The organism is Christiangramia fulva, assembly GCF_003024155.1.
Taxonomy (GTDB): Bacteria; Bacteroidota; Bacteroidia; order Flavobacteriales; family Flavobacteriaceae; genus Christiangramia; species Christiangramia fulva.
This window is the reverse complement of sequence record NZ_CP028136.1, coordinates 2420852-2536194: the sequence shown is the minus strand read 5'-3', so window position 1 is coordinate 2536194 and position 115343 is coordinate 2420852. Positions and strand designations below refer to the sequence as shown.

The 115343-nt window shown below is 40.1% G+C and carries 115 protein-coding genes and 6 tRNA genes (2 of these 121 running past the window's edge); 45 read left to right on the top strand and 76 right to left on the bottom strand.

Features of this window, described 5'->3' with window-relative positions:
- Positions 1 to 372, bottom strand: partial view of a M1 family metallopeptidase gene (locus tag C7S20_RS11295; protein WP_107012563.1) — the start only. Its footprint begins 1746 nt before the window's first position; 372 of the gene's 2118 nt are visible here — the first part of the coding sequence; the start codon lies at positions 370 to 372; its stop codon lies beyond the left edge, outside the window.
- Positions 373 to 492: 120 nt separating this feature from the next.
- Here C7S20_RS11295 and recG point away from each other — a divergent pair, with 120 nt between their 5' ends.
- From recG to pheT, 4 genes are all read left to right on the top strand, one after another.
- Complete coding sequence (recG, locus tag C7S20_RS11290; RefSeq protein ID WP_107012562.1) at positions 493 to 2592, top strand: ATP-dependent DNA helicase RecG; 2100 nt, start codon at positions 493 to 495, stop codon at positions 2590 to 2592.
- 148 nt (positions 2593 to 2740) lie between these two features.
- A complete protein-coding gene (locus C7S20_RS11285) occupies positions 2741 to 3658 on the top strand; it encodes a hypothetical protein (protein WP_107012561.1) in 918 nt (305 codons plus the stop codon).
- A 214-nt stretch (positions 3659 to 3872) separates the two neighbouring features.
- Positions 3873 to 4775, top strand: coding sequence for a tetratricopeptide repeat protein (locus tag C7S20_RS11280; RefSeq protein ID WP_107012560.1), 903 nt, complete (start codon positions 3873 to 3875; stop codon positions 4773 to 4775).
- Between the two features lie 263 nt (positions 4776 to 5038).
- Entirely contained in the window at positions 5039 to 7465 is a 2427-nt protein-coding gene (gene pheT / locus C7S20_RS11275) for a phenylalanine--tRNA ligase subunit beta (RefSeq protein WP_107012559.1), read from the top strand.
- 61 nt (positions 7466 to 7526) lie between these two features.
- On the opposite strand, the gene C7S20_RS11270 is transcribed toward pheT, so the two are convergent.
- Both C7S20_RS11270 and C7S20_RS11265 read right to left on the bottom strand, forming a co-directional pair.
- A complete protein-coding gene (locus C7S20_RS11270; RefSeq protein WP_107012558.1) occupies positions 7527 to 8108 on the bottom strand; it encodes a DUF4136 domain-containing protein in 582 nt (193 codons plus the stop codon).
- Positions 8109 to 8238: 130 nt separating this feature from the next.
- Positions 8239 to 8805 (bottom strand): fasciclin domain-containing protein, encoded by a 567-nt coding sequence (locus tag C7S20_RS11265; protein WP_107012557.1) that lies wholly within the window; start codon positions 8803 to 8805, stop codon positions 8239 to 8241.
- A gap of 167 nt (positions 8806 to 8972) precedes the next feature.
- Between C7S20_RS11265 and C7S20_RS11260 the strand changes: the two genes are divergently transcribed.
- The 3 genes from C7S20_RS11260 (at position 8973) to C7S20_RS11250 (ending at position 10234) form a co-directional block, all read left to right on the top strand.
- A complete protein-coding gene (locus tag C7S20_RS11260; RefSeq protein WP_107012556.1) occupies positions 8973 to 9698 on the top strand; it encodes a hypothetical protein in 726 nt (241 codons plus the stop codon).
- Between the two features lie 73 nt (positions 9699 to 9771).
- Positions 9772 to 10023: a putative signal transducing protein gene (locus C7S20_RS11255; RefSeq protein WP_107012555.1), complete on the top strand. Its 252-nt coding sequence runs from the start codon at positions 9772 to 9774 to the stop codon at positions 10021 to 10023.
- Positions 10013 to 10234, top strand: a complete 222-nt coding sequence (locus C7S20_RS11250) for a hypothetical protein (RefSeq protein ID WP_107012554.1) — start codon at positions 10013 to 10015, stop codon at positions 10232 to 10234. Before C7S20_RS11255 ends, C7S20_RS11250 begins: the two co-directional genes overlap by 11 nt.
- Positions 10235 to 10240: 6 nt before the next feature.
- Here the strand turns inward: C7S20_RS11250 and C7S20_RS11245 are convergent, their stop codons facing one another.
- The 4 genes from C7S20_RS11245 to C7S20_RS11230 form a co-directional block, all read right to left on the bottom strand.
- Entirely contained in the window at positions 10241 to 11251 is a 1011-nt protein-coding gene (locus tag C7S20_RS11245; protein ID WP_107012553.1) for a 3-oxoacyl-ACP synthase III family protein, read from the bottom strand.
- Positions 11252 to 11436: 185 nt separating this feature from the next.
- On the bottom strand, positions 11437 to 11964 hold the full coding sequence (locus C7S20_RS11240; RefSeq protein WP_107012552.1) for an EF-hand domain-containing protein: 528 nt from the start codon (positions 11962 to 11964) through the stop codon (positions 11437 to 11439).
- A 207-nt stretch (positions 11965 to 12171) separates the two neighbouring features.
- Entirely contained in the window at positions 12172 to 13479 is a 1308-nt protein-coding gene (locus C7S20_RS11235) for an ABC1 kinase family protein (RefSeq protein WP_107012551.1), read from the bottom strand.
- 16 nt (positions 13480 to 13495) lie between these two features.
- Positions 13496 to 14167, bottom strand: a complete 672-nt coding sequence (locus C7S20_RS11230) for a TetR family transcriptional regulator C-terminal domain-containing protein (RefSeq protein ID WP_107012550.1) — start codon at positions 14165 to 14167, stop codon at positions 13496 to 13498.
- Between the two features lie 211 nt (positions 14168 to 14378).
- Between C7S20_RS11230 and htpG the strand changes: the two genes are divergently transcribed.
- A complete protein-coding gene (gene htpG / locus C7S20_RS11225) occupies positions 14379 to 16265 on the top strand; it encodes a molecular chaperone HtpG (RefSeq protein ID WP_107014213.1) in 1887 nt (628 codons plus the stop codon).
- A 95-nt stretch (positions 16266 to 16360) separates the two neighbouring features.
- On the top strand, positions 16361 to 17143 hold the full coding sequence (locus tag C7S20_RS11220; RefSeq protein ID WP_159039919.1) for a DUF6503 family protein: 783 nt from the start codon (positions 16361 to 16363) through the stop codon (positions 17141 to 17143).
- Between the two features lie 3 nt (positions 17144 to 17146).
- Here C7S20_RS11220 and C7S20_RS11215 read toward each other — a convergent pair whose 3' ends face one another.
- Positions 17147 to 19384, bottom strand: coding sequence for a tetratricopeptide repeat-containing hybrid sensor histidine kinase/response regulator (locus C7S20_RS11215; RefSeq protein WP_107012548.1), 2238 nt, complete (start codon positions 19382 to 19384; stop codon positions 17147 to 17149).
- A 146-nt stretch (positions 19385 to 19530) separates the two neighbouring features.
- Here C7S20_RS11215 and C7S20_RS11210 point away from each other — a divergent pair, with 146 nt between their 5' ends.
- Together C7S20_RS11210 and C7S20_RS11205 are read left to right on the top strand one after the other, a co-directional pair.
- Positions 19531 to 19905, top strand: coding sequence for a DoxX family protein (locus C7S20_RS11210; protein ID WP_107012547.1), 375 nt, complete (start codon positions 19531 to 19533; stop codon positions 19903 to 19905).
- Positions 19902 to 20486, top strand: coding sequence for an alpha-ketoglutarate-dependent dioxygenase AlkB family protein (locus C7S20_RS11205; protein ID WP_107012546.1), 585 nt, complete (start codon positions 19902 to 19904; stop codon positions 20484 to 20486). Before C7S20_RS11210 ends, C7S20_RS11205 begins: the two co-directional genes overlap by 4 nt.
- Here the strand turns inward: C7S20_RS11205 and C7S20_RS11200 are convergent.
- The gene (locus tag C7S20_RS11200) at positions 20483 to 21268 is read right to left on the bottom strand and encodes a S1/P1 nuclease (protein ID WP_107014212.1); all 786 of its coding nucleotides are present in this window, start codon (positions 21266 to 21268) and stop codon (positions 20483 to 20485) included. The genes C7S20_RS11205 and C7S20_RS11200 overlap by 4 nt on opposite strands.
- Positions 21269 to 21394: 126 nt before the next feature.
- On the opposite strand from C7S20_RS11200, the gene C7S20_RS11195 reads away from it, so the two are divergent.
- The 8 genes from C7S20_RS11195 (at position 21395) to mqo (ending at position 28472) form a co-directional block, all read left to right on the top strand.
- A complete protein-coding gene (locus C7S20_RS11195) occupies positions 21395 to 22255 on the top strand; it encodes an SPFH domain-containing protein (RefSeq protein WP_107012545.1) in 861 nt (286 codons plus the stop codon).
- A 1-nt stretch (position 22256) separates the two neighbouring features.
- The gene (locus C7S20_RS11190; RefSeq protein WP_107012544.1) at positions 22257 to 22736 is read left to right on the top strand and encodes a hypothetical protein; all 480 of its coding nucleotides are present in this window, start codon (positions 22257 to 22259) and stop codon (positions 22734 to 22736) included.
- On the top strand, positions 22733 to 23671 hold the full coding sequence (locus C7S20_RS11185) for an alpha/beta hydrolase family protein (protein ID WP_107012543.1): 939 nt from the start codon (positions 22733 to 22735) through the stop codon (positions 23669 to 23671). The genes C7S20_RS11190 and C7S20_RS11185 overlap by 4 nt, the downstream gene beginning before the upstream one ends.
- A gap of 1 nt (position 23672) precedes the next feature.
- Positions 23673 to 23843, top strand: coding sequence for a type II toxin-antitoxin system antitoxin (locus C7S20_RS11180; RefSeq protein WP_107012542.1), 171 nt, complete (start codon positions 23673 to 23675; stop codon positions 23841 to 23843).
- Positions 23843 to 24643, top strand: coding sequence for an HAD family hydrolase (locus C7S20_RS11175; RefSeq protein WP_107012541.1), 801 nt, complete (start codon positions 23843 to 23845; stop codon positions 24641 to 24643). Before C7S20_RS11180 ends, C7S20_RS11175 begins: the two co-directional genes overlap by 1 nt.
- A 55-nt stretch (positions 24644 to 24698) precedes the next feature.
- Positions 24699 to 25964: a DUF819 family protein gene (locus C7S20_RS11170; RefSeq protein WP_107012540.1), complete on the top strand. Its 1266-nt coding sequence runs from the start codon at positions 24699 to 24701 to the stop codon at positions 25962 to 25964.
- A 54-nt stretch (positions 25965 to 26018) separates the two neighbouring features.
- Entirely contained in the window at positions 26019 to 26768 is a 750-nt protein-coding gene (locus C7S20_RS11165) for a DUF4369 domain-containing protein (protein WP_107012539.1), read from the top strand.
- 210 nt (positions 26769 to 26978) lie between these two features.
- The gene (gene mqo, locus C7S20_RS11160; RefSeq protein WP_107012538.1) at positions 26979 to 28472 is read left to right on the top strand and encodes a malate dehydrogenase (quinone); all 1494 of its coding nucleotides are present in this window, start codon (positions 26979 to 26981) and stop codon (positions 28470 to 28472) included.
- A 202-nt stretch (positions 28473 to 28674) separates the two neighbouring features.
- On the opposite strand, the gene C7S20_RS11155 is transcribed toward mqo, so the two are convergent.
- From C7S20_RS11155 to C7S20_RS11130, 6 genes are all read right to left on the bottom strand, one after another.
- Positions 28675 to 28748: transfer RNA gene (locus tag C7S20_RS11155), tRNA-Thr, on the bottom strand.
- A gap of 10 nt (positions 28749 to 28758) precedes the next feature.
- Positions 28759 to 29025 (bottom strand): hypothetical protein, encoded by a 267-nt coding sequence (locus C7S20_RS11150; protein ID WP_107012537.1) that lies wholly within the window; start codon positions 29023 to 29025, stop codon positions 28759 to 28761.
- 66 nt (positions 29026 to 29091) lie between these two features.
- The gene (locus C7S20_RS11145; RefSeq protein ID WP_107012536.1) at positions 29092 to 29541 is read right to left on the bottom strand and encodes a peroxiredoxin; all 450 of its coding nucleotides are present in this window, start codon (positions 29539 to 29541) and stop codon (positions 29092 to 29094) included.
- A gap of 1 nt (position 29542) precedes the next feature.
- Complete coding sequence (locus C7S20_RS11140; RefSeq protein WP_107012535.1) at positions 29543 to 29953, bottom strand: 6-pyruvoyl trahydropterin synthase family protein; 411 nt, start codon at positions 29951 to 29953, stop codon at positions 29543 to 29545.
- Positions 29953 to 30471, bottom strand: coding sequence for an isopentenyl-diphosphate Delta-isomerase (gene idi, locus C7S20_RS11135; protein ID WP_107012534.1), 519 nt, complete (start codon positions 30469 to 30471; stop codon positions 29953 to 29955). The genes C7S20_RS11140 and idi overlap by 1 nt, the downstream gene beginning before the upstream one ends.
- 68 nt (positions 30472 to 30539) lie before the next feature.
- Complete coding sequence (locus C7S20_RS11130) at positions 30540 to 32144, bottom strand: OmpA family protein (RefSeq protein ID WP_107012533.1); 1605 nt, start codon at positions 32142 to 32144, stop codon at positions 30540 to 30542.
- 143 nt (positions 32145 to 32287) lie between these two features.
- On the opposite strand from C7S20_RS11130, the gene C7S20_RS11125 reads away from it, so the two are divergent.
- Positions 32288 to 33877, top strand: coding sequence for a peptide chain release factor 3 (locus C7S20_RS11125; protein ID WP_107012532.1), 1590 nt, complete (start codon positions 32288 to 32290; stop codon positions 33875 to 33877).
- Positions 33878 to 34209: 332 nt separating this feature from the next.
- Positions 34210 to 35577, top strand: a complete 1368-nt coding sequence (locus tag C7S20_RS11120; RefSeq protein WP_107012531.1) for an alanine/glycine:cation symporter family protein — start codon at positions 34210 to 34212, stop codon at positions 35575 to 35577.
- Position 35578: 1 nt separating this feature from the next.
- Here the strand turns inward: C7S20_RS11120 and C7S20_RS11115 are convergent, their stop codons facing one another.
- From C7S20_RS11115 to rpsU, 21 genes are all read right to left on the bottom strand, one after another.
- Complete coding sequence (locus tag C7S20_RS11115) at positions 35579 to 36625, bottom strand: aminotransferase class I/II-fold pyridoxal phosphate-dependent enzyme (protein WP_107012530.1); 1047 nt, start codon at positions 36623 to 36625, stop codon at positions 35579 to 35581.
- Positions 36622 to 37635, bottom strand: a complete 1014-nt coding sequence (locus C7S20_RS11110; RefSeq protein WP_107012529.1) for a dipeptide epimerase — start codon at positions 37633 to 37635, stop codon at positions 36622 to 36624. Before C7S20_RS11110 ends, C7S20_RS11115 begins: the two co-directional genes overlap by 4 nt.
- A 91-nt stretch (positions 37636 to 37726) precedes the next feature.
- Complete coding sequence (locus C7S20_RS11105; RefSeq protein ID WP_107014211.1) at positions 37727 to 38041, bottom strand: DUF3467 domain-containing protein; 315 nt, start codon at positions 38039 to 38041, stop codon at positions 37727 to 37729.
- 48 nt (positions 38042 to 38089) lie between these two features.
- A complete protein-coding gene (locus C7S20_RS11100; RefSeq protein ID WP_107012528.1) occupies positions 38090 to 38539 on the bottom strand; it encodes a DinB family protein in 450 nt (149 codons plus the stop codon).
- A gap of 72 nt (positions 38540 to 38611) precedes the next feature.
- Positions 38612 to 42913 (bottom strand): DNA-directed RNA polymerase subunit beta', encoded by a 4302-nt coding sequence (gene rpoC / locus C7S20_RS11095; RefSeq protein WP_107012527.1) that lies wholly within the window; start codon positions 42911 to 42913, stop codon positions 38612 to 38614.
- 74 nt (positions 42914 to 42987) lie between these two features.
- Positions 42988 to 46800 (bottom strand): DNA-directed RNA polymerase subunit beta, encoded by a 3813-nt coding sequence (gene rpoB, locus C7S20_RS11090; protein WP_107012526.1) that lies wholly within the window; start codon positions 46798 to 46800, stop codon positions 42988 to 42990.
- A 134-nt stretch (positions 46801 to 46934) separates the two neighbouring features.
- Positions 46935 to 47312: a 50S ribosomal protein L7/L12 gene (gene rplL / locus C7S20_RS11085; RefSeq protein WP_107012525.1), complete on the bottom strand. Its 378-nt coding sequence runs from the start codon at positions 47310 to 47312 to the stop codon at positions 46935 to 46937.
- 59 nt (positions 47313 to 47371) lie between these two features.
- Complete coding sequence (rplJ, locus tag C7S20_RS11080) at positions 47372 to 47893, bottom strand: 50S ribosomal protein L10 (RefSeq protein ID WP_107012524.1); 522 nt, start codon at positions 47891 to 47893, stop codon at positions 47372 to 47374.
- A gap of 9 nt (positions 47894 to 47902) precedes the next feature.
- Positions 47903 to 48601, bottom strand: a complete 699-nt coding sequence (rplA, locus tag C7S20_RS11075; protein WP_107012523.1) for a 50S ribosomal protein L1 — start codon at positions 48599 to 48601, stop codon at positions 47903 to 47905.
- 19 nt (positions 48602 to 48620) lie between these two features.
- Positions 48621 to 49058 (bottom strand): 50S ribosomal protein L11, encoded by a 438-nt coding sequence (gene rplK, locus C7S20_RS11070; protein WP_107012522.1) that lies wholly within the window; start codon positions 49056 to 49058, stop codon positions 48621 to 48623.
- 73 nt (positions 49059 to 49131) lie between these two features.
- The gene (nusG, locus tag C7S20_RS11065) at positions 49132 to 49683 is read right to left on the bottom strand and encodes a transcription termination/antitermination protein NusG (RefSeq protein ID WP_107012521.1); all 552 of its coding nucleotides are present in this window, start codon (positions 49681 to 49683) and stop codon (positions 49132 to 49134) included.
- 10 nt (positions 49684 to 49693) lie between these two features.
- Positions 49694 to 49891, bottom strand: a complete 198-nt coding sequence (secE, locus tag C7S20_RS11060) for a preprotein translocase subunit SecE (protein ID WP_107012520.1) — start codon at positions 49889 to 49891, stop codon at positions 49694 to 49696.
- Positions 49892 to 49991: 100 nt separating this feature from the next.
- Positions 49992 to 50064, bottom strand: a tRNA-Trp gene (locus C7S20_RS11055).
- Positions 50065 to 50160: 96 nt separating this feature from the next.
- Positions 50161 to 51348 carry an elongation factor Tu gene (tuf, locus tag C7S20_RS11050; RefSeq protein WP_107012519.1) on the bottom strand — a complete coding sequence of 396 codons (1188 nt, stop codon included), beginning with the start codon at positions 51346 to 51348 and terminating at the stop codon, positions 50161 to 50163.
- A gap of 59 nt (positions 51349 to 51407) precedes the next feature.
- Positions 51408 to 51479 (bottom strand) — tRNA-Thr (locus tag C7S20_RS11045).
- Between the two features lie 616 nt (positions 51480 to 52095).
- Positions 52096 to 52168 (bottom strand) — tRNA-Gly (locus tag C7S20_RS11040).
- Positions 52169 to 52240: 72 nt separating this feature from the next.
- Positions 52241 to 52326: transfer RNA gene (locus C7S20_RS11035), tRNA-Tyr, on the bottom strand.
- Positions 52327 to 52869: 543 nt separating this feature from the next.
- Positions 52870 to 52943, bottom strand: a tRNA-Thr gene (locus C7S20_RS11030).
- A 103-nt stretch (positions 52944 to 53046) separates the two neighbouring features.
- Positions 53047 to 53349, bottom strand: a complete 303-nt coding sequence (gene hpf / locus C7S20_RS11025; RefSeq protein WP_107012518.1) for a ribosome hibernation-promoting factor, HPF/YfiA family — start codon at positions 53347 to 53349, stop codon at positions 53047 to 53049.
- Positions 53350 to 53389: 40 nt separating this feature from the next.
- On the bottom strand, positions 53390 to 54280 hold the full coding sequence (locus tag C7S20_RS11020) for a tyrosine-type recombinase/integrase (RefSeq protein ID WP_107012517.1): 891 nt from the start codon (positions 54278 to 54280) through the stop codon (positions 53390 to 53392).
- An 83-nt stretch (positions 54281 to 54363) separates the two neighbouring features.
- The gene (gene rpsU / locus C7S20_RS11015; RefSeq protein ID WP_107012516.1) at positions 54364 to 54558 is read right to left on the bottom strand and encodes a 30S ribosomal protein S21; all 195 of its coding nucleotides are present in this window, start codon (positions 54556 to 54558) and stop codon (positions 54364 to 54366) included.
- A gap of 159 nt (positions 54559 to 54717) precedes the next feature.
- Here rpsU and C7S20_RS11010 point away from each other — a divergent pair, with 159 nt between their 5' ends.
- Positions 54718 to 55581, top strand: a complete 864-nt coding sequence (locus C7S20_RS11010; RefSeq protein ID WP_107014210.1) for an MBL fold metallo-hydrolase — start codon at positions 54718 to 54720, stop codon at positions 55579 to 55581.
- A 46-nt stretch (positions 55582 to 55627) separates the two neighbouring features.
- Here C7S20_RS11010 and C7S20_RS11005 read toward each other — a convergent pair whose 3' ends face one another.
- The 8 genes from C7S20_RS11005 to C7S20_RS10970 all read right to left on the bottom strand — a co-directional run bounded on the left by C7S20_RS11005 (position 55628) and on the right by C7S20_RS10970 (position 64371).
- A complete protein-coding gene (locus tag C7S20_RS11005; RefSeq protein ID WP_107012515.1) occupies positions 55628 to 56797 on the bottom strand; it encodes an acyl-CoA dehydrogenase family protein in 1170 nt (389 codons plus the stop codon).
- An 82-nt stretch (positions 56798 to 56879) separates the two neighbouring features.
- Positions 56880 to 57758, bottom strand: coding sequence for a ComEA family DNA-binding protein (locus C7S20_RS11000; RefSeq protein ID WP_107012514.1), 879 nt, complete (start codon positions 57756 to 57758; stop codon positions 56880 to 56882).
- Between the two features lie 16 nt (positions 57759 to 57774).
- The gene (locus tag C7S20_RS10995) at positions 57775 to 59421 is read right to left on the bottom strand and encodes an alanine/glycine:cation symporter family protein (protein ID WP_107012513.1); all 1647 of its coding nucleotides are present in this window, start codon (positions 59419 to 59421) and stop codon (positions 57775 to 57777) included.
- Positions 59422 to 59592: 171 nt separating this feature from the next.
- A complete protein-coding gene (locus C7S20_RS10990) occupies positions 59593 to 59823 on the bottom strand; it encodes a PspC domain-containing protein (protein ID WP_107012512.1) in 231 nt (76 codons plus the stop codon).
- Positions 59824 to 59847: 24 nt separating this feature from the next.
- Complete coding sequence (locus C7S20_RS10985; RefSeq protein ID WP_107012511.1) at positions 59848 to 61110, bottom strand: DUF2851 family protein; 1263 nt, start codon at positions 61108 to 61110, stop codon at positions 59848 to 59850.
- Positions 61111 to 61158: 48 nt separating this feature from the next.
- On the bottom strand, positions 61159 to 61851 hold the full coding sequence (locus C7S20_RS10980; protein ID WP_107012510.1) for an SGNH/GDSL hydrolase family protein: 693 nt from the start codon (positions 61849 to 61851) through the stop codon (positions 61159 to 61161).
- Between the two features lie 200 nt (positions 61852 to 62051).
- The gene (locus C7S20_RS10975) at positions 62052 to 63032 is read right to left on the bottom strand and encodes a PLP-dependent cysteine synthase family protein (protein ID WP_107012509.1); all 981 of its coding nucleotides are present in this window, start codon (positions 63030 to 63032) and stop codon (positions 62052 to 62054) included.
- A 106-nt stretch (positions 63033 to 63138) separates the two neighbouring features.
- On the bottom strand, positions 63139 to 64371 hold the full coding sequence (locus C7S20_RS10970) for an ABC transporter permease (RefSeq protein ID WP_107012508.1): 1233 nt from the start codon (positions 64369 to 64371) through the stop codon (positions 63139 to 63141).
- 6 nt (positions 64372 to 64377) lie between these two features.
- Here C7S20_RS10970 and C7S20_RS10965 point away from each other — a divergent pair, with 6 nt between their 5' ends.
- Both C7S20_RS10965 and C7S20_RS19960 read left to right on the top strand, forming a co-directional pair.
- Complete coding sequence (locus C7S20_RS10965) at positions 64378 to 65619, top strand: exo-beta-N-acetylmuramidase NamZ family protein (protein ID WP_107012507.1); 1242 nt, start codon at positions 64378 to 64380, stop codon at positions 65617 to 65619.
- A gap of 39 nt (positions 65620 to 65658) precedes the next feature.
- Positions 65659 to 65817, top strand: coding sequence for a PLD nuclease N-terminal domain-containing protein (locus tag C7S20_RS19960; protein WP_227009159.1), 159 nt, complete (start codon positions 65659 to 65661; stop codon positions 65815 to 65817).
- Between the two features lies 1 nt (position 65818).
- Here C7S20_RS19960 and C7S20_RS10955 read toward each other — a convergent pair whose 3' ends face one another.
- Positions 65819 to 66310: a YkgJ family cysteine cluster protein gene (locus tag C7S20_RS10955; protein ID WP_107012505.1), complete on the bottom strand. Its 492-nt coding sequence runs from the start codon at positions 66308 to 66310 to the stop codon at positions 65819 to 65821.
- Here C7S20_RS10955 and C7S20_RS10950 point away from each other — a divergent pair.
- From C7S20_RS10950 to secA, 5 genes are all read left to right on the top strand, one after another.
- Positions 66310 to 67008 carry a class I SAM-dependent methyltransferase gene (locus C7S20_RS10950; protein WP_227008997.1) on the top strand — a complete coding sequence of 233 codons (699 nt, stop codon included), beginning with the start codon at positions 66310 to 66312 and terminating at the stop codon, positions 67006 to 67008. The genes C7S20_RS10955 and C7S20_RS10950 overlap by 1 nt on opposite strands.
- Before the next feature lie 49 nt (positions 67009 to 67057).
- Positions 67058 to 67813 (top strand): zinc metalloprotease, encoded by a 756-nt coding sequence (locus C7S20_RS10945; RefSeq protein WP_107012504.1) that lies wholly within the window; start codon positions 67058 to 67060, stop codon positions 67811 to 67813.
- 337 nt (positions 67814 to 68150) lie between these two features.
- Positions 68151 to 68723 (top strand): cob(I)yrinic acid a,c-diamide adenosyltransferase, encoded by a 573-nt coding sequence (locus tag C7S20_RS10940; protein ID WP_107012503.1) that lies wholly within the window; start codon positions 68151 to 68153, stop codon positions 68721 to 68723.
- 153 nt (positions 68724 to 68876) lie between these two features.
- Positions 68877 to 69098, top strand: coding sequence for a DUF2795 domain-containing protein (locus tag C7S20_RS10935; protein WP_008272287.1), 222 nt, complete (start codon positions 68877 to 68879; stop codon positions 69096 to 69098).
- Between the two features lie 243 nt (positions 69099 to 69341).
- Positions 69342 to 72698: a preprotein translocase subunit SecA gene (secA, locus tag C7S20_RS10925; RefSeq protein WP_107012501.1), complete on the top strand. Its 3357-nt coding sequence runs from the start codon at positions 69342 to 69344 to the stop codon at positions 72696 to 72698.
- A gap of 305 nt (positions 72699 to 73003) precedes the next feature.
- On the opposite strand, the gene C7S20_RS10920 is transcribed toward secA, so the two are convergent.
- Together C7S20_RS10920 and C7S20_RS10915 are read right to left on the bottom strand one after the other, a co-directional pair.
- Positions 73004 to 73399: a hypothetical protein gene (locus C7S20_RS10920; protein ID WP_107012500.1), complete on the bottom strand. Its 396-nt coding sequence runs from the start codon at positions 73397 to 73399 to the stop codon at positions 73004 to 73006.
- Positions 73383 to 73970: an RNA polymerase sigma factor gene (locus C7S20_RS10915; protein ID WP_107012499.1), complete on the bottom strand. Its 588-nt coding sequence runs from the start codon at positions 73968 to 73970 to the stop codon at positions 73383 to 73385. The genes C7S20_RS10920 and C7S20_RS10915 overlap by 17 nt, the downstream gene beginning before the upstream one ends.
- A 139-nt stretch (positions 73971 to 74109) precedes the next feature.
- Here C7S20_RS10915 and C7S20_RS10910 point away from each other — a divergent pair, with 139 nt between their 5' ends.
- The 4 genes from C7S20_RS10910 to C7S20_RS10895 all read left to right on the top strand — a co-directional run bounded on the left by C7S20_RS10910 (position 74110) and on the right by C7S20_RS10895 (position 75805).
- Positions 74110 to 74460: a DUF6249 domain-containing protein gene (locus tag C7S20_RS10910; protein ID WP_107012498.1), complete on the top strand. Its 351-nt coding sequence runs from the start codon at positions 74110 to 74112 to the stop codon at positions 74458 to 74460.
- A 113-nt stretch (positions 74461 to 74573) separates the two neighbouring features.
- A complete protein-coding gene (locus C7S20_RS10905) occupies positions 74574 to 75050 on the top strand; it encodes a DUF4199 domain-containing protein (RefSeq protein WP_107012497.1) in 477 nt (158 codons plus the stop codon).
- A gap of 178 nt (positions 75051 to 75228) precedes the next feature.
- Positions 75229 to 75564, top strand: a complete 336-nt coding sequence (locus tag C7S20_RS10900) for a nucleotidyltransferase family protein (protein WP_107012496.1) — start codon at positions 75229 to 75231, stop codon at positions 75562 to 75564.
- Positions 75533 to 75805, top strand: a complete 273-nt coding sequence (locus tag C7S20_RS10895; RefSeq protein ID WP_107012495.1) for a HepT-like ribonuclease domain-containing protein — start codon at positions 75533 to 75535, stop codon at positions 75803 to 75805. The genes C7S20_RS10900 and C7S20_RS10895 overlap by 32 nt, the downstream gene beginning before the upstream one ends.
- Before the next feature lie 118 nt (positions 75806 to 75923).
- Here C7S20_RS10895 and C7S20_RS10890 read toward each other — a convergent pair whose 3' ends face one another.
- Genes C7S20_RS10890 through C7S20_RS10875 form a run of 4 tightly spaced genes read right to left on the bottom strand, consistent with a single transcriptional unit; the run spans position 75924 to position 79151 of the window.
- Positions 75924 to 76598: a peptidoglycan DD-metalloendopeptidase family protein gene (locus C7S20_RS10890; RefSeq protein ID WP_107012494.1), complete on the bottom strand. Its 675-nt coding sequence runs from the start codon at positions 76596 to 76598 to the stop codon at positions 75924 to 75926.
- A gap of 37 nt (positions 76599 to 76635) precedes the next feature.
- The gene (locus C7S20_RS10885; RefSeq protein WP_107012493.1) at positions 76636 to 78033 is read right to left on the bottom strand and encodes a DUF4097 family beta strand repeat-containing protein; all 1398 of its coding nucleotides are present in this window, start codon (positions 78031 to 78033) and stop codon (positions 76636 to 76638) included.
- Entirely contained in the window at positions 78014 to 78622 is a 609-nt protein-coding gene (locus tag C7S20_RS10880; protein WP_107012492.1) for a hypothetical protein, read from the bottom strand. Before C7S20_RS10880 ends, C7S20_RS10885 begins: the two co-directional genes overlap by 20 nt.
- Positions 78606 to 79151: an RNA polymerase sigma factor gene (locus C7S20_RS10875; RefSeq protein WP_107012491.1), complete on the bottom strand. Its 546-nt coding sequence runs from the start codon at positions 79149 to 79151 to the stop codon at positions 78606 to 78608. The genes C7S20_RS10880 and C7S20_RS10875 overlap by 17 nt, the downstream gene beginning before the upstream one ends.
- A gap of 159 nt (positions 79152 to 79310) precedes the next feature.
- Here C7S20_RS10875 and C7S20_RS10870 point away from each other — a divergent pair, with 159 nt between their 5' ends.
- The gene (locus C7S20_RS10870; RefSeq protein ID WP_107012490.1) at positions 79311 to 79883 is read left to right on the top strand and encodes a DUF2911 domain-containing protein; all 573 of its coding nucleotides are present in this window, start codon (positions 79311 to 79313) and stop codon (positions 79881 to 79883) included.
- A 339-nt stretch (positions 79884 to 80222) separates the two neighbouring features.
- Here C7S20_RS10870 and C7S20_RS10865 read toward each other — a convergent pair whose 3' ends face one another.
- On the bottom strand, positions 80223 to 80648 hold the full coding sequence (locus tag C7S20_RS10865; RefSeq protein WP_107014208.1) for an organic hydroperoxide resistance protein: 426 nt from the start codon (positions 80646 to 80648) through the stop codon (positions 80223 to 80225).
- Positions 80649 to 80749: 101 nt separating this feature from the next.
- Between C7S20_RS10865 and meaB the strand changes: the two genes are divergently transcribed.
- Entirely contained in the window at positions 80750 to 81826 is a 1077-nt protein-coding gene (meaB, locus tag C7S20_RS10860; protein ID WP_107012489.1) for a methylmalonyl Co-A mutase-associated GTPase MeaB, read from the top strand.
- On the opposite strand, the gene C7S20_RS10855 is transcribed toward meaB, so the two are convergent.
- From C7S20_RS10855 to C7S20_RS10835, 5 genes are all read right to left on the bottom strand, one after another.
- Positions 81812 to 82399 (bottom strand): phosphatase PAP2 family protein, encoded by a 588-nt coding sequence (locus C7S20_RS10855; RefSeq protein WP_193510766.1) that lies wholly within the window; start codon positions 82397 to 82399, stop codon positions 81812 to 81814. The two genes, meaB and C7S20_RS10855, sit on opposite strands and share 15 nt — an antisense overlap.
- The gene (locus tag C7S20_RS10850) at positions 82399 to 82629 is read right to left on the bottom strand and encodes a hypothetical protein (RefSeq protein ID WP_107012487.1); all 231 of its coding nucleotides are present in this window, start codon (positions 82627 to 82629) and stop codon (positions 82399 to 82401) included. The genes C7S20_RS10855 and C7S20_RS10850 overlap by 1 nt, the downstream gene beginning before the upstream one ends.
- A complete protein-coding gene (locus tag C7S20_RS10845) occupies positions 82616 to 83989 on the bottom strand; it encodes an MATE family efflux transporter (protein WP_107012486.1) in 1374 nt (457 codons plus the stop codon). Before C7S20_RS10845 ends, C7S20_RS10850 begins: the two co-directional genes overlap by 14 nt.
- A 65-nt stretch (positions 83990 to 84054) precedes the next feature.
- Positions 84055 to 85476: a M20/M25/M40 family metallo-hydrolase gene (locus C7S20_RS10840; protein WP_107012485.1), complete on the bottom strand. Its 1422-nt coding sequence runs from the start codon at positions 85474 to 85476 to the stop codon at positions 84055 to 84057.
- Positions 85477 to 85541: 65 nt separating this feature from the next.
- Complete coding sequence (locus tag C7S20_RS10835) at positions 85542 to 86420, bottom strand: PPK2 family polyphosphate kinase (protein WP_107012484.1); 879 nt, start codon at positions 86418 to 86420, stop codon at positions 85542 to 85544.
- A gap of 74 nt (positions 86421 to 86494) precedes the next feature.
- Between C7S20_RS10835 and C7S20_RS10830 the strand changes: the two genes are divergently transcribed.
- Entirely contained in the window at positions 86495 to 87085 is a 591-nt protein-coding gene (locus C7S20_RS10830) for a hypothetical protein (RefSeq protein ID WP_107012483.1), read from the top strand.
- Between the two features lie 2 nt (positions 87086 to 87087).
- Here the strand turns inward: C7S20_RS10830 and C7S20_RS10825 are convergent, their stop codons facing one another.
- The 10 genes from C7S20_RS10825 to mnmC2 form a co-directional block, all read right to left on the bottom strand.
- A complete protein-coding gene (locus C7S20_RS10825; protein ID WP_107012482.1) occupies positions 87088 to 87309 on the bottom strand; it encodes a hypothetical protein in 222 nt (73 codons plus the stop codon).
- 9 nt (positions 87310 to 87318) lie between these two features.
- The gene (locus C7S20_RS10820) at positions 87319 to 88485 is read right to left on the bottom strand and encodes a sigma-54-dependent transcriptional regulator (protein ID WP_107012481.1); all 1167 of its coding nucleotides are present in this window, start codon (positions 88483 to 88485) and stop codon (positions 87319 to 87321) included.
- Positions 88485 to 89396: a DUF6268 family outer membrane beta-barrel protein gene (locus C7S20_RS10815; protein WP_341476504.1), complete on the bottom strand. Its 912-nt coding sequence runs from the start codon at positions 89394 to 89396 to the stop codon at positions 88485 to 88487. Before C7S20_RS10815 ends, C7S20_RS10820 begins: the two co-directional genes overlap by 1 nt.
- Entirely contained in the window at positions 89371 to 90294 is a 924-nt protein-coding gene (locus C7S20_RS10810) for a mechanosensitive ion channel family protein (RefSeq protein WP_107012480.1), read from the bottom strand. Before C7S20_RS10810 ends, C7S20_RS10815 begins: the two co-directional genes overlap by 26 nt.
- Positions 90295 to 90296: 2 nt before the next feature.
- Entirely contained in the window at positions 90297 to 91595 is a 1299-nt protein-coding gene (locus C7S20_RS10805; RefSeq protein ID WP_107012479.1) for an ABC transporter permease, read from the bottom strand.
- The gene (locus C7S20_RS10800; RefSeq protein ID WP_107012478.1) at positions 91588 to 92517 is read right to left on the bottom strand and encodes an ABC transporter ATP-binding protein; all 930 of its coding nucleotides are present in this window, start codon (positions 92515 to 92517) and stop codon (positions 91588 to 91590) included. Before C7S20_RS10800 ends, C7S20_RS10805 begins: the two co-directional genes overlap by 8 nt.
- Before the next feature lie 211 nt (positions 92518 to 92728).
- Entirely contained in the window at positions 92729 to 93844 is a 1116-nt protein-coding gene (gene dnaJ, locus C7S20_RS10795) for a molecular chaperone DnaJ (protein WP_107012477.1), read from the bottom strand.
- 24 nt (positions 93845 to 93868) lie between these two features.
- A complete protein-coding gene (locus C7S20_RS10790) occupies positions 93869 to 94459 on the bottom strand; it encodes a nucleotide exchange factor GrpE (protein WP_107014206.1) in 591 nt (196 codons plus the stop codon).
- Between the two features lie 149 nt (positions 94460 to 94608).
- The gene (locus C7S20_RS10785; protein ID WP_107012476.1) at positions 94609 to 95511 is read right to left on the bottom strand and encodes a TIGR01777 family oxidoreductase; all 903 of its coding nucleotides are present in this window, start codon (positions 95509 to 95511) and stop codon (positions 94609 to 94611) included.
- A gap of 69 nt (positions 95512 to 95580) precedes the next feature.
- A complete protein-coding gene (mnmC2, locus tag C7S20_RS10780; protein WP_107014205.1) occupies positions 95581 to 96258 on the bottom strand; it encodes a tRNA (5-methylaminomethyl-2-thiouridine)(34)-methyltransferase MnmC2 in 678 nt (225 codons plus the stop codon).
- Positions 96259 to 96381: 123 nt separating this feature from the next.
- Between mnmC2 and C7S20_RS10775 the strand changes: the two genes are divergently transcribed.
- Entirely contained in the window at positions 96382 to 97431 is a 1050-nt protein-coding gene (locus C7S20_RS10775; RefSeq protein ID WP_107012475.1) for a branched-chain amino acid aminotransferase, read from the top strand.
- Between the two features lie 39 nt (positions 97432 to 97470).
- Here the strand turns inward: C7S20_RS10775 and C7S20_RS10770 are convergent, their stop codons facing one another.
- Both C7S20_RS10770 and C7S20_RS10765 read right to left on the bottom strand, forming a co-directional pair.
- The gene (locus C7S20_RS10770) at positions 97471 to 98493 is read right to left on the bottom strand and encodes a Gmad2 immunoglobulin-like domain-containing protein (RefSeq protein ID WP_107012474.1); all 1023 of its coding nucleotides are present in this window, start codon (positions 98491 to 98493) and stop codon (positions 97471 to 97473) included.
- Positions 98494 to 98549: 56 nt separating this feature from the next.
- Positions 98550 to 98942 (bottom strand): pyrophosphohydrolase domain-containing protein, encoded by a 393-nt coding sequence (locus C7S20_RS10765; protein WP_107012473.1) that lies wholly within the window; start codon positions 98940 to 98942, stop codon positions 98550 to 98552.
- A gap of 46 nt (positions 98943 to 98988) precedes the next feature.
- Here C7S20_RS10765 and C7S20_RS10760 point away from each other — a divergent pair, with 46 nt between their 5' ends.
- The 6 genes from C7S20_RS10760 (at position 98989) to C7S20_RS10735 (ending at position 103650) form a co-directional block, all read left to right on the top strand.
- Complete coding sequence (locus C7S20_RS10760) at positions 98989 to 99177, top strand: hypothetical protein (RefSeq protein ID WP_107012472.1); 189 nt, start codon at positions 98989 to 98991, stop codon at positions 99175 to 99177.
- 68 nt (positions 99178 to 99245) lie between these two features.
- On the top strand, positions 99246 to 100307 hold the full coding sequence (locus tag C7S20_RS10755; protein WP_107012471.1) for an SRPBCC family protein: 1062 nt from the start codon (positions 99246 to 99248) through the stop codon (positions 100305 to 100307).
- Positions 100300 to 100671, top strand: a complete 372-nt coding sequence (gene crcB, locus C7S20_RS10750; protein ID WP_341476503.1) for a fluoride efflux transporter CrcB — start codon at positions 100300 to 100302, stop codon at positions 100669 to 100671. Before C7S20_RS10755 ends, crcB begins: the two co-directional genes overlap by 8 nt.
- 169 nt (positions 100672 to 100840) lie before the next feature.
- A complete protein-coding gene (locus C7S20_RS10745) occupies positions 100841 to 101179 on the top strand; it encodes a P-II family nitrogen regulator (protein WP_107012470.1) in 339 nt (112 codons plus the stop codon).
- Between the two features lie 32 nt (positions 101180 to 101211).
- The gene (locus C7S20_RS10740) at positions 101212 to 102429 is read left to right on the top strand and encodes an ammonium transporter (protein ID WP_107012469.1); all 1218 of its coding nucleotides are present in this window, start codon (positions 101212 to 101214) and stop codon (positions 102427 to 102429) included.
- Between the two features lie 129 nt (positions 102430 to 102558).
- Positions 102559 to 103650, top strand: coding sequence for a porin (locus C7S20_RS10735; RefSeq protein WP_107012468.1), 1092 nt, complete (start codon positions 102559 to 102561; stop codon positions 103648 to 103650).
- Here C7S20_RS10735 and C7S20_RS10730 read toward each other — a convergent pair whose 3' ends face one another.
- Positions 103651 to 104226, bottom strand: a complete 576-nt coding sequence (locus C7S20_RS10730; RefSeq protein ID WP_227008996.1) for a DUF1684 domain-containing protein — start codon at positions 104224 to 104226, stop codon at positions 103651 to 103653.
- Positions 104227 to 104345: 119 nt separating this feature from the next.
- On the opposite strand from C7S20_RS10730, the gene C7S20_RS10725 reads away from it, so the two are divergent.
- Complete coding sequence (locus C7S20_RS10725; protein WP_107012467.1) at positions 104346 to 105551, top strand: MFS transporter; 1206 nt, start codon at positions 104346 to 104348, stop codon at positions 105549 to 105551.
- Here C7S20_RS10725 and C7S20_RS10720 read toward each other — a convergent pair.
- The 3 genes from C7S20_RS10720 to C7S20_RS10710 form a co-directional block, all read right to left on the bottom strand.
- The gene (locus C7S20_RS10720) at positions 105548 to 106978 is read right to left on the bottom strand and encodes an aldehyde ferredoxin oxidoreductase family protein (RefSeq protein WP_107012466.1); all 1431 of its coding nucleotides are present in this window, start codon (positions 106976 to 106978) and stop codon (positions 105548 to 105550) included. The two genes, C7S20_RS10725 and C7S20_RS10720, sit on opposite strands and share 4 nt — an antisense overlap.
- 109 nt (positions 106979 to 107087) lie before the next feature.
- Positions 107088 to 107288, bottom strand: coding sequence for a DUF1328 domain-containing protein (locus C7S20_RS10715; RefSeq protein ID WP_107012465.1), 201 nt, complete (start codon positions 107286 to 107288; stop codon positions 107088 to 107090).
- Between the two features lie 199 nt (positions 107289 to 107487).
- Positions 107488 to 107934: an Lrp/AsnC family transcriptional regulator gene (locus C7S20_RS10710; protein WP_107012464.1), complete on the bottom strand. Its 447-nt coding sequence runs from the start codon at positions 107932 to 107934 to the stop codon at positions 107488 to 107490.
- A 116-nt stretch (positions 107935 to 108050) separates the two neighbouring features.
- Here C7S20_RS10710 and C7S20_RS10705 point away from each other — a divergent pair, with 116 nt between their 5' ends.
- Positions 108051 to 108449, top strand: a complete 399-nt coding sequence (locus C7S20_RS10705; RefSeq protein ID WP_107012463.1) for a hypothetical protein — start codon at positions 108051 to 108053, stop codon at positions 108447 to 108449.
- A gap of 3 nt (positions 108450 to 108452) precedes the next feature.
- On the opposite strand, the gene C7S20_RS10700 is transcribed toward C7S20_RS10705, so the two are convergent.
- From C7S20_RS10700 to C7S20_RS10690, 3 genes are all read right to left on the bottom strand, one after another.
- The gene (locus C7S20_RS10700) at positions 108453 to 110237 is read right to left on the bottom strand and encodes a TPR end-of-group domain-containing protein (RefSeq protein ID WP_107012462.1); all 1785 of its coding nucleotides are present in this window, start codon (positions 110235 to 110237) and stop codon (positions 108453 to 108455) included.
- Between the two features lie 2 nt (positions 110238 to 110239).
- Complete coding sequence (locus tag C7S20_RS10695) at positions 110240 to 112042, bottom strand: TPR end-of-group domain-containing protein (protein WP_107012461.1); 1803 nt, start codon at positions 112040 to 112042, stop codon at positions 110240 to 110242.
- Between the two features lie 611 nt (positions 112043 to 112653).
- A protein-coding gene (locus tag C7S20_RS10690; protein ID WP_107012460.1) for a methylmalonyl-CoA mutase family protein crosses the window boundary here: on the bottom strand, positions 112654 to 115343 show its 3' portion. Its footprint extends 763 nt past the window's final position; only the last 2690 of its 3453 coding nucleotides appear in the window; the start codon falls outside the window, past its right edge — the gene reads right to left on this strand; it ends in the stop codon at positions 112654 to 112656.

The window sequence follows — 115343 nt, the reverse complement described above, 5'->3', positions numbered from 1 at the left end:
TTGCCAGTTTATAAAATAAAGTGCTTTTTTGGGAAATGCGGTATAGGAAAAACCAATCTTATTCCCGCTTGATGGCCTGAACTTTCGAAGTAGGAAAATTCCGTTTTCATCCTTTTTGAATTTAACAGGTTTTCCATTCAAAGTTACCTCGCTAAACTGCATATTCTTACCGTCTATGTGCAGGGAATCTGAAGATTTCAGCACATCGAATACAAAATTGATATTGCCTTCGACTTTATTCCCTTCCGGAAAAATCCTGATTATGGCCCTGGCTTCTTTAAAATCGAAAAAATCGGTTTGCGTAAAATTATTTTCCTGAGCCAAAATGTTGATCGACCAGAAAATGAAGACTAATATTAACTGTTTTCGCATGTAACTGTGGAGAATATCATTGGCAAATTACAAAAATGACGCTTCACAAAAAACAATCTGTTTGAAAAACTGAAAGCCAGGGAAGGCAAAAGATTAAAAGCGATTTAATATCTTCGTTTTATGAGCGGTAATTTGTTGCAAACTCCCATCGAATACCTAAAGGGCGTTGGTCCGGCGCGGGCAGAGCTTCTAAAGAAAGAACTCGGCATTTTTACTTACCGTGATCTCATCAACTTTTTCCCTAATCGCTATATTGATAAAACGCGCTTCTATAAAATCGCCGAATTACAAAGAAACTCCTCTGATGTTCAGGTGGTCGGCAAAATTGTTCATCTTAAAACCGTGGAACAAAAAAGGGGAAAAAGGCTGGTAGCCGATTTTATAGACGATACCGGGAGAATGGAACTTGTTTGGTTCAGGGGCCATAAATGGATTCGGGAAAATCTTAAGCTCAATACCCCCTACGTGATTTTTGGGAAAACCAACTGGTTTAACGGCATGTTTAGCATGCCGCATCCTGAAATGGAACTGGCAAGCGACTACAAGAACAACCTAAGAACTGCCATGCAGCCGGTTTATTCAAGCACTGAACTTCTTGCAAAAAAAGGAGTGACCAATCGGGTAATGATGAAATTTATTCAGGAAGCTTTAAAGCAAACCGGATTCCGATTTTCAGAAAGCCTGAGCGATGAACTGATCTCTGACCTGAAATTAATTTCGAAATCGGAGGCTTTATTTAATATTCATTTTCCCAAAAACCAGGAGCTGTTGGCGAAAGCTCAGTTCAGGTTGAAATTTGAAGAATTATTCTACATCCAGTTGCAATTATTGAGGAGGAATCTTCTGCATAAACGCAAAATAAAAGGCTTCAATTTTGATAAAGTAGGAAGTAATTTTAACGACTTCTACCAGCAGCATTTACCCTTCGATTTAACCGATGCGCAAAAGCGTGTGATAAAAGAAATAAGGAGCGATCTTGGCAGCGGCGCGCAAATGAACAGGCTGTTGCAGGGAGATGTAGGATCTGGAAAGACCATTGTAGCCCTAATGTCAATGTTTATGGCACTTGACAACGGATTCCAGGCCTGTTTAATGGCTCCTACTGAAATTTTGTCAGTTCAGCATTATAATGGTTTAGTTGAATTATGTAAAGAATTGAATACCAGTATTTATTTACTTACCGGTTCAACTAAAACTTCAAAAAGGAAAGAAATTCACGAAAAACTTGAAAATGGCGAGATCGACATCCTGATTGGCACCCATGCACTGATCGAAGATAAGGTAAAATTTAAGAATTTAGGACTGGCAATTGTTGATGAACAACATCGTTTTGGAGTTGCCCAAAGAGCAAAATTATGGAAGAAAAATATCGTTCCGCCGCACGTTCTGGTCATGACCGCTACCCCTATTCCGCGAACCCTCGCGATGAGCGTCTATGGCGACCTTGATATTTCGGTTATTGACGAACTGCCTCCCGGCAGGAAACCTGTAAAAACCGTCCACCGATATGATTCCAACCGACTGAAAGTTTTTCGATTTATAAGAGAGGAAATTGAAAAAGGCAGACAGGTATATATCGTGTATCCCTTAATCCAGGAATCTGAAAAAATGGACTATAAAGACCTCATGGACGGATATGAAAGTATCGCCCGGGAATTTCCCGATTTTCAGCTTTCAATCGTTCACGGACAAATGAAACCAGCCGATAAGGATTACGAGATGGAACGTTTCGTAAAAGGGGAAACCCAAATTATGGTAGCCACCACCGTTATAGAGGTTGGAGTAAATGTGCCTAATGCCAGTGTAATGATCATAGAAAGCGCTGAAAGGTTCGGACTTTCCCAGTTACACCAGTTACGAGGCAGGGTGGGCCGGGGAGCCGATCAAAGCTATTGCATATTAATGACCAGCCACAAGCTCAGTGAAGACAGTAAAACCAGGATCTCTACGATGACTGCCACCACCGATGGTTTTGAGATCGCCGAAGTAGACCTAAAACTTCGTGGTCCCGGCGACCTGATGGGCACACAGCAGAGCGGCGTTTTAAACCTTAAAATCGCCGATGTGGTTAAGGATAACGACATTCTTAAAGCGGCTAGAGCTTATGCATCGGCATTGTTAAAAGAAGATCCTGACCTGAGCCTGGAGAAAAATGCGGTTATAAAAAATTCCTACAGCCGACTGATGAAAAACAAGACGATCTGGAATTACATCAGCTAGTAAACCCTTTGCTTTTAGTGAACTAAACCCAGAATATCGCCTTTTGGCGATAAAATATTCTATTACATCGAAAAGTTGGTTCAAAAAGTACGGGATATCCCTTATTTCTATAATTTCACCTTTCTAAACTTTTTAAAACCAATAAAGTATGAAAAATTTAACCCCCCTTTTCATTCTGATGATCTTAGTATTTTCAGGATGTAGTACTGAGTCTCTAGAAGACCAGGGTCAACTCTCGAATTATGACGCTAAAGCTAAAGCGCAAGCCAACAATGACAATTCACCTACTCAATTAGGAACTCCAGAAATTCTTTGTGGAGAAGCCACAGCCGAAAGTTGGCCAATAGGAATTAAAGCAGGTTCTAATGGTACTCCCGGTGGTATTAAAGTTCAATGGATGACTGAAGCAGATTTTATTGCAAATGGAAATGAATGGGACGATTCTGCCTGTCAGTTTAATTCAAAAACTTCAGATTATGAACTTGCACAAGACGGTGAAGCATGGATAGATCTTGCTGTTTTTATAGATCCTAGCACTGATATGAATTGCGCCATGCAGTGGGATTGTAATGAAACGTATGTTTTTAGAGTCAAAGCTGAAAATCCAAATGGGAACGAATACCGTTCAAGTGAGTGGTCTACAGAATATTATTGTACATCTCAACCTTGTGAAACAATTTGTACACATGGTTTAGGATATTGGAAAAATCATAGTAATGAAAATCCAGGTCAACAATTGAATAGATGGAATACTGATAATCTTGATTTAGGTTCGGTTAATTATGATCAGAGTCAATTAAATCGAATAATGGATCAAAAAGTAGAAGGCAATGGGCTCGTTTCTCTTGCTCATCATTTAATTGCAGCTAAACTTAATATTGCGAATGGTGTAGATGATAGCTCTATAGCTCAAACTATTATTGATGCTGATGCTATGATTGGTTCTTTGGAAGTGCCTCCTGTAGGAAGTGGATCTTTAACAACCTCTGAGGTGGAAACATTAAAAGATGCCTTAGAAGCATTTAATACCTCAAATCCCTGTGATGATAATGATACTGCAGAATAAATAATTCTAAATACATAATTTTTAAAAGACCGCCCAGCGCGGTCTTTTTTATTTTTAACAATTTCCTTTTAATCTTTTTTCCTATCTTTAGAAAATCCTACTCACCTATTCCCCAAAGTTTTAGCTATAAATTACTTCTGCTCCCAATTTTATTTTAGCCTTATTGCGCCCCGATTTCGTATAAAAAACAGCAAAACCAAAAATTCAATAAATTATGAGATCACTAAACATCAAACCACTGCTGATAGGCTTTTTGCTTATCTTTTTTATTTTTGAAGGCTATTCACAGGACACTCCTGAAATGAGCATGGAGAAAAAACTCTACCAGGAGTATAAGTCTAAAGGAGTTGATAAAGCTCTGAAAATGTACGACAAAAGCGATATGAAAGGCAATGAGTACACCTTTATGAGCGAACCTCTTAACCAGCTTGGTTACCAGATCATGCTGCAGGATAAAGACCTTGACGCTGCTGAAAAGATCTTTATGGCACAGATAGAAGAATATCCTAACCAGGCAAATCCTTACGATTCTTATGGCGACCTGCTATTACAGAAAGGCAATAAGGAAAAAGCAAGGCAAAATTTTGAAAAAGCCGTTAAACTAGCCGCTGACATTAAAGACCCGGCTATGAAGGAAAGACTGCTGTATGCATCTAAACCCAAACTGGCGAAACTTAACGGAGCAGGCAATAAGCTCGATTTTCTTGAAGGCACCTGGAACGTAAAAGATTACAATTTTCAGGATGGAAATAGAAATTTGACGGAGGAAGCTACGGTTACCTTCTCTAAAGAAAATTCGATTCTTAAAGCCGTTAGGCACGATAAGTCAGGAGAATATCAGGGCACCAGGATCATAGCCTACGATGCCGTGGATGACGAATACGATATGGTTTATTTAAGGGACGGTGTATCGGGAATTGAACCTTCCACCTTGAAAATGGAAAATTCTTCTCCTGATAAAGTTGTAATGACCGAAAAATACACCTCCGATGATGGTAAAGAGTTTACCGTCAAACACATTATTAAACCGCAGGGAAATGAGATCAACTGGGAAATAGTAGATCTTACTGATGGAGCAGATAAAAAGGTAGCTGAAATGGTTTTTAATAAACAATAAAACAAAATACAGCCGGCAATTCAAAAAAAGAGAACTTTTAAAAAGCTTCCATTGCGTCAAAATGAACCTGCCGATCGGCAGGTTCATTTGTTTTAAACTTCTAAAACAATTGTTTATCAACTACTTATACTATTAAACTGGCTCAGAATTACATTTTCACGCACTTTTTTTCGGCCTCTTTTTATTTCTTCTGTTTCTAAATGAGATATTATTATGCTAAAAATTTTGGTAATACTATCTTTGCAGACTGAAAATGCTGATTCATGAAGATTTCATACAACTGGCTTAAACAATTTATCAAGCTCCCGGACAATGCTGAAGAAACCGGAAAACTTTTAACAGACCTTGGCCTTGAAGTAGAAGGAATTACAAGCTTCCAAAGTATAAAAGGTGGCCTTGAAGGCGTGGTCGTGGGCCATGTGCTTAGCTGCAGCGAGCACCCTAATGCTGATAAGCTACAACTTACAAAGGTTAACCTAGGCAATGGGGAAGAAGTACAGATCGTTTGCGGAGCACCAAATATCGCTGCAGGACAAAAAGTACCGGTAGCCACTGTTGGTACAACCCTCTTTGACGAAAAAGGTGAAGCCTGGGATATCAGAAAAAGTAAAATTCGCGGTGAAATAAGCCATGGAATGATCTGTTCAGAAAAAGAACTTGGACTGGGGCAGAGCCATGAGGGAATTATGGTGATGGATAACAGCCTCGCTCCCGGAACACCCGTAGCCAAAATATTTGATGTTGAAAATGATGAAGTTTTCGAGATCGGTCTTACTCCTAACCGTGCCGATGCGATGAGCCACTGGGGGGTGGCGCGCGATCTAAAAGCCGGATATCAGCAAAAGGGGAAAAGCCTGGAACTTATCACTCCTTCGGTAAGCAGCTTTCATGTGGACAATCGCAGCCTGAAAATTCCTATAAAAGTTGAAAGTTCTAACCTCGCGCCAAGGTATTGTGGTGTAAGTCTTTCTAATGTAAAAGTTGGTGAATCTCCAAAATGGTTAAAAAACCGACTTAAAGCCATAGGGATCATCCCTAAAAATAACGTGGTCGACGCTACCAATTATGTAATGCATGAGCTGGGGCAACCACTTCACGCTTTCGATGCGGGGAAAATAGCCGGGAATGAGATCAATGTGAAAACTTTGAAAAGCGGCACTAAATTTATCACTCTGGACGGTGTGGAACGCGAGCTTCATGAAGAAGACCTGATGATCTGTGATGCCGAAAAACCTTTGTGCATAGCAGGAGTTTTTGGAGGTTTAACTAGTGGAGTGACTGAAAATACCACGCAGGTTTTCCTGGAAAGTGCCTATTTCAATCCGGTGAGCATTCGAAAAACTGCCAAAAGGCACGGCCTGAATACCGATGCGTCCTTTAGGTTTGAACGCGGAATCGATCCAAATGCCGTGGAATATGCCCTTAAACGTGCCGCCTTACTGATCAAAGAAATTGCCGGTGCCGATGTCACCAGCGATATCGATGACCTTTATCCAAAAAAGATCGAAGATTTCCAGGTTTTCCTCACCTTTGAAAAGGTAAATAATCTTATCGGTGAAAATCTTCAGGAAGAAACTATAAAAGCTATTCTCGCTTCTTTGGAAATCAGGGTCAACAATGTTTCAGAAACCGGCATGGGCCTTACCATTCCTTCTTATCGTGTGGACGTGCAGCGGGAATCTGATGTTATCGAGGAAATTCTCAGGGTATATGGTTATAATAATATCAAATTTGGAGAAAAGCTCAGTCTTTCTGTTGCGAATTCATCAAAATTCGAAGATTATAAACTCCAGAATATTATTGCGAACCAGCTGGTGGGACAGGGATTTTACGAAAGTATGTCTAATTCGCTTAGCTCCCCATTCTACTCCAGCCTCAGCGAAAACCTGAAAGAAGAATATGAAGTTAAGATGTTGAATCCACTTAGCCAGGAACTTTCTGTATTAAGGCAAACTTTGCTTTTTTCGGGGCTCGAGAGTATCGCCTACAACATTAACAGGAAACGCAACAGTATAAAAATATTTGAGTTTGGAAAAACTTATCATTCTTACGTTAGCGGAAGAGAAGAAAACAAACATCTTTCAGTATTTATAAGTGGACTGAGAGCTGCAGAACGCTGGAATTCTTCTGCTGAAAAAGAAAATTTCTTTTATCTGAAAGGGATTATCCAGGCAATTTTCGAAAAACTGGGAATTCCCGATTTAAAGTCGAAAATGGTAAAAAATGATGTTTTTTCAGAAGGCCTTCAAATAAATTCCGCGAAAGCGAAACTGGCGGAATTCGGAGTGGTGAAAAAATCAATTCTGAAGAAATTTGATATCGAACAGGAAGTTCTTTACGCCGATCTTAACTGGGACGAAATCCTGGAAATAGCCAAAGAACAAAAGCCTACTTACGCTTCAATATCGAAATATCCGGCTATGCGCAGGGATTTTGCCCTATTGCTCGATAAGAATGTCACTTATGAGGAGATCGAGAATATTGCGCTTCAAACAGAGAAAAAACTACTAAAAGGTGTGGATCTCTTTGACGTGTATGAAGGGAAAAATCTTCCGGAAGGCAAAAAAAGTTACGCGGTAAGTTTTATTTTTCAGGATGAGAAAAAAACACTCACCGATAAACAGGTGGACAAAATGATGAAAAAGCTTCAGCAAAGATTTGAAAAAGAATTAAAGGCTGAACTTCGATAATAAAAAAGGCTGTTCATAAAATGTTTTAAACAGCCTTTTCACTTTTTCATTTTAGCCTTTCCTAAGGAAAGTCCTTAAAAATATCATCTATATAATCCCTGATATCACGGTCCATTCTTCGGCTGCCGATAGACTTATCTGAAGTACCGCGCCAGAGAATTTCATTGGTACGCCGGTCAATAAAATCGATCACAATAGACCCCTGCCTGTAAGGGATCTGCTTTATTCTTGGCCCGTCAATTCGTTGAATGGTAAAATAATTATCATACATATAATCTTTATAATAAGGCCCAATATAAAATCCGGGGCGATAATAAGGATAATTGGTATAAACGGGATTTGCGTTTACAGCCACCTTTTCATCAAACATGGGATGAACCTTAATGAGAACATCGGGATAGGTCTTATCTAAAACATAACCCTGCTCCCTCATGTTCGCATTGATGGTTTCAATAATAACTTCCTGAATATGTTCATTATCAAAATTCCTGCTCATGATGGTATCATTGTCTGGCAGGAAAGCATAACTGTTGTAAGATTTTAATTTTTTGCGGTCATCTTTTGAAGTCAGAGCTCCAGAACCGCAGGAATAAAGAATAAGGCCGGCAAATAAAAGCGGCAGATAAATCTTTAAAATTTTCATAGTTTTCTTTTATGGTTTTTTTGAATTTAATCGGAAACTGGGATTATAAAAAGGCAAACAGCGCATTTGACTTTTATTTAACTAAAAAAGCGGCCTATTTAAAGCCGCTTTAATCAGTGTTTAAGGAATGTTACTTCGCCGGAATCAGCACCGTATCGATTACATGGATCACCCCATTCGATTGTTCTACATCGGCAATGGTAACAGTTGCAGTATTTCCGCTGGAATCTTTTAAAATTACATTATCACCGTCCATCATTGCAGAAAGTTCATCACCACTCACCGTTTTAAAAGTGGCTTTTCCATTAGCTTTTTTAATTGCTTTTACAATATCGGCTGCCGTATATTCGCCGGGAAGTACGTGATACGTAAGAATAGTTTCCAGTTTCATTTTGTTTTCCGGTTTCAGCAGATCTTCAACCGTGCCCTTCGGAAGTGCTTCAAAAGCTTCATTCGTAGGTGCAAAAACAGTAAATGGGCCGGGACTTTGAAGGATCTTCACCAAATCGGCTGCTTTTACTGCCGCCACAAGGGTAGTATGATCTTTCGAATTCATGGCATTTTCAACAATCGTTTTTGACGGATACATTTCAGCGCCGCCCACCATTTTAGTATTTTCCTTTTCAGATTGGGCAACAACAGCCGCAGCGCTTAAAAAGAAAATGCTCATAAAGGTGAAAATTCTCATCTTTTTCATAATTTATTTTTTTGTTTATATTCAAATAAACGAGTAAAATGAATGAACGGTTTTTAAATCAGAGCTAATTAGTATATCATTAACAAATGATGAATCGGTTAATTTTTTTAGGCCGTTGTTATTGTAAACATAATTATTTACTTTAGTGAAGCTAAAGAGAAAGAAGAATGAAGCTGAAATTTCCCCGCACCAATATAGAATCCAGACTCATTAATTATCGAAACAAGAGTTTATCTCCTGCCCAATTAATGGCTGAAGTTGATGCAGCCTTTAAAGAAGTGGATAACCGGGACAGTCAGGTCATCGAAAATATTGAAAACGGCCACGAAGTCGGCGGGAATAATTTCGATTTTGATAAACTGGATACGAATCGCATTTTTCATCTGAAGCATATTCATAAAATATGTATTGATTACAGGCTTCGGTTCCTGGACAGTAAGTTCTTTAAAGGGGAAATCCCTTATGAGGCTTTAACAAGGATCAAAACTCTCGAAAAAGAACATGATATCGAGCTAAAAGGCTTCAAAATAGTGGCTCCTTCCAAGTTGTTCAAACTGGAAAATGCCGATGATCCGCTTCTCTTCGCTCCTATGGGCAATAATTATTATTATCTGGTTCATAAATGGGGAAACGACCTTCATCCATTTCGTAAAATTCTAATGTGGCCATTCAAAACGCTCGAGAATTATATGTGTTTTTTACTGGTTTTGAGTTTTCTTACCGCCTTCATTTTGCCCGATAATCTATTTACTCCGCATCAAACTACCATTCAGTTTTTGATCATCTTTTTCTTTGTGTTCAAATGGTTTGCCGGTTTGTCTATTTTTTATGGCTTCAAAAAGGGAAAAAATTTCAACACCGCCATCTGGGACAGCAAATTCTACAACGCTTAGAAAGTTAAACTCAGTTTAAAAAGTCTGCGTTTCCTTTGTCTTATTGTAACTTAGTTTTTCAAAAGGATCAGTTATGAGTATTTTGGAAGATAATTATCGACATGTTTACACGGGCGCCGGAACAAATGTGCAGTACCTACAGGAATTATTTGAAAAAGCCGGGATTGAATCACGAGTACGAGATGATTTTGAATCTGGATTAAGAGCCGGTTTTGGTGGAGGATTACCGGGGCAGGTGCAGCTGTTCGTTCACCGTAACGATTTTGAAGAAGCTGAAATAATAGCTCGTGGCACTTTTCCAAAAGATTTTAAAAATGGAGAATAAAGAAGATATTATTGATCCTGAGATTGAACACCAAAAACCACCGCGTAATACGTGGAACCTAATTCTTGGAATGGTTTTTCTATGCTATGGAGCTGCGCGGCTCTACCAGAGAGTTAAAAATTCTTCAGATGATACCTTCGGAATTATACTGGCGGTAGCTTTTATACTTTTCGGTATCTACGACCTCTACAAATACTTCAGCAGGAAATAATTTTTATTACCATTCAATAATAGCACTTCCCCAGGTAAAGCCACTTCCAAAGGCTGCCAGGACAACAATATCACCTTCCCTGATCTTTCCCTCTTCCACGGCTTCAGTTAATGCAATAGGTATCGACGCCGCTGTAGTATTTCCGTACCGTTGGATATTATTATAAACCTGGTCATCGCTTAACCGGAATTTTTGCTGAATGAACTGTGAAATTCGCAAATTCGCCTGATGCGGAATAAGCATATCGATATCTTTGACCTCAAGGCCGTTGGCTTTTAAACCTTCATTGATGACTTCAGAAAAACGCTGTACCGCATTCTTGAATACGAACTGCCCGTTCATATAAGGATAATATGGAATATCATCACCCTGTGGATTGTCTTTGATAATTTCGGGAACCCAATAATTTGTACTGGGTCCTTTTAGCGAAAGCTCCAGAGAGTGTTTCCCTTCCGAATGAAGATGTGTGGAAAGGATTCCCTGGCTCACATGGTCGCTTCGGGTAAGTACGGCTGCTCCGGCTCCATCTCCAAAAATAACTGAAACCGATCTTCCCCTATTTGTAAAATCCAGTCCTCCACTATGATTTTCACTTCCTATAAGAAGAACCGTTTTATACATTCCCGTTTTAATGAACTGATCAGCAACCGAAAGGCCATAAATGAATCCGCTGCACTGGTTCCGTACATCCAGAGCGGGACAGGTATCAATATCAAGCATTTCCTGGACCTGAACACCGCAGCCGGGGAAATAATAATCAGGGCTTAAAGTTGCGAAAACTATAAGATCAATGTCATCTTTAGAAATTCCTGCTTTTTGTATGGCGATCTGCGCGGCTTTATAGCCCATCACCGCAGTAGAATTACCATCTCCTTTTTTAATATGCCTGCGTTCTTTGATGCCCGTTCTTTCGGTGATCCACTCATCACTGGTATCCATCATTTTTGAAAGATCATCGTTGGTGACCACATTTTCAGGGACATATTTACCAAGGCCGGCAATTTTTGACTGATACATATTAGGGGAATTGTATTTTAAACATTTTTACATTTTAAATGTAAGCAATTTGGGAAAATTCAGGAGCTCAATAATATAAAGATTCAAATTTATTCAGTAGCCCGGCTTAAGAATAAAAAAAGGATTTTAGAACTAATCATAAAAAAACGCTCCTGTTTGGAACGTTTTTTAAAGAGGAATTTAAATTACCAGTTATCAAAAAAGTCTTCATGGTCATTGTATTCATCTTCATCTAAATAACCACTGCCATCTGCATCAAATGCTTGGAAAAGGCCGTCATTTAATTCCTTCGTGTCAATATACCCATTTTGGTCAGTGTCATAATTTTGGAACCAACCGGAATCTGTAAAGCCCTGTTTCCATTCCTGCGTATCTAGCTTGCCATCTCCATCTTTATCAAAACGGTCAAAATCGGCGGTATCGGCATAATCGCCGTAACTATTATTGATACCATCATTCCATTCAGTATCTTTTACATAACCATCGTCATCGATATCAGACTGATCAAAAGTTGTTTCAAAGAATTCTCTTTCATCTATTTTATTGTTACGATTGGTATCCCAGTCATTAAAACCATTTTTGTAATAGGAAGTGAATTCATCGGAATTCCATTTTCCGTCCCCATCTGCATCGTACTTTTCAAAGTTTTGTGAATAACTTATTGAAATTACCAACAAACACATCGTCAATAAAAATCCATTAAATCCTTTCATAATTTGTATTTAATTATATTAAAATTCACTCGAAGATAGAGTATAGATTTACTGAAAAACAATTATTTATGATTTTTAACAGCCTATGCAAAACTTTTATAAGAGCCCTAACAATATCGACCGCGAGTATCAAAAATTCAATAAAAGAAAAGCGCAACTCTTAAAAAGAATTACGCTTTTCTAACAACCTAACCAATAAATCAACCTTTAGAGATACACTCTAAACTCTTTAGTATTTACTTCAGCTTTTAAATCATGCAGCAGATTATAGAGGCCAAAAAAGGTTCTGCTCATATAGAGAAAATGCCTGCTTCCCCGGTTTCCATTCATTTTTCGAAGTTCAGGATCTTTGGAATACCGCTCGCTTAAACTGCTAAGATGGTTCCAGAAATTATCATCGTTAAAATTGAAATTTTCAGATTGAAAGGGCGTTGAGAACATGCTGAACATTTCATGGAACAACTCTTTAAAAAATTCTTTTTCTTTTTCTGAATCTTTTTCTTCCAGAATTTCAAGCTCATACAGCTTCTGTTCAAAGAAACTTGGATTATCGAGATTCTCTTTAATCGTTAAAGAAAAGTAAGGATCATAAAAATCATCAGGGATCTGTTTTATACATCCAAAATCGATCGCTATCAGATTATTTTGTTCATCTACAAGGAAATTTCCTGGATGCGGATCGGCATGCACCTGCTTCAAACCATGTATCTGGAACATATAAAAATTCCAAAGCGCCTGCCCTACCTTATTGGCCAATTTCTGGTCATTATTTTTACGGCAAAAATCGCTCAGATGAATTCCATCCATCCAGTCCATCGAAATGATCTTTTCACTGGAAAGCTCCGGATAATATTTCGGAAACCTCAAATTTGGAATATGAGAACAGGCTTCAGAAATTTCTTTGCTTTGCTTTACTTCAAGAATATAATCGGTTTCCTCAAGTAATTTTCCTTCAACCTCCTGGAAATATTTTTCAGAATCTTTTGCGGAAAGATTGAACATCTTCAGCGCAATGGGCTTCACCATGGCAAGATCTGAACTGATACTGTCTGCAACCCCCGGATATTGGATTTTCACAGCAATTTTTTTCCCATCTTTCGTCGCCTTATGCACCTGACCGATGCTGGCAGCGTTAACCGATTGGGTTGCAAACGTATCGTACAGTTCTTCGGGATATTTCCCGTTATATTTCTTAAAGGTTTTTCTCACCAGCGGTGCCGACAATGGCGGAACGCTGAATTGAGCCAGGCTGAATTTTTCAACATAAGCCGACGGCATCAGGTTCTTTTCCATAGACAACATTTGCGCAACCTTAAGGGCGCTACCTTTCAAACTTTTCAGGCCGTCGTATATATCACTGGCATTATCTTCATCAAGCTCATCGCGGGTAAGATCGCGGTTAAAGGTTTTTTTACCATAATATTTCAGGTAATTCCCGCCAATTTTCACGCCGGTTTGAACAAGTTTCCCTGTCCGGCCAATCTTCCCTGTTGGTATTTTATCTATGGTTTTCATTTAATTTTTTAAGGCATTACGCCATCTTTTCTTTCCAAAGGAATTTGCCAAAATCGACAATCCGCTCCAGCGGAGTGTTATCAAAAACATCGAAAACTGTATTCACCGATTTTTCGATAGCAACATCTGTGCTTTCAAAACCAGCCGAATTATCGTCTTTCCAGAATTTTAAAAGGAACAGGAACTGTATCCAGACTCCTTCAGAAAAGATCATCTCATTTTGCCTGAGAAGCTTGATGCTTTTATTCTGATTTCCTTCTTCTACAAGGCCTTTTGCGTACGATTTCATTTTTTTACGAAGGCCTTTTAACTGCTCCAGATTCTTTAAAGTACTATTCTCATCACTCAGCACAAACAATACATAGCTCCGGTTCGCGGTAAGCACTTCAAAAAGGGTATAAAAGAAAGTGAGAAGTTTTTCACGGCTGGAAAAAGAAGCATATTCTTTGGATTTTTCCATCACTTTAACCGAGTTCTCAAAGAACTTCTCCCAAATAGTTTTTCTTAATCCTTCAAAACTACCGAAGTGCTTATAGAAATCCTGCTCCTCCAAACCATGATCTTTGGCAAATTTGAAAACGCTTTTCGGCGTTTTCTCATTTTCAAGAACATCATTCATATAAAGCTCTATTAGCCTTTCTGCATCTGGCTTTTTCTTTACCTTACTATTTCCTGTTGATTTCGCCATAATTCTATCTTCTATACAAAAATACAGTTTTGTTTAAGTTTATTGCTTTTTAATTAAACAAATATTTGTTAAAATTTAATATGCTTTATTAACAGAGGCTTAGACGAATGAACACGAAAAGCATTACATGAAAATGCCACTTTGTCAGCGTATTTGTAATGGTACTTTTTTTGAGTTGTACAAGTCGAATCAAAACTTAAATCAAAACAATATGGCAACCGGAAAAATAAATGTATCTGTAGAAAACATTTTTCCGCTCATCAAGAAGTTTTTATACAGTGACCATGAAATCTTCCTGAGAGAGCTTATATCTAATGCGACAGACGCTACCCTTAAACTTAAACACCTCACCCGCCTTGGAGAAGCCAATGTGGAATACGGCAATCCGGTCATTGAGGTAAAGGTCGATAAGAAAAAAAAGACCCTACGTGTCATCGACCACGGAATTGGGATGACCCAGGAAGAAGTTGAAAAATACATTAACGAAGTGGCCTTCTCCGGCGCTGAAGAATTCCTGGCCAAATACAAAGATTCAGCTAAAGACAGCGGTATAATTGGTCATTTTGGACTTGGTTTCTATTCTGCTTTTATGGTAGCCAATAAAGTTGAGATCCTTACCAAATCTTACAAAGATGAGCCTGCCGCCCATTGGGTTTGTGAAGGAACCACCGAATTTACTCTTACCAAAGGTGATAAAAAAGAGCATGGTACCGAGATCATTCTTCATATCAATGAAGATGACAAGGAATTTCTTGAAGAGAACAGAATTGAGGAATTACTGGTAAAATATAACAAGTTTATGCCAATTCCGATCAAATTCGGTACCCGTGAAGAAACACTACCACTTCCTGAGGATGCTCCCGAAGATGCTAAACCAGAGAAAAAGACGGTAGATAATATTATAAATAATCCTGAACCGGCCTGGACCAAGCAACCAACCGATCTTGAGGAAAAAGATTATAAGGATTTCTACCGCGAGCTCTACCCAATGCAGTTCGAAGAGCCGTTATTTCATATTCACCTGAATGTGGATTATCCGTTTAACCTTACCGGAATTCTCTATTTCCCAAGGATGACGCAGGATATGAATATTCAAAAGGATAAGATTCAGCTCTACCAAAACCAGGTTTTTGTGACCGATAATGTAGAAGGTATCGTACCTGAATTCCTTACCATGCTTCGCGGAGTGATCGATTCACCTGATATCCCACTGAACGTTTCCCGTTCTTACCTTCAGGCTGATGGCGCGGTGAAAAAGATCTCAAGCTATATCACCCGAAAAGTCGCCGATAAGCTGAAATCCCTTTTCAACGAGAACCGGGAAGATTTCGAGAAAAAATGGAATGATATTAAGATCGTGATCGAATATGGAATGCTTACCGAAGATAAATTCTTCGAAAAAGCTGAAAAATTTGCTCTTTATCCTACCACTGAAGGAGAGTACTTCACTTTTGAAGAACTTCAGGAAAAGATCAAAGACAACCAAACCGATAAAGACGGAAATACTGTTATTCTGTACGCTTCCAATGAAAATGAGCAGCACAGCTACATTCAGGCGGCAAAAGATAAAGGCTACACAGTTTTGATGCTGGATTCACCCATCATTTCCCACCTTCTTCAGAAGCTGGAAACTTCAAAAGAGAAAATCTCGTTTGTTCGTGTGGATGCCGATCACGTAGATAACCTCATCAAAAAGGACGAAGAACAGATCTCCAAACTTTCTGATGAAGAAAAAGAAAAACTGAAAGCCGATCTTGAAAAGGTGATCCCTTCAGAAAAATATACCATTCAGCTGGAAGCGATGGACAGCAATGCGGCTCCGTTGATAATTACCCAGCCGGAATTCATGCGCCGAATGAAGGAAATGCAGCAAACCGGCGGTGGAGGAATGTTTGGAATGGGTAATATGCCCGAAATGTACAATCTTGTAGTAAATACAAATCACGAGCTTATTCATAATATTCTGAACACAAAGACCGAGAAAAAACAGCAACGCCTGATCAAGCAATCACTTGACCTTGCGCGACTTTCTCAGAATTTGCTTAAAGGAGAAGAGCTCACCAACTTCATTAAGAGAAGTTTTGAAATGGTTAAATAACAGGGAATCTGTTGAAAACTGAAAAAACCGTCTTGGAAAAAGGCGGTTTTTCTTTTTATAAGGCATCCTTTCGTACATTTATGAAAACTGAAGCTATGAAAGGTTTTCATTACCTCCTCTTTCTGTTGATATTTATAAGCTGTAAAAACGATAGCGGTCAACCTGTAGAAATAGTACGTCCTCCTAAAGTTCTTTCCTTTTCTCAGAATATAGAAGAGGCACATAATAAACCGGCTTTTCGTGGACATGAAGTGGTGACTTTTCATATCAAACTTAAATTTGGAGGAAATACCAGGCTTGATGCCAACATCAGCATGACCACAAATTCAGAAAAAGTACGTGTGGCAAATGCCAATGGAGCCACGCTGGTTTATGATGGTAAAAAACTCTATTTATCCCCGGCAAGCGCGAACGGAAAGAATGCCCGGTTTGATATTTTTACCTGGCAATATTTCTTCTCTCTTCCTTTTAAACTTACCGATCCCGGAACTATATGGGAAGAAAAATCGGCTCGTAAGCTCAATGGCAATACTTACCAAACTGCCAGGCTCACTTTTATGCCGGGTACGGGAGATTCACCAGAGGACTGGTACCTTATTTATAAAGATCCCGATACAAACCGCCTAAAGGCCGCCGCATACATTGTGACCTTTAATTCAGAACCTGAAGAAGCTGAGAAGAATCCGCACATTATCGTTTACTCAGATTATGTAATGGTTGAGGAAGTTGCCTTTGCGTCAAACTGGAAATTTTATAAATGGAGTGAAGAAAATGGTATCGGTCAGCAACTAGGAGAGGCTGAAATAAGTGATATTCATTTTATAGAGAAAGAAAAAGGTCTTTTCAAAAAACCCACTGATTCCAGAATAATTGATTAGAGGCTAAACCTGCTCAGGCTGATTATTAGAAACCAGGTTGCGGTAAATAATCTGGTAGAACTGCTCCACATCGTAAGGTTTAACAATTATATCGTTCATTCCCGCTTTATTGATCTCGTCTCTAATTTCTTCTACTTCTACCGCAGTAAGCGCCACGATTGGGATTTCTTTATTAAAATCCCGAATCTTCAAACTTGCTTCAGTACCGGAAATGCCTGGCATATTCACATCCATTAAAACAAGGTCAAAATTACCATTCTTCACCTTTTCTATTGCTGTTTCACCATCACCCGCAACATCGCAAGTAAATTTTTTCTTTTCAAGAATACGCCTCGTCACTACCTGGTTTATTCGGTTATCATCAACAATAAGAATTTCTCCCGGGATATTGACAATATCGGTAAAGGAAGGATTATCTGATATTTCCTGATCGGCTTTACTTGTATCTATTTTAAAAGTAATCGTAAAACTGAAAGTGGCTCCTTCACCCTCTTTACTTTTTAAATGAATTCCTGAGCCGAAAAGTTTAAGAAGCTTCTTCACAATTGGCAAACCAAGACCGGTGCCCTGGTAATTATAATTGTTGGAATTAAGCTGCGAGAATTCTTCAAAAATGACCTTCTTCTTACTTTCCGGGATCCCGGGGCCGTCATCTTCGACTTCAAAATAGATAGTCGATTTTTCGTTGGTCAGGTTCTTTTGAATAGCCCTGATAGAAATAGTACCCCTTTCTGTAAATTTCACGGCATTTCCAACTAGGTTCATTAGCACCTGCGAAAGTCTTACCGGATCCCCTATTAAATATGGAGGTATCTGCTCATCAATTTCCACATGTATCTCATTTTTATTCTGAGCACGTGTAAATTCAAAGCTGTTCACGATACTGTTCATAAGGTCCTGAAGATGAAAACTTACATTTTCAAGCTTTACGCTGTTGGATTCCATTTTATTCATCTGCAGCACATCATTGATAAGTGCCAGCAGATAATCTGCTGAAAATTTTAGTGATCTGAGATCGGCTTTATGTTTTGAAATGCTTTCATCTTCCAGTAAAAGGGAAGTCAGCCCAATCACACCGTATAAAGGAGTTCGAATCTCATGACTTACCGTGCTGAAGAATTTAGTTTTAAGCAGGGAAAGTTTTTCGGCTTCTTCTTTGGCTTCTTTGAATTGGTGGTTTTTAACCTCAAGTTCGTCGATCAGCTTTTTACGATCCCGGTTAATTTTATTCAAAAAGAAAAGAATAAACATCAAAACCAGCGAAGACAGCACCATCACAACTACTTTTTCATTCGATTTCGCTATGATTTGATCCTGGTATTTTTGTTCCTTTTTTGCCAGCTGTAAATTTCTCCTGTATTCTTTAAGGTTAAAGCGCGCATTAGCGATCTCCATTTGTTTGAGCTTTTCGCGCTCAAATATTTTGGAGTTGTATTTATTGAAATTTTCAAGAGCACCAAAAGCAAGCTTATAATCGCCTTTGGCTTTAAGCATTTCGGCGTATTCCTTATAGGCTTCAGAAGCTGGTATAATCAGGGTATCTTCTTCAGCAAGATCAATGGCCGTTTTAAAATAGAAATCGGCGGTATCCCAGTATTTTTTATGCGCAAAATACTTTCCGTGAAGCATATAAAGCTGGGAATAGTAATAGTTATAATCAGAATTTTTAGGATCTTTCGCCATTAAGCTGTCCAAAATACCGAGGGATTCTTCCAAATAAGGATAGGCTTTTTCATATTTTTCCTGATCAAGGTAGGTCCAGCCGATATTTGTTTTAGGAATCAAACGCAGTTCCGGATCATGAAGCTTTTCAGCGAGACTGATTACTTTATTATAGTAATCAATACCTTTTTGCGAGGTTTCAGGAATCTCTGAATATATATTACCCAGGTTGTTATAAGAATACATTAGCAAAGTATCGTTCTTACTTTCCTGAGCGTATTCCAGTCCCAACAGGTAATTTTTTTTAGCTCTTGCCGAATCTTTTAAATTTATATAAACATGACCCAGCATGTTATAGCCTTTTGCTGAATAATATTGATTATTGCTTTCTTTGGAAAGATTTATTAATAAATGGGAATTTTCTAAAGCCTGCTCATAATCGTATTTACCTATATTATGAGAAATGTTCTTTAAAATAGATCGTAAACTATCTGGACAAATTTTATTATCCTCCTGCGAAAAAGCAAAATCGCAATAAATGAAGCAGCACACAAAGAAGAAAAAGCAGGCTCTTTTCACTGGGATTGGAGGTTAGTTTTAGATTTAGGCGATGGGAAAATTACTCTATTTAAAGGAATTAGACAAAAATTATTTTTATATCGATGAAAAAAAATCCTTTATCACCATTAAAATTATTTTAAATTGAAAGAAACAAAATATAATTCGTGAATTTTCCCTGGCACTATTACTTGATGGCCGGTATTTATTGTATCGGCGGCCTTTTTCATTTTCTGAAACCCCGAATGTATATAAAAATCATTCCTGCCTATTTACCTAAGCCCCGACTACTGGTGATCTTAAGCGGAATAGCAGAGATGATTTTGGGCAGCGCATTATTATTTCCTGAAATTCAAGGCATTGCCCTGGCAGGAATCATTTTAATGTTGTTGGTTTTTTTACTCGTTCACATCAATATGCTCACCTCCAAAAAAGCAGGACTTGGCTTACCGAAATGGATCCTCATTGCACGAATTCCCTTACAATTCGGACTGGTTTACTGGGCGTTTTATTACTTAAACGCATACGTTCCGGCATTATGAGTAAGAAAATCATAGAACTCCCGGACGCCTGTTTGGAATATTTTCCCGGATTTTTTTCTCAAGAGGAAAGTGACCGGTATTTAGGCTATTTTTTAAAAAGTATTGAATGGCAACAGGATAAAATAAAAATGTTCGGAAAAGAATTTTTGCAACCAAGGCTTACTGCCCTCTTTGGTGAAAAGGAGAAAAGCTATACTTATTCGGGAATTACCATGCTCCCTGAACCTTTTCCCTCTCCAATTTTAAATATAAAATCAAAATGTGAAGAAATTTTAGGAGAAAAATTCAATATATGCCTACTGAACCTTTACAGAAACGGTTCAGACAGCATGGGCTGGCATGCCGATGATGAAAGAGAATTAGGTAAAAATCCAGTAATCGCCTCGGTAAGTTTTGGCGCGGAAAGAATCTTTCATTTAAAGCACCAAAAAGATCCTTCGCTTAGGGAAAAATTAGTCCTGGAAAATGGCAGCTTACTTTTAATGGCCGGAACCACTCAACATTTTTGGAAACATCAGCTTCCAAAAACAAAAAAGAAGGTGGGCCCGAGAGTGAACCTCACCTTCCGTAAAGTTTACTAAGAATAAATCTCATTTAGTACTTCTGCCAGGCGGATTCCCCCTTTTTGAAGTTGCTTCAAGACAACGGGCATATACTCATACATATATTTATAGCCTACATGATCTCCAGTTTCCACGCTATTATATACATCTTCAGCAAGCTTTCGGGATTCATATACCCAATCAAGCAAACTGCCTTTTTGTATAGCTTTTACCTGTGCTTTAGAAAGTACATCGGCATTTTCAGCAAGTTCGGTATAGCTCATCTGGTAAAAATCGATCATTTCACTGTCCCATAGCCTGTGTAAATTGGTCCCGTGGTTGAACCACTGGAGCTGGATATCGTTTCCTCCTTTATCTGAAGCATGACCTACGTGTAAAGGCTGATGAAGGTCGCCCATAAAATGGACCAACATCTTCAAATAAAACTGCTTTTGCTCTTTGGTAGCTTTTTTAGATTTAAGAACTTCAATACATTTCCTTATCGCCTGAACAAGGTCACCCTCTTCGCTGGCAAGAGATTTATCATATTCTGCCTGGTCCGGCGCCATATTTACATAATGCCAGGGGCTGTATTCCCGGTATTCAGGATCGCTTTTAATATCATCGGCATAATTGGCCACATAAGCAAGTCCATGTCCGTTAAGAAGATCTTCCACTGCCTTTTTGGCTTTTTTGGTAAGATGCTCCTCTGCTATTTCCCCAACTGCACGATGACCGGTTTTTCCCCAGTCATTTTCGGCTGAATGGCCGGAATTAATAACCGCAAGAATCATTAATATGGATAAGATCACCTTTTTCATTCCCATTATTTTAATTTTCGGCAAATATAACCAAGTCTGCACAAATAAATGTTAATAATGTAGCAGGATAAAATTTAATATAATATTTTTATGATATCATTTTAATATCAACTAATCTTTTCAATCATGTCACAGGAAAAACTTCTAAAACCTTCGAATGGCTATTTTATGCTTTTCGTTTTTTTAATACTCTTCTTCGGAAGTATTGCCGGGATCATCCTAACAAAAAACTCGTGGTGGATAGCGGCTTTTGTTATCGCAATTTTCATTCTGCCGGGATTTATCCTGGTCAATCCGAATGAATCAAGAGTACTTTTATTATTTGGGGATTACAAGGGAACCGTAAAACAGAACGGTCTATTCTGGGTAAATCCTCTATTCTCAAAAAACAAAATTTCTCTGCGAGCACGAAATTTCGACAGCGAAAGGCTAAAGGTGAACGATAAACTGGGGAATCCGGTGATGATCAGTACTATCCTGGTCTGGCGAGTGCAGGATACCTATAAAGCTTCTTTTGATGTGGATATTTTTGAGAATTTCGTGGTGGTACAAACCGATGCCGCGGTTAGAAAACTTGCCAGTATGTATCCTTATGATAATTTTGCAGATGAAGGCCTGGAAGAGGAAATTACCCTTAGATCAAGCGTAAATGAAGTGAGTGATGCGCTGGAAAAAGAGTTGGAAGAACGCCTTGACATCGCAGGTATTGAAGTCCTTGAGGCCAGGATCGGCTATCTCGCCTATGCCAATGAGATTGCCAGTGCCATGTTGAAAAGGCAACAGGCAACCGCCATTGTTGCTGCAAGGCATAAAATTGTGGAAGGAGCCGTGAGCATGGTTGAAATGGCCCTGAACGAACTGAGTAAAAAAGAAATTGTTGATCTGGATGGCGAAAGCCGCGCAGCCATGGTTTCAAATTTGATGGTTGTCCTGTGTGGCGATAAAGACGCCTCTCCTATAGTTAATGCCGGGACTTTAAATCATTAAGATGAGAGTTTTTGTAGAAGAGCAAAGGTTTAAAAAGTGGTGGCTGTTTACCATGTTGGTGGCGCTCATCGGGGGAATTCTCCTGGCTTTTCTTTTTTCAGGAAATGACCCTCAGGCAAAAATTTCCATGCTCTTTCCACTAATAATGATCATCCTGGTTTTTTGGTTGTTACTTAGTATGAGATTACACACCCGGATCGATAATTATGGAATTGTAACCAGATTCAGTCCTTTTACTTTTTCAAAAAAACGATTTTCCTGGAACGATATTGAGAAATGTTACCTGAGAAAATATTCTCAACGGGAATTTGGCGGAAGAGGCCTGCGGATCGCGAAGAAGAAAAAGGCTTATACTATTGGGGGTAACCAGGGAATCCAGATTATTACGAAAGATCAGAGAAAATTTCTGATAGGAACCCAAAAACCGCTCGACGCAAAGAATGTTATCACTTACTACACCTATAAAAAAGAGGAAATATGAAGAAAATACTCACCGGATTTCTTATTATGCTATTCACCTTCAGTTTAAAAGCTCAGGATAGCACGTTTACAGAAAAAGAGATCGCTATTAACAATTTCACCGAAGGGACGCTTACCCTTCCGACAGGAAATAAAGCCCAAGACCTGGTCATCTTTGTTCAGGGATCAGGTCCTACTGACAGGAATGGCAATTCTCCTATGGCCAAAAACGACGGAATTAAGAAAATAGCACATGAATTGGCCGAAAACGGGATCGCTTCCTATCGTTTTGATAAACGCATCTTTAAAATGGACAAATATGGAATCAAGGAAAAAGACCTTCGGTTTGAGGATTTTGTAAAAGATGTTGAAGATATTATTACCTATTTCAAAAATAGTGATCAGTTTAAAAATATCATCGTTGCCGGTCATAGCGAAGGCTCTTTAATTGGAATGCTGGCAGCCAAAGCTCGTGCAGACGCGTTTATTTCACTGGCCGGAGCCGGAGAACCTTTTGATAATATTATTGTGGAACAACTGGCTAAACAGGCACCAAAATTAGCAGAAAATGCCCGCGCAGCCTTTGATGAAATGAAGAAAGAAGGTCAAACGAGCAATTACGCACCTATGCTTCAGTCAATATTCAGAGAAAGTGTTCAACCCTATATGCTGAGCTGGATCAAATACGATCCTGCTGAAGAAATTGCAAAACTGAATATCCCTGTTCTTATTATTAATGGCACGACAGATGTCCAGGTAGATACCAAAGAAGCAGAAATGCTCAAAAAAGGAAAACCAGATGCAGAATTGATTCTAATAGATCGCATGAACCACATTTTTAGAAAAGTGGATAGTGATGATATGCTGGTCAATACTAAAACCTATAATGAGCCCTCACGACCTCTGCATCCGGAATTGATTCCTGCACTCACTAAATTTATAAAAGACCTGAAATAACATGGGCAAAAAGAAAGCATTCGCTTTGCGGGTAGAAGAAGATATGCTTAAGGCTATTGAAAAATGGGCTGCCGATGAATTTCGCAGTACCAACGGGCAAATCGAGTGGATGCTTAACAAAAGTTTGAAAGAGGCTAACCGCCATCCAAAATCAAGAAAAAAAGAAGAATAATGTTCAAGATCATATTTTCTGATATTGACGGCACTTTATTGAATGCCGATCGTGAAGTTTCAGAATTTACCATTCAAACAGTAAAACAATTAAATGATGTTCCGTTTATCCTCATCTCTTCAAGAATGCCCGCTGCCATGCGGCATCTTCAGAATAAAATGGGAATCGGTGGTTTGCCGCTCATCAGTTACAATGGCGGCCTCATTCTTGTTAATGGAAAAGTGGTAAGTTCAACTGAAATTCCGCTGGAAATCCTTCAAAATTTACATGATTTCAATCAAAATGACCTTCACCTCAGCCTTTTTCATCATGATGAATGGTATGCGCCTCGTGTTGATTTCTGGACTCGCCGGGAAATCAGTAATACCAAAGTTCAACCGGAGATAAAAAGTAATTCTGAGGTCATTGAAAAATGGAAAAACGAATCTAAAGGTGCGCATAAGATCATGGTCATGGGAGAGGAAGAAAAGATCAATACTATATGGAATTTTCTGGAGGATAAATTTCCCGAAGAACTTCATTTATACCGCTCCAAACCAACATACATAGAAATTGCTCCAAAAAGTATTTCAAAATTGACCGCCGTTGAACATTTGCTTAAAAATCATTACCAAATACCAATGTCGCAGTGTCTGGCATTTGGCGACAATTATAATGATATTGATATGCTTCGTGGCGTGGGCATGGGAATTGCCGTGGGAAATGCCAAACCCGAAGTGCTGGAAGTTGCGCATATGGTTACTCATTCAGGAAAGGAAGACGGAGTGGCAAAAAGTATTGTAGAGTTGTTCAGGTTATAGATTCCCACCGGAGAAATTGAATAAAAATTGTATTTTGCCGGCCAACTGAAATTTTATGGAAAATACTCCTGTTTTCACCAATGATGCGATCGTTTTAGGTTTACTGATGATCGCTCTTGGTTTTGTTTTTTATACGTCCTCGCAAAAAGAAGGTTTCTGGAAAAAATTCTACTCGGTAGTCCCTGCACTGCTAATGTGCTATTTAATTCCTTCCATTTTCAGTTCACTTGGCCTAATTGACGATCAGGTTTCCGGCTTATATTTTATGGCCAGCCGTTTTTTATTACCGGCAGCCCTGGTTTTAATGACCCTTAGCATCGACCTTAAAGCGATTTTCAATTTAGGCCCGAAAGCTCTCATTATGTTTTTTGCAGGAACTTTAGGAATTATTCTTGGAGGTCCGCTGGCGATATTGATAATTTCGGCGATCTCTCCCGAAACCGTGGGTGGAGTTGGCCCAGATGCCATTTGGCGCGGTCTTTCCACTATTGCCGGCAGCTGGATTGGCGGCGGTGCCAATCAGGCGGCGATGCTGGAGATCTATGAGTACAACCCCGATCTTTACGGAGGGATGGTCCTTGTTGATATTGTGGTGGCTAATCTCTGGATGGCTGTCTTACTGATGGGAATTGGTAAGAATGAATCCATCGATCGCTGGCTCAAAGCCGATAATTCGGCTATTGAAGAATTGAAAGTTAAAGTAAGCAGTTATAGCGAAAGTGTAAAAAGAATTCCCTCCTTGCCAGATTTTATGATAATTCTTGCCCTCGCTTTTGGTGCTGTGGGAATTGCTCATTGGGGAGCTGATGAGATTTCGGCTTTTCTATTGAAGAATTTTGAAGTTTTCAGTGACAGCAAAAGTGCGCTTTCCTCGTTCTCTTCCCAATTCTTCTGGATGATAACCATAGCCACTGCGATCGGGATTATGCTTTCGTTTACCAGATTCAAATCTTATGAAGGTGCGGGAGCCAGTAAACTGGGAAGCATTTTTATTTATATTCTTGTTGCCACCATAGGTATGAAAATGGATTTGAGTATGGTTTTTGCTAATCCAGGGTTGATTGGGATCGGTCTCGTATGGATTCTCATTCATGTAAGTGTCCTTATCATCACTGCCAAACTTATCAAAGCACCCTACTTTTTCATGGCGGTGGGAAGCCAGGCAAATATTGGTGGTGCCGCCTCTGCTCCTGTTGTGGCTGCTGCTTTTCATCCGTCTCTTGCCACCGTTGGTGTATTACTCGCAGTATTTGGATATGTAGTAGGTACATATGGAGCAATTTTATGTACTATTTTGATGCAAATTGCCGCCGCCAGTTAGTATAAAAAACCGAAAAATATAAGATATTTGCCCTCCTAAAATTTGAATTATAAAATGAAAAAACTTGCTATTCTCTTTATTATCCTGGTTGCCTTTTCTTCATGTTCTGAAAAGACAGGTGATCTCGTGGTGAACGGCGAAGTGAAAGGATTGAAAAAAGGAACCTTATATCTTCAAAAAATTGACGATACAATTATAGTAAATGTAGATTCTGTAAAAGTCAATGGAGATCCCACCTTTACATTAACGACCGATTTGGAAAGTCCGCGAATCATGTACCTGTATCTAGACAAAGTTGACAATAGCCAATATGATGACAGGCTGGAATTTTTTGCCGAAAAGGGAACGATTACTATCAATACCACATTAAAGCATTTTGAAACTGACGCAGAGATAAAAGGTTCTAAAAATCAGGTAAAGCTTGAGGAATATCACAAGATGATGAGCCAATTCAATGATCAGAATCTTGACCTAATAAAAGCTAATTTTGAGGCTCAGAAAGAAAATGACGAAGAAAAATTGCTCGAAATTGATAAAAAATATAACAGCCTTCTTAGAAGAAAATATCTTTATACCGTCAATTTCGCCATTAATAACAAAGACCTTGAAATCGCGCCTTACCTGGCGCTTTCAGAGGTTTTTGACGCAAATATTAAATATCTGGATACCATTTATTCCTCTCTTGAACCTAAAGTTAAAAAATCTCAGTACGGCAAACAGCTAAAAGATTTTCTAAAAGAACGCAGGAAAGAGGAAAAACAGGAAGAAAATATAAAAGAAGAGCCGGTAGAAGATAATTCTTAAATTTTGCATATTCTTCGGAAAACTTTCTAAGCTAATCAAAATCGCCTTCTGAATTCCTTTCACTTAAAGGTTAATCGAAATTTTTCTTCCGAAAGAAAGGTCCAATCGGAAAAAATATTTCCTTTTTTAGATTTTCTCTTCTTCAGGTCTTAATATTCCTTTAAGGTCAATTGGCTGACATAATTCTTAACTTTGAGAAAAAGCCATTTTATGAAAATCAATAAGGAATATGACCTTATCTGCGCGGGCGGGGGAATTATGAGCGCAACTCTTGCTTTAATGCTTAAAATCATTGATCCCGATAAAAAGATCATCATTTTTGAAAGGCTGGAAAAGGTTTCCCAGGAAAGCACAAAAGCCTGGAACAATGCCGGCACGGGACATTCGGCTTTTTGTGAATTAAATTATACTCCCCTGCAGGATGATGGTTCTGTAGATATTTCAAAAGCAATTAATGTATTCCAGCAATTTGAGCGCTCGAAACAATTCTGGTCATTTCTTGTAAATCAGGGCTTAATTAAAGATCCCCATTCTTTTATCCATTCCGTTCCTCACCATGCCTGGGTGCGGGGAAAAGATAACTCTGAGTTTCTCAAAAAACGATATGAAGCCATGAGCTCTCATTTTATGTTTGAGACTATGAAGTATGCTGAAGATCATGATACGCTTCGCAAATGGTTTCCGCTTATCATGAGAGACCGCAGCGATGACGAAGTAATGGCGGCTACGCGAATGGAACTGGGAACAAGCGTGGATTTCGGTGCTCTTACTGAACAATATTTCAATATCCTTGAAGAGGAGTTTGACGTGCTCGTGATGAGAAAACATGAAGTGAAAGATATTGATCCAGATGGGCCCGAAGACTGGTCGGCGATTGTAGAAAATCTGGAAACCAAAGAGAAATTCTATTATGACTCACAACATATTTTCATTGGAGCCGGTGGTGGTGCGCTACCACTTCTTCAAAAAGTGGAAATCGAAGAAAAAGAAGGTTACGGCGGATTTCCGGTTAGCGGGCAATGGCTTTTTTGTAAGAATAGAAATATTGTGGAGCAACATGATGCAAAAGTGTACAGCAAGGCCGGAGTTGATGCTCCGCCAATGAGTGTGCCTCATTTAGATGCCAGGTATATTGATGGAAAAAAGGAGCTGTTATTCGGCCCTTTTGCAGGTTTCAGTACAAAATTCTTAAAAGAAGGCTCAAAAATGGATCTTCCAAAATCGATACGTTTCGATAATATTCCTTCCATGTGGGGAGTTTTCTGGCACAACCTCCCGCTTACCAAATATTTAATAGAACAGGTTCAAATGGATCATGAAGACCGGATGAACGATCTTCAGGAATTTGTAAAGAACGCCAAACCTGAAGACTGGGAACTTAAAATCGCCGGCCAACGGGTACAAATAATCAAACGTGATCAAGAACAGGGTGGAATTCTTGAGTTTGGTACTGATGTGGTACATAGCAAAGACGGAAAAATAACCGCTTTACTCGGAGCTTCACCGGGGGCTTCAACCGCGGTACATATAATGCTTAATGTCCTTAAGATAGCTTTTCCGGAAAAAATGGAAACGCCCGCTTATCAAAGAAAACTAGACCAGATGATCCCTTTCTGGAATAAAGATGTACGTGATGATGAGAGCGGTTTTAAAAAAGTACAGGCGAAATGTTCAGAAGCATTAAAACTCGAAGCGAGGCATTAAAATATTATAATTTCCTGCTAATACTCAGAGCGGACTTTCTCATCCCACTATATTTAAAGAAAAACTCCCCAAATGGGGAGTTAGAAGAGCCGGCAGAGGGATTCCATTCGCTTCGACTTGCTCAGCGCAGGCTTTTACGCTCAGGATAAACTTCTCATCCCACTATATTTAAAGAAAAACTCCCCAAATGGGGAGTTAAAAGAGCCGGCAGAGGGATTCGAACCCACGACCTGATGATTACAAATCAACTGCTCTGGCCAACTGAGCTATGCCGGCGCGGTATTAATTAAAGTGCATTCAATTTCTCAACCAATTTTGAAGCTCTCTCCTGAAGTTCTTTATTGATCTCGCTGAAATGCTTCTTTTTGTTTTCAATATCACGACGATTGATCTTTGCGATCAATTCATCAAAATCTTTAATGGCCTCATCAACGATAGCTTCACTTTTAGCCGGATCCTCTTTAGGATTCGCCATTTGGTGAATATAAGCAGCATCAATGATGTCTCCCATTACATAATTCACGTCTTTCTTCAATAATCTTTTACTAGGCATATCTTGTAAATTTCGGCTGCGAATTTAAGTCATTTTTCAATATGAAATTGAAATTCTGCAGAAATTTTAATTCAAATTTTTGCGTAAAACTGTTAGGGCTTCGGGCATATGCCTTGAAGCATTCATGCTGTTGAACTTATGGAGTAATTTACCTTCCTTATCAAAAATGAAAGTTTCCCTTCCGGGAAGGAGTCCGAGGAGGTTTGGTTGAACACCGAAAGCTTCACGGGCCTTTTTATCTTCATCGGAAAGGAGGATATAAGGCAACTCATATTTATCGGCAAAACTGGAATGTGAATCCTCAGAATCGGCGCTTATTCCTATAACTTCAGCTCCCAATTCTTTAAAATCTTCATAACTATCCCTGAAATTACAGGCTTCCTTTGTGCATCCCGGGGTAAAATCCTTTGGATAAAAATAAACCACGAAAGCTTTCCCTTTCAGCTCTTCAAAACTAAAATCATTTCCGTTCTGATCTTTTAGACTGATATTTGGTACCTGGTCTCCTTTTTTCAAATTATTCTCCTTTATAACTCACAAAATTGCGAGGTGTTTCATACAGGGTTACTTCCAGATCATGTTTCTTCTGGATCCTTTGACGAAGTTTATTCCAGATAACCACCGCAATATTCTCGGCAGTAGGATTAAGATCTTTAAACTCAGGAACCTCAATATTAAGATTCTTGTGATCAAAAGCCTCTTCAACTTCCTCGTAAATAAGTTCCTTTAAAATTTTAAGGTCCATTACAAAACCGGTTTCGGGATCTGGTTCCCCGGTAACAGAAACAGTGAGTTCATAATTATGCCCATGATAATTGGGATTGCTGCACTTCCCGAAGATCTCCAGGTTGCGCTTATCATCCCAGTCTTTTCGAAAAAGGCGGTGTGCCGCATTAAAATGAGCTTTTCTATGAACTGTTATTTTCATTAATGATGGATATGAGAATAGTATTTTTCAAAAATGATCTTAAACCATTCAGTATAAATATCGGGATTTTTTACCATATCTTCTTTCAGGTCTTCCAGCGACATCCATTTCCAGGCAGCGACCTCATCGGGATTAAGATCAGGTTCGCCTTCAAAATGACCGATCAGAATATGATCAAATTCATGTTCGGTAAGGCCATTATCGAAGGGTGCTTCATAAATAAACGAAATCGTATCTTTCAGGTCGCAGGTAAAACCCATTTCTTCCTGAAGGCGACGCTTTCCGGCCTCTATATTCGATTCCCCCTCGCGCTGATGACTGCAACAGGTGTTGGTCCATAATCCGGGCGAATGATATTTTGAAAAAGCCCGTTGCTGTATCATAAGCTCCTTCTTTTCGTTAAATACAAACACCGAAAACGCACGATGCAGCAAGGCTTTTTCATGAGCCTCGATCTTCTCCATCAGGCCAATCTGCTCGTCATTTTCATTTACCAGTATTACTTTTTCTGTAGCCATTCTTTTATTTGATGCCCAAATGTACAAAATCGGACTTTTCTATCACAAGATTGGTCATTAAGCAATTCCTAAAGTTTAAGTTTTCCTGTATAAAGATCGCAGTTTATGGATAATATGAATTCTGAACGACGGTTCTGTTCATGCTGTGCTTCAGAACAGGGAACCCCGTTTCTACAGTCATTTACAAGTTCAGTTTCTCCATAACCTCTACCCGATATTCTCGCGCGATCAATTCCCCGGCTAATAAGAAATTCTTTGGTTGCTTTCACTCTTTCATTAGAAAGGTTAATATTATAGGCATCATCGGCCCGGCTATCGGTATGTGAGCGAATATCGATAAGCAATTCAGGGTATTCAAGCATATAATCGGCAATTTGTTCCAGTTCCCGGCCTGCTTTCGGCTTAATTTCAGCTTTATCCAGATCAAAAAGAATAGGGTCCAGATTGAGCATTTTTCCCAGGTCATCTCCTACTCTTGCCGCAAAGATCTTATCGCCAAGTTCATTCTGAAATCGGATGATATTTTCCCTGCGCTTAATTTCAGTTGCGTAAAAACTCCAGTTTAAAAATGCCCTGATAGCCGCGATATTGGCCGGACCGTCACCCGAAATATCATGCGAAGCCTGGTACATAACAAGCCCGTTCGAGGGATTACCAAAACCATGACCATAAAGCAAAACACAGCCGGGACCATAAGAAAGCGAAGGAACATCAGGCGCAGTGGGATCAATAACGATCTCTTTTACATTTTCCCGCCAGGCGTTGGCTTTCTTGGGATAAAATATTCTTTCTGAACCATTCAGCATGGCTTTATCTGAAACCCCAATATATTGCGAAACAGGATCGGCCGGCAGCCTATGCTCGTATGGAGGGGTGGCATAACGGTGTTCATGAAAAGGAATCAAGCCTGTGGTTCGTGCTCCCGCAGCACCCGCTGAAAGGAAGTTTAGCTGAATCAGTTTTGATGAATTACCGATCTCAACATATCCATATAGATTTTCCATCTGACTTGCAGCGTGGCAGCCCGCCCAGATCGCGCCTTTATATTTCGTATTCCAGATATAGAGGTTTTTATGAGTCTCAAATTTAGGCTCGGCATGAGGCATCACAAAAATATCATCGCAAATGTCCAGTTCCCATGGATTTTTCCAGTTAGAAGCGTCATTCCCTCCATAAGCCGATGAGGGTATCAATGCAGCTTTAAAAAAGTTCAAAGCGATACTGCCATTCTGTTTATCAAGCGTCCACTTCGGATCTACCGATAATTCAGTAAAAACGGGCAATTTTTTATCTTCTTTCAAAAAGGAACCAACGATTCCTTTTGCTTCCCAGTTGCCAATAAATTCCTTTAAATCTTCAGAAATATAAGAAACAGGAATAATGAAGGATCCGGAACGGAAATCTTCCTCACCAAGGCTAAAATCAATCCCATCTTTTTCTTTTTCAGGATTGATCACCCATTTTATTTCTACCGGAAAATCCCTGAGAACCCTGTAAATAAACCCATAAGGCTTGAGTGCATTCGATTTAGTCTGGGGGGTTAAACCCAAATTCAGCGCATAAGAACCCGCCGGGATGACCTCGTATTTTGTCTGGGCTCTAAAAGAAATCCCATAAAAAAATATACAGAAATATAATCCGTAAAATTTCAGGTTCTGAAGGGTAAAACGCATATTGTATAAAAACTCCGCGGAAATTAGGGTATAAATTACTGATTTTCCCCAGATTTATACTTCAAAATGAAGCTAATTATCATCTAAAGGCTGTTTCAGAAAAGCTAAAATAATAGTACTTTTGCCGCTCGTAATTCAAGGCCATGAAGCAGTATCAGAAAGAGATCAATAAACGTCGAACTTTTGGGATCGTTTCCCACCCGGATGCCGGTAAAACCACGCTTACCGAGAAATTGCTTTTATTCGGTGGTGCGATCCAGGAAGCGGGAGCGGTGAAATCGAATAAAATCAAAAAAGGTGCTACCAGTGACTTTATGGAGATCGAGCGCCAGAGAGGAATTTCGGTCGCAACCTCAGTGCTTGCTTTTGAATACGAAGGAATCAAGATCAATATTCTCGATACTCCCGGTCACAAGGATTTTGCCGAAGATACCTTCCGAACACTTACCGCTGTTGATAGTGTGATAGTGGTGATCGATGTCGCCAAAGGGGTTGAGGAACAAACGGAAAAACTCGTGGAGGTTTGCCGAATGCGCAATATCCCGATGATCGTGTTTATCAACAAACTGGACCGGGAAGGAAAGGATGCCTTTGAATTGCTGGATGAAATTGAACAAAAACTGAATCTTACCGTTACTCCCCTGAGTTTTCCTATCGGAATGGGATACGATTTTAAAGGGATTTACAATATTTGGGAAAAGAATGTGAACTTATTCACTGGCGATCCTCGAAAAGATATCGAAGAAACCATCGAAATAGATGACCTCTCAACTTCTGAACTCGATGAATTAATAGGAAGTAAAGCTGCTGATACGCTTAGGGAAGAGCTGGAACTTGCCCAGGGTGTTTATCCCGAATTTGATCGCAAAGCCTATCTTGAAGGAAGGCTTCAGCCGGTATTTTTTGGTTCGGCCCTGAATAATTTTGGCGTAAGAGAACTTCTTGATTGCTTTATCACTATTGCTCCGCCTCCGAGACCTAAGGAAAGCGATACCAGAATTGTAAAACCTGATGAAAAAGATTTTACAGGTTTCGTTTTTAAGATCCATGCGAATATGGATCCCAAGCACCGCGACCGACTCGCTTTTGTCAAGATCGTTTCAGGAAAATTTGAAAGAAATAAGAATTATCTGCATGTCCGCCAGGGAAAAAACATGAAATTCTCATCACCTAATGCTTTTTTCGCTGAAAAAAAGGAAGTGGTTGATGTTTCCTGGCCGGGAGATATCGTGGGACTTCACGATACCGGAAATTTTAAGATCGGCGATACACTAACCGAAGGCGAACAGTTAATGTATAAGGGAATCCCGAGTTTTTCACCGGAGCATTTTCGTTATATCAATAATGCCGATCCCATGAAATCGAAACAGCTGGAAAAAGGAATTGACCAGCTGATGGATGAAGGCGTGGCGCAGCTTTTCACCCTTGATCTAAACGGAAGGAAAATTATTGGAACCGTTGGAGCCCTTCAGTTTGAAGTTATTCAATATCGCCTGGAACACGAATACGGAGCCAAATGTACTTACGAAAATTTGAATGTTTTTAAGGCTACCTGGGTGGAACCTGAAGATCCTAAAAATGAAGAATTTGCTGATTTTAAGAGGGTAAAAGCAAAATTTCTTGCAAAAGATAAATCAGGACAGATGGTGTTTTTAGCCGATTCACAGTTCAGTTTGCAAATGACGCAGCAAAAATACCCGTCAATTAAATTCCATTTTACATCGGAATTTTAATATTTGGGACTTTATCCTGAACTTGTTTAATGACCTCCAAAGATGTTGAAACCTGCCTGGCGCAGGCAGGCACATTCTTGTTTCTTCTAAAATCTATGTCACATTGAGCGGAGTCGAAATGTGACGACACGAATATTATTAATAATTTGGAAAAAACCCTTAGAGATGCTGAAACCTGCCTAAGGCAGGCAGGCAAGTTCAGCATGACCTCATTTTTGTTTCTTCCAAAATCTATGTCGTATTGAGCGGAGCCTAAATGTGATTTCTACTATCCTTTTATAATTTAAAGCGAAGTACTTCAAATTTTACTATTTTCGGGACAAAGATTTTCTATGCACCAAATAGACCAGTTTATTGCTGATTTCGCCTCTTTTGTCTGGGGTATTCCTTTAGTTATTCTTTTGATCGGCGGCGGACTTTTCCTGCTGATCTATTCAAGATTCATTCCTTATCGGTATTTAGGTCATTCCATAGAAGTTCTCAGGGGAAAATATAATAATCCGGATGATCCCGGAGATATCAACCATTTCCAGGCACTTTCCACGGCCCTCTCCTCTACGGTGGGAATGGGAAATATTGCCGGTGTGGCAGTTGCCATTGCAGTTGGTGGTCCCGGCGCGATCTTTTGGCTTTGGATAAGTGCTGTCGTGGGAATGGCTACGAAATTTTTCACAAATACGCTTGCAGTAATGTATCGGGGCAGGGATACCGAAGGTAAAATCCAGGGTGGTGTGATGTATTTTATCGTGGAAGGATTAGGTCGAAAATGGAAACCCCTGGCCACTTTTTTTGCGATCGCAGGCCTTGTAGGTGCTTTACCGGTTTTTAATGTGAACCAGCTTACTCAGGCGATCAACTATATTCTTTTAAAGCCTAATAATATTGAAACCGGCTTTACTTCCAGCCTGATAATCGGCATTTTCCTCACCATTATTACCACTGTTGTGATCATTGGCGGACTCGATCGGATAAGTAAAACCGTTTCCAGGCTGGTTCCGGCCATGGTCCTGCTCTATTTTGCGTCGGTGCTAATAATTCTTTTTGTAAATTCTGATGTTGTATTGCATTATTTCGGCCTCATATTTATTGACGCGTTTGCGGCGAATAATTATAAAGGTGATCCGCTTTTAGGCGGAATGCTTGGCGGATTGATCTTACTGGGAATTAGACGCGGCGCTTTTTCAAATGAAGCCGGTATAGGAACTGCTACTATGGCTCACGGAGCGAGCAAAACCACTGAACCAGTAAGGGAAGGATTGATTGCCATGCTTGGGCCTGCAATAGATACCCTCGTGGTCTGTACGTTAACTGCAATGGCTATTCTGGTTACAGGGGTTTGGCAAAGTACCGATGTAAACGGCGTAAGCCTTACTGCGGCAGCTTTCGATCAGGCTATTCCCTATGTTGGCAATTATTTGTTGCTGTTGTGCATCCTTGCATTTAGTATTTCCTCGCTTTTCTCCTATTCGTATTACGGTACAAAATGTCTTTCATTCCTCATTGGTGCCGAAAACAAGAAGTATTACAACTATGTTTATATTCTCAGTATCCTTCTGGGGGCAACCACTACCCTGAGTTTTATTCTGAACCTTATAGACGGTTTTTTTGCTTTAATGGCTATTCCAACCATGATCTCAACACTTATCATGGCACCGCGCGTGATGAAAGCAGCGAAAATCTATTTTAAAAAGTACACTTAAACTACTTTGAATAAAATTTGTTGATACTCTGGATGAGTTTCTGAATATCTTCTGAAGTATGTCCACCAGACAGAACGATTTTGCTCAGTAATGGTGATTCGGGTAATGGATAATGGAAATTTGTGGTGATGATATTTTCTGAAAACAGGTGATCGGTGAGCTTTTCGTTCTCATAGGTAAATACTGGATGAACAGGTAAACGTACGGCTTCAAATTCTGCAGAAGTCAATGAATTAAAATTTTCAATATGCTTTCTGACCTTCCGAATTCGATCCTTTACAAGAATTTCCGAATCGAGTAAAGTTTGTAAAGCCGCGGGGGAAGGCGGACTTCCACCACCATAAAATCCAAGATTCCGCAGATCGTTTATTCTTTTTTTAGATCCAGAAATAATTCCACAGGGAGTGGCCAGCGCTTTGCCAAGAGATCCGCAAATGATCAATTCTTTCGGCTTTAATTTTTTTAAATAATAATTCAGTCCAAAACCATCTTCACCGATTAGTCCAAAGCCATGGGAATCGTCAATGACCAAAATAGTGTTTTCCAGGTTTATTTTTTCAAGCCATTCAAAATCGGGGAAATTATTTCCATCAAAATCGATGCTGTCAAGAAATAAAACAGTTTCTTTTTCAGAAGTATTTTCAGCAGTGATTTCCTGTTCAAGGGCCGAATATTTATCAAAAAGACGGCTTTCCCTTCCTATAAGAGCAGGATGCGTATTAGGCGCGCAGAATTGCTGATAATTCTTGCTGCTGAAATAATGCAAAAGCATCCGGCCCGCCAGAAATCCGGAAGAAACACATATCGCATCTTCACAATTGGTTTTTCCGGCTATAAAATCTTCAAATTCTTCAAAAACCGAAAGCCTGATATTGGCCTTACGGGAAGCTCCGAAGTTAGTACCGTACTTTTTTATATTTTCAATTAATGTCTCCTGAAATTCAGGATCATACTGCAGTCCGAGATAAGAGGTACCTCCAAAATATAGGAATTCACCCTTATCTGTATTAATGATTCTTCCGGCGGCCTGGTCTAAATAAAATGTCATTCGGTAAGTCTCACTCCGCTTCCGTTCTCTTCAGGAAAAATGACCTTTCCATCTTCAAGAATATTCACACCGGTCGCGATATCATTTTTCAGAAGCAGGGCACCATCCATATCTACATAATCCAGTTGTGGAAGTAATTGCGCAATCGCCGAAATCCCAACGCTGCTTTCGGTCATACAACCCACCATCACTTTAAGCCCCTGACTTTTTGCATTTTTGATCATTCGCAAGGCAGGTGTTAATCCGCCGCACTTGGTGAGTTTAATGTTGATCCCATCAAAATAACCCACACATTTATCAACATCTTCCTCTACAATACAGCTTTCATCAGCAATGATCGGCAGTGCAGAATTCTCCTGAAGCTTTTTCAGACCCTTAAAATCATCGGCAGTTAAAGGCTGCTCGATAAATTCCACCCCAAGCTCTTTCAGTATTTTGGAATTTTTAATGGCCTGATCGGCAGTCCAGCCACAATTTGCATCCACACGAAATTTAGAATTGGTGTGTTTCCGAAGTTCCTTCACGATCTCCAGGTCATGATCAGTGCCCAATTTGATCTTATAAATAGGCCACGGCTGTTCCTTCATCTTCGCCACCATTTTCTCAATACTGTCAAGGCCAATTGTGAAATTACTGACCGGATATTTCGAATTATCGGTATTCCAGATCTTATAAAGTGGTTTTCCCTGGAGCTTTCCGTACAGATCATGAGCCGCAAGGTCTAAAGCGCAAATACTGAAATTTGAAAGTCCTTTAGAGACCAGAAAAACATGAAATTTTGCCGGCGTTTCGAAATCGAAGTTTTCAATTTCATCACGAATTTCTTCAATTTCAGATTTCATACTTTCAACCGTGATCTTATAATAAGGATTGGATGTCGCCTCCCCGTACCCGGTTTCATCATTAAGGTTCAAACAGGCGATGAGGGTATCCTGGGTGTCATGCGACTCCCGCGAAATGGTAAAAGTATGCTTTAATTGAAGTACGTATTTTTTAAGCTCCAGTTTCATATAACTTCAGAAGAAAATGTTAAGTACAAAAAGGTTTACAGGTCTTATCGACGGCAATTTTCATCTTTTAAATAAAAGAATTTTCTTAAAATTAAGCCTGACCTGTAGGGCCGAAATTTAAAGGGATCGGAGCTTTTTCGTAATCGCGAATTTCTCCATGAGCCTGCTCGAATTTACTGATATTATCCCCCAGGGCTTTTAAAAGTCGTTTGGCGTGCTGCGGAGTAAGAATAATTCTTGAACGAACCTTGCTCTTGGGCCGCCCGGGCATGATATTTACAAAGTCAACCACAAATTCTGAAACAGAATGGTTGATAATTGCAAGATTGGAATAGGTTCCTTCAGCAACCGATTCGTCCAGCTCTATATTGATTTTCTGACCTTTATTTTTTTTCTCTTCGCTCATAATATTGGTTTTTTTCAATTTACTTATTTAATCTTAGAAATATGATTTTCAGCGTTTGTAAAAAATATAATCTGAAACCACGGGATCGATTCCATCATTCCTGAAATCGGTTGCCAGCTGCCCCCGGTGGTAGGTAGAATGGTTTATTATATGAAAAAGAATATCCCGAACCCTGTTCTTATAACTCACGCCTTTGCTGTTTTGATAGACCACCACTCTTTCAAGATCGTCATTTTTCAGAATTTCCATTGAATTCTCATAATTTCGATTTTCGAGAGCTTCAAGTTCCTTTTTTCCATGTTTCTTCCAAACATCTGTTTTAATTTCATCGCCACGTATCCTGGAATTCCAGATTTTCTGGGCATTCAGAATATGAGACATCAGATTTTCCGATCTCTCGGAAATCACATGTTCCAGATCGCCATCATTGAATTTATTAATCAGAATGATATTAAAATGATGAGAGTATTCGAATAGTTCCTTTAAAAATTCCTTCATATTTCAAATATCGGCATAAAAAGAAAAAGGCCCGCGATTGCGAGCCTTTTTTCAGTATTTATCATAAAGAAATTAGTTAAAATTCACTTCCTGTTTTCTCTCAAGCATTTCGTCAAATTCTTCTTTAGAACCAACAATAATGCTATCGTATCTTCTCATACCTGTACCTGCAGGAATTCTATGTCCTACAATTACATTTTCTTTCAATCCTTCAAGTTCATCGATCTTACCGCTAACCGCAGCCTCGTTCAACACCTTGGTAGTTTCCTGGAAGGAAGCAGCCGAAATGAACGATTTTGTTTGTAACGAAGCTCTGGTGATACCCTGAAGCACAGGATTTGCAGTCGCAGGAACAACATCCCTGGCAGTCGCAAGATTCTTATCTTCCCTTCTAAGAATAGAGTTTTCATCTCTAAGATCCCTTGGAGAGATAATTTGTCCTGGTTTTAGTCTTTCAGAATCTCCGGCATCTTCGATCACTTTCATTCCGAACAACTTATTATTCTCATCGATGAAATCATCTTTATGAACCAGCTGATTTTCAAGGAAAATAGTATCGCCCGGATCAACGATCTGAACTTTACGCATCATCTGCCTTACAACAACTTCGAAGTGTTTATCGTTAATTTTCACACCCTGAAGTCTATAAACTTCCTGAACTTCATTCACAAGATACTGCTGTACAGCATTTGGACCTTTAATGTTCAGGATGTCTTCCGGAGTGATGGAACCATCAGAAAGCGGCATACCGGCTCTCACGTAGTCATTTTCCTGAACAAGGATCTGGTTAGAAAGTTTGACAAGATACTTTTTAACCTCACCAAGTTTAGATTCTACGATGATCTCACGGTTACCACGTTTGATCTTACCAAATGAAACCACACCGTCGATTTCAGAAACTACAGCAGGATTCGATGGGTTACGCGCTTCGAAAAGCTCGGTTACCCTTGGAAGACCACCTGTAATATCCCCTGCTTTTGAAGACTTACGTGGAATCTTAACCAGGATCTTACCAACTTTGATCTTATCGCCGTTGTCTACCATCAGGTGAGCACCTACCGGCAGGTTGTATGAACGAATAATTTCATCTTTCTTACCAAGAATATGAAGCGTTGGAATAAGCTTTTTATTACGGGATTCAGAAATTACTTTTTCCTGGAATCCAGTCTGCTCATCGATCTCAACCTGGTAAGTTACCCCCTGTTCAACATTTTCATACTTGATCTTACCGGCAAATTCAGAAATAATCACCCCGTTATATGGATCCCATGTACAAATCACATCTCCTTTTTGAACTTCAGCACCATCTTCAATATTGATCTGTGCACCGTAAGGAATGTTATTGTTACTTAGAACCACACCGGTCTTCTTATCTTTGATCTTGAGTTCGGCAGTACGTGAAATTACGATGTTGGCGGTACCTCCGTCAGGAGCTTCACCTTCAACAACCTTAAGATCTTCAATTTCTGCTATACCGTTGAACTTGGCTTCCAGTTTATTTTCTTCAGAAATGTTACCTGCAATACCACCCACGTGGAAGGTACGAAGAGTCAACTGTGTACCCGGCTCACCAATAGACTGAGCGGCTACAACACCAACAGCTTCACCCGTCTGAACAATTTTGTTCGTTGCCAGGTTACGACCGTAACATTTGATACAAATACCTTTTTTAGCCTCACAGGTCAATGGAGAACGTACTTCCACACTTTCAATTGGTGCTGCATCGATTTTCTCCACGATCTCTTCAGTGATTTCCTCATTGGCAGCTACCAGTAATTCTTCAGTAGAAGGATCATAAACGTCATTTAATGAAATACGTCCAAGAATTCTTTCACCCAGAGATTCAACGATCTCTTCGTTTTTCTTCAATGGTCGAACTTCAACTCCTCTAAGAGTTCCACAGTCATCTTCATTTACGATCACATCCTGAGAAACATCCACAAGACGACGGGTTAAATAACCAGCATCAGCTGTTTTAAGAGCGGTATCGGCAAGACCTTTACGCGCACCGTGAGTCGAAATAAAGTATTCAAGAATCGAAAGACCTTCCTTAAAGTTAGAAAGAATAGGGTTTTCGATAATTTCACCTCCACCAGAGTTGGATTTCTTAGGCTTGGCCATAAGTCCTCGCATACCGGTAAGCTGACGAATCTGCTCTTTAGAACCACGGGCTCCGGAATCAAGCATCATATACACCGAGTTGAATCCTTGCTTATCTTCACGAATACGTTTCATCGCCAATTCGGTTAGACCGGCATTGGTAGATGTCCAGATATCAATAACCTGGTTATAACGCTCGTTATTGGTGATAAGACCCATATTATAGTTACCAATGATACCTTCAACCTGCTCGTTTGCATCGTCGATCATGGTTTGTTTCTCTTCAGGAATGATAATATCACCAAGGCTGAAAGAAAGTCCACCACGGAAAGCGAATCCATAACCAAGTTCCTTGATCTTATCAAGGAATTCAGAAGTTTCAGGTACACTTGTAATTTTTAAAATTCTACCAATGATCTCACGAAGTGACTTTTTGGTCAATACTTCATTGATGAAACCTGCTTTTTCAGGTACGGTTTCGTTGAATAAAACTCTACCTACAGTGGTTTCTATGATCTGGAAAACAAGTTCTCCTTTATCGTTAAAATCTTTGGTTCTGATCTTGATTCCCGCGTTCAGGTCTACTTTCTTCTGGTTATAAGCTATAACAAGCTCTTCCGCAGAATAGAAAGTAAGTCCTTCACCTTTTACAGGCTCTTCATCAGTAGATTTTTTATGCTTGGTCATATAATAAAGACCAAGAACCATATCCTGAGAAGGTACTGTAATTGGCGAACCGTTGGCAGGGTTCAGGATGTTATGAGAAGCAAGCATTAAAAGCTGTGCTTCCAGAATAGCCTCAGGCCCAAGTGGAAGGTGAACCGCCATCTGGTCACCGTCAAAGTCGGCGTTGAATGCCGTACATGCCAGTGGGTGAAGCTGGATTGCTTTACCTTCAATAAGTTTAGGCTGGAAGGCCTGGATTCCCAAACGGTGAAGTGTTGGGGCACGGTTCAATAATACCGGATGACCTTTAAGTACATTCTCCAGTATATCCCAAACTACAGGTTCTTTTTTATCGATGATCTTTTTAGCCGACTTCACAGTTTTTACAATTCCTCTTTCGATCAGTTTTCTGATGATAAAAGGCTTGTAAAGCTCTGCCGCCATGTTTTTTGGAAGACCACATTCGAACATTTTCAATTCTGGTCCCACAACGATCACCGAACGTGCCGAATAATCCACACGTTTACCCAGCAGGTTCTGACGGAAACGCCCTTGTTTTCCTTTCAATGAATCTGAAAGAGATTTCAACGGACGGTTAGAGTCAGTTTTTACTGCTGATGATTTTCTTGTATTATCGAACAATGAATCTACCGATTCCTGAAGCATACGTTTTTCATTACGCAGGATCACTTCAGGAGCCTTGATCTCCATCAATCTTTTCAGACGATTGTTACGAATAATTACACGGCGGTAAAGATCGTTCAAATCTGAAGTCGCAAAACGTCCACCATCAAGAGGTACTAAGGGTCTCAATTCTGGGGGGATTACAGGAACCACCTTCATGATCATCCATTCCGGAAGGTTCTCGCGGTTTACGTTCGCGTCACGGAAAGCTTCCACAACCTGAAGACGTTTAAGTGCTTCAGTTTTACGTTGCTTGGAAGTTTCATTATTCGCTTTATGTCTTAACTCGTATGATAGCTCGTCAAGATCTATTCTTCTCAATATCTCGATAAGACATTCAGCACCCATCTTCGCAATGAATTTATTTGGATCGCTGTCTTCTAGATATTGATTTTCCTGAGGAAGTTCATCAAGAATATTAAGATATTCTTCTTCCGTAAGGAAATCCATTTTCTTTAAAGGTTTTCCGTCTTCATCTTTCGCATTTCCAGGCTGGATCACCACGTAACGTTCGTAGTAAATGATCATATCCAGCTTCTTGGAAGGCAGCCCTAATAAATAACCAATTTTATTAGGTAATGAACGGAAATACCAAATGTGTGCAACAGGTACAACAAGGTTGATGTGCCCCACGCGGTCTCTACGTACCTTTTTCTCGGTAACTTCAACACCACAACGGTCACAAACGATCCCTTTATACCGAATTCTCTTATATTTACCACAGGCACACTCATAATCCTTTACAGGACCAAAAATACGCTCACAAAACAATCCGTCACGCTCAGGTTTGTGCGTACGGTAGTTAATGGTTTCAGGTTTTAGAACTTCACCACGAGATTCCGCGAGGATAGACTCGGGAGAAGCTAAACCTATAGAGATCTGGTTAAACCTCTGCACTGTATTTTTATCATTATTTCTAGCCATACTTATAGTATTCAGTATTTAGTATTCAGTAGTCAGTCTCTGCAAACTGGCTACTGAATACTGCAAACTATTTTTTATTCTTCTAGTTTTATATCCAATCCGAGTCCTTTCAATTCGTGCATAAGTACATTGAAAGATTCCGGCAATCCTGGTTCAGGCATAGGTTCACCTTTAACGATCGCCTCATAGGTCTTCGCTCTACCAATCACGTCGTCAGACTTGACCGTAAGGATTTCCCTAAGCGTGCTTGAAGCACCATAAGCTTCAAGAGCCCAAACCTCCATCTCACCAAATCGCTGACCACCAAACTGTGCCTTACCACCAAGCGGCTGCTGAGTAATAAGAGAGTATGGCCCGATAGAACGCGCGTGCATTTTATCGTCGATCATGTGACCCAGTTTCAACATATAGATAACACCAACGGTTGCTCTCTGGTCAAAACGCTCTCCTGTTCCACCATCATATAGATAAGTGTGACCAAATCTTGGAATTCCGGCTTCATCTGTCAGTTCGTTGATCTGATCTATGGTAGCACCATCGAAAATAGGAGTCGCATATTTCTTGCCTAATTTCTGACCAGCCCAACCAAGAACAGTTTCGTAGATCTGACCAATGTTCATACGTGATGGTACACCAAGTGGGTTCAACACGATATCTACAGGAGTTCCGTCTTCAAGGAAAGGCATATCTTCCTGACGAACGATACGGGCAACAATACCTTTGTTACCGTGACGTCCCGCCATTTTATCACCTACTTTCAGCTTACGTTTCTTAGCGATATAAACTTTAGCAAGTTTCAGGATTCCTGAAGGTAGTTCATCTCCCACCGAAATGGTAAATTTCTCTCTTCTAAGGTTACCCTGAAGATCGTTTTCCTTGATCTTATAGTTATGAATAAGATCGGCTACAAGTTCGTTAAGATGATCATCAGTAGTCCATGTACCGCTGGTAAGATGCGTATAATCATCTACAGCGTTTAACATTTTAAGGGTGTACTTTTTACCTTTTGGAAGAACTTCTTCTCCAAGGTCATTTTGAACTCCCTGAGCAGTTTTTCCGCCTACAATAGCGAATAACTTCTCTACCAACTCAGACTTAAGAACAGCGAATTTCGCCTCATATTTTTTCTCAAGTGCTGCAACATCTTCTTTATCCTGAGCTCTCTTACGTTTATCCTTGATCGCTCTTGCGAACAATTTCTTATCGATCACAACACCACTCAATGATGGAGAAGCCTTCAATGAAGCATCTTTCACATCACCGGCCTTGTCACCGAAGATCGCACGAAGCAGTTTTTCTTCCGGAGTTGGATCACTTTCTCCTTTTGGAGTGATCTTACCGATAAGAATATCACCAGGCTTCACTTCAGCACCAACGCGAATCATACCATGTTCGTCAAGGTCTTTTGTAGCCTCTTCGGAAACGTTTGGAATATCGTTGGTCAATTCTTCATTACCCAGTTTGGTATCTCTAACTTCAAGCGAATACTCGTCGATATGGATAGAGGTAAAAATATCATCTCTAACCACTTTTTCTGAAATTACGATCGCATCTTCAAAGTTGTAACCTTTCCATGGCATGAAAGCAACTTTCATGTTTCTACCAAGGGCAAGTTCACCGGCTTCGGTTGCGTAACCCTGGCAAAGCACCTGTCCTTTGGTAACTCTGTCTCCCACATTTACAATAGGTTTCAGGTTGATACAGGTTCCCTGGTTGGTTTTTCTAAATTTGATAAGATCGTAGGTCTTAGAATCAGAATCAAAGCTTACCATACGTTCTTCATCGGTACGGTCGTATTTGATAATGATCTTATTGGCATCTACATATTCCACTTCTCCTTCTCCTTCGGCATTGATCAATACACGAGAATCTGTAGCCACCTGTCTTTCAAGCCCGGTTCCCACAATTGGAGAATCGGCTCTTAATAATGGTACCGCCTGGCGCATCATGTTTGATCCCATCAGTGCACGGTTCGCATCATCGTGTTCCAGGAAAGGAATTAATGAAGCCGAAATAGATGAAATCTGGTTCGGAGCAACATCGGTATAATGTACCTCTTTTGGATCCACAACCGGGAAGTCACCCTCCATACGTGCAATAACACGATCGGTATCAATGGTTCCGTCATCTTTTAACGGAATGTTCGCCTGGGCGATCTTCTTACCTTCTTCCTCTTCTGCGCTTAGGTAAATAGGCTCTTCGGAAATATTTATTTTACCTTCAGAAACCGTACGGTATGGAGTTTCAATGAAGCCCATTCCGTTTACTTTCGCGTAAACTGAAAGTGAAGAAATAAGACCAATATTGGGACCTTCAGGAGTTTCAATAGGGCAAAGTCTTCCGTAGTGCGTATAGTGAACGTCACGTACCTCGAAACCTGCTCTTTCCCTTGAAAGACCTCCTGGCCCTAATGCAGAAAGTCGACGTTTGTGCGTGATCTCTGCAAGCGGGTTGGTCTGATCCATGAACTGAGACAACTGATTTGTTCCAAAGAATGAGTTGATCACAGAAGATAAAGTCTTCGCGTTGATCAAATCTATTGGGGTAAATACCTCGTTGTCACGAACGTTCATCCGCTCGCGGATGGTTCTTGCCATACGTGCAAGACCCACACCAAATTGCTGAGACAACTGCTCGCCTACGGTTCTAACACGACGGTTAGAAAGGTGGTCGATATCATCGATCTCAGCCTTAGAGTTGATCAGCTCTATTAAATATTTAACAATGGTAATAATGTCTTCTTTGGTAAGCACCTGCTTATCCATAGCCACATCAAGACCAAGTTTTTTGTTCATTCTGTATCGCCCAACTTCACCAAGGCTGTAACGCTGATCTGAGAAGAACAGCTTATCGATGATACCGCGTGCGGTTTCCTCATCTGGCGGCTCGGCATTACGAAGCTGACGATAAATATGTTCTACCGCTTCCTTTTCAGAGTTGGTAGGATCTTTTTGTAGTGTATTGTGAATAATAGCATAATCACCGGTTTGGTTATCTTCTTTATGCAGAAGAATGGTTTTTGTTCCGGTTTCGAGGATCTCCTCAATATGCTCTTTTTCAAGTTCGGTATCCCGATCTAAAACGATCTCGTTACGTTCTATTGAAACAACCTCTCCTGTATCTTCATCAACAAAATCTTCATACCAGGTGTTCAATACACGGGCTGCAAGTTTACGGCCCAGTACTTTTTTAAGACCTGTTTTTGAAACTTTAACCTCTTCAGCGAGGTCAAAAATTTCCAAAATATCCTTATCACGTTCAAATCCGATGGCACGGAAAAGAGTCGTTACAGGTAATTTCTTCTTACGATCGATATAAGCATACATCACGCTGTTTATATCGGTAGCAAATTCAATCCATGATCCTTTAAAAGGAATGACACGGGCTGAATATAATTTTGTTCCATTAGCATGGAAAGACTGTCCAAAGAATACCCCTGGAGAACGGTGTAACTGTGAAACAACCACACGTTCAGCACCATTGATAACGAAGGTACCGCTAGGAGTCATATAAGGAATGGTCCCTAAATAAACGTCCTGTACGATGGTTTCAAAATCTTCGTGCTCAGGGTCGGTACAGTAAAGCTTAAGTCTTGCTTTAAGCGGTACACTGTAAGTTAGTCCGCGCTCGATACATTCCTGAATGGAATATCTCGGTGGGTCCACAAAATAATCTAAGAATTCTAGTACAAATTGATTACGGGTATCCGTAATGGGGAAATTTTCGAGGAAGGTGTTGTAAAGACCTTCATTCCCCCGCTCTTCTGACTTTGTTTCCAGCTGGAAGAAGTCCTGGAAGGACTTGATCTGCAAATCCAGAAAATCTGGATAAGCAGGTTTGTTCTTCACAGAAGAGAAACTCAATCTTTCAGTTTGCTTTTCTAACATCAATGGACGGAATTATAATAATTTACATAAAAATAAGTTGCGATACAAGCCTAAGCTCTATATACGCAAAAGGGTTTAGACCTTCAGGAGCGTATCCTGAGGCCTAAACCTAAATAATATTGCTTTCGTCAAGCTTATTTAAGCTCAACCTCAGCTCCTGCTTCTTCTAATTGTTTTTTAAGAGCTTCAGCTTCGTCTTTAGCAACTCCTTCTTTAACTGGTTTAGGAGCGTTATCAACTAGTTCTTTAGCGTCTTTTAGGCCAAGACCTGTAAGTTCTTTTACAAGTTTAACTACTGCAAGTTTAGATCCACCTGGAGCGGTAAGAATTACATCGAATTCAGTTTGCTCTTCAGCAGCTTCTTCACCACCAGCGGCAGCACCACCAGCAACAGCTACTGCAGCAGCTGCAGGCTCGATACCATATTCTTCTTTTAAAATATCAGCTAACTCGTTTACTTCTTTTACGGTCAAGTTAACCAATTGTTCTGCGAAATCTTTTAAATCTGCCATTTTCTATCGTTTTTAAAAAGTTCTTTTAAATTTATATTTGTTAAAAAGTGCGTACTAAATTATCCCTCTTTTTCTGAAAGTGTCTTAAGGATACCTGCAAGTTTTCCACCACCTGATTTAAGGGCAGAAACAACATTCTTGGCAGGAGATTGAAGAAGACCAATAATGTCTCCAATAACTTCTTCTTTAGACTTGATATTTACAAGTGCGTCAAGATAGTTATCTCCAACATAAACTGCTTCTTCTACAAAAGCTCCTTTAAGAAGGGGTTTATCAGATTTTTTTCTGAATTCCTTGATCACTTTTGCCGGAGCATTTCCGGTTTCAGAAATCATGATTGAGGTATTGCCTTTTAAAACCGAAGGAAGGTCACCGAAATCTTTTTCAGTTGCTTCCATCGCCTTAGCAAGCAATGTATTTTTAACTACCGATAAGCTTACGTTTGCTTTAAAACAAGCGCGACGTAAGTTAGAGGTACTTCCGGCATCAAGGCCAGAAATGTCAGCCAAATAGACTGTACTTGATTCGGCTAACTGGGCAGTTAAATCTTGTATAACTTGTGATTTTTCTTCTCTTGTCATAATACCTAATTATTGCTCAGTAAACCTTTTAGTATCTATCTCTACACTCGGGCTCATGGTGCTTGAAATATGAATGCTCTTCATATAAACACCTTTTGCCGCCTGAGGCTTCAATTTTACCAGCGTAGTTAATAATTCTCTTGCGTTACCTGCAATCTTTTCAGCATCAAAAGATACTTTTCCGATAGCAGCGTGAACGATTCCATTTTTGTCAACCTTGAAATCAATTTTACCAGCCTTAACGTCTGAAACAGCTTTACCTATATCCATGGTTACGGTACCGGTTTTTGGGTTTGGCATCAAGCCTCTTGGCCCGAGGATACGTCCTAGAGGTCCAAGTTTTCCCATTACGCTGGGCATAGTGATGATCACATCTACATCTGTCCAGCCTCCTTTGATCTTATCAAGGTAATCGTCAAGTCCAACGAAATCTGCTCCGGCCTCTTTTGCTTCTTCTTCCTTATCGGGAGTCACAAGAGCAAGAACCTTCACATCTTTACCAGTTCCGTGAGGAAGTGTTACCACACCTCTTACCATCTGGTTTGCTTTACGAGGATCTACATTCAAACGAACCGCTAAATCCACAGAAGCATCAAAATTTGCGTTGGTAACTTCTTTTATCAAAGAAGAAGCCTCAGCTACGGTATAGGTCTTGCCGTTCTCGATCTTAGCCTGAGCTTCCTTTTGCTTTTTAGTTAATTTTGCCATTTTCTAATTTCTTTTTGGATTAAAACGGTGCATCACCTTTAACTGTAATTCCCATTGAACGCGCAGTTCCGGCAACCATTTTCATTGCAGATTCAACTGTAAATGCATTTAGATCCTGCATTTTATCTTCTGCAATAGCTTTCACCTGATCCCAAGAAACACTTGCTACTTTTTTTCGGTTCGGTTCCCCAGAACCTTTTTTAGTCTTAGCTGCTTCCATCAATTGTACTGCTGCAGGTGGAGTCTTGATCACGAAATCGAAAGACTTATCTGAATAAACAGTAATCACAACTGGCAGTACCTTTCCTTGCTTATCCTGGGTTCTACCATTGAATTGCTTACAGAATTCCATGATATTTACCCCGGCAGCACCCAAAGCAGGTCCAACTGGTGGTGATGGGTTAGCAGCACCTCCGCGAACTTGTAGTTTTACAACTTTACTTACTTCTTTTGCCATTTTTCAAATTTTTAAGTGATAGTTTATTGAGTGGAAGCTGAAAAAACTATCAAAAAATATGTAACAGTTATCTTTATACTTTTTCTACCTGCATATAGCTAAGCTCAAGCGGAGTCTTTCTTCCGAAAATTTTCACCATCACTTCCAGCTTACGCTTTTCTTCATTGATCTTTTCTACAGTACCGTTGAAACCGTTAAAAGGACCATCAATTACCTTTATAGTTTCACCGATAGTAAACGGAATAGCAACATTATCAGCTTTTACGGAAAGTTCATCTACTTTACCAAGCATCCTGTTCACTTCAGATTTTCTAAGCGGCACAGGATCTCCTCCTTTGGTTTCGCCTAAAAATCCTATCACTCCGTTTATTCCTTTTATAATATGGGGAATTTCACCTCCTATATTTGCCTGAATCATTACATAACCGGGAAAATAAACACGTTCTTTGTTCACTTTCTTGCCGTTACGAATTTGAATCACTTTTTCTGTAGGAACAAGAACCTGATCTACCGCATCCTGAAGACCCAGGTATTCAATCTCTTTCTCTATATAGTCTTTTACCTTATTCTCCTGTCCACTAACGGCACGAACCACATACCATTTTTTGTCCTTAGCTTCTGCCATCGTTACGAAATTATGATTTAACCCATTGGAAGTATCTTTCGATCACTGCGCTAAACACTGAATCGACACCCCAAATCGCTAATGAAAAAATAATCGAGAATACAGCAACAAGCACTGTAAGCCTTTGCGCTTCACTCCAGCTTGTCCAGGTAACGTGGTTTTTTAACTCGTTATAAGATTCTGATATGTAATTAACAATTCCTGCCATTTTCAAAAAATATTTGCACACTTCGCCTTCGCTCAGTGCAGGCTTATGAGAGACTCCCTTTGACTTTGCTCAGGAAAAGCTTCTCGCCTCGTTTAATCAGCACGGGTTGAGAGGCTCGAACTCCCGACACCTGGTTTTGGAGACCAGTGCTCTACCAACTGAGCTAAACCCGTATTTAAGGCAGATCATTCTTAGAATTCCCTGCCTGTAATATAAAGTGAAGGTATTCCGCAATTGAAAGCGGAATACCTTAATATATCACCTAATTATTAGTCTAGAATCTCAGTTACCTGACCAGCACCTACGGTTCTACCACCTTCACGGATAGCGAAACGCAGACCAACATTCATTGCGATAGGCTGGATAAGCTCTACTGTGATCGTAAGGTTATCACCAGGCATTACCATTTCAACTCCTTCAGGAAGGTTGATTGTTCCTGTCACGTCAGTTGTACGTACGTAGAACTGTGGACGGTAGTTGTTATGGAATGGAGTGTGACGTCCACCTTCTTCTTTTTTAAGGATATAAACCTCTGCTTTGAATTTCGCATGAGGAGTTACAGATCCTGGCTTGGTAATTACCATACCACGAGAGATCTGAGTTTTTTCAATACCTCTAAGAAGGATACCTACGTTATCTCCAGCTTCACCTCTGTCAAGAATTTTACGGAACATCTCAACTCCAGTGATAGTTGAAGTAAGTTTACCAGCTCCCATACCAATGATCTCTACAGGATCCCCGGTATTTGCAACACCAGTTTCAATACGACCGGTAGCAACAGTACCACGACCAGTAATAGAGAATACATCTTCAACTGGCATTAGGAATGGTTTATCAACATCACGCTCAGGAAGTTCGATCCAGTTATCTACAGCTTCCATAAGATCAAGAACTGTTTTAGCCCATTTTTCATCACCTTCAAGAGCACCAAGCGCTGAACCTGAAATTACAGGAGAGTTATCACCGTCATATTCATAGAAAGAAAGAAGGTCTCTAACTTCCATTTCAACTAGCTCAAGAAGTTCCTCATCATCTACAAGGTCAACTTTGTTAAGGAACACAACGATTCTTGGGATACCAACCTGGCGTCCAAGAAGGATGTGCTCACGAGTTTGTGGCATAGGACCATCAGTTGCAGCCACAACAAGAATAGCACCGTCCATTTGAGCAGCACCAGTTACCATGTTTTTAACGTAATCGGCGTGACCTGGACAGTCAACGTGAGCATAATGACGATTTGCAGTCGCATACTCTACGTGTGAAGAGTTAATGGTGATACCTCTACTCTTTTCTTCAGGAGCGTTGTCGATCTGATCGAAAGCGCGAGCTTCTGAATAACCAGCGTCAGCCAAAACTTTAGTAATAGCTGCAGTTAATGTAGTTTTTCCGTGGTCTACGTGTCCAATTGTACCAATATTAAGGTGCGGTTTGGAACGATTATAAGTTTCCTTTGCCATAATTAATACTTATTTAATCTTAGTTATATATTAGTGTTCAATTTCTATACAATACTTAGAGCCAACGATGGGAATTGAACCCATGACCTCTTCCTTACCAAGGAAACGCTCTACCCCTGAGCTACGTCGGCCTGAAACCTGTTTCCTTAAACAGTAATAACCATAAACCACCAAAGCGATCTATGGAAGCTCAGGATTGAGGTAACCCAGGTTCAAAATAGTTTATTTTCACATAAACTATAAAACAGAAAAGAAAAATACAAGGCAGGAAAACCTCTATTTTTACCCTGCTGAAGACCGGGAGAAATCCTGATTTAATAATTTTTTTGAGCGAGATAGCTACCTCCGTTTCACTTCGGCAGCCAGGCCGGATTCCCTTCGATTTCTCCGCCAGAGGCGGATCCACTCAGGACTGGCTTCTCACCCTGCTTTCCGCTTCCAACAAAATTCAATTCTCATTAAATTTCATTTTCTTCAGAAAGTCTTAGAGCGGGAGACCGGGTTCCCTTCGATTTCTCCGCCAGAGGCGGATCCACTCAGGACTGGCTTCTCACCCTGCTTTCCGCTTCCAACAAAATTCGATTCTCATTAAACTCCATTTTCTTCAGAAAGTCTTAGAGCGGGAGACCGGGTTCCCTTCGATTTCTCCGCCAGAGGCGGATCACTCAGGACTGGCTTCTCACCCTGCTTTCCGCTTCCAACAAAATTCAATTCTCATTAAATTTTATTTTCTTCAGAAAGTCTTAGAGCGGGAGACCGGGTTCGAACCGGCGACATTCAGCTTGGAAGGCTGACGCTCTACCAACTGAGCTACTCCCGCGGACAATTCAAGATTTCGAATTCAACATTCAAGATTAATCTTGAATTAAGAATTTTAAATTTTGAATTAAAGTGGTGGGGAGAGCAGGATTCGAACCTGCGAAGTCGAAAGACAACAGATTTACAGTCTGTCCTCGTTGGCCGCTTGAGTATCTCCCCAATTTCCATTATTTCATAGAACCACAGCTTTTCAGCTGAGCTCAGGATGTGTTTTAAAAACGGCTGCAAATTAAAGCAATTTTAAAACAGCTTCCAAAGCATTTTTTTTGATTTTCAGATTCAAATTTTCAAGGATTTAAACCTCAATGTTTTAGATCTTAAATTTTATCTGAAAAACCTATAATTTCAGTATTTCAAGAGCCGATAGAGGGACTTCCTTCGACTTCGCTCAGGATAAACCTCTCGTCCCTCTCTTGCTTTTCCAGAACCTGTTCTTTTAAGCAAATCCCTTGCGTTTTTTTCAAAATTTCAAGAGCCGATGGAGGGACTTCCTTCGACTTCGTTCAGGATTAACCTCTCGCCCCTCTCTTGCTTTTCCAGAACCTGTTCTTTTAAGCAAATCCCTTGCGTTTTTTCAAAATTTCAAGAGCCGATGGAGGGACTTCCTTCGACTTCGCTCAGGATAAACCTCTCGTCCCTCTCTTGCTTTTCCAGAACCTGTTCTTTTAAGCAAATCCTTTGCGTTTTTTTCAAAATTTCAAGAGCCGATGGAGGGACTCGAACCCACGACCTGCTGATTACAAATCAGCTGCTCTAGCCAGCTGAGCTACATCGGCCTTTTAACCAACTTTTTCAGCATAAAAAAGTCCGCTATTTCTAACGGACTGCAAATGTATAGAAATTATTTCTTTATCAAAAAATTATTCTTAAAAAAATCATCTATGCATAGGCGCTCAATTTTTTCTTTCTTTTGATTAACTGACGCTGCAAAGAACCAACACATTCATCTACACATTCTTCAAATTTCTTGCAGGTTTTCTTCACCATCAGATCCCCACCCGGCACACTAAGCAAAATTTCTGTTATTTTATTTTCTTTCCCACTTGTATTCTGAACCTTAAAATATACATCGGCATAAATGATCTTGTCAAAATAAGTATCCAGTTTGTCAAGTTTTCTCTGTGTAAAATCAATTAATTTACGATCTGCATTGAAGTTTACTGACTGCAAATTTACTTTCATATCAGGTAGAATTTAGTTAAACGAATAGATTAGGTTATCTTTAATTTTTATTGTTCCGCGGGTGCGCCTGCCGGTGTATCTTGGTTAGCTCGGCAATGCCGTTATGGGTATAAACCTGTGTGGACGCGAGGCTGGAATGCCCCAGAAGTTCTTTCACAGCATTTAGATTGGCTCCCTGGTTCAATAAATGTGTGGCGAACGAATGCCGCAGGATATGCGGACTTTTTTTTACTTTGCCAGACACCTCACTAAAATAATTATTTATAATGCGATATACAAACGTTTCGCTTAGTTTATCTCCCTTTTCTTTTATAAATAAATAGTCATTTTTAACTTCAGGTGAGTTGCTCTCTCTCTTTTCAAGGTATCTACTTATTGTTTTTTTAACTGAAGGCAGAAGAGGAATGAATCTTTCCTTATTTCTTTTTCCAAGGACTTTCAAAACCCCTTCTTCAAGGTCCACATTATTAATTCTGAGGTTTATCAATTCTGAACGGCGCATTCCGGTTGAATAAAATAATTCCACAATAAGCCTGTTCCGGAGTCCCTCCAGATCTGAATCATCAATGTTTTCAAGAACTTCAGAAATTTCCTTTTCAGAAAAAGGGATCTGTACTTTTTTGGCAGTTTTTAGGGCCTTGTGTTTCGCCAGTGGGGAATATTCGATCTGGCTGGTTTTAAGCAGAAACCGATAATAGGCTTTTAAAGAAGAAATTTTACGATTAATACTCCTGTTTGAAATACCCGCTTCGGAAAGTTGAACGATCCAGCTTCGAATTTGGGAATAGTTTGCCGATTCAGGATCCTTCTGTTCAAATTCAGTTATCAGGTATTTCAGGAAAGAATGCAGGTCAGCTGAATAAGCCGTCACAGTATGAGAAGAATACTTTTTCTCTAAACTCAGATAATCGAGAAAGGCAGAAAAGGGCATAAAAAAACTGTTGATAAACAAAGTTACTAAACTTTATCTACCAACAGTTTTTATTTTTGCGATTTCAAGTCGCCCGGCATTCACTAGATATCTTCCTGATCTCTAAGATGCTGGATATATTGAGCTTTCTGAACTTGCTGTCTTCTTTCAACAGAAGGTTTTGTAAAATGCTGACGACTTCTTAGTTCGCGCATTTTCCCTGTCTTGTCGAATTTACGCTTGAAACGTTTCAGCGCTCTATCTATATTTTCTCCGTCTTTAACTGGTATAATTAACATATGGCAATCACCTCCTCTCTTTAGAAATAGGCCGCAAATATAATGCAATTCTTAGAAATGCAAAGATATAAGCCTATCTTTTTACCTGTTTATATTTAATATACTGAAATTAAAGGTTTTAAAAAAATGCGTACATTCAAAATCTTAAAATCATTCAGTATGAAATCACTTCTTTTAGTCAGTTTATTTTTATGTCTAAGTCCTTCTCTTTTCGCTTTTCAGGATTTGGAAAATGTGGAAATTGAAATTATTCCCGTAAACGGAAATGTCTCCATGCTCAAAGGTGCCGGCGGAAATATTGGAGTTTTAACAGGTGATGACGGTATTTTTATGATCGACGATCAGTTCGCACCTCTCTCTGAAAAGATCATGAATAAACTTAAAAGCCTTAGCGACCAGCCCGTAAAATACCTGGTGAACACTCACCATCACGGCGATCACACCGGCGGGAATGGCAATTTTAAAAAGGAAGGAGCTTTGATCTTTGCGCAGGAAAACGTTCGTAAAAGACTTAAAAACGACAGTATGGTAGCCGGCCTCCCCGTGGTAACTTTTGATGAAAATATAAATCTGCATCTTAACGGAAATGATATAATGGTGGTCCATGTGCACAATGCCCATACTGATGGTGACGCGCTGATCTTTTTTCCGCAGAGCAACGTACTGCATACCGGGGATACCTTTTTCAATGCTCAGTTTCCTTATATAGACTTGAAAAGCGGAGGCAGCGTAGATGGAGATATCAAAGCTGCAGAAACGGGCCTTTCATTTATTAATGAGAAAACTAAAATAATTCCCGGCCACGGAGGCCTCGCAAATTATGAAAATTATAAAGATTACCTGGAGATGCTTAAAACCATCCGCAGGAATGTTTTAAATGCTATCAAGGCCGGAAAAACCGAAGCTGAGATCGTGGCAGATGAAAACCTGACGAATGAATTCTATACCGATGAAGCAATGAAAGATTCCTTTATAAATGGCCCTAAGATCAGGAAAACCTTTTATGATAGTTTAAAAAAATAACCCCTGAAAAATTCCAGGGGCATTTTTATAATTTTTACCAAAATCTCTATTTAGCTGCAGGTTTGTATTCTTTATTATCAATTATCATTTTGGCTATGATCTCCTTCAATATCTCTGAAGTTCCTCCGCCAATAGGTCCAAGCCTGCTATCGCGGAACAATCTCGCCATTGGGTAATCTTCCATATAGCCATAGCCTCCAAGCATCTGCAGACATTTATAAATGACCTCATCAGCGATTTTGGTAGCCAGTAGTTTAGACATACTTGCTTCTTTCACCACATATTCGCCCTTGTCAAGTTTTTCGGTCACTGAGTAATTGAATTCTTTTACCATGGCAATCTCACTGGTCATTTCGGCAACAGAATGCCGCAATGCCTGAAACTTATCCAGTGTTTTACCAAAAGCTTCACGCTCTTTCATATATCCCATCGCGTAATCCAGGGCGTATTCAGAACGGGCATGAGCATTAACCCCCATAATAAGCCTTTCCAGGGCAAAATGTTGCATGATATAACTAAAACCTTTGCCTTCTTCACCCATAAGATTTTCAACGGGGACTTCCACATTATCAAAAGCGATCTCTGCAGTATCTGAAGCTCTCCAGCCAAGTTTATTAAGCTTACTGGTAGAAATCCCTTTAAACTTTTTATCTAAAAGAAAAATACTCATTCCTTTATTCCCCTGCTCTGGATCTGTCTTGGCCGCTACAACATAAAAATCGGCATAAACACCATTCGTAATAAAAGTCTTTGAGCCGTTAACAATGTATTTGTCGCCTTTCTTTATAGCCGTGGTTTTCATCCCTGCAACATCCGATCCTCCAAAAGGTTCAGAAATACAAAGACATCCTATCATTTCACCTTTGATCGCTGCGGTAAGATATTTCTCCTTTAATTCCTCACTGGCTTCTTTGTTCAAATGCGTCATTGCAAGGTATGCATGCGCCCACATTGCAGCCGCAAAACCTCCGGAATTGATCTTTTGCAATTCTTCGAGAAAGATCACGGTATAGAAAAGATCAAGGTCCATACCTCCGAATTTCTCAGGCTGATTAAGCCCGAAATATCCCATCTCTCCGAATTTCTTCCAGATGAATGGTTCTATGGTTCCTGTTTCTTCCCATTTTTCTACATGAGGCACCACCTCTTTTTGCAGGAAATCCTGAAAGCTTTTCCTGAAAAGTTCATGTTCCTCAGTAAAATATCTGTTGCTCATTATGATATAATTGTTTAGCAATTTTTTGAATCACAAAAATCGGGTAAAATGCTTTTAACACTTCACACGATTTTCTTAATTTTTACTCTATGGCCAAATATAATTTAATTCTATCGATTTTATCGGAAGGAAAACCGTCGATTTTTGATAATTCATCAAAGGTTTGGATGCCTTCATGAAGTTTGCGATAGCCGATAATTTTTTTTGCCAGCCGTTCATTAAAATAGGGGATTTCAGAGAGTTGATCTTCTGAAACCGTATTTATATTTAACTTATTTACATTGGGTTTGATAAGGATCTTAAAACGCTGGCGAATTTTTTCCACCACCTCGGGTGTTAGCCCATAAACATCATTTAACTGACTTTCATCCAAAAATCCGCCTATTTTATACCGATATTTTACAATTCTCTGTGAAAGCACCTCTCCTACTCCATTGATGGTTTTCAGATCTTCCGGCGTTGCTGAATTAAGATCAGAAATCTCTGCCACGGTTTCATCAGCTGCCGTCTTCTGAGAAATATTGTATTTTTTTTCGGATTTTTCCACCCATTTCGGAAAACGAAGGGAAGGAGCCAAAATGTGCAAAAGACTGTCTGAAATACCCGTGACTTTCTGAAAATCTTCCGCAGATTTGATCCATTTTTGCTCAGCGCGGAAATCGAGAAGCCTGTTGGTTTGTTCCAAATTTAATCCCAGATTATAGGCTTTAAAATCGCTAAGATAATTCGGATTGAAAGGATAAATGGTATCTTTTGGCGACTTCAGAGATTTCAGAGACTTCAGTGAATCTAACTGCTTTCTGAATTTTTCAATTTCAGGATCTTCCGAAGAGATCTTTTCAGAATTTCCTAAAAGATTCGGAAAGAAAATAAAAATTTGAAGGATGATGATAAAAATGACCAAAATAAAAATCCCATTCTGCTGACTTCTGGAAAGCGCAAAATGGGATTTGAATTTCATTGTATTTTATAAAAGACTACAACTTATTGTAGTCGGTTGCCCCCTCTTCAAGAGCCTCCTCTTTTTTGTTAATAGCGTTCATATAACGCTTTAATTCCCGCCTGATCACCGGGGTTAACAACAGTACCCCTGTTATATTGGGCACCACCATGGCGAAGATCATCGCATCAGAGAAATTGATCACCGATCCAAGGCTGATAGAAGCTCCAACAATCACGAAGAAAAGGAATAAAATTTTATATACAAGGTCGGTGACTTTTCCCTTTCCAAAAAGGTATTTCCAACCCTGCATTCCGTAATAAGACCATGAGATCATGGTTGAGAATGCAAAAAGGATCACCGCGATAGTAAGTACAATAGAGAAGTGAGGAATCACACTGTCAAATGCCGTTGCAGTTAATTCAACACCTTCGGTTACCTCGGTTCCGTACTCCAGAAATCCGATATGGAAATTGGTAATTACGATCACAAGAGCTGTCATGGTGCAGATTACAACTGTATCCACAAAAGGTTCCAAAAGGGCAACAATACCTTCACTGGCAGGATATTTTGTTCGCACCGCCGAGTGAGCAATAGCTGCAGAACCTACACCGGCTTCGTTAGAGAAAGCCCCTCTTCTAATTCCCTGGATCATCACACCTACAAGACCACCGGCAATTCCAAGACCGGAAAAAGCACCTTTGAAGATCAATCCAAATGCGTCATCGATGTACATCCAGTTGGCTCCAAGGATAACAAGTGCGCCAAGAACATAAATACCGGCCATAAAAGGCACGATCTTTTCGGTTACGGAAGCAATTCTTTTAATACCGCCAATAATTACCACGGCAACAAGAATGGCCATTATGATCCCGAAATAAAAACCGGCGTTGCCGCCTTCAAGACCAAAAAGTTTAGTGAATTGCGCCGCTGCCTGATTGGCCTGGAACATATTCCCGCCACCAAAAGAACCACCAATTACAAAAATGGAAAATACTACGGCAAGAACTTTACCAAAGCCTCCCATATTTTTTTCCTTCAGACCTTTTTTTAGGTAGTACATGGGTCCGCCGTAAACAGTACCGTCTGGTCCTACATCACGATATTTAACCCCAAGGGTACATTCTGCGAATTTTGATGCCATTCCCAGCAAACCGGCAACTATCATCCAAAAGGTAGCACCAGGTCCACCAATTGATAAAGCCACGGCCACACCGGCGATATTCCCAAGTCCAACCGTAGCTGAAAGTGCTGCTGTAAGAGCCTGGAAGTGGGAAACTTCCCCATCGGCACCTTCATTTCTTAAGGTTTCTGGCAGATCTTCTCCCTCGTTGGGAGTAGGATCGGCATATAAAGTATCAACACCATGTTTTTCAATATCTTCATATTTACCCATCACCACTTTAATAGCGGTACCAAAACCGGTAAAATTAATAAGCTTAAAGTATACGCTAAAGTATATAGCACCACCAATAAGTAAAATTAGCACCCACGGAATTTGAAAATCATCACTGAAGGGGATTTCATAGAAGATGAGATCTACGAACCAACCGGTATAATCTCTAAATATTATGTCGATTTTTTCAGAAAATGTGAGGCTATCATTTTCCTGTGCAAATGTTATTAATGGAATAAAAATGCTACAAAGTGAAAATAAAATACGCTTTGATTTAGTTTTCTGCATCTGTTTATTTTGTTTTGTTTGAAAGAAGTGGCAAGATGCGAAAAAACTTAAGGTTTTCAAAAAAGAAATCGCAATTCCTTAATATTATCTTAACGGTGAGAAGTATAGATTTTATAAGGCTTCCGCCGAAATTTTTAAAATCTTTCGAAATCTTAAGAGAAGAATTGATGCTTATAAATCAAAAACCGAAGTACGTTTGGTATATACTAAATCTTTCAACTTCAGCCAAAAAGCCAGGATAAGATACATTATGAAACCTACTCCCATCGTAAAGAAAGACGCGTAAATAAAGAACAGTCGTACGCTTTTTGCCCTGATTCCCAGTTTATCGGCCAGGCGGGAAGACACGTAAAAACCATGCTTTTCGAAATAATGTCGAATGTTATAAATAAGGCTTGTCATAATGCAAATTTATGAAAGCCAAAGTTATTTCTGCAAAATTTGTGCGCCCCATTCACATTTTAAACATCTATTTTGATCGCAGTAGTTATTTTTAAGCTGAAGCAGTGCCTGAGACTGCATCGCGTTCTTACCCATAGAACTATTTAGTTTTTTAAAAATGGAAACGACAGAATTTTCTTCGGCGGGAATAGCCGAAATAAGATCAAAAAGAAAATCATTCCTGTCTTCCCCAAGATATTTATAGTAACAATACAAAATAGGTATGACGCAATTTATCAACAGTAAATTTATAAATGATTTGCTCAGTTTTTTGTTTCGGGGAGGATGTTGCGTTCCAAAATTATAGTGCGTTTTCCAGTATTCCGAAGGCCCAGTTTTAAAAAGCTCGTAAAAATCAAACAAATTTTGGCAATTTGTTAAGGCATTAAACAGTCCAGGTTTTTCAGAATAAACTGCTGCCAGCTGTGTCAGACGCAAGGTTGGAAAATTGTCGGGCCTCAACCTGAAAAATTTCGGAAGTATTTCCGAAGGTTTTAGCGAATATTTCATTTTAAGAAATTCATAGATTTCCTCAAGTTCCTTCGCATATTTATCTTCACCAGAAAAAAGCTGAGCCTGTCCCAGAAGAATCGCCTCTTTAGACTGCTGATCTTTGATTTTCCTGAAGATTTTGAACTCTATACTTCTCGCAATACTTTCAAAAGCCTCGGCGTTTACTTTTAATCCAAAACTCCTTGATAAACTCTGGAAGAGAACTTCTTCCCAGTCATTCCCGGTTTTTTCCAGAAGTTTAAAAATAGCTTCCGATTTACTTTCGAGCCTCTCAAAATATAAACTTTCCAGCCAGTGTTCTTTTGCAAGAGCCGTAATAGTAGAAAGGTCTTCCTCGCAATTTAACTGTAAATGCGGCACTTCCAGCAGGTGCTGAAAATTCTTAAAGGTCTTCGCAGGTGTATAAGACTTTAAAGAAATACTTGGAATAACTGAATTATCTCTTCGGAAAATTTCAGCGTCATCTTCCCAAACTACATGTAAAATAACATTATCATAAGCGGGATCGGTTTCATGACCATGAAAATACCAGTCTGAACTTTTTATATGGATTTCCACATTTCCCGCCCAAAGCTGTTCCCCAATTCTCAACTGCGCACTGAAGAAATCTGGGCCGGAATCAACATTTTCCATTCCCGGATTAATGATCTCGAGAACACGGCCATCAGAGGTCCTGGCGTTTAAGAAATCGAATTTCCTAAACTTCCAGATATAGCTTAAAAAATCTTCCTGCATTTTTCAAAAGTATAAAAATAAACATCTGAAAATGCGCCTGTTATAAAATTATTTCGAAAGTTTTTGGGCTACCTGATTAACGATCTGATCTACCCATCGGCGGTACATGATCTTGCTCGGATGTAAACTATCTCTAGCGACCAGCCGGGGATCTTTAATTACCTCCCGTGAGATGGGGGTAATATCATAAAAATCCACTCCAAAATCATCGGCCACCCTTTTATAAACCTCATTGTACCGGTCTATTTCTTTACTGATCTCGTCCTGATGAGCGATGCCGAAAGGGGTGTAACCATAATCGGGAATGCTGAGCGCGAAAACGCCTTTCTCCATGGTTTTTGAATGATTGATGGCTTTCCGGAAGATCTTCCTCAGTTCCTGTTCGTATTCATGAATGGGCTTTCCCTGGTACTGATTATTTACTCCTATCAAAATTGAAACAAGATCGAAATCGCGCTGCACGGCAAGCTCTTTCTCCATGCCATTGATCAGGTTCTCGGTAGTCCATCCTGTTTTGGCAATGATCTTTGGAACTGCCATTTTGTAACCGCGGTTTCGCAAAGCTTCGGCGAGCTGTAATGGCCAGCGTTCCGCCTCGGCAACACTCTCACCAATGGTATAAGAATCTCCCAGGGCGAGGTAGCTGTACTGCGGATTTTCTACGGAAGCCAGGATTTTAGGATCCCGGGAGCCGCAGGAAATACTTATAAATATTAAAAGGAAAACGTAAAATTTCTTCATATCAGCAATTTATATTCTGAAATTACTGTTTTTAACACAGAATTTTTCAGGCACTGCAGAAGTTTAGCCTTTTTTTAGCAATCTGCCTGCCTGGTAAGCAGGTTTTAGCTTCTCAATAGAAGAGATCCCCAAATAAATCCAGGATGATGTAATTTCCTGAATCAATATTTTAAAAATAAATAATGAGAATAATTAATATCCTACTCTTTAAATCCCATTTTCTTCATCCACTCCTCATTGTACATTTTTCCCACATAACGGCTGCCATGATCGTGGAAAAGCACGACCACCACATCATCTTTTTTAAAATGCTCTTTTAACTGAAGCAATCCTTTTGCCGCAGCACCGGCGCTGTTGCCCAAAAAGAAACCTTCCTCTTTTGCCAGTTTTTGGGTGTAGATCGCGGCATCTTTATCGGTTACCTTCGTGAATCCGTCAATAACACTAAAATCCACATTTTTTGGGAGAATGTCTTCACCGATCCCTTCGGTAACATAAGGATAGATCTCCTTTTCATCGAAAATGCCCGTTTCATGGTATTTTTTAAAAACCGAACCATAAGTGTCGATACCCCAAACTTTGATATTGGGATTCTTCTCCTTCAGATATTTTCCCACTCCCGATATCGTTCCTCCGGTTCCCACACCAACGACAAAATGAGTCACTTTCCCGTCGGTTTGTTTCCAGATTTCCGGACCTGTAGTTTCATAATGCGCCCTGGTATTGGCCAGGTTATCATATTGATTTACATACCATGAATTAGGGGTTTCTTCGGCCAGTCTTCGGGATGTTGAATAATAAGACCGCGGATCATCAGGGGCCACATCGGTGGGACAAACGATCACTTCACTTCCCACCGCTTTGAGAATATCCATTTTTTCTTTGCTTTGCTTGTCGCTCATCACGCATACCATTTTATAGCCTTTAACGATCGCAACCAGAGCCAGTCCCATACCTGTATTACCAGAAGTACCTTCAATGATAGTTCCTCCGGGCTTAAGAAGGCCTTTTTCTTCAGCTTCTTCCACCATTTTTAAAGCCATTCTATCTTTAACTGAATTTCCCGGATTAAAAGTTTCGTATTTTGCTAGAACCAGTGCATCAATATCCTTCACGAGCCTGTTCATCTTCACCAGCGGCGTATTGCCTATGGTTCCTAAAATATTTTCAGCGTATTCCATCTTTCGTTTTTAGAGAATGCAAAGGTAAAGAATCCATTACCAGTGACCAATGATCAAATAACAATACCTATTCTTAGAACTTATGGCTTTTACATAAAACCAAAGTTTATTCAAACTTTATCGCTTTTACAGGAGATATCTTTGAAATGATCACCGAAGGGATGAGCAGCATCAGCATACACAGGAAAAGCGTTCCGGCATTTACGGCAAGAATATAATCCCAGTTGATATAAATAGGAACTTCGGTCACGTAGTAAGTTCTCGGATCTAAAGGCACCAGTTTCAAGTATTTCTGAAGCAAAAGCAGACCGATTCCTATTAAATTTCCCCAGAAAAGTCCGAGGATGATCAGGTAAGCCGCATTGTAAAGGAAGATCTTCCGGATGCTCCAGTCCTGAGAACCCAGAGCCTTAAAGATCCCGATCATTTGCGTTCTTTCCAGGATCAAAACCAGAAGTGCGGTGATCATATTGATGCCGGCAACTAAAATCATAATTCCCAGGATCAGAGCGATATTGAAATCGAATAGCGAAAGCCACTCAAAAATTGAATAATATTTCTGACTGATGGTTTGAGTATCCAGAAAGGAGCCCGTATTTTCATAAACTTCATTCCCTTTTTGGTCCAGCTGATCGAAATCGTCGATAAAAACCTCGAAATTGCCCACCTGGTTCTCGTTCCAGTCATTGATCCTCTGAATATGCCTGATATCAGCTATTACATATAATTCATCAAATTCCTGAAATCCCGAATCGTATATTCCCACGATCTTGAATCCGCGTTGCAAAGGTCTTTCTTTATCCTCCCGCAGAAAAAAAGTGGGCATACGATCGCCGACTTTCAGATTTAAGCGGTTCGCCAGGTATTCAGAGATCAGCACCTCATCGTTCAGTTTTGAAGAATAATCAGGTAAACGGCCTTTTACCAGAAAATCCTTGAAATAGCTCCAATCGTAATCTTCCCCTACGCCTTTTACTATTACCCCTTCAAAATCTTCAGCAGTTCTTATCACGGCAAACTTCGTCGCCACCGCCTGCACGTGCTTGATTCCTTCTACATTTTTAAATTCCGGGTAGAAGTCCTGGTCTTTGGAAACAGGAATCAGGGAAACTTTGGAACTGTTATTATCATAACTGGAAATGATAATATGCCCGTTAAAAGCGGCAATCTTATCCCTGATTTTTTGCTGAAGTCCGAGCCCTGTAGCAAAAGAGATCAGCATCATTACAACACCTATGGCAATAGCGGTGATGGCTATTTTTATTATAGGGGCAGAAATACTACTTTTATATTTTTTGGCGCTGATGAGGCGTTTAACTACGAAGTATTCGAAATTCAAATCTATATGATTAACAGATTGCTCAAAAGTACATTTTTATTCTTTCTTATCGGAATCCTTTCCTGCACAAACACAAATAAAAAGGCCGAAAACACATCAGGATTAAGTTCTGAAAAGCCTTCCGTCAAAGCTATGGATACTTCAGAAATCATCCTGGCCGCTAACCGAACGGAAGAATATTTTCCGCTCCTTAAAGGAAAGAAACTGGCCTTTACGGGCAACCAGACTTCCCTGATAAAAACTGAAAATGGCGATTATAAACACGTGGTGGATTCACTGATCTCAGCGGGAATAGATGTCAAAAAGGTCTTTGCACCCGAACACGGTTTCCGTGGAGATGCCGATGCCGGGGAAACAGTGAAAGACGGTGTAGATACCAAAACAGGTTTGCCAATCATTTCTCTCTACGGAAGCAATAAAAAACCTTCCGCAGCACAGCTGAAAGGAATAGACGTAATGATTTTCGACATCCAGGATGTTGGAGCGCGGTTCTACACCTACCTCTCTACGCTTCATTATTTAATGGAAGCCTGCGCCGAAAATGATATTCCTTTGATAGTTTTAGACAGGCCGAATCCGAATGCCGATTATATTGACGGTCCCATTTTAAGACCCGAATTCAAAAGCTTTGTTGGTATGCATCCCGTTCCCGTGGTTTACGGGATGACCATTGGGGAATATGCGCAAATGATCAATGGGGAAGGCTGGCTCGAAAACGGGAAGAAATGTGATTTAACTGTTATCAACCTTAAAAATTACGATCATTCCAAACCTTATTCACTCCCAGTGAAACCATCCCCGAACCTGCCAAACGACCTGGCTATAAATCTCTATCCCAGCCTGTGCTTTTTTGAAGGCACCAACGTGAATGCGGGGCGCGGGACAAACACTCAGTTTCAGGTTTTTGGATCACCTTCGCTGGACAGCACTTATTTCGATTATAGTTATGTACCACAGCCCATGGCAGGGGCACAACATCCTAAGCATGAAGGTGAAAAATGTTATGGCCGGGACCTCACCGATCATGAAAAACTGGAAAAGTTAAACCTGGAATGGCTCCTGGAAGCCTATGAGCATTCTGAAAATAAAGCCGATTTTTTTAATTCCTTCTTTGAAAAACTTGCTGGAACCGATATGCTTCGAAAACAGGTAAAAGAAGGTCTTTCCGCGGAAGCTATTCAGAAGAGCTGGCAGGCAGGGCTGGAAGCGTTTAAAAATATGAGAAAGAAATATTTGTTATATCAGTAGTCGTTGGAAAACCTTGGTACCATATTGATTTTTATTCTGGTGGTCTTCGCCGGAGTCCTTGTGATCTGGACCCTTCTGGATATCATTTCCAGAAAAATGAAACCTTCGCATAAAATTTTTTGGATTGTACTGGTAATAATTACGCCAATAATCGGTTCCCTGATTTATCTCTATTTCAGAAAAAATTACAGCAAATAAACTACTGTAGCCGTTCTTTCATTTTCTCGACTATATTGAATGCAGCGGGACAAATTGCCGTATTACGAATTGTAATCGCCGAAATTTTATGAAAATCCTTCCTGTCTGTATGCGGATATTCCCTGCAGGCCTTAGGTCGCTGTTCATATACCGAACAATAATTATCGGCTCCCAGGAACGGGCATGGCACCTGCTGCAACACATAATCTCCCTCTTCATCAATACGCAGATATTCATCGATAAAATTCCCGGGCTTCATTTTAAAATGCCTTGCCAGGCGCTCAATATCTTTTTGAGTAAATAAGGGTCCGGTGGTTTTACAGCAGTTCGCGCATTCCAGGCAGTTTGTACAGGCAAATTCTTCTTCATGCAGTTCCAGCATTAGCCGATCAAGATCTTTCGGCGGCCTTTTTCTAAGTTTTGAGAAGAACTTCTTATTTTCCTTCTTCATATCTTTGGCCCGCGCTGGTAAATTTTTAAGAATTTCTTCCATTGGACAAAAATAAGGATATATTCGGCAGGGCCATCAAAGCTTACTTTGAAAATAAAGACAGAACTCCCATTATGGTGCATTCTCCTGATTTTGACGATGACGAGATCTTGCCGGAGTATCTTTTCAGGAACTTTGAAGAAATGCCCCCTATTGAACAGGCTGCGTTGAAACTGTGCAAGGGAAAAGTTCTCGATGTGGGTTGCGGTGCCGGAAGCCACGCTCTCTATCTTCAAAATTCAGAAAAACTTGAGGTCAAAGCCATAGACACCTCTCCGCGCGCTATAGAAATTACTAAAAAACGTGGAATTTATTCAGCGGCCTGCATCAACTTTTTTGAATTGGAAAATGAAAAATTTGACAGTATGCTCTTTCTAATGAATGGAAGTGGAATCATTGGGAAATTGGAGAATATCCCCAGGTTCTTTAAAAAATGCAGGGAAATTTTAAAGGAAACAGGTAAGATTTTAATGGACTCATCAGACCTGGTGTATTTATTCGATGAAAAACCGGCGGAACATCCTTACTATGGAGAACTGCAATTCAGCCTAAGCTATAAAGGTGAGTCTTCTTCGACATTTGACTGGCTTTATATAGATGAGGAAATGCTGAAATTTTATGCCGCTAAAAATAAATTCTCCTGCAAAATCGTTAAAAGAGGCGAACATTTTGATTACCTGGCGCAGTTAAAGCCTCTCTAAGTCAATGTTTTTTATATTTTTGCGCTGTCCCGTACTTAAAAATTAAATTTTGATAAGGAAAAAATTATTACTGCTTCTTTTCGTTTTATCGCTTATCGGCTGTACGAAAGATTCCACCCCTTCTACAAAAGCTCCCAACCTTAAAACTACCGGGGCTTCGGCTTCCGATTTGTTAAGCGATGACTATTATACTTCCTTACACCTGGAAATAGCTTATGTGGAAGGCTACAAACCGAGTGATCAGGCCCTTTCGATACTTTCTAATTTTTTTCAGAAAAGAATTTATAAACCTGATGGAATAACCATGGAAATGCATTCTGTCGCTTCTTCCGGAAAATCTCCTTTCAGTATTGAAGAAATCGCCGATATAGAAAAAAAACAGAGAACCAAATATAATTCAGGTGACGAAATTGTTGTCTGGATCTATTTCGCCGATGGAAAAGATGAAAAGGACGATAACGAGAAAAGGACTCTTGGCTCGGCTTTTAGGAATACTTCAATAGTCATCTACGAAAAAAGTATAAAAGATTTTTCAAACCAGATTGGCGCACCGCCAAAAGAAATTCTTGAAGCCACAACTCTGGAACATGAGTTTTGCCATCTTTTTGGATTGGTAGATCTTGGGGCTCCGCTTTTATCAAATCACCAGGATCCGGAAAATGAACACCATTGCGCCACCGCCGGTTGTCTTATGAATGCCGAGCTGGAATTTGGAAGCGGAATTGCGGATGTGATCAACGACAGCAGTGTTCCCGACCTAAAACAAGCCTGTATCAACGATCTTCGCGCCGCCGGAGGTAAATAGTCGTAAGCCGTAAGCCTATGGCTATTTTTATTAATTATTGGTAATTGTACTGTACAATTTGGAAATGTGCGTATCTGAAAATTTGAAAATATATTTTTTATTTTTTACACGAAAACCAAATTTCATAACCATTACTTTCCACTTCATATAAAGTTTCAAAAGTGACCTGGAACTTATAATTTTGAATAAATAGCCAGCCGATAAAAATTAACCTACGCTAACATTACCCCACTCTGAATGCAAAACCAGGCTTAAAGCATAAAACTTACGGCGCAAATTTGTGTCATACTATTTCAAAACACTTACTATTCTTAGTATTTTGGTCCAAAACAAAAGCATGAAAATATACACCAAAACCGGCGATAAAGGCACCACTTCCCTTTTTGGAGGCAAACGTGTTCCGAAACACCATATCCGTATTGAAAGCTACGGGACCGTTGATGAACTTAATTCCCATATAGGACTCCTTCGCGATCAGAAAATTGATAAACAAACCAAAGATCTGCTTATAAAGATCCAGGATCGGCTTTTTACCATTGGTTCCATCCTCGCTACCGATCCCGATAAAGCCATTTTGAAAAATGGTAAGGAACGACTTAATATTCCGAAAATTTCTGAAGCCGATATTGAATCCCTGGAGCTGGCAATCGATAAAATGAATGAAGATCTATCGGAAATGACCCATTTCGTCCTTCCGGGCGGCCATCAAAGCGTGTCATTCTGTCACATCGCCCGTTGTGTTTGCCGTCGAGCCGAAAGAAATGCTACTGCTTTATATGACATTGAAGCTTTTGAAAGCCGGGTTTTAATCTATTTAAACCGACTTTCAGATTATCTCTTCGTACTGGCACGGAAGTTGTCCAAAGATCTACAGGCCGAAGAAATTCAGTGGATTCCTAAAAAATCCTAAGTTTCGCGGCAAATAAAAAAATACGTTGCGAATCTTGTAAAGATTTGATTTTTTTAGTACGTTCTTTATCATTATTGTTTAATTAATAGATTTTTTTCTTGGCTATTTCGGCAAAAAAATTATTTTTGCCAAAATTTAAAACCCGATTTATCAATGTATTGGACTTTAGAATTAGCATCCTATTTAAGTGATGCCCCCTGGCCGGCCACCAAAGATGAGTTAATAGACTACGCAATTAGAACCGGAGCTCCGCTTGAGGTTGTGGAAAATCTGCAGGCCATTGAAGATGAGGGTGACTCTTATGATTCTATTGAGGAAATATGGCCCGATTACCCAACCGATGAGGATTACCTCTGGAATGAGGATGAATATTAAAAATTGACAACACGAAAAAATAGAAAAAAGTCTCATCCTTGAGGCTTTTTTTTTGCTTAAATTTGAACCCCTTAATAAAAATGATCTATACTTAATTACTAGTGGGACTGTAAACTGTCACATCGAGGAACCTGCCCTGAGCTTGTCGAAGGGAAATCGAGATATTTTTAACTCCTTGCAAGGCAATTATAACTACCCATTTTTCTGTTTAAAAAAGTATGATCCAAAAACAAAAAAACCAAAATGAGTTTTTTAGATTCTGTATTAAAAGTTTTTGTAGGCGATAAGTCGAAAAAAGACGTAAAAGAAATACAACCCATTATAGATAAAATCAAGGCGATCGAACCCGAAATGGAAAAGTTAAGCCTTGATGAACTTCGCGAGAAAACCACACAGTTTAAGGCTAAAATAGCCGATGCAACCAAAAATGTAAAAGAGCAGATTGAAAAGCTGGACAAGGAAGCTGATGAGATTGACGATATTACCCGCAAGGAAGATATCTATGCTGAAATCGATTCCCTAAAAGATCAGGAATACGACCTTGCCGAAGCTGTTCTGAATGAAATCCTTCCTGAAGCTTTCGCGGTTGTGAAAGAAACAGCGAAAAGATTTGTGAAAAATACCGAACTGAAAGTAAAGGCGTCGGCATTCGACAGAGAAATCTCTGCTGAAAAAGATTACGTTACCCTGGATGGTGATTATGCAATCTGGAACAATTCCTGGGATGCAGCTGGTAAACCGGTTACCTGGGATATGGTGCATTACGATGTACAGCTTATTGGTGGTGTGGCTATGCACCAGGGGAAGATCGCCGAGATGCAAACCGGTGAAGGTAAGACGCTTGTGGCAACCTTACCGATGTATCTCAACGCCCTTACCGGGAAAGGAGTTCACCTTGTAACCGTGAACGATTATCTTGCCAAACGTGACAGCGCCTGGATGGGACCTATTTTTGAATTCCATGGTCTTAGCGTTGATTGTATCGATTATCATAAACCTAACTCTGCGGCACGTAGAAAGGCTTACAATGCCGATATCACCTACGGAACCAATAACGAATTTGGTTTTGATTATCTAAGGGATAATATGTCGCATGCACCCGATGATCTGGTGCAGCGCCCTCATAATTATGCCATCGTCGATGAGGTCGACTCGGTGCTTATCGATGATGCCCGTACGCCATTGATCATCTCCGGACCCGTTCCTAAAGGCGATACTCATGAATTTATGGAACTGAAGCCTGCAATTGCCAATATTGTGGAAGTTCAGCGTAAATATCTTACCAAAGTTCTCGCTGATGCGAAAAAGCTTATTAAAGAAGGAGATACCAAGGAAGGTGGTTTCCAGCTTCTGCGTGTGTATCGTGGTTTGCCAAAGAACAAAGCACTTATCAAATTCCTTAGTGAAGAAGGTGTAAAACAGATTCTTCAGAAAACAGAAAACCATTACATGCAGGACAACAACCGTGAAATGCCGAAGGTTGACGCTGAACTGTATTTTGTAATTGAAGAAAAGAACAACCAGATAGATCTTACCGATAAGGGTATCGAGTTTCTTTCCGGAAAAGAAGATCCTGATTTCTTCGTCATGCCTGAAATAGGAATGGAACTGGCTAAGATCGAGAACGAGGGCCTTTCCAAAGAAGAAGAAACCGAAAAGAAAGAAGAGCTATACCGCGATTATAGCGTGAAGAGCGAGCGTATTCACACCCTTCGCCAGCTTTTAAAAGCTTATACTTTATTTGAAAAAGACACCGAATATGTGGTGATCGATAATAAAGTGAAGATCGTTGATGAACAAACCGGACGTATCATGGAAGGCCGTCGTTACAGTGACGGATTGCACCAGGCGATCGAAGCCAAAGAAAATGTAAAGATCGAAGATGCTACCCAGACCTTCGCGACCATTACCCTTCAGAACTACTTCAGAATGTATCGCAAGTTATCTGGTATGACGGGTACCGCGGTCACCGAAGCCGGTGAATTCTGGGAAATTTATGAACTGGATGTGGTGGAAATACCTACAAACCGTCCTATCGCCCGTGATGACAAAGAAGATCTTGTTTATAAGACCAAAAGGGAAAAATATAACGCGGTGATTGATCATGTCACCGAACTTTCAAATGCCGGAAGGCCGGTACTTATTGGTACCACTTCCGTAGAAATTTCAGAATTGCTCAGCCGAATGCTGAAACTTCGAAATGTACAGCATAACGTACTGAATGCGAAATTGCATAAGAAAGAAGCCGATATTGTTGCCGAAGCAGGTAACTCAGGTGTTGTTACCATCGCCACCAACATGGCGGGTCGTGGTACCGACATTAAATTATCCCCGGAAGTAAAAGAAGCCGGCGGTCTGGCTATTGTGGGTACCGAGCGCCACGATTCAAGGCGTGTTGACAGGCAGCTTAGAGGTCGTGCCGGGCGTCAGGGTGATCCGGGTAGCTCTCAGTTCTATGTGTCTCTAGAAGACAACCTGATGCGTTTATTCGGCTCAGAAAGAATTGCCAAACTTATGGACCGTATGGGTCTTGAAGAAGGTGAGGTAATCCAGCATTCCATGATCTCAAAATCTATTGAACGGGCTCAGAAAAAGGTCGAAGAAAATAACTTTGGCGTTCGTAAAAGGCTGTTGGAATATGACGACGTGATGAATGCCCAGCGTGAAGTGATCTATAAACGACGTTATCACGCCTTGTTTGGTGAAAGACTTCGTGTGGATCTGGCCAATATGATATTCGATATTTCGGAAATCATTACTGAAACCAATAAAGCTGCGGAAGACTTTAAGAACTTTGAATTTGAGCTTATCAGGAACTTTTCCATGAGCTCTCCTGTTGAAGAGGATGAATTCAAGAAGATCGATACTCAGAAGCTAACCGCCATCGTTTACAAATCGGCGTATAAACATTACGACGAAAAGATGAAGGTAAATGCTGAAAGAGCTTTCCCGGTGATCAAACAGGTATTTGAAGACGAGCGAAATAATTTTGAAAGGATCTCTGTACCGTTTTCCGACGGAAATAAAACCCTTCAGGTGGTCACCAATTTGAAAAAGGCCTACGAAAGTGAAGGTAAACAACTTATCAAGGATTTCGAAAAGAACATTACCCTTGCCATTATCGATGACGCGTGGAAAACCCATCTTCGAAAAATGGATGAATTGAAACAAAGCGTTCAGCTGGCGGTACACGAACAAAAAGATCCGTTATTGATCTATAAATTCGAGGCTTTTGAACTCTTCAAAGCGATGATCGATGATGTTAACAGGGATGTTATCTCATTCCTTTTCAAGGGAGAGATACCTCAGCAGGAGGCACCGAGAATCCATGAGGCGCGGCAGATAAGAAGAAAAGAGAATCTCGAAACCACAAAGGAAGAGATCCCAAATATGGACGAGAGAGCGGCGCAAAGCCGTGCCGCAGGACAAAATCAGCGGCAGCCTGAAACCACCGAGACCATTGTTCGCGACAAACCCAAAATAGGCCGTAATGACAAGGTTACTATCAAAAATGTTATGAGCGGTGAAAATAAAACCATGAAATATAAACAGGCGATCCCACTACTTGATAAAGGAGACTGGGTACTGGTGGATGAGTAGATTTTTTGAAGATATTTGGGATTGGTGATTAGATTATTGGGGAATGTACGTCCTTGCGATTCGCCGCAGGCGATGAAGCAATCTCATATTGTGGTTCTATGCTATACGCATTAAGTAAGTTCAGAGCATTTGGAGTCTGATTCGGTCGCTAAACTTCCTCGCAGTGACGTTAAAAATTATCATTCGATAGGATAAGAGTGTAAAAATAAAACCTCCCGAAGCATTTCATTTCAGGAGGTTTCCAGAATTTATTCTATATTTCTTGAACTTTCCAAACCCGGAACTCCGAACTCCAAACTGATCTCTCACATTCTCTGGTTATCAATAAACCTCTTAAGAAAAGGAATCTGCAAAAAGAACAGTGCCACAAAGGCAATCCCATACTGCATAGTTCTGGAAAACTCAATGTCAGGAAGTTTCATACTGGGAATTTCAAATTTCGGCAGGTTAAAATTGCCGGAAAGATCGATATTCAATTCTGAGAACTGGAAATAAAGCGCTCCCACAGAAAGCAAAATGGCTATGACCACCACATACCAAACCACCGCCGGAATTAAAGGTTTATATTCCTTTACTGAAGCTTTTCGAGCCTCAATATTCATCATGATATTAGACTTGAAAGCGGCCGAAGGTTTTTCGGTGCCTGCCTCATTCAACAATTTTTTGATGAGTTCTTCTTCCCTGTTAAATTGCTTTTCCATTCTTATTTTCAATTTGCGGGTTGATATAAGACTGAAGCAAGTTAAATAACTTCCTCCTGCTTCGGTATAATTTTATCTTAATATTGTCTTCGGTTAAACCGGTAATTTCGGCTATCTCTTTAACCGGTAATTCCTCAAAATAATAGAGTTCGATCACTGCGGCATCCTGTCCCGGCAGTTCTCTGATGCATTTTTTGATCATCTCCTTTCTTTCTTCCTCAAGCATTAAATCCATTCCGTTTTCAATTCCGTCCAGATCGTCCGAGGTGATCTCTTCAACAAGCTGGAAACTTTGCTGCCGTTTATTCTTCTTGATCCTGTCCAGACTTTTATGATAAACGATCCGGTATAACCAGGACGAGAATTTCGACTCGCCCCGAAAACCCGATAAAGAATCGAATGCCTTTATAAAACTATCCTGTGCCACCTCCTCTGCTTCTTCCCTGTGTTTTACAATTCGTACAGCAATGGTAAATACAAAATTCTGATAACGATCAACCAGCTCACCAAATGCAGAAGTTTCTCCTGCCAGAGTACGTTCAATCAAATATTGGTCAGTGTTCTTGATCATTTTATCATAAGACGACGATAATCTAAAAACGGTTACAAAAGATTTTCAAAATAAATTTACACTTTTTTGTAACCGGTTTTGAAATCGTGGCGTCCTAATAGAAAACGAACATTTATTTTCACTTTTAAAAATCAAAATTATGGGATCTGAAGTCATTATCACACCAATCTTTTTCGGTGTTATTTTTGGGATGTTTTACTTATATATCACCGCAAGAAATCGCGAACGCCTTGCGCTTATTGAAAAAGGCGGCGATGCCAGTATTTTTTACAGCGCCAGGAAAAGCGTCACTCCGGTATGGAAAGTGATCGTGGTAAACCTGGGAATGCTCCTTATTGGTATTGGAATTGGAATCTTTTTGGCAAATCTTTTCGCCCACAGTTTCGGAATGGACGAAGATGTGGCTTATCCCGGCACCATTTTCCTAATGGCTGGAATTGGTTTACTGGTTGGATTTTTCGTCACCAAAAAATTAAATAGCGACGCTTAAATCTTTAAGCTTTTACTGTTTGTCTCCCGGGCTTTGTCCCGGGATTTTTATTTTAAGCCTCCCCGGTAGCGGATTTTTACTAATTTTAACTCCGTAAAACCAAACTAACTTCAATGAAAAAGTTCGCGATCGAAATAAAATGGGGAATCATCTTCAGCATCGTTTCCCTTCTCTGGGTCTATATGGAAAAAGCACTGGGCTGGCATGATGAACTCATCGAGAAACAGGCTATTTACACCAACCTTTTCGCGATCGTGGCCATTATTATTTATGTTTTAGCTCTTTTAGATAAACGCAAGAATTTTTTCCAGGGAAAAATGACCTGGACGAAGGGCTTCATTTCCGGTGTTATTCTCAGCGTGGTGGTGGCTATTCTTTCCCCCATCACACAATATATTTCTATGGAATTAATCAGCCCCGATTTTTTTGCGCATATGATTTCCTATACCGTGGAAACGGGTAGAATGACACAAGAAGTAGCTGAAGGCTATTTTAATCTGAAATCATATATGATTCAGTCTTTTTTCTTTGCCATGGCAGTGGGTACGGTAACTTCAGCTATTGTCGCGCTAATTATAAGAAGAAAATAATTTACCATTGCCAATGAAGCTATAAGTTTTCAGCTTTAAGCCCTAAGCTTTTGAATTTGAATAAAATATAATCCGTCAGGCAGGTTTGTTTCTTTTTCAGCATTGGAAACGAGGCGAACATAATCGAACGGTCCAAGAACAATTTACTTCAAATTATAAATTGATTATATTAGTCTTTATGAAAATTAAAGATAGTATACAGGCAAGATTGGTTGATTTTATTTCATTGTGTAAACTATACAACGTGAAAAATCTATATGCCTTTGGTTCTGCTACCACGGACGATTTTGATGAAAATTCAAGCGATATTGATTTATTGATTGAACTTGAAGAAAATGATCCATTAGAAAGAGGAGAACAACTTTTGGCTATCTGGGATAAATTAGAAGAATTCTTTCAAAGTAAAGTGGATTTATTAACTCAATCTTCACTAAAAAATCCAATTTTGAAGAAAAATATTGATGCTACAAAAGTTTTAATATATGACGGAAAAAGGCAAGAAGTATCTCTCTGACATACTAATGGCAATTGATCTAATTGAAAACTTTATAGCTGATACTCCAGATTTTAATTCCTATCAAGAAGATTTAAAAACACAAAGTGCAATAGAAAGACAATTAGCAATAATTGGAGCAGCATTAAACAAAATAAAACAGGTTGAATCAGATCTTTCTATTCAACATGATCAGAAAATCATAGGATTTAGAAATCGATTAGTTCATGCATATGACAGCATTGACGATTCGATTGTATGAGTAATTGTAAAAAGACATTTGCTAAAATTAAAAAGAGAAATTCAAAATTTAGTAGGATAACCAAACCGGCTAATTAGGTCGGTTGACGATGGGAAAAAGAAAAACTAAACTAATGATTTTAAATCTTCAACAGGAGGTTAGGATCGGGACAGTTTTCGAGATACAGTTCGCGATCTTCCCTTTTCACCACGCCGGGAAAATCTCCTTTATTTCCCTTTAGATCTTCCATTATCTGAAAATGTAAATGAGGCGCATAATCACCATTTTCATCAAAATCTCCTAATTCGGCAATTTTTTCACCGGCTTTCACTTTTTTTCCGACTTCTAAATTCTCAAGGGATTTTCTGGAAAGGTGTCCGTATAAGGTGAAGAAATCGCGGTCGCCAAAAGTATGCTTCAAAATGATCGTTGGGCCGTAATCTCCAAAATTATCGTTATCCCTGAAGCTATGCACTTCGGCGCGCAGCGGACTTATAATTGCAGTTCCTGGCGGAACCCAGATATCAAGGCCTATGTGAATATTCCTGTTTTGTTCAGGATTATTGAAAAGTCCGCTTCTTTTATACAAATTTCGCACTTCATCATAACCTCCGTAAGCAGCCCGGGCCTGATGGTTCTTCAGATATTCATTTATAAAAACAGAAAAAGCTTCCGAAGAAGCAACCTCAAGTTTAAGCAGTTCCGGATTTTCTTCAGAAAGATCTATCGCGGCGAAATCTTCCTTTTCATATCCTCCAATCACCGGTGTAAATTCCGTTGTAAGGCTGCTCAAAAATTCTGAAAAATTAGACATACATCTGGCTTTTGGTGGCAAATGTAATTCGCAGGCTTTAATTTAGCAATACATCGCTAAAATTTGCCTTTATAGTGATATTGGCATTCCCGTCACGAGATTTATTAAATCCGTTCAGCATCTCATTGTCATAAGATTTTTTGGATTTAAGCTCCATGCTTTTTGGATATTTTATAGAGCTTTGCGTTCCGTTATAGCTAAAGCTGAAAGCCGTATCGGGTACCGATAGTTCAAGATCGCTGTTTTCCAGGCTGATGTTCAGGGTTTCAAATCCCGCCCCGAGGTTATTGATATCCAGTTTACCGAAAGAACCCGAAAGCACGCCGGTTTTCTGAAGTTCATTGATCAAAATATCGCTGGAATTCGAGTCGAGTTTTATACTTACCACCTTATCTATACTACAGTTCTTCACAAATTGGGTGGAAAGAACGCCGTATTCCCATACGCCGATCTTCACCGGGGAATACGCTACTTTTATATTGGTGTTTTTCCCCGAGATCCGATTGGCTGAAAGCCGACTGTGGGAAATGTCGGCTTTCAGATTTTTTACATTGCTGCTGAGTTTTAGTTCACCATGGCGAACGTTCAGGTCTAATTTGGCATCTTTAGGAACTTTAATTCTAATCGTGCGTTTTGATTTCACCTCATCACCGTTGATGATGATCACATTGCTTTCAGAATTGCCGTATTGAGCTTCCATCTGCCTGCCAAATTCCTCACCCCAGGATTCCATTTGTTTTCCGAATTCTTCACCCCAGGCTTCCATATCTTTACCAAACTTTTCACCCCAGGCTTCCATTTTTTTCTCATATTCCTTATCAAATTTTTCAGAATCCTTCTCCATTTTCTCGGCCCATTTCTCCATTTTCTTCTCGAAATCCTTACCGAATTTCTTTTCAAAATTAGCTTCCCATTTTTCAAGGTATTTATCGCCGTCTTTTTTATAGGCTTCATAATCGAACTTCATATCCTTCATTTTTTCGGCGAATTCAGGTGGCAATGGGTTCTCCGAAATATTGGCCAATAGCGGACCAAGATTATTCATAAGAGGCTCCAAAATCCCGGGAAGTTGTGATAAGGGTTCCTTTAAACCGCTCATATCCATATCGGGGAGCGGCATATTCATGCTCCCGTATAAACCTCCGCCAGATTCTATTTTTACACTTGAATCTGAGCCTGAAGTTTTCAGTTCCCAGGCATCCAGCATCTTTTGGATCTCTTCTTTAGAAGCGTTCTTTCCTTCGAGTGTGGCTTCGATTTGAACCTGGCTCTTATCCCAGTTTTCAATGATCACATTGGTATGCCGGGAATCAATACTGACGCTAACATCGGGACTGGTATTATACGTCTTACTTAGTTTTTTGGTCTGGGCATAGCCTCCCGCAGTGATGAACAGCAGGAAAACCAGCGCCAGATTAAGCTTGATAATTTTCATATTTCTCGTTTTTTGATTGTTTTAATTCATTTAATTTACTCTTCAGTTTCTTTAAAAGATCCAGTCTTAACTGAAGGTTTGAGATCATCGCCTCGACCGTCTCCTCGTTGATACCGGATTGCTGAATTTCATTATTGAGTTTTTTATACTCTTCATCCAGCGTTTCCAGTTTGTTCATAAATGCATCTATAAGTTCTTTATTCTCGGGAGTCACATCCAGTTTGGCCAGCTGAATGTTTACACTCGCCATATAATAATCTTCTATTTTTTTAAACTGTGGTGAATCATCACTCAGTTTATATTGTTTGTCTGGAGCAGCTTTTTCAGCTTCCTTTTTTACAGGCGTATCAGCGATTTGATTCCCGGGTTGTGTCGGTTGCGGATTATTATTCAGAAAATAAAATCCAACTCCCAGGGCCACAACCAGCACGGCAGCGATCTTCAGGAACTGATAATAAGAGGCTTTCTTTTTCTGCTGTGGAAAAGCCTCATCCAGCCGGGCCTCAAATCTTTTTTGATGGCCTTTATTAAGCTTCTCACCGTCTCTGAGTTCCTGGTTACGGAACATTTCTCTAATATCCTGTCCCATTTCTTAAAGTTTTTAGTTCGTCTTGCAATTTCTTTTTTCCTCTGTGTACCAGGGTGCGCGAGGCCACCTGGGTGATATTCAGTATTTCTCCAATTTCTTCATGATCATAACCTTCGATTAAATAAAGCATCAGCGGATATTTATATTTTTCGGGCAAATTCTCGATCTTGCATTTCACCTCATCAACTCCAATTCCTTCATCTACCTGCCAGTCTTCCTGTTCGTCTACCGTTCCCAGAACCTGTTCATTGATCGAAATCAGTTCCAGTTTCTTTGCTTTCAGCTTATCCCGGCATTTATTGATCACAATCCGTTTCAGCCATGCCCCGAAGCTAACTTCTCCGTTAAACTGATGCAGCTTCTGAAAAGCTTTTATAAAGGCTTCCTGCATGGCATCTTCGGCTTCCATCGTATCGTTCATAAATCGCAGCGCCACATAATACATGCCTTCGCAATACTTATTGTAGAGCTTCAACTGTGCCCGCCGGTCGTTTTCCCTACAAGCTTCTATTAGCTTATGCTGTATCAACTTTATTTAACTTTTGATGGGTTAGTTCACTTTAAAGACGAGCTAAAAAATCCCGCGTTGCAAAATTTCCCAATTTTTTTTAAGATTCTTCGTATATTTTTCAAAAAGACAGAATTATAATACCTTTTGAAAAGATCTGATTCCTAAATTTTACTGAAAATGGGTAAAACAATATGGCGAATACTGAAAATACTTCTTGCGGCAGTTGTCTTTGCCCTTATTGCCATCTTCATTTTGCGCTACAGTACGAAATTGCATAGCCCGGAAGAAATTTCTACCTATGAAAGTGGCGATTTAAAGCTGAAAGTGTTCTATAATCGCCCCTATAAAAAAGGCCGGGAAATATTTGGCAATCTTGTTCCATACGGAGAAGTTTGGCGCACCGGTGCCAATGAAGCCACGACTTTTAAAACGAATAAAGATATTCTGATAGATGGCACTTTACTGGAAGCCGGAAAATATACCTTATGGACCATTCCCGGCGAAGAAAGCTGGAAGGTGATCTTTAATTCGAAAATGTATCCCTGGGGAACCAATTTTAACCGGAAAGCTTTCCGAAATGCAAAATACGATGCTTTGGTTTTGGAAAAACCTGTAGAAAAGCTGGAGAAACCTCTGGAACAATTCACCATCACCTTTGAAGAAGCGGGAGAATTTGTATATCTGAATCTGGAATGGGATGACACCAAAGTCTCGGTTCCCATAAAACCCGTTAGCGAACCATCTTATTGATCGCTATTAACTCCTGAAAAAAAACTTTTTTGTAAGTGTAGTACTGCACCAGCGTTAAAAATTTTTGAAGCCTTGGAGAAAATTTAGCTGGGAGTGGTACGATTCTAATTTTGCTTTACAAAATTAGATACACCTGTCAAAAAAGAGTCCTTTTCCTGGCTACCGGCAAGCAGGTTTGGTTCATTTTTTGGACAAGCAAAAAATGAACGATCAAAAATAAAATTGAGCATTGGAGATAAAAAGAAAATGAAATTCCTATTAATTTGTTTCAGGAGAAGACCCTGAATCAAGTTCAGGGTGACGCATCTACAATTCTATTTTTTTCTTCTATAAAAGAAATTATTCCTCAATCAGCAAATTAAGAGTAACATCAATATTATCACGTGTGGCTCTGGAATAAGGACAAATTTCATGAGCTTCATTTACCAATTGTTCTCCCATTTTCACCTCAACTCCGGGCAAAAAAGAATCCAGGATCACGGCCAGCTGCAAATTCCCTTTGTCGGTTTTGCCTATTTTAACAGTAGCAGTGACGCTGAAATCTCCTAATTTCACTTCGTGCTTGTCGGCTACTTCTTCAAGTGCACTTCCGAAACAGGCCGAATAAGCGGCTCCGAAGAGTTGTTCGGCATTGGTATTATTTCCGCCTTTTCCCCCAAGTCCTTCCGGCAGGCTTAAAGATAGATTCAGGACACCGTCTTCACTTTTTACCCTACCTTTTCTTCCGCCGGTGGTGGTCACCTTCGTTTTATATAATGTTTTCATCTGTTGAATTAATTTAAGTAATTTAGGTTTTCTCAATATACCATGCATTAGAGGATGCTTCATAACGGGAATTCTTAAATTTGTCTTAAAACCATACTGTCTTGAACAAAAAGGAAGGAAAATCAGCCTTAAATGAATCGAAAAACAAACCTGAAGCCCGCAATATTAGTAATGCATCGGCGCAAAGGATCAGGAGTTTCCGAAAAAAAAAATTTAGCGCAGACGAACTGGTAGAGCAATTGCTCCAGGGCAATAAAACTGCGTTAGGCCGAGCGATCACCCTTATTGAAAGCAATCAAAAAAAACATCAGCAACAGGCAAACATCATTCTTGAAAAAGCCTTGCCTTTTTCTCAAAAATCAATCAGAATAGGAATTACAGGTGTACCGGGGGTAGGAAAAAGTACTTTTATTGAAAGCTTTGGTAGTTTTCTGATCTCAAAGGGCAAAAAAGTGGCGGTGCTGGCAGTAGATCCCAGTAGTTCTGTATCCCACGGAAGTATTTTAGGAGATAAAACCCGGATGGAAAACCTGGTAAAGGAACCAGATGCCTTTATTCGACCTTCTCCCAGTGGCGATTCCCTTGGAGGTGTGGCCAGAAAAACCCGTGAAAGTATTGTTCTCTGCGAGGCCGCAGGTTTCGATGTTATTCTAATTGAAACCGTAGGAGTTGGACAAAGCGAGACCACTGTACACAGCATGACCGACTTTTTTCTTTTGTTGAAACTCTCCGGTGCCGGCGATGAACTTCAAGGTATCAAAAGAGGAATTGTTGAAATGGCAGATGCCATTGTCATTAACAAAGCCGATGGAGAAAATTTAAAGGCCGCACGCGACGCAAAACTTGAATTCAGCCGGGCACTTCAACTTTATCCCGCCAAAGAAAGCGGCTGGAAACCTTCAGTGAAACTCTGCAGCGCACTTCTTAATGAAGGAATTGAAGATATCTGGAAAATGATTTCTGATTTTAGGAAAGAGGTGGAAGAGAATAAATTTTTCTTCAAAAACAGGCAGGAACAGAACAAATTCTGGATGTATCAAACCATCAACGATTACCTGAAAAACCGGTTTTATGAAAATGAAACTGTAAAAAAAGCCTTAAAAGAACAGCTTAAACTTATCGAAGAGAATAAAACCACAGCCTTCGCCGCAGCAAAATATCTTTTAAGCCTTACCTGAATTCTCTTTTGCCTTTCTCAATTTCTCATAGATCTTCAGCCAGAGCTGATAGAAAAGGAATCCTAAAATTACCCCGAAGAACCATCCGGTGAGTACGTCGCCGGGATAATGCACCCCGAGATAAATTCGGCTGTACGATACCAGTATTGCCCAAAAAATAAGGATTAGATAAAGGTTCCTATAAAAGCTTTTGAAAATCAGACTTAAAAATACCGCTACTCCCATCGAATTTGCCGAATGTGCCGAAAAGAACCCATAACGACCGCAGCGCTCGGCAACGAACCTTGCGAATTCCATCACTCCTTCCTGCCGGCATGGTCGCGGCCGTTCAAAAGTATGTTTGAAAAAATTGGCAAGTTGATCGGTAGCTGTAATAAGTAAGGCGACCACCAGCATAGTGATGAGAGTAGATCTCCAACCGAGTTTTTTAAATAAAAGGTACAACAAAACCGCATAGAATGGGATCGCCATCCATTTATCGCTAAGTGCGACCCACAACCAGTCCCAGCGTTCTGAGCCAAGATTGTTGAAATACAGGAACAACTCCCTGTCCAGTGCAGCCAGTTTTTCCATTATTCCTCTTCGTAGCGGCTCACCTCACGGTCGTAGAATTCATTAGCCTGGGTGATAAGATTTTCGGCTTCACTGAAAAGTTCATCCTCATCAGATTTGTCAAAATCTTCCAGCCATTCCACCTCATCATTCTCAAGGTTGATAATAAACCGGGGAAATTCGGTATGAATTACAAAAATGGAATTGGGAAAATCGGTATTATCGCCCAGGATAAATTTAGGAAGCTCCATATTTTACAGTTCTTTCTTTTGAATGAATTAATTTTTTGCTCAGATAATTAAATCTAAAATACAACAATAAAGCGGAAGAAGTGAGTCCGGCCAGCAATCCCAGCCAGATACCCATACTTCCCAGCCTTTCAGCCTGCCCGAAATAAAAACTCACGGGAAAGCCTATGATCCAGTAAGCGATAAAACAGATCACCGTGGGTATTTTCACATCCTGAAGCCCTCTTAAAGCTCCTAAAATCACCACCTGCATTCCATCGCTTAATTGAAAAAGCGAGGCAATTACCAGTAATTGTGCAGCGAGCATAATCACCTCGGCATTATCTATATAAAAAGTTGGTAAAAGGTCTTTTAGGACAATAAAAAGAATAGCAAAGATAGCTTCAATAAGAAAAACCAGTAAGAAAATTGAAAATCCAATTCTCCGCAACTCCCTGTATCGTTTAAGTCCTACCTGGTTTCCCACTCGTATTGTCGCTGTAACACCAAGGCCCACTGCTATCATAAACGTCATGGAAGCAAGATTGAGAGCGATTTGGTTGGCTGCCTGCGGATTGGTTCCAAGGTTTCCGGCCAGGAAAATGGTTGCCGTGAATATTGCTACTTCAAAAAGCATCTGTAAAGCTGTGGGCAATCCTAAAGATAAAATCCTTTTAAAAATGTCAAGTTTGATCATTTCCTTTTTTGACCACTTGAAATATTCTGAGAATTTTGTTTTCCTTCTCAGGATTTCCCAAATAAACCAGAGCATAAAGAACCTTGAAATTAAAGTTCCTATCGCCGCTCCCTCCAACTCAAGCCTCGGAAATATCCATATCCCATAAATGAGCAAGTAATTAAACAGAATATTTACCACATTGGCTATAAGAGTAGCATACATGGCATAGCGCGTTTGTGAAAGTCCGTCGGCAAATTGTTTGAAGGCCTGGAACATCATCAACGGGATCATGGAAAGAGCCACTATATTCAAATACGGAATAGCGAGTGTTACCACTTCGGGTGGTTGATCTAAATAATAAAGGAGAGGTTTAGCGATAAGCAGCAGGATAAACAGAAAAATTCCATTTATGGTTGACAGAATAACACCATGATGAAAATAACTTCGGCCACCTAACAGGTCCTCAGCACCATCGGCTTCAGCAATTAAAGGAGTAATGGCAAAAGAGAAACCTATTCCCAAAGACATGGCAATAAAAATCATCGCATTGCCCAAAGAAACTGCGGCAAGCGGTGCCGCCCCAAGCTGTCCCACCATAATATTATCGGCGAGACCCACCATGACATGCCCCAGCTGCCCGAGCATGACAGGGTATGCGATTTGAAGATTTCTACCGAATTCTTTGGTATAGGATGTTAACTCCAAAACAAGGATTTAATCCGCAAAGGTAGGGCCTTTTATATTTCCCGAAAAAGAGAAATTAAGATCTGTTACTGACTTGAAGCAGAGTCTGCTTTGTGACTATTATCGAATCCGTATTTATCTACAAGGTACATTAAAGATGCCATCGTAGCCGCACCGAGTTCCAATTCCCGTTTGCTAACCTTATCGAAAGTATCTATAGCGGTATGATGATAATCAAAATAACGCTGTGAATCTGGTTTTAAACCGGCAAGAACTGTATTGCCACCTTTCAGAGGACCAATATCGGCTCCCGATTCACCTCTCTCAAAATAATGGATCAAGTAAGGTTCAAAAAGTGGTTTCCAGGATTGGATCTTTTCAAATTGAGCATCATTAGCCTCAAATCCGAATCCTCTTGGGGTAAATCCGCCGGAGTCACTTTCCAGGGCAAAAACATGATTTTCTCCTTTTTCTTTTGCGACTTCGGCATATTTCTTTCCACCGCGAAGACCATTTTCTTCATTCATAAAAAGAACAACACGAATGGTATTTTTAGGTTTATACCCGGTTTCTTTGAACAACCTCAACACTTCCATAGATTGTACTACTCCGGCTCCGTCATCATGCGAACCGTCGCCAAGATCCCAGGAATCCAGGTGCCCGCCAACGACCATAATCTTTTCGGGATGTTCGCTTCCGGTAATTTCGCCGATCACATTATAAGATTGAACATCATCGAGTTGTTTGCAGTTGAGTTTAAAATAAAGTTCCAGGTCTTTCTGAATTTTCAACAATCCGCTAAGATATTCAACATCATTAGTAGAGATCGCGGCAGCGGGTATTCTTTCACTTTTTGGAAGATCACCATAACTCATATTTCCGGCATGCGGATAATCATCAAGGCGAAGGTTCATAGAACGAACGATCACTCCCACAGCTCCATATTTTGCTGCTTCTTTGGCTCCGTCATGACGCTGATCTACCGCTCCGCCATAAGCTTCAAAGGTATTGATCAGGTCGGCACGCATGGGACGATTGAAAAAAACGATCTTTCCTTCAATATTTTTACGGCCATATTCAGCCAGGTCTTCAATTCCCTGTACTTCAATAACTTTAGCCCTGGTACCTCCCTGAGGGGTCGCAACTGATCCTCCAAGAGCTGTGATATTAATATTTCTGGTAGAACCGGGCCCGGTTTGAATATAACCGAATTCCCTTTCCCCACGCACCCATTTTGGTACCATAACCGGTTGCAACCAGACTTTATCCAAACCGAGTTTTTCAAGCTCGCTTTTTGTATATTCCACTGCCTGTTGGGCTTCGTAAGAACCTGAAAGCCTGCCGCCAATTTCATTGGAAAGATAATCCAGCCAATCATAGCTTTTGCCATGCAGCAGGGACATATCATAAAAATTACGAATATTAAGGGAATCTTTATCGCTTTGATCCTGTGCAACCACAGAAAAACTCAGAAACAATAGTATTAGAAGAGATTTAAAAGATTTCATAAATATAATTTGAGGCGCTAAAATAATTTTAAAACTTATAATTTTTAATAGAATTCAGCCAAAAACTATTCCTTTTTTAGTTGTTCACGATATTCATCCATATTTTTTTTCACTTCGGGAGACGGTGGCGGTTCTTTCACATCTTCATAGTTTGTTAACTCTTCAAGTAGAATCTTTGCAACAAGGTATCTTGCCGAAGGTTTACTATCGGCCGGAATTATGTACCAGGGAGCCTTTTCAGTAGATGTATTATTAATCGCTTCCTGGTAAGAAAGCTGGTATTGGCTCCAAATCTTTCGTTCTTTAAGATCGCCGGGGGAAAATTTCCAGATTTTATTGGGTTTATCCAGCCTTCTTAGCAGGCGGTGTTTTTGTTCCTCTTTTGAAAGGTGAAGAAAAAATTTGAAAATGATGGTTCCATTTTCAGAAATATGCCTTTCAAAATCCCTGATTTCTCGGAACCTGGTCTGCCAGAAATTTTCATCTATATCTTTTATCGAATTCACATGCGGAAGATTTTCATTCAAGATATATTCGGGATGAACTCTTGTGACCAGAACATTTTCGTAATGGGTTCTGTTAAAAACTCCGAATTTTCCCCTTTCCGGCAATGCGACGTAATGCCGCCAGAGATAATCATGGCGCAGCTCGTTAGTTGAAGGCGATTTAAAGCTATGCACCACCACTCCCCGGCTGTTGAAATCTTTGAAAACTTCCCTAATAAGGCTGTCTTTTCCGGAAGTATCCATTCCCTGAAGACAGATCAATACTGAATATTTCCCGTGGGCATACAGCTTATCCTGCCATTCCCCAAGATCCTTCCTGATCTTCTCCAATTCTTTTATAATATTTTTTTCTGAAGTATTCAGGTCTAAATAGGTTTCAGTTTTTGAAAGTCTGATATCCTCAACAACCCGAAATTTTGAATGGTCTATACTGCGCATGATGCTATTCTTTTGATATTATATACGATTTATTCAGATTTAAATTTTTTATCTTCGCAACAAAGAAATTTACCTTGAACGAAGAAGAAAAACAAGATATTATAGAGAAGGTTACTGTCCTGCTAAAGGAAATTCCTTCTTCCCTGGATGTGGTTCAAAAAGGTGGAAACCGTGATAAGCGATTTCGCTATCTCGCCAGGCATATGGTGGAAAAGGGCATTGAAAAAGATGCGCTAATCGTTTCCGAAAACGGCAAAGGCATCGCCATTCTTTTTAAAACCAGCAAGAAAGATAACAATATTTGGAAAGATCTATGGGCTCAACTGGGTCTTGTCTTAAATGTCACAGGTATAAAAAATGCTTACCAGATCATCAAAACCCAAAAGTATATTGAGAAACAACGGCCTCAGGAAGGAGAATATCTTTACTGCTGGTTCTGGGGAATACTTAAAGACTCCAGGGGTGCTGATACGCAGGTGGGAAAAGAAATGAAAGACGAATTTTATCGCAGAGCCAAAGAATATAATCTTCCCTTATATGCCGAAACAAGAATGCGAAAGAATTCGCTGGTTTATCAAAAATTCGGATTTGAGCTATTCCATGAATGGGCACATCCCAGTGGCGACACCATGTATTTTTTAAGATACGACCCGCCGAAGGAATAAGTTTAGCTTTGTTGAAAAATCCATTTAAACTCATAGCGTTTTTCTCCCATAACCTCGTAGCGTTTAAAGCGTGGTGAGATCAATACGGTAATACCTCCCAAAACCGCCGGTTTTAAGAATCCACCAAAAGAAGGAAAAATCAGAAATGTGATCCAGTATAAGATCAGGTAAATCGCACAAAAAATTAGGAAACTCACCAGGGAATTGAGCACTCGCAAATTCATATTCCTGTTTTAAAATCGACTTCCAAAAAGTTTTACATCCTCATCAGAGATTTCCTTACCGCCGAGGATAATAAGGCGCTCGATGACATTGCGCAGTTCTCTGACATTTCCCCGCCATTCATTCTCTTTTAAAACCTGTATGGCCTCTTCACTGAATTCCTTTTTATTGGTCCCCTGTTCTTTGGCTATTTTTTCACTAAAGTGCTCCACCAGCAGCGGGATATCTTCCTTGCGATCTTTTAGAGGTGGCACCTCGATCAAAATTACTGCAAGGCGGTGATAAAGATCTTCTCTGAAATTGTTCTCTTCGATCTCTTTTTTCAAATCTTTATTGGTCGCCGCGATGACTCTTACATCTATCTTAATATCTTTATCACTTCCAACTCTTGAAATTTTGTTTTCCTGCAGTGCCCTTAAAACTTTGGCCTGGGCCGAAAGGCTCATGTCCCCTATTTCATCTAAAAAGATGGTTCCTTTATTCGCGGCTTCAAATTTCCCGGCACGATCTTTATTTGCAGATGTAAAAGCTCCTTTTACATGGCCAAAAAGTTCACTTTCGATAAGTTCTGAAGGGATCGCTGCGCAATTTACTTCGATAAGCGGACCTTTGGAACGGTCACTTTTCTCATGTAACCAATGGGCTACCAGCTCTTTCCCTGTCCCATTGGGGCCGGTGATAAGTACCCGGGCGTCAGTATGCGCCACTTTCTCGATCATTTCCTTTATATTCTTTATGGCCTCAGACTCCCCGATCATTTGGTAATCTTTACTTACCTTTTTCTTAAGTCTTGTATTTTCTGCAACCAGTTCCTTACGATCCAGGGCGTTTCGCACAGTATTCAGTAACCGGTTAAGATCTGGTGGTTTTGAGATATAATCAAAAGCTCCCATTTTCATGGTCTGCACAGCTGTATCCAGATCGCCGTGGCCTGAGATCATCACCACGGGTACTTCGGGCTTTATTTTCTTTATCGCTTCCAGCACCTCAACGCCATCCATTTTTGGCATTTTGATGTCACATAAAACCAGGTCAAAATCTTCGTTTTTAATCTTTTCCATTCCGGCAAGACCGTCTTCAGCTTCGGTTACTTCATACTCCTTGCTTTCTTCAGAAAGTATCTTGTTCAATACTCTCCTAATGGATGCTTCGTCTTCTATCAATAATATTTTTGCCATCAGAATATAGAAAATTTAAGTCCGCTACGGGCATAGATTGAATTCTTATCATTAATAGTATATATACTATTTTTTTTGTTATCCCTGAAACGAATGTCGTTCAAAATTGTGTTACCGGCATACAGATAAAATTTTAAATGATCGGTAAAGCTGTGTTCATAGCCTACCCCGCTCAATAAGACCGTCATGGAGATGCTTCTCGCAATCTTATCACTTCCCGGTCTAAGCGGTGCCACGTTAAAATCTTCCTGTATGTTCGCAAAGAATCCGTCAAGCGTTACAAAAGCTTCGACCGCATTCTTTTCATTAAAATAATATTTTAAATTAGATTTAGGCGAACCTGCCATGTAAGACCAGTTCTTATTCCATCGCCTGTAATAATTTATTATTGGAAGCGGAAAAGGAAAACCTGTGGTGGTAGAATACCTCAACCCGAGAATAAGCCGTGTGGGTTTATAATATCTTTCATCTTCTTTTATCTTCACGAAGATCAGTGCTCCTGTATAGATAAAATCGTCATTGATGGCTTTGTCAAGGGTAAAGTTGGAAGCAATCTTTACTCCTCCTTCTGCTCCGAAACGCCAGAATTCATTCATCTGAAAGGTATATCCCAGGCTAAAAGTAAAAGACTGAAACCGGTCAAGATCATAAGTTTGAAAAGCCGCCGGATCTTCATATTCAAAATTTACATTTCTGTACTCCAGGCCCGGCATAAGATAAGTGCCTTCCTTTAACTCGATAGGAAAAGCTATAGAGGTACGAAACCTTCTGAAGGAATTATCAGAAGAAGATTGGGGAAAATACGTGTATTCAAGCCTCGCCAGATCGGTATTTTGTCCCTTTGCCGTTAAGAAAACACAAAAAATTGCACAAACCATTAAAAATTTACTCCCTTTCATCATCATTTTCATTTTTCATCCCCCGGGGATAAAACATATGTACATCCCTTTGTGGAAATGGAATAGTTACATCATTAAGTTTGAATTTATGATTGATCTTAAATCGTAGCTCACTTTTCACTTTTGGATCAACAAAGCTGTCAGATTCATAAAAATGTAAAGCAAAAAGTAAAGCTGAATCACCAAAATCTTCAAATAAAACAAAAGGTTCAGGTTTTTTGAGAATTCCTTTTTGTTCACGTGCACACTCCAGCAGAATTTCCCGTATCTTCTCCACATCACTTCCGTAAGCCACTCCTACCCTGACACTCTCCCTTGTAGTTTTATGGTTTTGGGTATAATTATATACCGTATCGCTAATGAATTTATGATTTGGAATGATCATCACCTTATCATCCCGCGTAAGAGCCCTGGTGGTACGCAGTTTTATTTCGAAAACCCGAGCCACCCGACCTTCGATTTCGATAATATCGCCTACCAGCAATGATTTATCTAAAATAATAAAAACCCCTCCTATCACATCCTGAAATAACTCCTGCAATGCCAGACCAATACCCACAAAAAGCGCTGCCGATGCCGTTAAAAGAATGGTCACATCAATTCCGGCAGAACTTAAGGTTATAAGAATTACCGCAACATATACAAAGTATTTGATGAACTTGAAGACGCTAATAAACTTCATCCGGTCTTCTTCCATTAATTTGGAAGTTATAAATGAACGAATGAGCCTTAACAGCAGACTTGTTAAAATGAAGGCAAGAATGACAATAATGATAAGCCCTACAGAAATGGTGACCTCATCGCCATTTCCAGTATAGGTGTAACCAAATTCCCAGAACTGCTTAATGCTGCCCCAGATATCGTCATGAATGACTTCGGTTACCTTTTCTTTTGCCGTTTGATCCTGCATTGCTAATATTTAAGCCATTTGTAGATCTCTTTATAAGTTGGTTTTTTGCCATACATCAGGATCCCGACCCTGTAAATTTTAGCCGAAAGCCACAATACGCCAAAATTGGTAGCGATTAGAAGCAATATCGATATTAAGATCTCATACCATGGTACTCCAAAAGGAATTCTCATTAACATTACAATAGGTGAAGTTAAAGGAATCATTGAAAATATGGTTGAGACCGTTCCATGCGGATTTTCGACAACCGAAAAGAAGCCAACATAAATTCCCAAAATCAGGGGAATAATAATTGGAAACATGAATTGCTGGGTATCGGTTTCACTATCTACTGCCGCACCTATTGCAGCGTAAATTGAGCTGTAAAGAAAATAACCGCCAATAAAATAAATTATAAAGAAACTCAGAAGACTGGCGTAAGGCAATTTCAGAATATCGACCATCATTTGCTGCAATTCAGGCTTTGCCATATCGTTCACTGCCGCGGTAGCCGGCATTTGAGCAGCCATGGGGTCTATTCCCAGGAAGGAAGAAATTCCTACAAGCAAAAAGAAACCCAAAACGATCCATATAGTAAACTGGGTAACTCCCGCAAGGGAAGTTCCAAGTACTTTTCCCAGTAAAAGCTGAAAAGGTTTGACCGAAGAGACGATAATTTCAATAATACGATTGGTTTTTTCCTCGATAACACTTCGCATCACCATATTGCCATAAATGATAATGAACATCATTAGCAGGTAACCTGCGGCTCCGCCAAAGAACATCTTGATGTAATTCGACATTTTAGAACTACGCTGCCCCGAAAAATTCTGGATATCCAAACTCACATGCTCCCGTGCCTTATCTATTTGTGAAACATCAATACCCTTGCTGATAAGTTGTTCGCGCGTTAATTTATCAGAAATGGTCTTCTCAATATTTTCAACTGTTCCGAAACCCGGAGTTTCTTTTCCGTAAAATTCCACTTCGACAGGAGAATTACTGTTTCCGGTATTTTTAGCTATCTGAATGAGTCCGAAATATTCGTTATCAAGTACCGTTTGCCTTGCTTCTTCCAGGCTTTTATCTGAAAAATCCAGATACTGCACCTGCTCCTTGTCTTTAAATTCTGAAGTAAACATGCCGGTCTCGTCATGAATGGCAATGATCTTTTGTTCGGTGCTGTTCAACATGCTCAAATAAGCGATGAGCAGGATCATTCCCACGAAGATCATCGGGCTCAAAAAGGTCATGATGATAAAGGTTTTGTTCCTTACCCTTGCCAGGTATTCCCTTTGGATGATTAAGCGGAGATTACGCATTTTGAGTGACGGTTTTAATGAAAATATCGTTGACTGACGGGATAACTTCCACAAAATGGTTGATTTTAGCCCGGCTGAGCAAAAACTGGATCAACTCATTGGAAGATTCATTTTCTTTTAATTTGATGCTGAGTTTAAGATCTTCATTGATGCTTTTGAACTTTGCCGGCCCCACCTCAAATCTCGATTCCAATTCGGCTTTTAGAGTGGCTTCATCAATGGCATGAAGCCCCACTTCAAAAGTATTTGATTTATACTTTTTCTTGATCTCTGAGACTTTTCCGTCTAAAAGTTTATTCGATTTATGGATCAGCGCCATATAATCGCAAAGTTCCTCCACGCTTTCCATTCGATGGGTCGAAAACAGAATAGTGGCACCTTCTTGCTTTAACTGAAGGATCTCGTCCCTGATAATATTGGCATTTACAGGATCAAATCCGCTGAAAGGTTCATCAAAGATCAACAATTTGGGCCTGTGAAGGACGGTAATGACAAATTGTACTTTCTGAGCCATCCCTTTTGAAAGTTCCTGGATTTTTTTGTCCCACCAGCCTTCGATCCCCAGTTTTCCAAACCAGTACTTCAGCCTTTCCTGGGCATCAGCTTTGCTCAGGCCTTTTAACCGTGCGAGGTACATGGCCTGTTCGCCAACTTTCATAGATTTGTACAAGCCCCGTTCTTCGGGCAAATATCCAATTAATTGAACATCATCAGGATGTAAAGGCCTGCCATCAAAAATAACCTTGCCTTCATCGGGCATGGTTATTTGATTGATTATACGCAGAAGAGTAGTTTTTCCCGCGCCATTGGGACCTAATAATCCGAATATACTTTCTTTAGGAATATTGATTGAAACGTTGTTGAGTGCAGTGAAATTTCCGAAGCGTTTATAGATATTTTCTGCAACCAAAAGATTTTCCATATAGCTTTTTATAGGAGAGTTAAATATATATAAAACCTTATAGAGTACGCGGCGATTAAGAAGAAATTATAATTTAAGCAGTACTCCAAAAAACAAAACCCACCCTTAAAATTAATTAAGGATGGGAAAAAAATTGCTATGAAAAAGAAAAATTATCACTAAAAGACTTAGTGATAATCAAATATATAAATTTTTTCTTAAAATCGAACTTTTAAGAAAACATATCTTTAACTTTTTCAAAGAATGATTTGTCGCTTTTTTCGGGATTTGGAATAAAATTCTCGTCATTGGCCATTTTCTCAAAAAATTCCTTTTGTTCCCGGTTCAGCGTTTTTGGCGTCCATACATTTACGTGCACCAGAAGGTCTCCTTTTCCATAACCATTTATACTCGAAATTCCTTTTCCGCGAAGGCGAAGGATCTTACCAGATTGTACTCCTTCCTCAATTTTAATACGCACTTTGCCGGTAACCGTGTCAATTTCTTTTGAAGTACCCAAAGCAGCTTCTGAAAAACTTATATAAAGGTCATAATGGAGGTTATCCCCTTCCCTTTGCAGCGTTTCATGTTCTTTTTCTTCAATAGCTACCAGCAAATCACCGGGAATACCGTTTCCGGGCGCATCATTACCTTTTCCTGAAACTTTCAGCTGCATCCCGTCTTCTACACCGGCAGGAATTTTAATCGAAACTGTTTCCTCTTTGGTTACCAAACCGTGGACATCGGCATTATCGGGTTTCTGATCGATAATTTGACCGGATCCCTGGCAGGTACCACAAGGGGAAGCCGTTTGCATTCTGCCCAAAATAGTATTTGTCACGCGGGTAACCTGGCCGGTTCCCTTACAGGTTGGGCAGGTTTTATAGGTAGTTCCGGGTGCGGTAACTTTTCTTTTTACCTTAATTTTCTTTTCACAGCCGTTGGCGATCTCTTCAAGATTCAAACTTACGCGAATGCGAAGGTTGCTTCCTTTGGTGCGTCTTTGGCCACCGCCAAATCCGCCGCCAAAACCTGAAAAGCCGCCGCCAAATCCGCCGCCGAAAATATCTCCAAACTGGCTGAAAATATCTTCCATATTCATTCCGCCGCCGCCAAATCCGCCGCCATCAAAGGCCTGATGGCCAAAACGGTCATATTTGGCGCGCTTCTGCTCATTTCCCAGCACCTCATAAGCCTCGGCAGATTTCTTGAACATTTCCTCTGCCTTTGCATCACCCGGATTCTTATCAGGGTGATATTTGAGGGCCATCTTTCGGTACGCCTTCTTTATCTCTGCTGCTGAAGCATTCTTACTAACTCCTAATATTTCGTAATAATCTTCTTTCATGTCGGGATTTTAGGTTGATGGTTGTTACTGTCCTGTGACTACTTTCGGATAGCGAATGATCCTTTCTCCCAGCTTGTACCCGGGTTCCACAACATCAACTATTTTGCCTTTCAAATCGTCTGAAGGAGCAGGGATTTGTGTGATTGCTTCATGCTTTTCAGCATCAAAACTATCACCTTTCTCCACTTCTACTCTTTCAAGACCTTTAGCGCGAAGTGTTTCTTTAAGTTTATTGTGAATGAGTTCTACACCTTTCATAAGATTTTCATCTCCAGATTTTTTAAGCTCATTCATCGCCCTGTCAAAATCATCTAAAACCGGCAGCATGGCAGTCATTACTTCCTGATTGGCAGTTTTGAACAGGTCGAGCCTTTCTTTGGCAGTTCTTCTTTTGTAATTCTCGAATTCAGCAAAAAGTCTTAAGAATTTATCTTTTTCTTTCTGAAGATCCTCTTTGAGACGCTCTTCTTCAGAGAATTCCCCTTCCGAAGTTTCGTTCTCTTCCACATTAGATTCTTCAGATTCCTCAACTTCGTCGATAGCATGATCGATGGCTTCTTCTACCTGATCTTTGATCTCTTCTTTATCTTTTTGAGCTTTTTCTTTTTTACTCATTAGCTTTCTTAATTTTTCTTTCATTCCCATTTGGTCAAAATCATTGCCAATTATCTGAAAAATGTCAAAATGTCACAAGCAGATCAGCCTTTACTTTTAAGAAAGCTGCTATTTTTTATCAAACTATCCGGAAATTGCGTAAAAAGGTTTCAGGTAAGATCGGCGAGAGCGCGGGAAAGGTTCTTAAACTGAAAATTATACCCGAGGCTCTGGATTTTTTCAGAACTCACTAACTGACTCGAAAGTACAATTTCTGACATCTCTCCCAACAAGCCTTTCAAAACAAACGAAGGAACATTTGGCAGCCAAATCTTTTTTCCCATTTGCTGCGCCAGTTCTTTGGTAAGTTCTTTATTATTTACAGGATTTGGAGCCACCGCATTAAAAATTCCGCTGAGTTCATTTTCTATGGCAAAAAGAAAAATTTGCCCAAGATCTTCAATATGGATCCATGACTGCCACTGTTTTCCGCTTCCCAGGGGAGCGCCCAAATTTATAGAAACAGGCTTTTTTATTTTGGTAAGCATGCCTCCATCTTCGGCCAGAACAAGGCCTATACGAATCTTAGCCACATCAAGGCCTACTTTTTCAAATTCATCAGCCGCGGCTTCCCATTTTGTTACGACTTCTCCCACGAAGGTATCAGATGCGTGGGGGAAATCTTCGTGATATAATTTCTGAAGGGAACTCGGATAATACCCAATGGCGCTGGCCGAAATAAAATTCCCGACCTGATGGGAATTTTCCTTAAGTGTCTTTAGCAGAAGAGCCGCAGTTTCGGTACGGCTTTTAACGATCTTTCTCTTGTAAGAAGGTGACCAGGGCTCAGCGATACTGGCTCCGGCCAGGTGAATAATTGTTTTAACGCCTTCCAGACAGCCGGCTTCGATCTCGCCACTTTGAGGGTCCCAGTAAAATCCTTTATATTTTTCGTCTTTTGAAATTTTTGATTTACTTGTGGTAAGGTAATTTACATTTATTCCTTTTTCATGGCATAACCTCGTGAGCTCTGAACCTATCATTCCTGTTGCACCCGTAATTAATACCCGCATTTTTCTTTTCAATATACGATAGAGAATCGGCTTCCTGTAATTTTTATTAGTCGTTTAACGGCTTCAAGCTTAATTTTTAACAGCCCTTAACATTTCTCGCTTTCCGGGAGGGCCGGGAAGCTTTGCCACAACAAAACCACAGGCGATCAAGGCTCTCCGAACACTTCCTTTTGCCGCATAAGTTACAAGCACACCCTCTTTTTTGAGTGCCCGGTACATTTTCTGAAAAATCTCTTCAGTCCACAGCTCCGGCTGGACGCGTGCTCCAAAAGCATCAAAATAGATAATATCGTAAGAATTGACGTCTTCAATTTCCTGGAATTTCTTTTTCTGCTTTTCAAGAGTAAAAGCAGAGGTTACCTGCGCTTCCTTTTCCCATTCCAACTGATGTAATTGCTTGAAATCTTCAGCCCTGTTTATAGCTCCGGCAGCTTCAGGATAATTTAATGAAGCTACTTCTTCTGAAGACACGGGAAAAGCCTCCACACCGGTATAGATTATTTTCCTTTTTAGTTTTTCAGCTTCCAAAAGGCTGAGAAAGGCATTCAATCCTGTTCCAAATCCTATTTCAAGAATATCGATTTTTTGCTTTTTTGGATGCTCGTCCAGAAAGTGATGAAGTCCCATTTTCAAAAAAACATGCCTGGCCTCCTGTACCGCTCCATGTTTTGAATGATATTGCTCATCCCATTCCGGTAAATGAATGGTAACTGAACCATCGCCTGTTTTTATGATCTTTCTTTCCATACTCCCTGAAGCTAATGAGAATTCACCGGTGGTGAATGCCAAATTTACCAAAACTTTAGATTTTGATTCTGCCATTATTTAGGTAAATTTGCCTACTTAAATTTGAACCCAAAATATTTCAATATGGTCGATATACAAAAAACTTCCAATTCAAAAATAGATAAGGTAAATTTTGATGACCTCGTTTTCGGACAGGTTTTTACCGACCATATGATGGAATGTGATTACAGGGATGGAAAATGGCAAAAACCGGTAATTAAACCTTACGGTCCACTTAGCCTGGATCCTTCTGCTAAAGTCTTGCATTATGGGCAGGCGGTTTTTGAAGGAATGAAGGCTTATAAAGATAAAGATGAAAATATCTGGCTTTTCCGTCCTGACGAAAATTTTAAGAGGATCAATCGCTCCAGTAAACGTCTTGCAATCCCTGAATTTCCAGAAGATTATTTTTTTGAGTCGCTGAATGCTCTTTTGAAGCTGGATAGCGAGTGGATCCAAAAAGGCTTTGGAAACAGCCTGTATATTAGGCCTTTCGTAATAGCAACCGAAAAAGGTGTTTCAGCATCGCCCGCCAAAGAATATAAGTTTATGATCATTTGCTCTCCTGCCCAGGCTTATTACAGTGGGGAGGTGCGGGTAAAATTTTCAGAAGATTACAGCCGTGCGGCCGATGGAGGGGTTGGTTTTGCCAAAGCAGCCGGAAATTACGGCGCACAGTTTTTCCCTACCAATATTGCCAAGGAAGAAGGTTTTCAGCAAATTGTCTGGACCGATGCAAATGCTCATGAGTTCCTGGAAGAGGCGGGAACGATGAATATTTTCTTTAGAATAGGAGATAAACTTGTAACCGCTCCAATAAGTGATCGAATTCTGGACGGTGTAACCCGAAAAAGCGTTCTTCAGCTGGCTGATGAATACAATATTGAAACCGAGGTAAGACGTGTAACGGTGAAAGAAATTGTGGAAGCTGCTAAAAAAGGTGAGTTGAAAGAAATGTTCGGTTCAGGAACCGCTACGGTGATAAATCCTATTTCAGGCTTCGGATACAAGGGAGAAAAATATGAATTACCAAAACTGGAAGATTCGTATGCGCGTTTCTTTAAAGACAAGCTTATGAAGATCCAGTACAATGAAGCTGAAGACAAGTTTGGTTGGAGGTATAAGGTGAAATAACCCGAACGGTTCGAAAAAAAATCTTTATTTATCTACATTTTATTTTTGTGGAAACTTCACCGGTACTCGCAAGGTTTCTTCCTTTTCAGCAATATCAGAAGGATTAGCCCTGAAAAAAACGAGATAACCAGATTCTACCTCAGGAGGTTCAAATTTGAGGGTACCACTGAAATCCACAAAATCTTCTGTCATCCATTCATCCAGGGCCCGGATGTTTGTTCTCGCCAGTTCATTGCCTTCCTGATCTACAAGTTCTACGGGAGCGCTGCCTTCAAAAAACCAGTTTCCACGGGCTTTCCCTTTAATTTTTATGGGTGAACTGACCTCTGATTCTGGTGAAGGTTTTTCAACTTTTATCCGGTTAGCCATTTTGCTGCTGTCTTTATATCTAATCCGAAAACTGTCCAGGATCTTCATTAATTTTTCTTTCGGTCCCTTTTCGATATTACCCTTAAGAACCACGCGTCCCTCCCCTGGCGGGGAACAGTTATCCATACTTACTTTATTTCCGTTTTTATCAATGCAGGCCTTTTGCAGGTCATTTACTCTGAAATGCACAAAAATTCCAGCATTTTCACCCCAGTTATCAGCGGCTTTCTTTTCAAAACGGAGGAAAAAAGCCCAGGCTTCTCCATTTTCCAGAAGATAAGCAATACTTTCCTTTTTATTAAGTGGAAGACCGGGAAAATACTCTTTATCAAGCTCCTGTAAGTTTTTACGTTTCCCGGTCGGCGCATCTACGCCAAGCCCCATCGGTAAAATTGCCAGGTAAGCATTTTTGGCTGCCCCATGGATTCCGTAAGGACCTTTATCTAAATTGGAAACAGGATAGATGTTGATCACCGGAGCCCCGGCGATTTCAGATTCAAGAATCTCATAATTCACGGGATATTTCAAAGAAAATCTCCACTTTTCATTGAAATAGGTTACCCAATCGGGAACCTTGCCTCCAACATTCTGAACATCAACATCCTTCATTCGGGCTGAAGAACCTTCTTCCTGTGTAGAATTTTTACAACCAATTAAAAGAAATAGACAGATGATGAAAACCAGGCTTCGCATTTTTCTTTAAAAGATAAAAAACGAAAAGCAGGTAAAATTTAAAATTCTCCCAAATCTTAATCCTCTTTGGAAAGTATTTTCCCTATATCGGGTTTAAAATAATTAGGCCCTTTTAAAACTTTGCCATCTTCACGATAAATCGGCTTGCCGTCTGCACCAAGTTTACTCATATTGCTGGCCTGTATTTCTTCAAAAACCTCTTCAATTTTATGCTGCATTCCATGTTCTATGATCGTTCCACAAAGAATGTACAGCATATCTCCCAGGGCATCGGCTACTTCGGCCAGATCATTATTAGTGGCAGCTTCTAGATATTCTTCGTTTTCTTCCTTCATCAAATTGAACCTCAAAAGGTTTTTATCCCTTCCCAGGCTGGCAATGGGATGTTCTTTGATTCCCAGCCCAAAAGCTTCGTGAAATTCTTTAACAGCAGCGATAGATTTCTTCATAGTAATTCAGGCATTTAGGTTTAACTTTGCACTAAAAATAAAAAAAATGTTTTCTACAGGACAGCTTATTTTCGCAGGAATTTTTCTAATCGTCTTTATCATCGTGATGATCTTTAGTTACAGAAAAGATAAATTTCTTCATCGCAAATATTATAAAGGAACTATTTATGTCCTCATTGGTTTTATACTTTTCATCCTGCTTCTTTTTTTCATTAAAACAGAGCTTAACCATTAAGGATTAAGCCGGTTTCTTCCGTAGCCTTTCTGAAAATGGTATATTAGCAGTGACTAATTTTATAACCAATGAAAATACTCAAATACCTGTTCTTTCTTTTTTTGATCTTTATTATTGGCGCATCAATTTATATCGCGACCAAAGATGGGAAATACCAAATAGAACAGCAGCAGCTTATTTATGGCCCCCGGGAAGTTGTTTTTAACAAAGTAAATAAACTCACCAGCTGGAAACAATGGGAAGCCTGGTCACAGCAATCGGAAGATATGATTCTTAACTATGGAGAAAAAATCCAGGGTGAAGGTGCCAGCTTTTCATGGAGTAGTGATGAACTGGAAGACGGCAGCATCACAACCACTAATGTAAAGCCATTTACCAGTATTGATCAGGAACTTGTTCTTGAAAATACTCTGGGACAAACCAGGAGCGATGTTTACTGGGAATTCGATACCCAAGGAGATAGCACAAGGGTTACCTGGGGCATTAAAGGAGACGAGAGTTTTATGGAAAAGGTAGCCTTTACCTTCCAGGATCGCGATTTGAAAGATATCATGCAGCCTTTAATGAAAAAAAGCCTGGAGAACCTTCAGGATGCGGTGCGCAAAGAGATACAAAGCTATTCCATCAATGTAGAAGGAATCACCCAGCACAGTGGAGGCTACTATCTATACATTGCCACTGGTAGCAGACTTTCACAGGTTCCAAAACAAATGATGGATATCGCAAAGCAGGTTTCTGAATATATGCAGTCAAATGGCATTGAAAAAGCGGGAAGTCCTATTGTGCTTTATAATGAAATCAATTTTCAAAAGAATACAGCGATTTATTCAGCCGGATATTTTACACAAAGTGAGATCATCACCCCGGCTGAAAGCACGATCCTTTCCGGTTATCTTCCAAACCAACGTATGCTTAAAACTACCTTAAAAGGAGATTACAAGTACCTTCAGCGCACCTGGGATTCGGCTTATGCCTATATCAACAGGAATAATCTGGAATTAAGCAATGAAGGACAACCTCTTGAAGTTTTCGTCACAGGGGTTAAAGATCACGCCAATCCTGCAGAATGGCTTACACAACTGTTTATTCCCCTGGCTCCCGAAACTGAGCAAAATCTTACCAATGATTAAAAATCTCTTTTTAGTTTTTCTGGGAGGAGGTCTGGGAAGCAGCTTCCGGTATCTATTAGGAAGGTATTTAAATCCCGGAAATCTTATTCCTTACGGCACTTTTATTGCCAATGTTGGGGGTTGCCTGCTTATAGGAATAATTCTAGGCTGGGCCTTAAAGACCCAAAGCCTGAATTCACCGGCAAACATGCTCCTGGGGGTAGGCTTCTGCGGAGGTTTTACCACTTTTTCGACTTTCGCTTTTGAAAATTACGCACTTTTTAAATCGGGAGACTATTTTCCCTTTTTTCTTTACTTTTTTGGCAGTTTACTCATAGGAATTCTGGCTGTCACCGTAGGAATTTTCATCTCAAAGCTATTCTAGCCGGTAATTCTAAATACCAAATTTAAATTTTTATCATTGTTTTTATAAATACCCCTAATTTTTTAGGGGTTTTTATTTTTTATTTCATAAAAATGAAACTTACACCCCAATTTTTTTAGGGGTGGTAATCATATTTTAATACTTTTATCAACCTAATTAATAAATAATTATGAAAAAAATCGAAGCAATCATTCGGAAGTCAAAATTTGACGAAGTAAAGAAAGCACTTCATGATACTGAAGTAAACTTTTTTAGCTACTGGGATGTAACCGGTGTGGGGAATGAAAAACAGGGCCATGTGTATCGTGGGGTTTCATATAGCACCAGCGATATCCAGCGAAGGTATCTTTCTATTGTAGTATCTGATGAGTTTGTGGAAAAAACCGTAAAGGTCATTCTGGAAACTGCAAAAACCGGAACTGTAGGTGATGGGAAAATTTTTGTCACTCCTGTAGACGAAGCTTACCGCATTAGAACCGGTGAAAAAGGTACCGACTCTCTTAATTAAAATAATCCAACTAACGTAACAAAACTAAAATTATGGAAGTAAATGCTGTTCTAGACTTAATGTGGATCGTAGTTGCCGGAATCCTGGTATTCTTTATGCAGGCCGGTTTCACACTGGTAGAAGTGGGGTTCACAAGAGCAAAAAACACCGCGAATATTATCATGAAGAACCTAATGGACCTTTGCATAGGTTCACTGGCTTTCTGGGTCATTGGTTATACGCTCATGTATGGCGAGGATATTGGAAGCTTTATTGGTTCTCCCTCTCTTTTTTATAATGTGCGCGAAGATATGCACAATCTGTTTTTTCAAACAGTTTTCTGTGCTACCGCAGCGACCATCGTTTCAGGGGCTATTGCCGAAAGGACCAAATTTTCAACTTATTTGATCTTTTCCTTATTAATGACCACCGTGATCTATCCTATCTCTGGCCATTGGGTATGGCAGGGAGACGGATGGTTGACCGGTCTTGGATTTATCGATTTTGCCGGTTCTACCGTAGTGCACTCCGTTGGCGGATGGGCTGCACTGGTAGCCGCAGCGATGATCGGCCCCCGAATTGGAAAATATTCAGCTGATGGTAAATCAAATGCTATTCCTGGTCATAATATGCTCTATGGTGCACTCGGGGTTTTTATTCTATGGCTGGGCTGGTTCGGATTTAACCCAGGCTCAGAACTGGCGATTTCAGGAGAAAGCGCTTTTAACGTGGCAGGAATCGTAATTACTACCAATCTTGCCGCCGCAGCAGGCGCTACCACTTCCCTCTTCCTTACCTGGGCCCGTTATGGCCGTGCTGATATTTCCATGACCCTGAACGGAGCCCTTGCCGGACTGGTAGGGATCACCGCCGGTTGTGCTGCGGTTAGTCCTTTTGGTTCTTTTATTATCGGGATCATTTCAGGAGCCGTGGTAGTCTTTTCTATTGAATTCATAGATAAGATCATTAAAGTAGATGACCCCGTGGGTGCTATCTCTGTTCACGGTGTCGTAGGTGCCGTGGGAACTCTTTGTGTGGGATTATTCGCAACAGATGGCGGTCTGTTCTACGGTGGCGGAATTCATCAGCTTTGGGTTCAGTTTATAGGCGTTGCTTCTATTGGCGCCTGGGCGATGCTCACCACTTTCATTGTAATGTTCATCCTGAAAAAGACCATTGGATTGCGAGTTACCGAACAGGAAGAACTCGAAGGTCTTGACATGCATGAACATGGAGTGGATTCATATCCTGAATTTGGGACCGATAAATAAGATATTAATAAAAAACGGAGCGTTTGGCGGAACGCTCCGTAACTAACATAACAACTTTACTATCTAAGATTGATCATTATGATAAATCAGTCGCTAAACTTCTTTAAAAACAAATAACCAATCACGATTATGAAAGCAATTACAAAATCAAAATTACTAAAATTTATTTTTCTAATTCCCATGGCCATTTACACTTCCCATTTGGTTGCACAGGAAGAAGAAAAACCAAAATTCACCATCAATGGGAGTGTTGATGCATATTTTAGAACCAATTTCAATGGCCTCAATAAATCATTAGAACTTGTAGGGGGCGATCCTGCTGAATTCACACCGGCAGCACCGGCTACTTCTTTTGCCAACGATCCGGGTTTCGCTTTTGGTATGGCTAATGTGATCCTGGGATACGAAGGCGATAAAGTAGGATTTGTTGCCGATCTTGTTTTTGGACCGCGAGGCGAAGATGCGGTTTTCCTGTCCCAGCCTTCTACCAATATTGTTAACCAGCTATATGTTTACTATAAAGTGAACGATGCTTTAAAATTCACTTTGGGGAACTGGAATACTTTTCTTGGCTACGAGGTAATTTCGCCGGCAGGAAATTTTAATTATTCCACTTCTTATATGTTCTCATACGGCCCATTTTCGCATACCGGTTTGAAGGCCGATTTTAGCTTCGATGACCATTGGACCGGGATGTTGGCCGTTATGAATCCTACAGATTATACCGAATTTAACCCCATAGGAAAGTACTCTTTTGGCGGACAGCTTGGCTATTCTAACGATTCCGGAAGTGCTTATTTAAATTTGCTGTATGGAGAGCAGTCTCTTTCAGATAATGCACTTTTCCAGATTGACCTTACCACCGGATGGAATCTTACCGAAGCTTTTTACCTCGGACTTAATACTACCTATCAGGATACAGATGGCACCGGATTCTATGGAGTGGCTTTATATCCGCAGGTTTCACTTTCCGATAGTTTTGCCCTTGGGATGAGGGGAGAATATTTTAAAGAACTGAAGGATGGTGGTGTGGTCTATGGAGCCGATACCAGCGTTACTGCCATTACTCTTACCGGAAGCTATTCAACCGGAGGTCTCACCATAAAACCTGAATTCAGGATCGACAGCGTTTCAGATGATTACCCGGCTTTTCTGAATAAAGATTTAAACCCAACCAGCGATCTCGCTTCCTTTTTAGTGGCCGCGATCTACGCCTTCTAATTAGTGATCTTTATATGATTTTACACCTGCAGGTATTTCTATATCCAAATCGTTCTCTTCGGGCGGGATGGGGCAGGAATACCTGCCGCTGTATGCGCAATAAGGATTATAAGCTTTATTGAAATCAATAACAACTTCATTGGTTTCAGGAATACGCAAATCGATATACCTGCCATTGCCATAGGTTGAAATTCCATTCGTAAGATCAGTAAAAGGCAGGAACAGGTAATCATAATACTCAGGATCTTGTTTTAATTCCTGACTTTGATATACATTAAGTTTGAATTTTTTTCCTTTTAGCGTAAAATAGAGCTCCCCGTACTTCACATAAACCGGAGTTCTGTCGGTACTTGTTTTCATCATAAATGGAGGTTCGGCCGGAGTTCTTACCAGTTCGGCCTTCACTCTGAAATCGGGATCTATTTCAAAAAAATCCAGTTCCTTAAATTCTGCCAGATCATCTTTATCTAAAGGGGATGTTTCCGGATTTCTGAATTCCTCGTTTAGCTCTTTTTGAAATTCCCTTACATCCTCAACAATTTCTTTTTCCTGTGCAAAAAGCACGGAATTAAACATCAGGCAGAACAATAAAAAAATTCTTTGACAAGCAGGCATTTTCAACATTTTAGAAAGAGCTCAAAATTAATAATTAAAACACTTAAAATTTAATTTAATTTTGACGCCTAAACCAACCAATGAATAAGCTTTTTAGATCATACATCCACTCTTTTGGAGGTCTGCGAAAGGAAATATGGCTATTGGCCCTAATTACGCTCATCAACCGGGCCGGCACAATGGTCATTCCTTTTTTATCACTGTATTTAACCAAAAGCAAAGGCTTTAGCCTGGAGGAAGTAGGTTGGATCTTAAGTTTTTTCGGCCTGGGATCGGTCACCGGCTCCTGGTTGGGTGGCAAGCTCACCGACAAATTCGGACATTACAGGACGATGGCAGGAAGTCTTATGCTTTCTTCAGTTTTCTTTGTGCTACTTCAGTTCCCAGAAAGTTTCTGGGGAATTTGCATTGGAATTTTCATGGTAATGGCCGTAGCCGATATATTCAGGCCAGCAGTTTTTGTCGCCATAAGTGCCTATAGCAAGCCGCAAAACCGTACCCGTTCTGTGACGCTGATAAGGCTGGCGATAAACCTCGGATTTTCGGTGGGCCCGGCCATAGGCGGACTTATTATCGCAACGGCCGGATACAGCAGATTATTCTGGGTTGATGGGATTACCTGTATGGCTGCCGGAATTTTATTGCTGAAATTACTACATCCCAAAAGGGCCATCAGCGAACCAGAAATGGAGATCTCCAGCACCTCAACCGCTTTTAAAGACAGGAATTATCTGTTGTTTATAGCAGCCATGATAATTTTCGGCTTTATTTTTATCCAGTATTTCTCTACGATGCCCCTGTTCTATTCGGCATTTCATCACCTTGATGAAAAACAAATCGGACTTTTACTGGGTCTCAACGGACTCCTGATCTTTCTTTTTGAAATGCCGCTTATAAAGTTCATGGAATCGCGGAAACATTCCCTGATAACCTACATCATCATCGGAATTGTTCTTACAGCCCTGAGTTTTCTTATAATCAATTTTACCGATTGGACAGGAATTCTCATCCTGGCCATGCTCCTTCTTACCCTTGGAGAAATGATCGCCTTTCCGTTTTCAAACAGTTTCGCTTTAAACCGTTCTGACGGAAAGAAAAAAGGCTCCTATATGGCTTTGTACAGCATCGCTTTTTCGGTAAGTCATATCTTCGGACATAATTCCGGGATGCACCTGATAGACCTGCTGGGATTCACCGGTACCTGGTACATAATGGCAGGCCTCGCCATTTTGGGATGCTTACTGCTGGTCTGGTTGAAAATTAGACTAAAAAGCGAAGCTGTTTAATCGATCTCCTCAACAGGTTCGGGAATTGAATATTTTGCCTTTCCCAGATATTTCCTGATAAGATTGTTGTATTCCCTGCTCAGCTGCAGGTCAAGGATCCCCGGAATATCATACAAAGCTTCGTAGTTATTATAACCGGTTTTAAGCAGATCTTCAAGATAAAGCAAGGCAGTTTCATAATCTCCATCACCTCCTGCAAGTTGTATGATCTTCAGGTAAGCCTCGGGATCGCTCTTTTTAATTGCGGTTCGCAAAACACTAATAAAGATCCTGGTTTCTATGGAAAGATCAGATTCCATGATCCTGTCGAACTGCTGTTTGGTTACAAAATCAAGATAATCGTGAAGACGATATGCCATATTTGAGGTAGCTTCTTCAGGACTTTTTTCGAGTTTTTTCAATTCATCCACCTGATAGGCCCACCAGCCAATGTTTTCAAAATTATTGGAAATAACATCTGAATGAAGCAGATATTCATATTCATCCTGCTGATATTTTTCCGCAGAAACAGCCTTCCTGAAATCCCTTCTCTGCTCCCTGAAACCTTTTGACCTTTTTATTTCTTTCATCTTATCTTTGATCTCATCTTCATATCCAAATTCGCCATACTTCTTTTTCATCCTGTCTAATTCACCATAGGCTTTATAGAATTCCCTGGTTCGCCGAAGTTTTTCAACAATTCCCATTTCATTCTGATAAAGCTCATCAATAAACTGAGGAAGAGCAGGACGTTTACCATTTTTAATGGCCTGGAGGGTAAATCCCGAAACGGCATTTGTAATCACAGGTGTGGGCGGCCATTCATCTGCCTTCCCATCGAAATAATAGATATAGGTAGGAAAATCTATATTATCATAAAATCGCATATAAGCCTCCATTTCGTAAAGCATATAATCTTTCCTTCCCGCGATTCCTATAAAAGTGTATGGGTGTTCCCTGTCAAGGTATTTCGGGTTTACAAAAGAATTCCCCACAGCCATGACCCCGGCAAGATTTTTATAAAATAAAGGAATTGTGGAAGCAACCTGGGCGCCTTCAGCCATGCCCGCCGAGAATACCTGATCTTTATCGATCGCCAGCGAATTAAAAATATTATACATCAAAGAAGTAGCTGTGGTAAGAATACTGTCTATGGGTTTATCTTTGAGCTTAAGGTTTGGGGAAGCAAGAATATAACCCTGCTCTTCAGCTGCGGTTCGAAAAAGGTTCACCGTATTCTGTCCTCTTCCCTGCGGATCAAAAACCATAAGCAGGGGCCATTTGCGTGTAGCATCATAGTTAGTGGGAAGATAAAGAGCAAAATTGCTATTGGCTGTGCCTGGCAGCGGAAGGGAATCTGTTACGGCACCTTTACGGAGTCGCATATCCTGTGCAGTAAGATTTCCAAAAATGAGAATAATAAAGAGGGTACTAATATATTTTTTCATATTTCTTGAGAACTATAACAATAAAGATAATCAATATAGCATCACGAATTATTCCATAAAAAAACCCGCGCGGTTGCACGGGTTAGATTTTTTTTTTATTTTTCAGTTATTAATCTTTCTCTACTCGTTGATGTTTCAGTTTCGGGTTATCGGGAAACAGTGCTTTTGCCATTAAAGAAACGATCATTAAATCTGCAAATATTAAACACATTACTCTCAATAATTTTATTCCGGTAAAGGAAATTCCTGAAAATCCAATCAAGCCTGTTATCAATGCAAGTGCAAAAAATACTAAGGTTTTCCTCTTCATAATTTTTCTTTCTATTTTGGGCTAAATTACGCAGAGAAAGGATAAAATCTCCTAAGAAAAATACAATTACAACCGATTTAACTACCACGAAATAAGCTGATAATCTTGTGTTAAGAAAGAGGCAAAAAAGAACAGTTTTTAACAGTAGTTGAAAGGTATATCCCGCTAAAAAATTAGAATTCTTTAAGATCGATAGATTCTAAAAAATTCCTTTCCTTACCGGCTGATCTTCCAGGACATTAGAAAGCACAATATGGGTTCTGGTCTCGCCATAAGTGATCAATTTGTCGATGAGTTTTTCGAGGTGAGCCTGATCTTTTAAAATGACCTCCATGATAATATTCTCATTACCGGTTATTCGGTAACAATTCACCACTTCTTTATAAGAACGCACTGTTTCGAGAAAAGCTTTTAACCTACCCGTAAACGCGCGAAGCGTAATTATTGCCTTTAATTGATAACCGGCTTCTTTTTGGGAAACCCGCGTACGGTAAGCAGTAATAATGCCGGCATCTTCCATTTTTTTTACCCTTTCGGCTACGGCCGGAGAAGTGAGACCTATTTTTCGGCCAATTTCGGAAAAGGAAATCCGCGCATTTTCCTGAAGGTATTCCAGGATCGACCAGTTCAAATCGTCTATTTTCATTTAAAGTAAATTGAAGGTATTTCTTTCAAATTTAAAGATAATTTTGATAATAGGTTTATTTTTAAAATACCACTCTGCTGAAACTGCCTTAAATTAGAGGAAAAATTGGTGAAATCGTGAATTATTTTTCTGGACATGGCGCCGGCCGAAGATCAGCATTCTACTTTAAGGCTCAGGAAATAAGACAGCTTTCCAGGAGGATTTCGGAATATCTCATTCCCGATCTTTCCGGCCTTTCTGAAAACGGAAGCGAAAACAAGTATATTTATTATACCGGAGATATTATCAGGCATACCGAATCCCTTCTTTCTAACATCTCCAAAGCTGAAGATGAAAGTATTGAGGAATCAAAAATGAAGTATGTAAGCTCGGTAAACAGCCTCACCGACCGATTGTACAAAAACTGCGAAAATCTTGAAAAAGTGAATAGCAATGGCCGGGATTTTCTAAGGATACTGAGACATGAGCTCAACAAATTCAGAAAGCTACACCGGGTCTGGAAATTGAGTTTGTAAGAACTAATTTTTATAACCTGGAATCCCATTGTCCTCCGGGACGCCCATCTCCTCCAATAGTTGCTGCCAGCGAGGATCGTCATGAAATTTATTAAAGGTGGGGTAATATACAGCTTCCGTTATAGTAGGATCTTTAATTTTTACAGCCTTTTCTAGCCATTCAAAAGTTTTTTCCCGATTACCCATAAAGGCATAGATGTCGGCAATATTGGCTGCTTCTTTTGGATAATTCTTTCTCAAATCTTTAAAAAGCGCTGAAGCTTCCTCTTTTTTACCCGCCTGATAAAGAGATTTGATCTTCCCGTAAGCTTTAAAAAATGGATATGGTTCCTTTTCAATGGTAGCCAGGGCTTCCTGAGTACGACCTTCGGCCAGTAAAGCCAATGTTTTTAAATAATTTAAGCCCATAGCTCCTGGCTGGTACTCCTCGTATTGATCGAAATACTCCAGGGCTTTTTGATTGTTGCCTTCCCAGTAATAGAGGAGCCCGAGATTATAATAATTAGGATAATAAAGCGGATCCAGTTTCATGCTTTTTTTAGTGTTCTCAATCATTTTTAGAATTGAGGAGAAGGTCATCATTCCTGAACGTGATAATACAACAGGATCATTGGGTGCTAGTTGCAGTGCCTTTTCTGTATTTTGTTTGGCTTTTTTAAAGTCGAATTGCGCCAGATTGAAATTTGCCAATCCCATATACCCTTTGGCATATGAAGGATCTATTTCTATCGCCTTTTTCGCAGCTTTGGTCCCTAATTCATAAGCTTTTTCATGAGGGAGAGCGCTTGCATTATATCCTAAAAACCTATAAATCCCGCTCATTAGAGCCCAGGATGGTGCATATTTAGAGTCGATGTTAGTCGCCTGTTTTAAAAGTTCCAGGGCCTTTTTCATTGATTCTTCCGTACGCAGATTATACAAATGTTTTGCCTGCAGGTACAGGGTATAAGCTTTGGTATTGGTTTCACTGATCTTTTCTCCCAGCAGGCTCGCCTCCAGTTTTTTGCTTACCGCCGCAGCGATATCGTCCTGGATCTTAAAGATATCATCGAGCTTGCGGTCATAGGTCTCAGACCAGATATGGATACCTGTAGAAATATTGATGAGCTGAGCAGTGATCCGTACCATATCGCCTGCCTTGCGCACACTGCCTTCCAGCAGGTAATTTACATGCAGCTTCTGCCCGATCTCTTTGGTGGTCGCTTCCTTATCTTTAAAATAAAAAGAAGAAGTACGGCTGATCACTTCCAGATCGGGGTTCTTTGCCAGGTAGTTCAGAATTTCCTCGCTGATACCGTCAGAAAAATATTCCTGGTCTTTTTTAGGGCTCATGTCGTCAAAAGCCAGTACGGCGATGGATTTTTCTTCTTTATCGGTTGTTTCCGAATTGTTATTCGCGGTGACATTCGCCTGAGGTTTCTCGTCATTTTTAGTGTAATTGCTGTATAGGTTCGCTCCGAGCAGAATAATAGCCACTACCAAAGCACCAATGATAATTTTATTGAATTTATTGCTGGTCTCGTGAGTGATGGATCTCTCCTGTGCTACCTTTTCGGTTTTTTTTAATCCATCGGGAGTGAGTTCATAGATCCAGGCAAAGATGAGCCAGACAGGAAAGCCAACCGCCAGGATGATCACGATTCCCTTTTGAAATGCCCCAGGAATTTTGAACAATGGAAAAAGGATGGAGATCACCTGAATAACGATCCAGCTTACCACTAAATAAGCTATCGCCGCCTTAAACACGTTTCTTCGCTTTAACTCCTTAAAATAATTTTTAAAATCCATATTTATGATTTCTTATAACCGGGAATGCCATTCTCCTCTGGCACGCCCATCTCCTCCAATAGTTGCTGCCAGCGAGGATCATCATGGAATTTTTTAAATGTAGGGTAATACACAGCTTCTGTGAGCGTTGGATCTTTTATCTCTAATGCTTTCTGCAACCATTCGAAAGTCTTTTCACGATCACCCATAAAGGCATAGATATCGGCAATATTTACGGTTTCATTGGGATAAGCATTTATAAATTCATTTAGAAGATTAAAGGCATCTTTCTTTTTACCTGACTGAAATAGCACTTTAACTTTATTATACTCTTTCCAAAAAGGATCCGGTTCTTTATTTATTTCTTCCATAGCTTCTTCTGTTTTATCCAAATTCAGAAGAATCATCGTTTTAAAACTACTAGTAGCCGTTGTACCTGGTTGATATTCCATATAAATATTCATCTCTTTCAACGCTTCTTCATAGTTCCCATACCAATAATTATCAACACTTAAGGTTCGATGTAAAGAATATAAGAGAGGATCAAGTTTTAAAGCTTTTTTATCATTCCTAATCATTTCTGAAACGGAGTCAAAAGTCATCATCCCTTTATCCCTTAGAACCTCAGGATTGTCAGGTGCAATTTCGATCGCTTTTTCGGCATTCATTTTGGCTTTTTCAAAATCAAATTGAGTCATATTCCATCTTGCCAGTTCCAGGTATCCCATGGCATATTGAGGATCAATTTTCACGGTTTTTCTGGCTGCATTAAATCCTAATTCATACGCTTTCTCTTTTGCTAAAATTGGGGAACGGAATCCTTGAGAATAGTAAATTTCACTCATAAGCTCCCAAATTGGGGCATAATTTGAATCAATCCTGTTTGCTTTTTTCAGTAAGTCCAAAGCATTTTCTAATGACTCATTGGTCGATTGTTCCCACAGATGTCTGGCCTGAAGGTATAAGGTAAAGGCATCGGTATTCACTTCTTTAGTTTTCTCACCAAGCAAACTAGCTTCCAGCTTTTTACTTACCGCCGCAGCGATATCGTCCTGGATCTTAAAAATATCATCCAGCTTGCGGTCATAGGTCTCAGACCAAATATGGTTACCTGTGGAAATATTGATGAGCTGAGCAGTGATGCGTACCATATCACCTGCCTTGCGCACACTGCCTTCCAGCAGGTAATTTACATGCAGCTTCTGCCCGATCTCTTTAGTGGTCGCTTCCTTATCTTTAAAATAAAAAGAAGAAGTGCGGCTAATCACTTCCAGATCGGGGTTCTTTGCCAGGTAATTCAGAATTTCCTCGCTGATGCCATCAGAAAAATATTCCTGGTCTTTCTTAGGGCTCATATCGTCAAAAGCCAGGACAGCGATGGACTTGTCCAGTGTTTCTGCCGGTTTATTATCTTCAGCTTTTGCGGGAGCCACATTTTCTGTATTTGCAGCTTGAGGTTCATCTTTATGCAAATAAATACCATACACATCTACCCCCAGAAGAATAATGGCAATAGCTAATGCTCCCAGGATAAGTTTATTGAATTTGTTACTGGTTTGAGATGTAATGGATTCTTTCCGATCTACTTTCTCAGTCTTTTTTAAACCTTCCGGGGTTACTTCATAAACCCAGGCAAAAACCAGCCAGACGGGAAAACCTATTATAAGAATTATGAGAATAGTTCTTATCGCTGCTTTTGAAGCATTGAAAGCAGGAAAAACAATGGAAGCTACCTGGATGATGATCCACGAAACCACTACATAGGCCAAAGCCGCCTTAAATACGTTTCGGCGTTTTAGCTCATCGAAATAATTTTTAAAGTTCACACGTGATCCCTGATTATAAGTTAGCGCAATGTTGGGACATCGAAAATTACTAAATTTATATAGTTATCACAAAGTCATGTTGATGTAATTTTAAATATGGCGAGGTTTTAACACAAAACCTGACTTATCTACATTCTCGTTGATGAAATAAATGAATTGATAAGAAAATAAGATGGCCTAACGGTTCAGGATAAGTAATTTTCCATATTGGCCTTTTTGCTATTAAAGGTAAGAATCATTATAAGGATGATAATAAAGCTCTGAAACAAGTTCAGGGTGACGTGTATTTTGAAATAAACGCTGTCACGAATTCACAAATGCTTAAGTTGCTGATGATCATTTAACGGCTCGAAAAGAAACTGGAAAATTTCCGGGTGACGATTTCTTTTACTCGGTATAAAAACTTTTAAAATACTTAGTTCATTAGTGGGTTATTCTGTATTGAGACCCTGAAACAAGTTCAGGGTGACGAAATTTCCCAGATTAAACCTTCGCACAACATCAAAGAAATAAGATCCCGAGGCCGCTGCGCTGCTAGGGATAAGCCCTTCGACAACCTGCCTATCGGCAGGAGCTCAGGGCAGACTCTACCGGGAAAGCTGGCTCTCTGCTTACATATTTCTTCGGTACTGCCCTCCTACTTCAAAAAGTGCATTGGTGATCTGGCCTAAAGAACAAACTTTTGTTGCTTCCATCAATTCCCGGAAAAGATTCTCGTTATGGATCGCGGCTTTCTGAATTCTTCTTAAAGTTTCAGCAGCTTTAGACTCTTTTGCTTTATGAAGAGTTTGCAGAGTTTTTATCTGGTGTTCCTTTTCCTCTTCAGTTGCCCTGATCACTTCGCCGGGAGTCACCGTTGGGGAGCCGGTAGAGCTTAAAAAAGTATTAACCCCTATAATAGGATAATCGCCATTATGTTTCAAGGTTTCATAATACAGGCTCTCTTCCTGTATTTTTCCGCGCTGGTACATGGTTTCCATGGCGCCAAGCACCCCACCTCTTTCGGTGATCCTGTCAAATTCGGTTAATACGGCTTCTTCAACAAGATCGGTAAGTTCTTCGATAATAAAAGAGCCCTGAATAGGATTCTCATTCTTGGTGAGCCCTAATTCCTTATTGATGATCAACTGGATAGCCATGGCTCGTCTTACCGATGCTTCGGTAGGTGTGGTAATCGCTTCATCGTAGGCATTGGTGTGCAGCGAATTACAATTATCGTAGATAGCGTAAAGCGCCTGAAGAGTTGTTCTAATATCATTAAAATCGATCTCCTGTGCGTGCAATGACCGTCCGGAAGTCTGAATATGATATTTCAGCATTTGAGCACGAGCATTAGCACCGTATTTATGCTTCAGCGCTTTAGACCAGATCCTTCTGGCAACACGACCAATTACAGCGTATTCCGGATCGACTCCGTTAGAGAAGAAAAACGAAAGATTGGGACCAAATTTATTGATATCCATTCCCCGGCTCAGATAATATTCCACATAAGTGAAACCGTTTGCCAGGGTAAATGCGAGCTGAGTAATAGGATTGGCGCCGGCTTCCGCGATATGGTAGCCTGAAATGGAAACCGAATAGAAATTCCTGACTTTTTCCTTAATGAAATATTCCTGTACATCACCCATCAGTCTTAGGGCAAATTCCGTAGAAAAAATACAGGTGTTTTGAGCCTGGTCTTCTTTTAAAATATCGGCCTGCACGGTTCCCCGTACCACGCTGATCGTTTCTGCTTTTATTTTTTCATAGACATCTTTCGGAAGAATTTGATCACCGGTAAGACCAAGCAACATAAGACCAAGTCCGTCATTACCTTCGGGAAGTTCTCCGCGATAATGGGGCCTTTCGATTTCCTGATCGTCATAAAGTTCCTTCAGCTTTGCCTCCACTTTATTTTCGAGCCCATTTTTCCTGATGTATTTTTCACATTGCTGATCGATGGCAGCATTCATAAAGAAGCCAAGCAACATCGGCGCCGGACCGTTAATGGTCATACTCACCGAGGTCATCGCATTGGCAAGATCAAATCCGGAATATAGTTTCTTGGCGTCGTCCAGGCAGCAGATAGACACGCCGGAATTACCAATTTTTCCATAAATATCCGGCCTGTGATCTGGATCATTTCCGTAAAGGGTTACCGAATCGAACGCGGTGGAAAGACGTTTGGCAGGAAGCCCCTGGCTCACGTAATGGAAACGCCTGTTCGTCCTTTCCGGTCCCCCTTCCCCGGCAAACATACGGGTTGGATCTTCGCCCTGCCGCTTAAATGGATAAAGCCCTGCGGTATATGGAAATTCTCCCGGAACATTTTCCTGAAGACACCAACCCAGGATATCACCCCAGGCCTTATATTTTGGCAAGGCAACCTTAGGAATTCTGGTATGTGAAAGTGACTCGGTATGGGTTTCAATTTTGATCTCCTTATCACGTACTTTAAAGCTATAGATAGGCTCCGTATATTTATTCACTTTTTCATGCCAGCCGAAAATGATCTCCCAGTTATATGGATCAAGATCCATTTTCAGTTTGTCAAATTCGGCGAAAAGCAGCTTCAGAAACTCATTATTTTCGTTATTCTGAACCTGTTCCAGAATCTCTTCGCTATCCAATCCGTTTTTATCTAAATAAGACGTCTCGACTCCACTCGTCGTGACACCGGCCACGGTTAATATGGTTTTATAAATTCCATAAAGCCTCTGCGCAACTTCAACCTGAACAGCGGCTTTTTCATCATAACCGCGGTTATTTTCTGCAATTTCTGAAAGATAGCGGGTACGTTTGGGCGGAATTACGAAGATCTTCTCGCTCATTTCACGGGAGATCTCAAAGGTAGAATGAAGTCCGCTTTCGGTCTTTTCCTCTACCTTATCCATGATATGTTTGTAAAGCGTATTCATACCGGGATCGTTAAATTGGGAAGCAATTGTTCCAAAAACCGGCAATTTTTCAGCATCTTCATGCCATAACTGGTGATTTCGCTGGTATTGTTTTTTCACATCCCTCAGCGCGTCCTGAGCGCCCCGTTTATCGAATTTGTTGATCGCCACTAAATCGGCAAAATCAAGCATATCTATCTTTTCCAGCTGCGTAGCCGCCCCGAATTCAGGCGTCATCACATAAAGTGAAACATCTGAATGATCTAAAATTTCAGTATCGCTTTGCCCGATTCCAGAAGTTTCAAGAATGATCAGGTCGTAATGAGCCGCTTTAAGCACATCTACCGCTTCCGCGACATATTTTGACAGCGCCAGGTTTGACTGTCGCGTTGCCAGAGAACGCATATAAACTCGCGGATGATTGA

Bases quoted from the DNA above. Each gene is read 5' to 3' on its own strand.
- C7S20_RS10755 (WP_107012471.1), top strand. From the start codon at position 99,246: ATGAAAATACTCAAATACCTGTTCTTTCTTTTTTTGATCTTTATTATT.
- C7S20_RS11205 (WP_107012546.1), top strand. From the start codon at position 19,902: ATGAGTAAGAAAATCATAGAACTCCCGGACGCCTGTTTGGAATATTTT.
- C7S20_RS10775 (WP_107012475.1), top strand. From the start codon at position 96,382: ATGGTCGATATACAAAAAACTTCCAATTCAAAAATAGATAAGGTAAAT.
- C7S20_RS10820 (WP_107012481.1), bottom strand. From the start codon at position 88,485: ATGGCAAAAATATTATTGATAGAAGACGAAGCATCCATTAGGAGAGTA.
- C7S20_RS11165 (WP_107012539.1), top strand. From the start codon at position 26,019: ATGAAAAAACTTGCTATTCTCTTTATTATCCTGGTTGCCTTTTCTTCA.
- C7S20_RS11120 (WP_107012531.1), top strand. From the start codon at position 34,210: ATGCACCAAATAGACCAGTTTATTGCTGATTTCGCCTCTTTTGTCTGG.
- C7S20_RS10880 (WP_107012492.1), bottom strand. From the start codon at position 78,622: ATGGGACAGGATATTAGAGAAATGTTCCGTAACCAGGAACTCAGAGAC.
- C7S20_RS11220 (WP_159039919.1), top strand. From the start codon at position 16,361: ATGAAAGGTTTTCATTACCTCCTCTTTCTGTTGATATTTATAAGCTGT.
- C7S20_RS10790 (WP_107014206.1), bottom strand. From the start codon at position 94,459: ATGAGTAAAAAAGAAAAAGCTCAAAAAGATAAAGAAGAGATCAAAGAT.
- recG (WP_107012562.1), top strand. From the start codon at position 493: ATGAGCGGTAATTTGTTGCAAACTCCCATCGAATACCTAAAGGGCGTT.
- idi (WP_107012534.1), bottom strand. From the start codon at position 30,471: ATGGCTACAGAAAAAGTAATACTGGTAAATGAAAATGACGAGCAGATT.
- C7S20_RS10935 (WP_008272287.1), top strand. From the start codon at position 68,877: ATGTATTGGACTTTAGAATTAGCATCCTATTTAAGTGATGCCCCCTGG.
- C7S20_RS11100 (WP_107012528.1), bottom strand. From the start codon at position 38,539: ATGAAGGAATTTTTAAAGGAACTATTCGAATACTCTCATCATTTTAAT.
- C7S20_RS10965 (WP_107012507.1), top strand. From the start codon at position 64,378: ATGATTAACAGATTGCTCAAAAGTACATTTTTATTCTTTCTTATCGGA.
- C7S20_RS10920 (WP_107012500.1), bottom strand. From the start codon at position 73,399: ATGGAAAAGCAATTTAACAGGGAAGAAGAACTCATCAAAAAATTGTTG.
- C7S20_RS10800 (WP_107012478.1), bottom strand. From the start codon at position 92,517: ATGGAAAATCTTTTGGTTGCAGAAAATATCTATAAACGCTTCGGAAAT.
- C7S20_RS10985 (WP_107012511.1), bottom strand. From the start codon at position 61,110: ATGCAGGAAGATTTTTTAAGCTATATCTGGAAGTTTAGGAAATTCGAT.
- C7S20_RS11110 (WP_107012529.1), bottom strand. From the start codon at position 37,635: ATGAAACTGGAGCTTAAAAAATACGTACTTCAATTAAAGCATACTTTT.
- C7S20_RS10885 (WP_107012493.1), bottom strand. From the start codon at position 78,033: ATGAAAATTATCAAGCTTAATCTGGCGCTGGTTTTCCTGCTGTTCATC.
- secA (WP_107012501.1), top strand. From the start codon at position 69,342: ATGAGTTTTTTAGATTCTGTATTAAAAGTTTTTGTAGGCGATAAGTCG.
- C7S20_RS11255 (WP_107012555.1), top strand. From the start codon at position 9,772: ATGAGTATTTTGGAAGATAATTATCGACATGTTTACACGGGCGCCGGA.
- C7S20_RS11130 (WP_107012533.1), bottom strand. From the start codon at position 32,144: ATGCGTTTTACCCTTCAGAACCTGAAATTTTACGGATTATATTTCTGT.
- C7S20_RS10890 (WP_107012494.1), bottom strand. From the start codon at position 76,598: ATGTCTAATTTTTCAGAATTTTTGAGCAGCCTTACAACGGAATTTACA.
- rplK (WP_107012522.1), bottom strand. From the start codon at position 49,058: ATGGCAAAAGAAGTAAGTAAAGTTGTAAAACTACAAGTTCGCGGAGGT.
- C7S20_RS11240 (WP_107012552.1), bottom strand. From the start codon at position 11,964: ATGAAAGGATTTAATGGATTTTTATTGACGATGTGTTTGTTGGTAATT.
- C7S20_RS10825 (WP_107012482.1), bottom strand. From the start codon at position 87,309: ATGAATTTGCGAGTGCTCAATTCCCTGGTGAGTTTCCTAATTTTTTGT.
- rplA (WP_107012523.1), bottom strand. From the start codon at position 48,601: ATGGCAAAATTAACTAAAAAGCAAAAGGAAGCTCAGGCTAAGATCGAG.
- C7S20_RS10770 (WP_107012474.1), bottom strand. From the start codon at position 98,493: ATGCGAAGCCTGGTTTTCATCATCTGTCTATTTCTTTTAATTGGTTGT.
- C7S20_RS10975 (WP_107012509.1), bottom strand. From the start codon at position 63,032: ATGGAATACGCTGAAAATATTTTAGGAACCATAGGCAATACGCCGCTG.
- mnmC2 (WP_107014205.1), bottom strand. From the start codon at position 96,258: ATGGAAAGAAAGATCATAAAAACAGGCGATGGTTCAGTTACCATTCAT.
- rplJ (WP_107012524.1), bottom strand. From the start codon at position 47,893: ATGACAAGAGAAGAAAAATCACAAGTTATACAAGATTTAACTGCCCAG.
- C7S20_RS11280 (WP_107012560.1), top strand. From the start codon at position 3,873: ATGAGATCACTAAACATCAAACCACTGCTGATAGGCTTTTTGCTTATC.
- C7S20_RS11010 (WP_107014210.1), top strand. From the start codon at position 54,718: ATGAAATCACTTCTTTTAGTCAGTTTATTTTTATGTCTAAGTCCTTCT.
- C7S20_RS10785 (WP_107012476.1), bottom strand. From the start codon at position 95,511: ATGCGGGTATTAATTACGGGTGCAACAGGAATGATAGGTTCAGAGCTC.
- dnaJ (WP_107012477.1), bottom strand. From the start codon at position 93,844: ATGAAAGAAGATTATTACGAAATATTAGGAGTTAGTAAGAATGCTTCA.
- C7S20_RS11125 (WP_107012532.1), top strand. From the start codon at position 32,288: ATGAAGCAGTATCAGAAAGAGATCAATAAACGTCGAACTTTTGGGATC.
- C7S20_RS11190 (WP_107012544.1), top strand. From the start codon at position 22,257: ATGAGAGTTTTTGTAGAAGAGCAAAGGTTTAAAAAGTGGTGGCTGTTT.
- tuf (WP_107012519.1), bottom strand. From the start codon at position 51,348: ATGGCAAAGGAAACTTATAATCGTTCCAAACCGCACCTTAATATTGGT.
- C7S20_RS11005 (WP_107012515.1), bottom strand. From the start codon at position 56,797: ATGAGCAACAGATATTTTACTGAGGAACATGAACTTTTCAGGAAAAGC.
- C7S20_RS10840 (WP_107012485.1), bottom strand. From the start codon at position 85,476: ATGAAATCTTTTAAATCTCTTCTAATACTATTGTTTCTGAGTTTTTCT.
- C7S20_RS11200 (WP_107014212.1), bottom strand. From the start codon at position 21,268: ATGAAAAAGGTGATCTTATCCATATTAATGATTCTTGCGGTTATTAAT.
- C7S20_RS11245 (WP_107012553.1), bottom strand. From the start codon at position 11,251: ATGTATCAGTCAAAAATTGCCGGCCTTGGTAAATATGTCCCTGAAAAT.
- C7S20_RS10855 (WP_193510766.1), bottom strand. From the start codon at position 82,399: ATGGAAAAACTGGCTGCACTGGACAGGGAGTTGTTCCTGTATTTCAAC.
- C7S20_RS11175 (WP_107012541.1), top strand. From the start codon at position 23,843: ATGTTCAAGATCATATTTTCTGATATTGACGGCACTTTATTGAATGCC.
- htpG (WP_107014213.1), top strand. From the start codon at position 14,379: ATGGCAACCGGAAAAATAAATGTATCTGTAGAAAACATTTTTCCGCTC.
- C7S20_RS11235 (WP_107012551.1), bottom strand. From the start codon at position 13,479: ATGAAAACCATAGATAAAATACCAACAGGGAAGATTGGCCGGACAGGG.
- rpoC (WP_107012527.1), bottom strand. From the start codon at position 42,913: ATGGCTAGAAATAATGATAAAAATACAGTGCAGAGGTTTAACCAGATC.
- C7S20_RS10715 (WP_107012465.1), bottom strand. From the start codon at position 107,288: ATGAAGAGGAAAACCTTAGTATTTTTTGCACTTGCATTGATAACAGGC.
- C7S20_RS10710 (WP_107012464.1), bottom strand. From the start codon at position 107,934: ATGAAAATAGACGATTTGAACTGGTCGATCCTGGAATACCTTCAGGAA.
- C7S20_RS10865 (WP_107014208.1), bottom strand. From the start codon at position 80,648: ATGAAAACATTATATAAAACGAAGGTGACCACCACCGGCGGAAGAAAA.
- C7S20_RS11230 (WP_107012550.1), bottom strand. From the start codon at position 14,167: ATGGCGAAATCAACAGGAAATAGTAAGGTAAAGAAAAAGCCAGATGCA.
- rplL (WP_107012525.1), bottom strand. From the start codon at position 47,312: ATGGCAGATTTAAAAGATTTCGCAGAACAATTGGTTAACTTGACCGTA.
- C7S20_RS11185 (WP_107012543.1), top strand. From the start codon at position 22,733: ATGAAGAAAATACTCACCGGATTTCTTATTATGCTATTCACCTTCAGT.
- C7S20_RS10895 (WP_107012495.1), top strand. From the start codon at position 75,533: ATGACGGAAAAAGGCAAGAAGTATCTCTCTGACATACTAATGGCAATT.
- pheT (WP_107012559.1), top strand. From the start codon at position 5,039: ATGAAGATTTCATACAACTGGCTTAAACAATTTATCAAGCTCCCGGAC.
- C7S20_RS10905 (WP_107012497.1), top strand. From the start codon at position 74,574: ATGAAAAAGTTCGCGATCGAAATAAAATGGGGAATCATCTTCAGCATC.
- C7S20_RS10745 (WP_107012470.1), top strand. From the start codon at position 100,841: ATGAAAAAAATCGAAGCAATCATTCGGAAGTCAAAATTTGACGAAGTA.
- C7S20_RS10835 (WP_107012484.1), bottom strand. From the start codon at position 86,420: ATGCGCAGTATAGACCATTCAAAATTTCGGGTTGTTGAGGATATCAGA.
- C7S20_RS11250 (WP_107012554.1), top strand. From the start codon at position 10,013: ATGGAGAATAAAGAAGATATTATTGATCCTGAGATTGAACACCAAAAA.
- C7S20_RS11285 (WP_107012561.1), top strand. From the start codon at position 2,741: ATGAAAAATTTAACCCCCCTTTTCATTCTGATGATCTTAGTATTTTCA.
- C7S20_RS11020 (WP_107012517.1), bottom strand. From the start codon at position 54,280: ATGCCCTTTTCTGCCTTTCTCGATTATCTGAGTTTAGAGAAAAAGTAT.
- secE (WP_107012520.1), bottom strand. From the start codon at position 49,891: ATGGCAGGAATTGTTAATTACATATCAGAATCTTATAACGAGTTAAAA.
- C7S20_RS11170 (WP_107012540.1), top strand. From the start codon at position 24,699: ATGGAAAATACTCCTGTTTTCACCAATGATGCGATCGTTTTAGGTTTA.
- C7S20_RS10980 (WP_107012510.1), bottom strand. From the start codon at position 61,851: ATGAAGAAATTTTACGTTTTCCTTTTAATATTTATAAGTATTTCCTGC.
- C7S20_RS10740 (WP_107012469.1), top strand. From the start codon at position 101,212: ATGGAAGTAAATGCTGTTCTAGACTTAATGTGGATCGTAGTTGCCGGA.
- C7S20_RS10720 (WP_107012466.1), bottom strand. From the start codon at position 106,978: ATGAAAAAATATATTAGTACCCTCTTTATTATTCTCATTTTTGGAAAT.
- C7S20_RS10955 (WP_107012505.1), bottom strand. From the start codon at position 66,310: ATGGAAGAAATTCTTAAAAATTTACCAGCGCGGGCCAAAGATATGAAG.
- C7S20_RS10815 (WP_341476504.1), bottom strand. From the start codon at position 89,396: ATGAAAATGATGATGAAAGGGAGTAAATTTTTAATGGTTTGTGCAATT.
- C7S20_RS10915 (WP_107012499.1), bottom strand. From the start codon at position 73,970: ATGATCAAGAACACTGACCAATATTTGATTGAACGTACTCTGGCAGGA.
- C7S20_RS11115 (WP_107012530.1), bottom strand. From the start codon at position 36,625: ATGACATTTTATTTAGACCAGGCCGCCGGAAGAATCATTAATACAGAT.
- C7S20_RS10910 (WP_107012498.1), top strand. From the start codon at position 74,110: ATGGGATCTGAAGTCATTATCACACCAATCTTTTTCGGTGTTATTTTT.
- C7S20_RS10850 (WP_107012487.1), bottom strand. From the start codon at position 82,629: ATGGAGCTTCCTAAATTTATCCTGGGCGATAATACCGATTTTCCCAAT.
- C7S20_RS11265 (WP_107012557.1), bottom strand. From the start codon at position 8,805: ATGAAAAAGATGAGAATTTTCACCTTTATGAGCATTTTCTTTTTAAGC.
- C7S20_RS11000 (WP_107012514.1), bottom strand. From the start codon at position 57,758: ATGAAATTCAAATCCCATTTTGCGCTTTCCAGAAGTCAGCAGAATGGG.
- C7S20_RS10725 (WP_107012467.1), top strand. From the start codon at position 104,346: ATGAATAAGCTTTTTAGATCATACATCCACTCTTTTGGAGGTCTGCGA.
- C7S20_RS10700 (WP_107012462.1), bottom strand. From the start codon at position 110,237: ATGGATTTTAAAAATTATTTTAAGGAGTTAAAGCGAAGAAACGTGTTT.
- C7S20_RS10810 (WP_107012480.1), bottom strand. From the start codon at position 90,294: ATGCAGGATCAAACGGCAAAAGAAAAGGTAACCGAAGTCATTCATGAC.
- rpsU (WP_107012516.1), bottom strand. From the start codon at position 54,558: ATGTTAATTATACCAGTTAAAGACGGAGAAAATATAGATAGAGCGCTG.
- C7S20_RS11105 (WP_107014211.1), bottom strand. From the start codon at position 38,041: ATGAGCGAAGAGAAAAAAAATAAAGGTCAGAAAATCAATATAGAGCTG.
- C7S20_RS10805 (WP_107012479.1), bottom strand. From the start codon at position 91,595: ATGCGTAATCTCCGCTTAATCATCCAAAGGGAATACCTGGCAAGGGTA.
- C7S20_RS10730 (WP_227008996.1), bottom strand. From the start codon at position 104,226: ATGTTTAATTCCGTGCTTTTTGCACAGGAAAAAGAAATTGTTGAGGAT.
- hpf (WP_107012518.1), bottom strand. From the start codon at position 53,349: ATGAAAGTAAATTTGCAGTCAGTAAACTTCAATGCAGATCGTAAATTA.
- C7S20_RS10900 (WP_107012496.1), top strand. From the start codon at position 75,229: ATGAAAATTAAAGATAGTATACAGGCAAGATTGGTTGATTTTATTTCA.
- crcB (WP_341476503.1), top strand. From the start codon at position 100,300: ATGATTAAAAATCTCTTTTTAGTTTTTCTGGGAGGAGGTCTGGGAAGC.
- C7S20_RS11270 (WP_107012558.1), bottom strand. From the start codon at position 8,108: ATGAAAATTTTAAAGATTTATCTGCCGCTTTTATTTGCCGGCCTTATT.
- C7S20_RS10735 (WP_107012468.1), top strand. From the start codon at position 102,559: ATGAAAGCAATTACAAAATCAAAATTACTAAAATTTATTTTTCTAATT.
- C7S20_RS10760 (WP_107012472.1), top strand. From the start codon at position 98,989: ATGTTTTCTACAGGACAGCTTATTTTCGCAGGAATTTTTCTAATCGTC.
- C7S20_RS11260 (WP_107012556.1), top strand. From the start codon at position 8,973: ATGAAGCTGAAATTTCCCCGCACCAATATAGAATCCAGACTCATTAAT.
- rpoB (WP_107012526.1), bottom strand. From the start codon at position 46,800: ATGTTAGAAAAGCAAACTGAAAGATTGAGTTTCTCTTCTGTGAAGAAC.
- C7S20_RS10870 (WP_107012490.1), top strand. From the start codon at position 79,311: ATGGGTAAAACAATATGGCGAATACTGAAAATACTTCTTGCGGCAGTT.
- C7S20_RS10995 (WP_107012513.1), bottom strand. From the start codon at position 59,421: ATGCAGAAAACTAAATCAAAGCGTATTTTATTTTCACTTTGTAGCATT.
- nusG (WP_107012521.1), bottom strand. From the start codon at position 49,683: ATGGCAGAAGCTAAGGACAAAAAATGGTATGTGGTTCGTGCCGTTAGT.
- C7S20_RS11140 (WP_107012535.1), bottom strand. From the start codon at position 29,953: ATGAAAATAACAGTTCATAGAAAAGCTCATTTTAATGCGGCACACCGC.
- C7S20_RS11180 (WP_107012542.1), top strand. From the start codon at position 23,673: ATGGGCAAAAAGAAAGCATTCGCTTTGCGGGTAGAAGAAGATATGCTT.
- mqo (WP_107012538.1), top strand. From the start codon at position 26,979: ATGAAAATCAATAAGGAATATGACCTTATCTGCGCGGGCGGGGGAATT.
- C7S20_RS10940 (WP_107012503.1), top strand. From the start codon at position 68,151: ATGAAAATATACACCAAAACCGGCGATAAAGGCACCACTTCCCTTTTT.
- C7S20_RS10990 (WP_107012512.1), bottom strand. From the start codon at position 59,823: ATGACAAGCCTTATTTATAACATTCGACATTATTTCGAAAAGCATGGT.
- C7S20_RS10765 (WP_107012473.1), bottom strand. From the start codon at position 98,942: ATGAAGAAATCTATCGCTGCTGTTAAAGAATTTCACGAAGCTTTTGGG.
- C7S20_RS11150 (WP_107012537.1), bottom strand. From the start codon at position 29,025: ATGCCTAGTAAAAGATTATTGAAGAAAGACGTGAATTATGTAATGGGA.
- C7S20_RS11195 (WP_107012545.1), top strand. From the start codon at position 21,395: ATGTCACAGGAAAAACTTCTAAAACCTTCGAATGGCTATTTTATGCTT.